General features: G+C 62.5%; 106 protein-coding genes, 1 pseudogene and 1 riboswitch (2 of these 108 running past the window's edge). Of the genes and pseudogenes, 69 read left to right on the top strand and 38 right to left on the bottom strand.

The genetic code is table 11. The annotated features are described in order from the left end of the window. The 4 genes in view from AOZ07_RS17850 to AOZ07_RS17835 are tightly spaced (at most 34 nt apart) and all read left to right on the top strand, a layout consistent with a single transcriptional unit that may run on beyond the window. Positions 1-700, top strand: partial view of an ABC transporter ATP-binding protein gene (locus AOZ07_RS17850; protein ID WP_060703211.1) — the 3' portion only. The gene continues 227 nt to the left of window position 1, outside the view; only the last 700 of its 927 coding nucleotides appear in the window; its start codon lies beyond the left edge, outside the window; the stop codon is at positions 698-700. A gap of 6 nt (positions 701-706) precedes the next feature. Then, entirely contained in the window at positions 707-1,549 is an 843-nt protein-coding gene (locus AOZ07_RS17845; protein WP_060703210.1) for an ABC transporter permease, read from the top strand. Positions 1,550-1,583: 34 nt separating this feature from the next. After that, a complete protein-coding gene (locus tag AOZ07_RS17840) occupies positions 1,584-2,879 on the top strand; it encodes a sensor histidine kinase (protein WP_060703209.1) in 1,296 nt (431 codons plus the stop codon). Next, positions 2,837-3,580, top strand: coding sequence for a response regulator (locus AOZ07_RS17835; RefSeq protein WP_060703208.1), 744 nt, complete (start codon positions 2,837-2,839; stop codon positions 3,578-3,580). The genes AOZ07_RS17840 and AOZ07_RS17835 overlap by 43 nt, the downstream gene beginning before the upstream one ends. Before the next feature lie 67 nt (positions 3,581-3,647). Here the strand turns inward: AOZ07_RS17835 and AOZ07_RS17830 are convergent, their stop codons facing one another. Then, positions 3,648-4,058, bottom strand: coding sequence for a LapA family protein (locus tag AOZ07_RS17830; protein WP_075972647.1), 411 nt, complete (start codon positions 4,056-4,058; stop codon positions 3,648-3,650). A 230-nt stretch (positions 4,059-4,288) separates the two neighbouring features. On the opposite strand from AOZ07_RS17830, the gene AOZ07_RS17825 reads away from it, so the two are divergent. The 8 genes from AOZ07_RS17825 to rplI all read left to right on the top strand — a co-directional run bounded on the left by AOZ07_RS17825 (position 4,289) and on the right by rplI (position 10,938). Then, positions 4,289-5,569, top strand: a complete 1,281-nt coding sequence (locus AOZ07_RS17825) for a M18 family aminopeptidase (RefSeq protein WP_060703207.1) — start codon at positions 4,289-4,291, stop codon at positions 5,567-5,569. 93 nt (positions 5,570-5,662) lie between these two features. Further along, a complete protein-coding gene (locus AOZ07_RS17820) occupies positions 5,663-6,211 on the top strand; it encodes an LURP-one-related/scramblase family protein (RefSeq protein WP_060703206.1) in 549 nt (182 codons plus the stop codon). Between the two features lie 193 nt (positions 6,212-6,404). Further along, the gene (locus tag AOZ07_RS17815; protein WP_060703205.1) at positions 6,405-6,896 is read left to right on the top strand and encodes a helix-turn-helix domain-containing protein; all 492 of its coding nucleotides are present in this window, start codon (positions 6,405-6,407) and stop codon (positions 6,894-6,896) included. A 77-nt stretch (positions 6,897-6,973) separates the two neighbouring features. Beyond that, the gene (locus AOZ07_RS17810) at positions 6,974-9,064 is read left to right on the top strand and encodes an acyltransferase family protein (RefSeq protein ID WP_060703204.1); all 2,091 of its coding nucleotides are present in this window, start codon (positions 6,974-6,976) and stop codon (positions 9,062-9,064) included. 170 nt (positions 9,065-9,234) lie between these two features. Further along, on the top strand, positions 9,235-9,531 hold the full coding sequence (gene rpsF / locus AOZ07_RS17805) for a 30S ribosomal protein S6 (protein WP_060703203.1): 297 nt from the start codon (positions 9,235-9,237) through the stop codon (positions 9,529-9,531). A gap of 55 nt (positions 9,532-9,586) precedes the next feature. Then, positions 9,587-10,159 carry a single-stranded DNA-binding protein gene (locus AOZ07_RS17800; protein WP_060703202.1) on the top strand — a complete coding sequence of 191 codons (573 nt, stop codon included), beginning with the start codon at positions 9,587-9,589 and terminating at the stop codon, positions 10,157-10,159. A gap of 62 nt (positions 10,160-10,221) precedes the next feature. Then, positions 10,222-10,461, top strand: coding sequence for a 30S ribosomal protein S18 (gene rpsR, locus AOZ07_RS17795; protein ID WP_013350683.1), 240 nt, complete (start codon positions 10,222-10,224; stop codon positions 10,459-10,461). An 18-nt stretch (positions 10,462-10,479) separates the two neighbouring features. Further along, a complete protein-coding gene (rplI, locus tag AOZ07_RS17790) occupies positions 10,480-10,938 on the top strand; it encodes a 50S ribosomal protein L9 (RefSeq protein WP_060703201.1) in 459 nt (152 codons plus the stop codon). Between the two features lie 122 nt (positions 10,939-11,060). Here rplI and AOZ07_RS17785 read toward each other — a convergent pair whose 3' ends face one another. After that, positions 11,061-11,426: an SPW repeat domain-containing protein gene (locus tag AOZ07_RS17785; protein ID WP_075972645.1), complete on the bottom strand. Its 366-nt coding sequence runs from the start codon at positions 11,424-11,426 to the stop codon at positions 11,061-11,063. A gap of 303 nt (positions 11,427-11,729) precedes the next feature. Between AOZ07_RS17785 and AOZ07_RS17780 the strand changes: the two genes are divergently transcribed. Beyond that, the gene (locus AOZ07_RS17780; RefSeq protein WP_060703199.1) at positions 11,730-12,035 is read left to right on the top strand and encodes a helix-turn-helix domain-containing protein; all 306 of its coding nucleotides are present in this window, start codon (positions 11,730-11,732) and stop codon (positions 12,033-12,035) included. Positions 12,036-12,218: 183 nt separating this feature from the next. Further along, positions 12,219-13,736 (top strand): acetyl-CoA hydrolase/transferase family protein, encoded by a 1,518-nt coding sequence (locus AOZ07_RS17775; RefSeq protein ID WP_207758466.1) that lies wholly within the window; start codon positions 12,219-12,221, stop codon positions 13,734-13,736. On the opposite strand, the gene AOZ07_RS17770 is transcribed toward AOZ07_RS17775, so the two are convergent. The 3 genes from AOZ07_RS17770 to AOZ07_RS17760 are packed head-to-tail and all read right to left on the bottom strand — an operon-like array spanning position 13,733 to position 15,857. Next, complete coding sequence (locus AOZ07_RS17770) at positions 13,733-14,797, bottom strand: PQQ-dependent sugar dehydrogenase (RefSeq protein ID WP_060703198.1); 1,065 nt, start codon at positions 14,795-14,797, stop codon at positions 13,733-13,735. The genes AOZ07_RS17775 and AOZ07_RS17770 overlap by 4 nt on opposite strands. Before the next feature lie 7 nt (positions 14,798-14,804). Next, positions 14,805-15,395 carry a dihydrofolate reductase family protein gene (locus AOZ07_RS17765; protein WP_060703197.1) on the bottom strand — a complete coding sequence of 197 codons (591 nt, stop codon included), beginning with the start codon at positions 15,393-15,395 and terminating at the stop codon, positions 14,805-14,807. A 45-nt stretch (positions 15,396-15,440) separates the two neighbouring features. After that, positions 15,441-15,857: a PaaI family thioesterase gene (locus AOZ07_RS17760; protein WP_084793340.1), complete on the bottom strand. Its 417-nt coding sequence runs from the start codon at positions 15,855-15,857 to the stop codon at positions 15,441-15,443. Positions 15,858-16,228: 371 nt separating this feature from the next. After that, positions 16,229-16,346, top strand: a riboswitch (SAM riboswitch). A gap of 97 nt (positions 16,347-16,443) precedes the next feature. Here AOZ07_RS17760 and AOZ07_RS17755 point away from each other — a divergent pair. From AOZ07_RS17755 to AOZ07_RS17730, 7 genes are all read left to right on the top strand, one after another. Continuing rightward, positions 16,444-16,944: a flavin reductase family protein gene (locus tag AOZ07_RS17755; protein WP_060703196.1), complete on the top strand. Its 501-nt coding sequence runs from the start codon at positions 16,444-16,446 to the stop codon at positions 16,942-16,944. A 659-nt stretch (positions 16,945-17,603) separates the two neighbouring features. Beyond that, positions 17,604-18,959, top strand: coding sequence for a replicative DNA helicase (gene dnaB / locus AOZ07_RS17750; RefSeq protein WP_060703562.1), 1,356 nt, complete (start codon positions 17,604-17,606; stop codon positions 18,957-18,959). A gap of 61 nt (positions 18,960-19,020) precedes the next feature. Then, positions 19,021-19,764: a ZIP family metal transporter gene (locus AOZ07_RS17745; protein ID WP_060703561.1), complete on the top strand. Its 744-nt coding sequence runs from the start codon at positions 19,021-19,023 to the stop codon at positions 19,762-19,764. Positions 19,765-19,787: 23 nt separating this feature from the next. Next, positions 19,788-19,937, top strand: a complete 150-nt coding sequence (locus AOZ07_RS18920; RefSeq protein ID WP_194943718.1) for a hypothetical protein — start codon at positions 19,788-19,790, stop codon at positions 19,935-19,937. A 100-nt stretch (positions 19,938-20,037) separates the two neighbouring features. After that, the gene (locus tag AOZ07_RS17740) at positions 20,038-20,460 is read left to right on the top strand and encodes a DUF6941 family protein (RefSeq protein ID WP_060703195.1); all 423 of its coding nucleotides are present in this window, start codon (positions 20,038-20,040) and stop codon (positions 20,458-20,460) included. A 7-nt stretch (positions 20,461-20,467) separates the two neighbouring features. Then, positions 20,468-20,713, top strand: a complete 246-nt coding sequence (locus tag AOZ07_RS17735) for a DUF4258 domain-containing protein (RefSeq protein WP_060703194.1) — start codon at positions 20,468-20,470, stop codon at positions 20,711-20,713. A gap of 70 nt (positions 20,714-20,783) precedes the next feature. Beyond that, positions 20,784-21,119 (top strand): DUF2283 domain-containing protein, encoded by a 336-nt coding sequence (locus AOZ07_RS17730; protein WP_060703193.1) that lies wholly within the window; start codon positions 20,784-20,786, stop codon positions 21,117-21,119. A gap of 163 nt (positions 21,120-21,282) precedes the next feature. Here the strand turns inward: AOZ07_RS17730 and AOZ07_RS17725 are convergent, their stop codons facing one another. Together AOZ07_RS17725 and AOZ07_RS18565 are read right to left on the bottom strand one after the other, a co-directional pair. After that, the gene (locus AOZ07_RS17725; protein WP_060703192.1) at positions 21,283-21,870 is read right to left on the bottom strand and encodes a zinc ribbon domain-containing protein; all 588 of its coding nucleotides are present in this window, start codon (positions 21,868-21,870) and stop codon (positions 21,283-21,285) included. 362 nt (positions 21,871-22,232) lie between these two features. Then, positions 22,233-22,382 (bottom strand): annotated as a pseudogene (locus tag AOZ07_RS18565) (IS110 family transposase); the annotation flags it as partial. Between AOZ07_RS18565 and AOZ07_RS17720 the strand changes: the two are divergent. The 3 genes from AOZ07_RS17720 (at position 22,323) to AOZ07_RS17705 (ending at position 24,552) form a co-directional block, all read left to right on the top strand. Next, the gene (locus AOZ07_RS17720; protein ID WP_060703191.1) at positions 22,323-22,676 is read left to right on the top strand and encodes a hypothetical protein; all 354 of its coding nucleotides are present in this window, start codon (positions 22,323-22,325) and stop codon (positions 22,674-22,676) included. The pseudogene AOZ07_RS18565 and the gene AOZ07_RS17720 overlap by 60 nt on opposite strands. Positions 22,677-22,948: 272 nt before the next feature. Beyond that, positions 22,949-23,143 (top strand): hypothetical protein, encoded by a 195-nt coding sequence (locus AOZ07_RS17710; protein ID WP_060703189.1) that lies wholly within the window; start codon positions 22,949-22,951, stop codon positions 23,141-23,143. Between the two features lie 23 nt (positions 23,144-23,166). Next, positions 23,167-24,552, top strand: coding sequence for an MFS transporter (locus AOZ07_RS17705; protein WP_075972537.1), 1,386 nt, complete (start codon positions 23,167-23,169; stop codon positions 24,550-24,552). Here AOZ07_RS17705 and AOZ07_RS17700 read toward each other — a convergent pair. Next, entirely contained in the window at positions 24,549-24,881 is a 333-nt protein-coding gene (locus AOZ07_RS17700) for a GNAT family N-acetyltransferase (protein WP_060703188.1), read from the bottom strand. The two genes, AOZ07_RS17705 and AOZ07_RS17700, sit on opposite strands and share 4 nt — an antisense overlap. Before the next feature lie 17 nt (positions 24,882-24,898). After that, the gene (locus AOZ07_RS17695; RefSeq protein WP_060703187.1) at positions 24,899-25,900 is read right to left on the bottom strand and encodes a pirin family protein; all 1,002 of its coding nucleotides are present in this window, start codon (positions 25,898-25,900) and stop codon (positions 24,899-24,901) included. 109 nt (positions 25,901-26,009) lie between these two features. On the opposite strand from AOZ07_RS17695, the gene AOZ07_RS17690 reads away from it, so the two are divergent. The 3 genes from AOZ07_RS17690 to AOZ07_RS17680 all read left to right on the top strand — a co-directional run bounded on the left by AOZ07_RS17690 (position 26,010) and on the right by AOZ07_RS17680 (position 27,363). Beyond that, positions 26,010-26,471 (top strand): MarR family winged helix-turn-helix transcriptional regulator, encoded by a 462-nt coding sequence (locus AOZ07_RS17690; RefSeq protein WP_060703186.1) that lies wholly within the window; start codon positions 26,010-26,012, stop codon positions 26,469-26,471. 85 nt (positions 26,472-26,556) lie between these two features. Then, a complete protein-coding gene (locus AOZ07_RS17685; RefSeq protein WP_060703185.1) occupies positions 26,557-26,814 on the top strand; it encodes a hypothetical protein in 258 nt (85 codons plus the stop codon). Between the two features lie 99 nt (positions 26,815-26,913). Continuing rightward, positions 26,914-27,363, top strand: a complete 450-nt coding sequence (locus AOZ07_RS17680) for an SRPBCC family protein (RefSeq protein WP_084793338.1) — start codon at positions 26,914-26,916, stop codon at positions 27,361-27,363. Here AOZ07_RS17680 and AOZ07_RS17675 read toward each other — a convergent pair. Both AOZ07_RS17675 and AOZ07_RS17670 read right to left on the bottom strand, forming a co-directional pair. Further along, the gene (locus AOZ07_RS17675) at positions 27,360-27,752 is read right to left on the bottom strand and encodes a nuclear transport factor 2-like protein (RefSeq protein WP_060703183.1); all 393 of its coding nucleotides are present in this window, start codon (positions 27,750-27,752) and stop codon (positions 27,360-27,362) included. The two genes, AOZ07_RS17680 and AOZ07_RS17675, sit on opposite strands and share 4 nt — an antisense overlap. Positions 27,753-27,761: 9 nt before the next feature. After that, a complete protein-coding gene (locus AOZ07_RS17670; protein ID WP_060703559.1) occupies positions 27,762-28,526 on the bottom strand; it encodes an SDR family oxidoreductase in 765 nt (254 codons plus the stop codon). Between the two features lie 179 nt (positions 28,527-28,705). Here AOZ07_RS17670 and AOZ07_RS17665 point away from each other — a divergent pair, with 179 nt between their 5' ends. Next, positions 28,706-29,221 carry a hypothetical protein gene (locus tag AOZ07_RS17665; protein WP_194943717.1) on the top strand — a complete coding sequence of 172 codons (516 nt, stop codon included), beginning with the start codon at positions 28,706-28,708 and terminating at the stop codon, positions 29,219-29,221. Positions 29,222-29,246: 25 nt separating this feature from the next. Here AOZ07_RS17665 and AOZ07_RS17660 read toward each other — a convergent pair whose 3' ends face one another. Beyond that, positions 29,247-29,441: a hypothetical protein gene (locus AOZ07_RS17660; protein WP_060703181.1), complete on the bottom strand. Its 195-nt coding sequence runs from the start codon at positions 29,439-29,441 to the stop codon at positions 29,247-29,249. Positions 29,442-29,742: 301 nt separating this feature from the next. Between AOZ07_RS17660 and uraD the strand changes: the two genes are divergently transcribed. From uraD to AOZ07_RS17640, 4 genes are all read left to right on the top strand, one after another. Further along, positions 29,743-30,258, top strand: a complete 516-nt coding sequence (gene uraD, locus AOZ07_RS17655) for a 2-oxo-4-hydroxy-4-carboxy-5-ureidoimidazoline decarboxylase (protein WP_335334226.1) — start codon at positions 29,743-29,745, stop codon at positions 30,256-30,258. Positions 30,259-30,284: 26 nt separating this feature from the next. Then, complete coding sequence (uraH, locus tag AOZ07_RS17650) at positions 30,285-30,641, top strand: hydroxyisourate hydrolase (protein WP_060703179.1); 357 nt, start codon at positions 30,285-30,287, stop codon at positions 30,639-30,641. A 4-nt stretch (positions 30,642-30,645) separates the two neighbouring features. Further along, positions 30,646-31,569, top strand: a complete 924-nt coding sequence (gene pucL / locus AOZ07_RS17645) for a factor-independent urate hydroxylase (protein WP_060703178.1) — start codon at positions 30,646-30,648, stop codon at positions 31,567-31,569. Positions 31,570-31,644: 75 nt separating this feature from the next. Next, positions 31,645-33,183 (top strand): nucleobase:cation symporter-2 family protein, encoded by a 1,539-nt coding sequence (locus AOZ07_RS17640; RefSeq protein WP_236995222.1) that lies wholly within the window; start codon positions 31,645-31,647, stop codon positions 33,181-33,183. A 59-nt stretch (positions 33,184-33,242) separates the two neighbouring features. On the opposite strand, the gene AOZ07_RS17635 is transcribed toward AOZ07_RS17640, so the two are convergent. Genes AOZ07_RS17635 through AOZ07_RS17620 form a run of 4 tightly spaced genes read right to left on the bottom strand, consistent with a single transcriptional unit; the run spans position 33,243 to position 38,689 of the window. Then, complete coding sequence (locus tag AOZ07_RS17635) at positions 33,243-34,610, bottom strand: ABC transporter substrate-binding protein (protein WP_060703177.1); 1,368 nt, start codon at positions 34,608-34,610, stop codon at positions 33,243-33,245. Between the two features lie 9 nt (positions 34,611-34,619). After that, positions 34,620-35,558 carry a carbohydrate ABC transporter permease gene (locus tag AOZ07_RS17630; RefSeq protein WP_084793337.1) on the bottom strand — a complete coding sequence of 313 codons (939 nt, stop codon included), beginning with the start codon at positions 35,556-35,558 and terminating at the stop codon, positions 34,620-34,622. Between the two features lie 12 nt (positions 35,559-35,570). Beyond that, positions 35,571-36,491 carry a carbohydrate ABC transporter permease gene (locus AOZ07_RS17625; protein WP_060703175.1) on the bottom strand — a complete coding sequence of 307 codons (921 nt, stop codon included), beginning with the start codon at positions 36,489-36,491 and terminating at the stop codon, positions 35,571-35,573. Beyond that, positions 36,488-38,689, bottom strand: a complete 2,202-nt coding sequence (locus tag AOZ07_RS17620) for an alpha-galactosidase (RefSeq protein ID WP_236995221.1) — start codon at positions 38,687-38,689, stop codon at positions 36,488-36,490. The genes AOZ07_RS17625 and AOZ07_RS17620 overlap by 4 nt, the downstream gene beginning before the upstream one ends. A 237-nt stretch (positions 38,690-38,926) precedes the next feature. Between AOZ07_RS17620 and AOZ07_RS17615 the strand changes: the two genes are divergently transcribed. From AOZ07_RS17615 to galE, 4 genes are read left to right on the top strand one after another with little or no spacing between them, the layout of a single operon-like run. Continuing rightward, a complete protein-coding gene (locus tag AOZ07_RS17615) occupies positions 38,927-39,709 on the top strand; it encodes a DeoR/GlpR family DNA-binding transcription regulator (protein WP_060703173.1) in 783 nt (260 codons plus the stop codon). After that, positions 39,709-40,839: a galactose-1-phosphate uridylyltransferase gene (gene galT, locus AOZ07_RS17610; protein WP_060703172.1), complete on the top strand. Its 1,131-nt coding sequence runs from the start codon at positions 39,709-39,711 to the stop codon at positions 40,837-40,839. Before AOZ07_RS17615 ends, galT begins: the two co-directional genes overlap by 1 nt. Continuing rightward, positions 40,836-42,032 (top strand): galactokinase, encoded by a 1,197-nt coding sequence (gene galK / locus AOZ07_RS17605; protein ID WP_060703171.1) that lies wholly within the window; start codon positions 40,836-40,838, stop codon positions 42,030-42,032. Before galT ends, galK begins: the two co-directional genes overlap by 4 nt. Further along, on the top strand, positions 42,029-42,991 hold the full coding sequence (gene galE, locus AOZ07_RS17600; RefSeq protein WP_060703170.1) for a UDP-glucose 4-epimerase GalE: 963 nt from the start codon (positions 42,029-42,031) through the stop codon (positions 42,989-42,991). Before galK ends, galE begins: the two co-directional genes overlap by 4 nt. A gap of 28 nt (positions 42,992-43,019) precedes the next feature. On the opposite strand, the gene AOZ07_RS17595 is transcribed toward galE, so the two are convergent. The 5 genes from AOZ07_RS17595 to AOZ07_RS17575 all read right to left on the bottom strand — a co-directional run bounded on the left by AOZ07_RS17595 (position 43,020) and on the right by AOZ07_RS17575 (position 48,846). Next, on the bottom strand, positions 43,020-43,331 hold the full coding sequence (locus tag AOZ07_RS17595) for a putative quinol monooxygenase (protein ID WP_060703169.1): 312 nt from the start codon (positions 43,329-43,331) through the stop codon (positions 43,020-43,022). A gap of 142 nt (positions 43,332-43,473) precedes the next feature. Then, positions 43,474-45,552, bottom strand: coding sequence for a beta-galactosidase (locus AOZ07_RS17590; RefSeq protein ID WP_060703168.1), 2,079 nt, complete (start codon positions 45,550-45,552; stop codon positions 43,474-43,476). A gap of 72 nt (positions 45,553-45,624) precedes the next feature. Then, positions 45,625-46,929, bottom strand: coding sequence for an ABC transporter substrate-binding protein (locus AOZ07_RS17585; RefSeq protein WP_060703167.1), 1,305 nt, complete (start codon positions 46,927-46,929; stop codon positions 45,625-45,627). A 49-nt stretch (positions 46,930-46,978) separates the two neighbouring features. After that, a complete protein-coding gene (locus AOZ07_RS17580) occupies positions 46,979-47,884 on the bottom strand; it encodes a carbohydrate ABC transporter permease (RefSeq protein ID WP_075972536.1) in 906 nt (301 codons plus the stop codon). Between the two features lie 2 nt (positions 47,885-47,886). Continuing rightward, positions 47,887-48,846, bottom strand: coding sequence for a carbohydrate ABC transporter permease (locus AOZ07_RS17575; RefSeq protein WP_084793336.1), 960 nt, complete (start codon positions 48,844-48,846; stop codon positions 47,887-47,889). Between the two features lie 121 nt (positions 48,847-48,967). Between AOZ07_RS17575 and AOZ07_RS17570 the strand changes: the two genes are divergently transcribed. From AOZ07_RS17570 to AOZ07_RS17560, 3 genes are all read left to right on the top strand, one after another. Then, positions 48,968-50,008 (top strand): LacI family DNA-binding transcriptional regulator, encoded by a 1,041-nt coding sequence (locus AOZ07_RS17570; RefSeq protein ID WP_060703166.1) that lies wholly within the window; start codon positions 48,968-48,970, stop codon positions 50,006-50,008. 203 nt (positions 50,009-50,211) lie between these two features. Next, positions 50,212-53,490 (top strand): glycoside hydrolase, encoded by a 3,279-nt coding sequence (locus AOZ07_RS18340; protein ID WP_194943716.1) that lies wholly within the window; start codon positions 50,212-50,214, stop codon positions 53,488-53,490. A gap of 158 nt (positions 53,491-53,648) precedes the next feature. Next, positions 53,649-54,617, top strand: a complete 969-nt coding sequence (locus AOZ07_RS17560) for an ROK family protein (RefSeq protein ID WP_060703165.1) — start codon at positions 53,649-53,651, stop codon at positions 54,615-54,617. A gap of 48 nt (positions 54,618-54,665) precedes the next feature. Here the strand turns inward: AOZ07_RS17560 and AOZ07_RS17555 are convergent, their stop codons facing one another. The 7 genes from AOZ07_RS17555 to AOZ07_RS17525 all read right to left on the bottom strand — a co-directional run bounded on the left by AOZ07_RS17555 (position 54,666) and on the right by AOZ07_RS17525 (position 63,794). Then, complete coding sequence (locus AOZ07_RS17555; RefSeq protein ID WP_060703164.1) at positions 54,666-55,601, bottom strand: N-acetylglucosamine kinase; 936 nt, start codon at positions 55,599-55,601, stop codon at positions 54,666-54,668. Positions 55,602-55,639: 38 nt separating this feature from the next. Beyond that, positions 55,640-58,174 (bottom strand): glycoside hydrolase family 2 protein, encoded by a 2,535-nt coding sequence (locus tag AOZ07_RS17550; protein WP_060703163.1) that lies wholly within the window; start codon positions 58,172-58,174, stop codon positions 55,640-55,642. Between the two features lie 10 nt (positions 58,175-58,184). Further along, positions 58,185-59,096: an ABC transporter ATP-binding protein gene (locus AOZ07_RS17545; protein WP_060703162.1), complete on the bottom strand. Its 912-nt coding sequence runs from the start codon at positions 59,094-59,096 to the stop codon at positions 58,185-58,187. Beyond that, entirely contained in the window at positions 59,093-59,992 is a 900-nt protein-coding gene (locus tag AOZ07_RS17540) for an ABC transporter ATP-binding protein (RefSeq protein ID WP_060703161.1), read from the bottom strand. Before AOZ07_RS17540 ends, AOZ07_RS17545 begins: the two co-directional genes overlap by 4 nt. Next, on the bottom strand, positions 59,989-61,002 hold the full coding sequence (locus AOZ07_RS17535; RefSeq protein ID WP_098945527.1) for an ABC transporter permease: 1,014 nt from the start codon (positions 61,000-61,002) through the stop codon (positions 59,989-59,991). Before AOZ07_RS17535 ends, AOZ07_RS17540 begins: the two co-directional genes overlap by 4 nt. A 14-nt stretch (positions 61,003-61,016) precedes the next feature. Continuing rightward, positions 61,017-62,006 (bottom strand): ABC transporter permease, encoded by a 990-nt coding sequence (locus AOZ07_RS17530; protein ID WP_060703160.1) that lies wholly within the window; start codon positions 62,004-62,006, stop codon positions 61,017-61,019. Between the two features lie 75 nt (positions 62,007-62,081). Beyond that, positions 62,082-63,794 (bottom strand): ABC transporter substrate-binding protein, encoded by a 1,713-nt coding sequence (locus AOZ07_RS17525; protein WP_207758465.1) that lies wholly within the window; start codon positions 63,792-63,794, stop codon positions 62,082-62,084. Positions 63,795-63,970: 176 nt separating this feature from the next. Between AOZ07_RS17525 and AOZ07_RS17520 the strand changes: the two genes are divergently transcribed. Both AOZ07_RS17520 and AOZ07_RS17515 read left to right on the top strand, forming a co-directional pair. Next, positions 63,971-65,191 carry an ROK family transcriptional regulator gene (locus tag AOZ07_RS17520; protein WP_060703159.1) on the top strand — a complete coding sequence of 407 codons (1,221 nt, stop codon included), beginning with the start codon at positions 63,971-63,973 and terminating at the stop codon, positions 65,189-65,191. Then, entirely contained in the window at positions 65,188-67,338 is a 2,151-nt protein-coding gene (locus AOZ07_RS17515) for an alpha-galactosidase (protein ID WP_060703158.1), read from the top strand. The genes AOZ07_RS17520 and AOZ07_RS17515 overlap by 4 nt, the downstream gene beginning before the upstream one ends. On the opposite strand, the gene AOZ07_RS18915 is transcribed toward AOZ07_RS17515, so the two are convergent. Further along, positions 67,335-68,201, bottom strand: coding sequence for a LacI family DNA-binding transcriptional regulator (locus AOZ07_RS18915; RefSeq protein WP_171918921.1), 867 nt, complete (start codon positions 68,199-68,201; stop codon positions 67,335-67,337). The two genes, AOZ07_RS17515 and AOZ07_RS18915, sit on opposite strands and share 4 nt — an antisense overlap. 36 nt (positions 68,202-68,237) lie before the next feature. Here AOZ07_RS18915 and AOZ07_RS18910 point away from each other — a divergent pair, with 36 nt between their 5' ends. Beyond that, entirely contained in the window at positions 68,238-69,440 is a 1,203-nt protein-coding gene (locus AOZ07_RS18910; RefSeq protein ID WP_075972534.1) for an ROK family transcriptional regulator, read from the top strand. 9 nt (positions 69,441-69,449) lie between these two features. On the opposite strand, the gene AOZ07_RS17500 is transcribed toward AOZ07_RS18910, so the two are convergent. After that, positions 69,450-71,507, bottom strand: coding sequence for a glycosyl hydrolase (locus tag AOZ07_RS17500; RefSeq protein WP_060703155.1), 2,058 nt, complete (start codon positions 71,505-71,507; stop codon positions 69,450-69,452). A 268-nt stretch (positions 71,508-71,775) separates the two neighbouring features. Between AOZ07_RS17500 and AOZ07_RS17495 the strand changes: the two genes are divergently transcribed. Beyond that, entirely contained in the window at positions 71,776-72,987 is a 1,212-nt protein-coding gene (locus AOZ07_RS17495; protein ID WP_060703154.1) for an MFS transporter, read from the top strand. Between the two features lie 188 nt (positions 72,988-73,175). Then, positions 73,176-73,781, top strand: coding sequence for a malonic semialdehyde reductase (locus AOZ07_RS17490; RefSeq protein WP_060703153.1), 606 nt, complete (start codon positions 73,176-73,178; stop codon positions 73,779-73,781). A gap of 90 nt (positions 73,782-73,871) precedes the next feature. On the opposite strand, the gene AOZ07_RS17485 is transcribed toward AOZ07_RS17490, so the two are convergent. The 3 genes from AOZ07_RS17485 to AOZ07_RS17475 all read right to left on the bottom strand — a co-directional run bounded on the left by AOZ07_RS17485 (position 73,872) and on the right by AOZ07_RS17475 (position 77,178). Then, positions 73,872-74,885, bottom strand: a complete 1,014-nt coding sequence (locus tag AOZ07_RS17485) for a sugar phosphate isomerase/epimerase family protein (RefSeq protein ID WP_060703152.1) — start codon at positions 74,883-74,885, stop codon at positions 73,872-73,874. Next, positions 74,882-76,054, bottom strand: coding sequence for a Gfo/Idh/MocA family protein (locus AOZ07_RS17480; RefSeq protein WP_060703553.1), 1,173 nt, complete (start codon positions 76,052-76,054; stop codon positions 74,882-74,884). The genes AOZ07_RS17485 and AOZ07_RS17480 overlap by 4 nt, the downstream gene beginning before the upstream one ends. A gap of 116 nt (positions 76,055-76,170) precedes the next feature. After that, complete coding sequence (locus AOZ07_RS17475) at positions 76,171-77,178, bottom strand: LacI family DNA-binding transcriptional regulator (RefSeq protein ID WP_060703151.1); 1,008 nt, start codon at positions 77,176-77,178, stop codon at positions 76,171-76,173. A gap of 340 nt (positions 77,179-77,518) precedes the next feature. On the opposite strand from AOZ07_RS17475, the gene iolC reads away from it, so the two are divergent. The 9 genes from iolC (at position 77,519) to AOZ07_RS17430 (ending at position 88,782) form a co-directional block, all read left to right on the top strand. Further along, a complete protein-coding gene (iolC, locus tag AOZ07_RS17470; RefSeq protein WP_060703150.1) occupies positions 77,519-78,511 on the top strand; it encodes a 5-dehydro-2-deoxygluconokinase in 993 nt (330 codons plus the stop codon). A gap of 2 nt (positions 78,512-78,513) precedes the next feature. Further along, positions 78,514-79,443: a Cgl0159 family (beta/alpha)8-fold protein gene (locus AOZ07_RS17465; protein ID WP_060703149.1), complete on the top strand. Its 930-nt coding sequence runs from the start codon at positions 78,514-78,516 to the stop codon at positions 79,441-79,443. 30 nt (positions 79,444-79,473) lie between these two features. Next, the gene (gene iolD / locus AOZ07_RS17460; RefSeq protein ID WP_060703148.1) at positions 79,474-81,405 is read left to right on the top strand and encodes a 3D-(3,5/4)-trihydroxycyclohexane-1,2-dione acylhydrolase (decyclizing); all 1,932 of its coding nucleotides are present in this window, start codon (positions 79,474-79,476) and stop codon (positions 81,403-81,405) included. Positions 81,406-81,448: 43 nt separating this feature from the next. Next, positions 81,449-82,963: a CoA-acylating methylmalonate-semialdehyde dehydrogenase gene (locus AOZ07_RS17455; protein WP_060703147.1), complete on the top strand. Its 1,515-nt coding sequence runs from the start codon at positions 81,449-81,451 to the stop codon at positions 82,961-82,963. A gap of 29 nt (positions 82,964-82,992) precedes the next feature. Continuing rightward, the gene (locus tag AOZ07_RS17450; protein ID WP_060703146.1) at positions 82,993-83,913 is read left to right on the top strand and encodes a sugar phosphate isomerase/epimerase family protein; all 921 of its coding nucleotides are present in this window, start codon (positions 82,993-82,995) and stop codon (positions 83,911-83,913) included. A 41-nt stretch (positions 83,914-83,954) separates the two neighbouring features. After that, a complete protein-coding gene (locus AOZ07_RS17445; protein WP_060703145.1) occupies positions 83,955-84,968 on the top strand; it encodes a Gfo/Idh/MocA family protein in 1,014 nt (337 codons plus the stop codon). 6 nt (positions 84,969-84,974) lie between these two features. Then, on the top strand, positions 84,975-85,859 hold the full coding sequence (locus AOZ07_RS17440; protein ID WP_060703144.1) for a sugar phosphate isomerase/epimerase family protein: 885 nt from the start codon (positions 84,975-84,977) through the stop codon (positions 85,857-85,859). Between the two features lie 65 nt (positions 85,860-85,924). Then, the gene (locus tag AOZ07_RS17435; RefSeq protein ID WP_060703143.1) at positions 85,925-86,890 is read left to right on the top strand and encodes a sugar phosphate isomerase/epimerase family protein; all 966 of its coding nucleotides are present in this window, start codon (positions 85,925-85,927) and stop codon (positions 86,888-86,890) included. A gap of 401 nt (positions 86,891-87,291) precedes the next feature. Continuing rightward, positions 87,292-88,782 carry a sugar porter family MFS transporter gene (locus AOZ07_RS17430; protein WP_060703142.1) on the top strand — a complete coding sequence of 497 codons (1,491 nt, stop codon included), beginning with the start codon at positions 87,292-87,294 and terminating at the stop codon, positions 88,780-88,782. A gap of 60 nt (positions 88,783-88,842) precedes the next feature. Here the strand turns inward: AOZ07_RS17430 and AOZ07_RS17425 are convergent, their stop codons facing one another. Next, complete coding sequence (locus AOZ07_RS17425) at positions 88,843-89,844, bottom strand: LacI family DNA-binding transcriptional regulator (protein WP_060703141.1); 1,002 nt, start codon at positions 89,842-89,844, stop codon at positions 88,843-88,845. A gap of 96 nt (positions 89,845-89,940) precedes the next feature. Here AOZ07_RS17425 and AOZ07_RS17420 point away from each other — a divergent pair, with 96 nt between their 5' ends. Together AOZ07_RS17420 and AOZ07_RS17415 are read left to right on the top strand one after the other, a co-directional pair. Then, positions 89,941-91,032: a Gfo/Idh/MocA family oxidoreductase gene (locus tag AOZ07_RS17420; protein ID WP_060703140.1), complete on the top strand. Its 1,092-nt coding sequence runs from the start codon at positions 89,941-89,943 to the stop codon at positions 91,030-91,032. Next, entirely contained in the window at positions 91,029-91,820 is a 792-nt protein-coding gene (locus tag AOZ07_RS17415) for a TIM barrel protein (protein ID WP_060703139.1), read from the top strand. Before AOZ07_RS17420 ends, AOZ07_RS17415 begins: the two co-directional genes overlap by 4 nt. A gap of 68 nt (positions 91,821-91,888) precedes the next feature. Here AOZ07_RS17415 and iolB read toward each other — a convergent pair whose 3' ends face one another. Both iolB and AOZ07_RS17405 read right to left on the bottom strand, forming a co-directional pair. After that, complete coding sequence (iolB, locus tag AOZ07_RS17410) at positions 91,889-92,791, bottom strand: 5-deoxy-glucuronate isomerase (RefSeq protein WP_060703138.1); 903 nt, start codon at positions 92,789-92,791, stop codon at positions 91,889-91,891. Between the two features lie 32 nt (positions 92,792-92,823). Next, positions 92,824-93,564 (bottom strand): GntR family transcriptional regulator, encoded by a 741-nt coding sequence (locus tag AOZ07_RS17405; RefSeq protein WP_060703137.1) that lies wholly within the window; start codon positions 93,562-93,564, stop codon positions 92,824-92,826. A gap of 361 nt (positions 93,565-93,925) precedes the next feature. Between AOZ07_RS17405 and AOZ07_RS17400 the strand changes: the two genes are divergently transcribed. The 5 genes from AOZ07_RS17400 (at position 93,926) to AOZ07_RS17380 (ending at position 99,397) form a co-directional block, all read left to right on the top strand. Further along, positions 93,926-95,134, top strand: coding sequence for a Gfo/Idh/MocA family protein (locus AOZ07_RS17400; RefSeq protein ID WP_060703136.1), 1,209 nt, complete (start codon positions 93,926-93,928; stop codon positions 95,132-95,134). 5 nt (positions 95,135-95,139) lie between these two features. Further along, on the top strand, positions 95,140-96,162 hold the full coding sequence (locus AOZ07_RS17395) for a LacI family DNA-binding transcriptional regulator (RefSeq protein WP_060703135.1): 1,023 nt from the start codon (positions 95,140-95,142) through the stop codon (positions 96,160-96,162). A 199-nt stretch (positions 96,163-96,361) separates the two neighbouring features. Then, positions 96,362-97,357, top strand: a complete 996-nt coding sequence (locus tag AOZ07_RS17390) for a substrate-binding domain-containing protein (protein WP_060703134.1) — start codon at positions 96,362-96,364, stop codon at positions 97,355-97,357. Between the two features lie 72 nt (positions 97,358-97,429). Then, positions 97,430-98,494 (top strand): ABC transporter permease, encoded by a 1,065-nt coding sequence (locus AOZ07_RS17385; RefSeq protein WP_060703133.1) that lies wholly within the window; start codon positions 97,430-97,432, stop codon positions 98,492-98,494. An 18-nt stretch (positions 98,495-98,512) separates the two neighbouring features. Then, complete coding sequence (locus AOZ07_RS17380; protein ID WP_060703552.1) at positions 98,513-99,397, top strand: ATP-binding cassette domain-containing protein; 885 nt, start codon at positions 98,513-98,515, stop codon at positions 99,395-99,397. Between the two features lie 82 nt (positions 99,398-99,479). On the opposite strand, the gene AOZ07_RS17375 is transcribed toward AOZ07_RS17380, so the two are convergent. After that, positions 99,480-100,481 (bottom strand): Gfo/Idh/MocA family protein, encoded by a 1,002-nt coding sequence (locus tag AOZ07_RS17375; RefSeq protein WP_060703132.1) that lies wholly within the window; start codon positions 100,479-100,481, stop codon positions 99,480-99,482. Positions 100,482-100,509: 28 nt separating this feature from the next. Continuing rightward, positions 100,510-101,394 carry a sugar phosphate isomerase/epimerase family protein gene (locus AOZ07_RS17370; RefSeq protein ID WP_236995220.1) on the bottom strand — a complete coding sequence of 295 codons (885 nt, stop codon included), beginning with the start codon at positions 101,392-101,394 and terminating at the stop codon, positions 100,510-100,512. 421 nt (positions 101,395-101,815) lie between these two features. Here AOZ07_RS17370 and AOZ07_RS17365 point away from each other — a divergent pair, with 421 nt between their 5' ends. The 9 genes from AOZ07_RS17365 to AOZ07_RS17325 form a co-directional block, all read left to right on the top strand. Continuing rightward, positions 101,816-103,312, top strand: coding sequence for a sugar porter family MFS transporter (locus AOZ07_RS17365; protein ID WP_060703130.1), 1,497 nt, complete (start codon positions 101,816-101,818; stop codon positions 103,310-103,312). A 553-nt stretch (positions 103,313-103,865) separates the two neighbouring features. Continuing rightward, positions 103,866-104,927 carry a LacI family DNA-binding transcriptional regulator gene (locus AOZ07_RS17360; protein ID WP_075972533.1) on the top strand — a complete coding sequence of 354 codons (1,062 nt, stop codon included), beginning with the start codon at positions 103,866-103,868 and terminating at the stop codon, positions 104,925-104,927. A gap of 161 nt (positions 104,928-105,088) precedes the next feature. Next, complete coding sequence (locus tag AOZ07_RS17355; protein WP_060703128.1) at positions 105,089-106,702, top strand: xylulokinase; 1,614 nt, start codon at positions 105,089-105,091, stop codon at positions 106,700-106,702. A gap of 33 nt (positions 106,703-106,735) precedes the next feature. Continuing rightward, positions 106,736-107,452 (top strand): L-ribulose-5-phosphate 4-epimerase, encoded by a 717-nt coding sequence (locus tag AOZ07_RS17350; protein WP_084793333.1) that lies wholly within the window; start codon positions 106,736-106,738, stop codon positions 107,450-107,452. 7 nt (positions 107,453-107,459) lie between these two features. Then, positions 107,460-108,971 carry an L-arabinose isomerase gene (gene araA, locus AOZ07_RS17345; RefSeq protein ID WP_060703126.1) on the top strand — a complete coding sequence of 504 codons (1,512 nt, stop codon included), beginning with the start codon at positions 107,460-107,462 and terminating at the stop codon, positions 108,969-108,971. Positions 108,972-109,155: 184 nt separating this feature from the next. Then, entirely contained in the window at positions 109,156-110,325 is a 1,170-nt protein-coding gene (gene chvE / locus AOZ07_RS17340) for a multiple monosaccharide ABC transporter substrate-binding protein (RefSeq protein WP_060703125.1), read from the top strand. Between the two features lie 90 nt (positions 110,326-110,415). After that, a complete protein-coding gene (gene mmsA, locus AOZ07_RS17335) occupies positions 110,416-111,954 on the top strand; it encodes a multiple monosaccharide ABC transporter ATP-binding protein (protein WP_060703124.1) in 1,539 nt (512 codons plus the stop codon). Further along, positions 111,951-113,132, top strand: a complete 1,182-nt coding sequence (mmsB, locus tag AOZ07_RS17330; RefSeq protein ID WP_060703123.1) for a multiple monosaccharide ABC transporter permease — start codon at positions 111,951-111,953, stop codon at positions 113,130-113,132. The genes mmsA and mmsB overlap by 4 nt, the downstream gene beginning before the upstream one ends. 114 nt (positions 113,133-113,246) lie before the next feature. Then, positions 113,247-113,487 carry the 5' portion of an aldose 1-epimerase family protein gene (locus tag AOZ07_RS17325; RefSeq protein WP_060703122.1) on the top strand. The gene runs 695 nt beyond the window's last position, so the window shows 241 of its 936 coding nt (coding positions 1-241); it begins with the start codon at positions 113,247-113,249; the stop codon falls past the right edge of the window.

The following is a 113,487-nucleotide window of genomic DNA, read 5'->3' as shown; positions in this document are numbered from 1 at the left end:
CACCTTGCTGGAAGCCAAGTCCGTGCACAAGTCGCTCACCCCGTTGGCGCATTTGCGGGCCATGGCGGCCACCGCCGGATTGCCCAGCTCCAGGGTCCACGAAGCCTTGGCGCTGACCGGACTGAGCGGCGTGCAGCGCAAGAAGGTCGGCGGGTTCTCCCTGGGCATGGGCCAGCGCCTGGGCATCGCCACCGCGCTGCTGGGCGACCCGCAGGTGCTGATCCTCGATGAACCGGTCAATGGGCTGGACCCCGAAGGCGTGGCCTGGGTGCGCAACCTCGCCCGCCAGCAGGCGGCGGAAGGAAAAACCGTGTTCATCTCTTCGCACCTGATGAGCGAGATGGCGCAAACCGCAGACCACCTGATTGTCATTGGCCGCGGACGCATCATGGCCGATGCCCCGATCAGCGAATTCATAGATAACGGGCTGGCCCAGACGATCGTTCGCGCAGCGGATATCGACGCATTGATGAATGCGCTGAGCGCCGAAGGCATACAGCTGCGGCGCATTGACGGGCAGACCCTGGAGGTCACCGGCCCGGATTCGGAAATCATCGGGCGCCGCGCCCTGGAAACCGGCGTGGCGCTCAGCGAGCTGCGGCCTCTGCAGCGCACTTTGGAAGATGCCTACATGGAATTGACCCGGGACGCCGTGGAATACAACTCGAATATTGTTGCCGAGCACAGCGGCGGGAAGTAGAAGAAGATGACTACTCATATTGAAGCGCCCCTGCGCGGCAAGGTCACTTTCGCCGGGGTGCTGCGCAGCGAAGCGATCCGCATGTTCGCGTTGAAGTCCACCGCAATCCTGCTGGCCTTGGCGGTGCTGCTCTATGCGGCGATCGCCGTCATTGGCACCTGGGGCGTGGGATCGCTGCTGCAGAGCATGGGCGATGTCAGCCAGATGGAGGGCATGGGCCCCATGACGCAGCCAGGCTTTGCCAGCGAGACCATCGGCTCCGGCCTGGTCTTCAGCCAGCTGATTCTGGGCGTGCTGGGCGTGCTGCTGTTCAGCGGCGAATTCACCACCGGTTCGGCCGTCAGCACCTTCTTGGCCAGTCCGCAGCGAGGGCGCGTGATGTCAGCGAAGATTGTCCTGATTGTGCTGCTGACCGGCGTGACACAACTGGTATCAAGCCTCCTGGCCTTTGTGGTTGCGAAGCCGATCGCCGAAAAGTACGACCTGGTCCTGGAATTCGGCAGCGAATCCTTCCAGTCGGTGCTGTGGTACGGCACCCTGGCCGTGATCATGGCGGCCCTGATCGGCTTGGCCCTGGGTGTCCTGCTGCGCAATTCGGCCGGTGGAATCACCATTTTGGCCGGTGTGTTCTTTGTCCTGCCGATCATCACGGCAATCCTTGGAAACCTCGTGGACTGGTCCAAGAACATTTCGGCGTACCTGCCCGACCAGCTGGGGCTGTCATTGGCCACGCCACTGAGCGTGGCAACCGACCTGGAACTCTGGCAGCAGCTGGCCGGCGTCGCCGGATGGATCATCATCCCATTGGCCCTCGGCGCAGTATTGCTCGCCAAGCGGGACATCAAGTAACCAGCGGATAAGCCGGGAAAACTACACTGGAACCATGACCCAACAGACGCTGCAGGAAACTGTTGCCTCCTTTGACGAACTGACCGCCAAGCGGATGGGCCGGTTGCGCCGTTACCTGCGCACCCACCCGCGCTTGGTGGTCATCGGCGCCGTGGTGCTGTACCTGTTGCTCACGCTGCCAGGAGTCCTGGTCGCCGCGGCCATGCCGGGAGCCAACGCCACCGGCCTGCTGGTCGTCACGCTGGCGGTCAGTGCCGCACTGCTTTATCGCCGAAAAGCGCCGATGACCGTCATCATCCTGGTGTTCGTTTTCGAATGCGTAGCCTTGATCATCGCCGGCCCGCAAGGTGGCCTAGGCGGCATGGGCATGATCATTGCCCTGTACACGGTGGCCACCAGCTATTCGGCCAAGCGCACCATTCCCCTGGCCGTGCTGGCCGGCAGCTTCCAAGTGGTGCTCATGGTGCTGATGGGCTTCCCGGATATGGAGGGGATGGAGCTGGATCCGAGCGACGGCATTGATGAAGCAACCTTCAGCCGGATCGTCATCGGCATTTCGGGCAGCTTTGTCATTGGTTTCTATATTGCCGCGGCCGCAGTTGGCATGAACGTGCGCAATGCGCGAATTCACGAGGCCGAACTCAACCACTGGGCCCGCCAGGTATCCAGCTTGGCCCAGGTTCAAGAGCGCAACCGCATTGCCCGGGAGATGCATGACGTGGTGGCCCATTCCTTGTCCGTGATGATCGCCTTGTCCGAGGGGGCCAGGGTGGTGGCCAAGCGGGATCAGGTCCGTGCCGACGAAGTGCTCAACGAGCTTTCGGGCACTGGCAGGGCCGCCTTGTCTGACATGCGCCGCATGCTGGGAGTCCTTCGCCAGAACGAGACGGGCGAATTGGAACCGCAACCTACCGGCGGCAATGTCGAACAACTGCTCGAGGGCTTCCGCACCGCCGGGCTGCCCATCACCTTCACCCAAACCGGGGGAGCGCTGCCCGAGGACACCACCTTCCAGTTGACCGTCTTCCGCATGATCCAAGAATCCCTGACCAACTCGCTGCGCTATGCCCGCAACGTCAGCGATGTGCAGGTACGTTTGGAACGTCGGCGCGATGAACTGCGGCTGGAAGTCATGGATAACGGGGATGCCACCAGGGTGCCCAGCGTCGGAAGCGGCCGGGGACTGCGGGGCATGCGCGAGCGGGCAGCACTTTTCGAGGGGAACGTTGAAGCCGGCCCGGTAGCCAGTGGCGGATGGATAGTTAAAGCGGTGCTGAAGGTTCCCGAATGCGACGTGAAGATCGCCAAGCAGAAAACAGCGAAGGAATAGGCGTGGAAGAGAAAATCAAGGTCTTGCTGGTTGATGATCAGCCGCTGTTGCGCATGGGATTCCGGTTGATCCTCGAAGGCGAGGAAGATATCGCCATTGCCGGTGAAGCCGCCGATGGCCTGGATGCGTTGACGCAGACTTCGGTGCTGAAGCCGGACGTGGTGCTCATGGATGTCCGCATGCCCAAAATGGATGGCATCGAAGCCACCGAACGCATCGCGAAGGAGCACCCGGACACCAAGATCATTATTCTGACGACCTTTGACCTTGATGAATACGCCTTCTCCGGGTTGCAGGCCGGTGCCAGCGCTTTCCTGCTCAAGGACGTGGCTCCGGAGGAACTGGTTCACGCGGTGCGCCTGGTGGCCTCCGGAGATGCCGTGGTGGCCCCGCGTGTCACCGCGCGGTTGCTGGAAACCTACGTCCGCAATGGCGGCAAGGCCCATGCAGGGCAGCCTGCTGAAGCTCCACGCGACCCCCTGCTTGATGACCTCACTCCGCGCGAGCAAGAAGTGCTGCGGGCGCTCGCCGAGGGGTTGTCGAATGCGGAAATTGCGCATCGCTTCTTCCTGTCCGAAGCGACCGTGAAAACGCATGTGCGCAGGATCCTGACCAAGCTGCATTTGCGCGATCGGGTCCAGGCCGTGGTCTACGCCTATGAAACAGGACTGGTGGTCCCTTCCCAGGGGCTTGATTACTGATTTCGCAAACAAGAAGGGCCGCTGGATGCCGAAGTGAAAACTCGGCAGCCAGCGGCCCGCAGCGTTATTAGCGCTTGGCTGCCTTGCGCTTCTTCTTCGCAGTGGCGCGTAATTGGATTACTCGAGCCACGCCTGCGATAGCCACCACCAGGGCACCGCCAACGGCGGCGATGAAGAGCGCCAAGCCCAGATTGACCTGGCCTTCATAGGTGAAGTACCTCAGGGTCACCTGGTCCTGGTTCTGTGCGATGAAGATGATCAGCAGGATCAGCACGATGATGCCCAAGACGGTAGCGGTCCAGATGCGCCCCAGCTTGGTTACCGGAAGCTTTTCCTTGGGCTCTGGCACTTCGCGTGGAGCCTTGCCGGCTTTTGGCGCCCGCGGCTGGACCGCGTGTTCACCGGCATTAACCTGCACGCCATTATCGGGCTCCACAGGCAAGCTGTGCGGCTCTGGGGTTGGATCAGATGCACTCATGATGATCTCGCTTTCGTAGTCTCCCGCTCTGCCTTCAGCTTTGCCGACGCTAGGCTCCAAGTCAAGCATGAGATGAAGGTGTCTGGGCGGTTATTGGCGGGCCCTGGAACGGATGATCCGCCGGCAACCGGGCACGGTGATACTAAGCTGGAGAGCAACCCGATCATCCAGGCGGGAACCTCATCCTGGATTTCAGCGAGACGATGACAGAAAGAAGTGAGTAACCAGCTATGGCACAAGCCGCAGCAATGGCCCACATTGCAGACCTGGCCGAATACGTCGCAACTTCCCCTTCCAGCTACCATGCGGCAGCAACGGCCGCCAAGCGGCTGGACGCTGTCGGGTTCACCGGCCTGAACGAAGCTGACGCCTGGAATCTCGGTCCCGGATCCTATTACGTGGTGCGCGACGGCGCGATCATCGCGTGGGTTCAGCCCGAGGCCGCCACCGCGACGTCCGGGTTCCATATTCTCGGTGCCCATACCGATTCCCCGGGTTTCAAGCTCAAGCCAAAGCCGACCACTGGGTCCAACGGCTGGTGGCAGGCAGGCGTTGAGGTCTACGGCGGCCCGCTGCTCAACTCCTGGCTGGATCGCGAACTGGTTCTCGCTGGCCGCCTGGTGCTCAAGGACGGCACCGAGCACTTGGCCCAGACGCAGCCAATCCTGCGCATCCCGCAGCTGGCCATTCACCTTGATCGCCAGGTCAATGAGGGTCTTACCCTGGACAAGCAGACCCACACCAACCCCATCTTCGGCGCAGGGGACTTGGCAGACGCCGATATTCTGGCGGTCCTTGCCGAGTCTGCCGACGTGGACGCAGCACAGGTAGCCGGATACGACATCCTCACCGCCCCGGCGCAACGCGGCGAGGTCTTTGGCCAGGGGAAGGACTTCTTCGCCAGTGGCCGGCTCGATAACCTCACCTCGGTGCACGCCGGAATCATCGCACTGGCTGGCCACTCGCGGAAGCCAGCGGGCCAGCACATTGCCATGCTGGCTGCTTTTGACCATGAAGAGCTCGGCTCAAGTTCCCGTTCGGGGGCCTGCGGCCCTTTCCTCGAAGAGCTGATCAACCGGATCCAGGCATCGCTGGGCGCCGGTGTGGAAGACCAGGCGCGTGCGCTGGCCAATTCGGTGTGCCTCTCTGCCGATGCAGGCCACGCGGTGCACCCGAACTACCCAGAACGCCATGACCCGGCCAACCGGCCACAGGTGAACGCCGGGCCGCTGCTGAAGATCAACGCCAACCAGCGCTATGCCACCGACGCGGTAGGCGCTGCGGCCTTCGCCAACTGGTGCGAGAGCGCCGGGGTTCCTTATCAGGAGTTCGTGTCCAATAACCGCGTACCGTGCGGCTCGACGATCGGCCCGTTGACCGCCACCCGCTTGGGCATTCGCACCCTCGACGTGGGTGTTGCCCTGCTCTCCATGCACTCGGCCCGTGAAATGTGCGGCGTGGATGACCCTTGGTACCTGTCCAAGGTGGCAGGCGAGTTCTTCTCAGCGTAGTTCCTGCATTGCAAAAGGCCGGCAGCGATGCTGGCCTTTTGCGTATCCAGGCCCACCTGTTGGCAGGAAAAAATCGGTGGCATAATCATCAGCATGACGATTTTTGCCCAAGACATGCTCATTTTTCAGCAGACAAAGAATTTCTCGAAGAATGATTTTGCAATCCTAGACGCCCACGGCATGCAGGTTGCCCATGTTGAGACCGGGGGCAGTGCGCTGGGGCGGATGTTCGCTGGCGCGCGGGAGCTGACAGTCTTCGACGGGCCGGAGAAACCGGTGATCAAGGTCAAGGACACCATGACCATGGGCCGCGACCGCTTCGAGATCTTCGATGGGAATGGCGGCCCGCTGGCGAGCCTGGTCAAGCGGATCACCCTGTTCAAGACCCGCGTCACCATTTCGATGCTCGGCGAGGAGCTGGACCTGACTGGCAGCGTGTGGGATTTTGATTTCCAGATCACCGGTCCCCAAGGGGTACTGGGTACCGTCACGCGCCAATGGTCCGGAATGGGCAATGCGCTGATGGGCAAGTCGACCTATGCCTTGCAGCTGTCCAGCAATCCTGGCACGCAGCAGCGGCAAGCAATCATCGGTTCTGTCCTGGCCTTGGATCTGATCCGCGAAAAGCAGCAGCGCAATTGATGCCCGCGCTGCGCGTGCTTCATCGAATTAACTCGAACTTGGCAAGCCCTCGAACATGCCCCATGAGGCATGCTCAAATAATTCAGGTCAATCGCCATTTTGTTCGCCAGTCGTGCGCTGTCGCGAAGCCGTCGTGTAACTGTCGTGGTCCTGTCGTGGCGCTTTCGTGGTCCCCGCCGATAGCTTTAGTTCCATGAATGAATCACGGATTGCAGAACTTCGCCGGGCCAAGGGATGGACGCAAGAACGCTTGGCCAAAGAGAGCGGCATTACGGTCAGAACTATTCAACGACTTGAAGCCGGGAATGATGCCAGCTTGGAGTCCATCTCCCAGGTAGCCAGGGCCCTGGATGTGCAGGTTGGCGAATTGTTCCAGAGCGTTCAAACGCCAAATTTCTCTCAAGCCGTAGAAGGGCTTGAGTCCCGGACCCGTGCAGAACAAGAGCGGCGAGACTCAATCACGCAAGGGATCATGATGATCTTCCGTGGCGTTGGTCTTCTGGTCACCTTCGGAACGGTCATCCTGGGAACTGCGGGAGGGCTTGGATGGTACATCTGGCTACTCATTCCGATTTACTGGGGCGCAGGAAAGGTGCTCCTGGACGCAATAATAAGGCTGGGCGTTGATCCGAAACTGGATGCCAAATACCCGCTCTCCATGCCAAGCCAGAGCGAAGGCAGCTGAGCTTCCCATCAGCCGTTAGCCCGGCGGATACCGTTTGATTACCTGTTGTTCATCCCGGGCTGGTCAGATCGAACAATATGAGTTCGAATTCCGTGCAGGTCAATAATTTCAGACCGGAGATCCAAGCGCTGCGTGCACTGGCGGTCCTGCTAGTGGTCGCTTACCACCTGGAGCCCAAAGTAGTTCCCGGCGGCTATATCGGCGTGGACATCTTCTTCGTCATCTCGGGTTTCCTGATTACCTCGCACCTGTTGCGCGAAGCCGAACGCACCGGCCGCATCAGGCTATCGGAGTTTTTTGCCGGCAGGGCCCGGCGCATCCTGCCCGCCGCCATGCTCGTGATCCTGGTGGTTGTGGCCGCCGGGTTCATGGTCTTCCCGAAGACCCAGTGGGGCACACTGGGCTTGCAGGCTTTGGCCTCGGCCTTCTCCGTGCAGAACTGGGTGCTGGCCGCAGATTCCGTTGATTATCTGGCCGCCGAGCAAGCGGCAGGACCGCTGCAGCACTTCTGGTCCCTGGGCGTGGAAGAACAGTTCTATCTCTTCTGGCCGCTGTTGATCCTGGCGGTGTGCTGGCTGGTCAAGCCCGAGGTCCCTGGAGCGCGATCCGATCATTTTGCCGCCCGACGCCGGTGGTTGTGGCTGGCATTTGGCACGGTGGCCCTCTTGTCGCTGGGGTACTCGGCGTACGCCGGATATTCCGGGGACGCCGCAGGGTACTTCGTGACCACCACCCGAATCTGGGAGCTGGCCATTGGCGGATTGCTGGCGCTCGCGGTGCAAGCGCATGAGAACGATGCCCTGCGCCTTCCACGATGGGTGACCGCATGGTCCACGCGAAATCTGGCCGTTCTGGTCGCGCTGGGTGCCATTGGCATCGCCGCCTTCAGCTATGACGGAGCCACCGTCTTCCCCGGCATTGCCGCGGCGGTGCCGGTACTGGGCTGCGCGGTGATCATTGCCGCCGGAAGCACCAGCGGGCCCGGCTCTTTGCGCCCGCTCGTCAACTGGCGGCCGGTGCAATGGGTGGGCCTTGCCTCGTATTCGCTCTATCTTTGGCACTGGCCGCTGATCGTTTTTTACACCGAGCTCTCCGGAGGCAAGCCGAAGCCGCTGCAATCCGCCGCCCTGTTGGCCGGTTCCGTGCTCTTGGCATGGGCGAGCCTGAAATTCGTGGAGACGCCGATGCGTCACCTGCGCTTCTTGGCGGTATCCCCGGCCAAGTCCCTGATTGCCGGTGCTGCCATGGTCGCGGTGGCCGCTACGGCGGGACTGCTTCCGGGCATCGCCCAGGAGCGCATGGTGGAACAGGAGCAGCAGGTGGCAACCGCGCTGGCTGAGCAACCGCCCGAAGGATTCGGCGCAGCATCGCTGGCTCACGGCGCACCGGCTTTTGTCACCGGCGAACACCAAGTGGTCCCGGTGCCGGCCGAGGCCGCCAAGGATCTTCCCGACATCGGCAGCTGCGTGCAGAATCCGCAGTCGACCCAGATCAAGGAATGCGAGTTCGGCAGCAAGGATGCGACCTATACGGTGGCGCTTGTGGGGGATTCGCATGCCGCCCACTGGTTCGAGGCGTTGAACGGCTTCGCACGCAGCAAGGGGTGGAAAGTTGTTACCTATCTGAAGAACTCGTGCCCCTTTAGCGAAGCGCAGCGCAAGGCAGATCAAGACGGAAGCATCAACTGCAGCGAAGCCTTTGAGCAGAGCATGGATGACCTGGCCAAGCGAAAAGACATCGACGCGGTGATCACCTCGAACTGGGGCGGTTCCACCTTCGTTTCCGATCCCGCGCAAGGCTTGGCGGCCGCGTGGGGCAAACTCGAAGATGCCGGCCTGCCGGTCTATGCCATTGTCGATACCCCGCGGCCGCCCCAGGATTCCTACGCCAGGGACTGCGTGGAGCAGAACATCAATAACCCCGAAGCCTGCTCATTCCCGGAAAAGGGAGCCTACGAAAAGGGCGACGCCACCAAGGCCGCCGCCAAGCTGGAGCCGCGAGTGAAGGTCTTGGACTTCAGCGACCAGTTCTGCGTGGCTGGAACCTGCCCGGTGGTTGTCGGCAATGTTTTGATCTATCGGGACAAGCACCACATCAGCGACACCTACATGAGCACGCTGGTGCCGGTCTTCGGGCAGCGGCTGCAGCAGGCCATCGATTCGAAGTAGCCGTCCATGATCTAGGACACGAAGGCTTATGCTTGCGCGAGGATCTCGGGTAGGATTGAAAAGTCTGTGCTACTGCATGCCCGAAACTTGGGCGTCTGGTGCACTGATAACGCAAGAACCTCCTGTTGCGGAAATACCGCGACCGTTTAGCCCAAAGGAGGTGGGTTCACATGCGTGCTTATGAACTTATGGTCCTCATTGATCCAGAGGTCGATGACCGCACCGTAGAGCCAACCATCGAGAAGTACCTCGAGGTTGTCCGCTCCAACGGTGGCACCATCGAAAAGGTTGATGTCTGGGGTCGTCGCAAGATGTCCTACGAGATCAAGAAGAAGGCAGAAGCCACTTACGTAGTGGTGAACTACACCGCAGAACCAGCCGCTTCCGCTGAGCTTGAGCGCCAGCTGAAGATCAACGAGCTGATCCTGCGCCACAAGGTCACCCGTCCGGAAGAGGCCCGCGTTTAATTACGCGCAACCTTCCGTCGTAGGAATAAACGTTCAATCTTTCTAAGGAGAGTCAATGGCAGGCGAGACTGTTATTACCGTTATCGGAAATCTGACCGCCGATCCGGAGCTGCGTTTCACGCCGTCCGGTTCAGCCGTAGCGAACTTCACGATCGCTTCGACTCCTCGCACCTTTGACCGCCAGTCCAATGAGTGGAAGGACGGGGAAGCCCTGTTCTTGCGCGCATCGGTGTGGCGCGAGGCTGCAGAGAACGTTGCTGAAACGCTGACCAAGGGCATGCGCGTCATCGCCCAGGGTCGTTTGCGTTCACGTTCCTACGACACCAAGGAAGGCGAACGTCGCACCGTGATGGAGCTTGAGGTCGATGAAATCGGCCCATCGCTCCGTTTTGCGTCCGCCAAGGTCACCCGCACCCAGCGCTCCGGCGGTGGCAACGGTGGCTTCGGCAATGGTGGCGGTGGAGGATTCTCCAACGCACCACAGCAAGGTGCTCCAGCCCAGGCGCCGCGTCAGCAGCAGCCGCAGCAGGGTGGCGGATGGAATGCTCCAGCCGCAGACCCATGGAGCACCGGCGGAAACAACGGTGGCGGCTGGGGCAACCCAGGCGCAGACGAACCACCTTTCTAAACAATATTTATTCACCATCCCGCAGATCACTCTGCGGGCTCCAAAGCTAAAGGAGCTCCACGATGGCTAAGGCTGAAATCCGTAAGCCCAAACCAAAGTCCAACCCATTGAAGGCCGCTGACATCACCGTCATCGACTACAAGGACACCGCATTGCTGCGCAAGTTCATCTCTGACCGCGGAAAGATCCGCGCTCGTCGAGTGACCGGCGTTTCCGTTCAGGAACAGCGCAAGATCGCACAGGCTATCAAGAACGCACGTGAAGTAGCCCTGCTGCCTTACTCCGGCGCTGGCCGCGGCTAAGGAAGAAGGGATAGCAAAATGGCAAAGATCATTCTGACTCACGAAGTATCCGGTCTCGGTGCTGCTGGCGATATTGTCGAGGTAAAGAACGGCTACGCCCGTAACTACCTGCTGCCACGCGGCTTCGCAATCGTCTGGACCCTGGGCGGTGAGAAGCAGGTGGAGTCGATCAAGGCTGCACGTGCCGCTCGCGCTGTTGCAAACCTTGAGGAAGCTCAGGCACTTGCAGCCAAGCTGAAGTCCCAGCCGGTGAAGATCACCATCAAGGCTGGTTCCAACGGCCGCCTGTTCGGCACCGTCAAGACCACCGATATCGCTAACGCCGTAGAGGCTGCCGGTCTGGGCAAGATCGACAAGCGCAACATCGAGGTCAACGACCACATCAAGTCGACTGGCAACTACAACGCAACCGTTCGCGTACACGAGGACGTCGTTGCAAACCTGCGCCTGCAGGTTGTAGCTGCTGCCAAGAAGTAAGTCTTCTAGACTCGGCTTCTGTTCAAGAGGTGGCGTGCGCTCCGCAAGGAGCACACGCCACCTCTTGGCGTTAACCCGCCGTCCAGCTCGCCCCGATGGCAGGCTAACGGAATCGCGGATTCTCAGTGCGCCATCCGGGATCCACCAGTTGCATGGCGCATTTGAATAGCAGGGGCGAGTGCAAGCAGGCCGGCAACGACGCCGGCGCCACCGCAGATCCAGGACATCCAGGCAACGCCGGCGAAATCGGTAAACGATCCCATCCAAGGCGAGGCGAAGAGCAAGGCGCTGGCGATGGCAAGTGCCCATTCCATGGAAACCAAACGTGGCATCATGACGCTCCAGACGCCGGTGATCACCATGAGCAGGCCGAAGGCCGCCATCAGTCTCATCGAGGTGCTGGTTCCCTCAAGCCACATGGTTGAAACTGCGGCCAGAATACCGGCCGCGACGCCGACCCAGTCTTGCCACCGAGTCCATTTCTTCATTGTGAAAACCTCCAACATCCATTGCAGAGGGCTCCTTAGCGGGAGTCGCTTTAAATGTAGGTTCGCGGTTGCCGATGCACAATCTACTTTTGGGAGCATTTTGGTAAATCCTTGGCCCTGGAGGCGTCCCGGCTGCGGCACCGGAGGGCTCCCGGCTCTTGTGGGGACACCGCAGGTTCGCGCATAATTCACCAGATCGCCTTGCGCCCGGTGCCTCTTAATCGTTGGCATTGGAGCCGCGGGCTCGTAGCCTCGAAGATGGGACTGGCCAGGCCAGCACGATCGAGAGAAACGGTGGAATACATGGGTTTTGCGTTTGCCGATCCTGAAGCATTGACCAAGGAGCAACGCGAGGCAGTGGCCGAGCATCAGCGCACCGTCCGCAGCGGCCCGCGCAAGCTCTCATTGCGCGCCCTGCGCGAAGAAGCCAGCCTGAGCCAGGCCGAACTTGCTGCGCGGCTCAAGCTGCCGGTGGACCGCATTGCCCGCATGGAAACCGGCGACCTGGACCGGGTCCAGCTAGCCACCTTGCGCCGATATGCCGCGGCCATGGATGCCCGGATCGAGATCACTGCGACCCGCGGCGAGGCCTTCGCCCAGCTGGGCTAGCCAGGCCCCGCCGCGCGAACGGCCGACCGGCCACCGCAAATAGCGGGCAGCTCATCGAGAAAAGCGCCACCCACCGCTGGATCCGACCACCTGCCCTCCGGCTCGGCATCTTTAGCGGCTAAAGTGTTCCGGTGAGATGCGGGTTATAGACCTGCGTCACAGCCGAGCTTCGAAGGGGTTATTTTGCACGAGCGTATTCACCACCGGGCCTTTGCCGATCGCCTGATGAGCGCCGAACAGGCGGCAACCATCATCAAGCCGGGAATGACGGTGGCCATGAGCGGCTTCACCGGTGCCGGATACCCGAAGGCAGTGCCCGGCGCCCTGGCCGCCCAGATGGAACGCCAGCACGCTGCCGGCGAGGAGTTCAAGATCAACGTGCTCACCGGCGCCTCCACCGCCCCAGAGCTCGACGGGGTGCTGGCCAAGGCCGAGGGCATGAACCTGCGCCTTCCCTACATGTCCGATCCCGAGCTGCGCCGCCGCATCAACGAGGGCAACATGGAGTACATGGACATCCACCTGTCCCATGTCGCCCAGCACGCCTGGTTCGGCTTCTACGGCAAGATCGACGTGGCCATCATCGAGGTGGTCGGCGTAACCGCCGAAGGCGACCTGATCCCCTCCAGCTCCGTGGGCAACAACAAGACCTGGCTGGAGATGGCCGACAAGGTCATCATCGAGGTCAACGCGCAGCAATCCGCCGCCATGGAGGGCATGCACGATGTCTACTACGGCACCGCCTTGCCTCCGCACCGCAAGCCCATCGAGTTGACCACAGTGCGCGACCGGATCGGCCAGAAGTACCTGGACGTCGACGTCAGCAAGATCGCCGCGGTGGTCCAAACCGACGCGCCAGACCGGCTGAGCCCCTTCGCCCCGGTGGACGAGACCAGCGAGAAGATCGCCGATCACCTGCTGGGCTTCCTGGACTCGGAGATCCGCGCCGGCCGGCTGACCGAGAAGCTGCTGCCGCTGCAGTCGGGCGTCGGCAACATCGCCAACGCCGTGCTGGCGGGCCTGTCCCGCGGCGGCTACAAGTCCTTGGCCGCCTACACGGAGGTCATCCAGGATGGCATGCTCCAGCTGATCAAGGACGGCACCATCGAGTTCGCCTCGGCCACCAGCTTCTCGCTGTCTGCCGAGGGCATCGAGGAATTCAACCGCAATGTCGAGCACTACCGCGAGCGCATCCTGCTGCGCGCCCAGGAGATCTCCAACCACCCCGAGATCATCCGGCGGCTGGGCTGCATCGCCCTGAACGGGATGATCGAGGCCGACATCTACGGCAACGTGAACTCCACCAACGTCCTGGGCTCCCATGTCATGAATGGCATCGGCGGGTCCGGCGACTTCGCCCGCAACGGCTACCTGTCGGTGTTCATGTCCCCGTCCACCGCCAAGGGCGGCAAGATCTCGGGCATCGTGCCCTTCGCATCGCATGTGGACCACACCGAGCACGACACCATGATCCTGATTACCGAGCAGGGCCTGGCCGACCTGCGCGGCCTGTCGCCCAAGCAGCGCGCCCAGCAGGTCATCGAGAACTGCGCGCATCCGGACTACCGTCCGTTGCTGCAGGACTACTTCGACCGGGCCTGCAGGCAAAGCTACGGCAAGCACACCCCGCACCTGCTGGGCGAGGCCCTGTCCTGGCACCAGCGCTTCGAGAAGACCGGGGATATGCGCCCGGCCAGCTAGCCGCCGGGCTGACCGGGATCGATGCGCACGATCCGGTCATCACCCGTCCCTGGCCGGCCGCGCCCGTCGGTGTTGTTCGTCAGCACCAGCAGCGAGCCGCCAGGATCCACCAGCACATCGCGCAGCCGGCCGAGCCGGCCATCGAGCAATTCCTGCTCGATGGCCGGCGCGTCCAGTTCCACCGCGCGCAGCACTTCGCCGCGCAGATTCGCCAGGTAGGCGGTGCCGTCGAGGATCGCGATGCCGCTGGGGCTGGCCTCGGCAGGGGACCACTGCGCAATCGGGTCGGTGTACTGCCGATCTGCGCCGCCCTTCCCCTCGACTTCGGGCCAGCCATAGTTCCCGCCGGCCTTGATGATGTTCAGTTCGTCGAAGGTGTTTTGCCCGAATTCGCTGGCATACATGGTGCCATCATCGCTCCATGCCAGGCCCTGCACATTGCGGTGCCCATAGCTGTAGACGAGGGAATTCTCGAAGGGGTTGTCCTCCGGGACGCTTCCATCGGGTGCCATGCGCAGGATCTTGCCGCCCAGCGCCTGCAGGTCCTGGGCTTGCCCAGGGTTGGACGCATCGCCCACGCTCGCGTAGAGCATTCCATCCGGTCCGATGGCCAGCCGCCCGCCGTTGTGGATATTGGCCGAGGGCAACGAATCCAGCAGGGTCCGCGGAGCCGACAATGACAGGTTTCCGGCGCTGCCTTGCGCGGTGAATTGCTGAATGCGGTTACCGGATTCCGCGGTGGAATAGGCGTAGAGCTGGTCCGGCGCGAGGAAGGCCAGGCCCAGCAGCCCGCCTTCGCCTCTCGCTGCGAGATCATCGATCCGGGCCACTTCGCGGCTCTGTCCGGACTGCGAAACTTCCAGGATCCTCCCGGAATCGCGTTCGCTGACCAGCAAGCTGTCCTGGACGTAGACCATGGACCACGGAGCTTCCAAGCCGGTGGCCAGTGGTTCTGGAGCGGTTTGCGATTCGGCAGCTGGACTTGGAAGTGGTGTTGGCGTGGAGCATCCGGCGAGGAACACCGCGCCGAGCAGCAGGCATGTGTCCCGGATGTGCTTCATCGGGTGGCTATGCGTGCGCCGGCTGATGGCGCGTCGGGCGATACGTCAGTTCCTGGATCCGCCCGTCCAAAAGCTTTGAATCGACAAGTTCCAGGTCATAGTCGTCGACCCCTCCGAGTACCGGAGCAGAGCCGCTATGCCCGGTCAGCACCGGGAAGATGCTCACCTGGATGAAGTCCACTAGACCTGCCGCCAGCAGCGAATGGTTCATGGCCAGGGAACCGTGGGAGCGCAGCGGCACATCTGAGGTTTCCTTGAGCTGGGCGACGACTTCCAAGGCATCAGCGCGCTCCAGCGTGGCATTAGGCCAAGACAGCGGCTCTTCCAAGGTGGTGGAGATGACGGTGGCGGGCTTGTCGTGCAAAGCCACGCCCCACGCGTCTTCAACCTCGGGATTCATCTCGATTTCTGCCCAGAAGAGACTAAACAAGCGGAAGGTGTTTGCTCCGAAAACCATGCGGCATGGGGGAGTGTAGAGCCCGAGGCGATGGGCCAACAGCTCGGGCCCCTGTTTTCCCCAGTAGCCACCCCAATCGCTGCCTGCACTGCCGAAGCCATCAAGGCTGCTGAACACGTCAAAGGTATAGGTGGCACTCATGGCAAGCCTCCGAAGCTGATCCGCTAGGTGCCACCTAGGATACGCTCAGGCGCTGGGCATATCTACGTTTTGGGTGCGCAATTGTCCACGCGAGAGTTCCTTTCCGCTGGCCTCATCGGTGATGACAACTTCCCACAACTGCTGGGTCTTGCCTTGGAACAGCGCCTTGGCCGCAACCTGCACGCGCGCACCGGTAGAGGGACGCAGGAAGTCGGTGGCATTGTGAACGCCCACAGCAAATTGATTGCGCTCTGAGACCGCGTAGCTGGCGCCAACGCTGCCGGCGCTTTCAATCATGGAGGCATAGACACCTCCATGTACGACGCCCCACGGGGTGTGGTGCTTTTCATTGAGATCGGCATGGCCTCGCACGGAAGTGGCGGTGATGTCGTCAAAGACCAGGCCAATGCTGTCAGTGAAGCGGCTGGTCTTGTCGGGGATTCGCTGTGCTGGGGAACTCACGGGTGACTCCAAAAGTGTCGGGGCGCGGTGCGCCTGTTCGAGTGGTGGGGCTTGCGGTTCAATTATTTGCACTTTACCTGCTGAAGTACGCGGCAATCCTTGCGGGAAGATCCTTGATGGCGAACCCTGGCGCCGATTTTCCACGAAGCGCAGATGCCGGAAGATATTTAGCCGTGCCATAAGTTAATGCGTTACGACGAAGCTCACACCTTCATGGCCGGCTGAAGTGCCTGAAGCGGTCCGAATTGGTGAATAAAGGACTGTTCCATGACCCTAAAACTGAGCCACTGTCGAATATTTTGTTGAATATTGCGATTTGAGAAGTGAATTGTTTGACGGTGCTTCGTCATGAGTCATATTGTTTTAAGCAGAATCAAGAGCATCAGCTAAAAGCCCTGGCTTGCTGATCGGCAACCCTCTCAACGGTAGTGGGGTGCTCCAGGTGAGGATTCGGTTTTGCGCCAAATGGTGTCAGAACAAGTACCGCGCACGGCGTGAAACCTCAGTGGCAACCGGATTCGGATCATCCCGAACCGCTGTTCCCGCTGGGTCTGACGCGGTGGGCAAGAACCGAAGGAATCGAGCCATGTCATTGAATCGTGAACTTGACCCGCTAACCCTACGCAAGGTTTTCGCTCAACATCCCTCAGGCGTGGCCGCTCTGTGTGCAGAAGTGGACGGCGTGAAAACCGGCATCGTTGCATCCTCATTCACTGTCGGGGTTTCGCTGGAGCCGGCATTGGTGATGTTTGCAGTCCAGAAGACCTCCAACACCTGGCCGAAACTGCGCGAGGCCAGCCACATTGGTGTTTCGGTTCTCAGCGATCTTAATGGAGGGGTCTGCGCGCAGATCGCTTCGAAGAAGGGCGATCGATTCCTCGGCGTGGATACCGTGGTTTCCGAGCAGGGCGCTCTGTTCATTGAAGAGTCCACCCTCTGGCTGGAAACGTCGATTTACAACGAAGTCGAAGCTGGTGACCACTGGGTTGTGCTTTTGGAGGTGCATGGGCATCACACATCACTGCACTCGCCGCAGATCTTCCATGATTCCCGATTTCATTCAATCCCAGTTCCTGAGCTCGTCTAAATCTTCTGAGGGGTAGTTTCCCGAAGGCCCGGCGTGGATTCCCTGATGGTGATCTGCTCCGGGCCTAGTCGCGTTTCGGGACGCGTTCAACGCCAGGCAAATAGTTATCCACGGTGTGGATCGCGACCGCTACGCGAAAATGTGGACTATTGGCCATAACTTGCCGAGTTGACCGTGCTAAAGGCCGGTGACTAAGCCTTTTATGATTCCGTGGATATCCACATGGTTATCCACACGTCTGTGGGCAAGATGTGCAGAACTGTGTGAAAACTGCAATAAACCCTGTATTGCGGGCGTTTTTGGGTGTTGATAACTACTGGGAACATATCGCTATCTTCAACAAAATATTTCCCTGTCCACAGATGTGAAAATACAAAAAGCCTAGTCAATAACTATTACTGTTGGGTACTTGACAATAATCCACAGGGTTCTCCCCAGACAGTGAACAGGCTAGTCCACAGCTGAGGGTATGTTATGCACAGAACCTGTGGATAATGGGGTTTACGTGGGTAAACATCGGCCCTACTGTTGGCTTTGGGGCAGAAATATCCACAGACGTAATCCATTGAACTGTTGGCATCAACTAGCAGGTTGGAACGTTGCCATCTGGCAAGGAAGATTTTTCCCCCTGGGGTCAATAGGGGATGGAAGTGTCTGCAATGAGTGCTGAGCCGGTTTACGAAGGACGAGAATCCGACGCAGGGCGCAAGCCGCCACAGGACGTCGAAGCCGAGATGTCCGTGCTCGGTGGCATGATGCTATCCAAGGACGCCATCGCAGACGTCGTTGAGGCGCTGCGCGGAACCGACTTCTACCGTCCGGCTCACGAATCCATCTACGAAGCCATTATCGATTTGTACGGCCGAGGCGAACCTGCCGATGCCGTGACCGTGGCCGACTTGCTGACCAAGCGCGGCGAAATTTCCCGCGTGGGTGGCGCTGCCTACCTTCACAACCTCATTCAGCAGGTGCCCACCGCCGCTAACGCCGGCTACTATGCAGAAATCGTGCGCGAGCGCGCCGTCTTGCGCCGCCTGGTGGACGCCGGAACCCGCATCGTCCAGATGGGCTACTCGCCCGATGGAGAAGTCGATGCCATCGTCAACGAAGCGCAAGCCGAGGTCTACAAGGTTGCGGAAAACCGCAGCAGCGAAGACTACGTACGCCTCTCGGATATCATCGAAGGCACCGTAGACGAAATCGAAAACGCCGCGAACGCCGGCGACGGCATCACCGGCGTGCCCACCGGGTTCTACGAATTCGACGAGCTGACCCAGGGCCTGAAGGGCGGCCAGATGATCATCATCGCGGCCCGTCCTGCAGTGGGTAAGTCGACCTTCGCGCTGGACTTCGCCCGGTCCGCCGCCATCAAGAACAACATGGCCACCGTCTTCTTCTCCCTGGAAATGGGCCGCAATGAAATTGCGATGCGCCTGCTTTCGGCAGAAGCCTCCATCCAGCTCCAGGACCTGCGCAAGGGTTCGGTGGAGGACGCGCAGTGGACCAAGATTGCCACCACCATGGGCCGGTTGAATGAAGCGCCGCTGTTCATCGACGATTCGCCGAATATGTCCATGATGGAAATCCGCGCAAAGTGCCGCCGCCTGAAGCAGCGCAATGAGCTGCGCATGATCATCCTCGACTACCTGCAGCTGATGAGTTCGGGCAAGCGCGTGGAATCACGCCAGCAGGAAGTTTCCGAGTTCTCGCGTAACCTCAAGCTGCTGGCCAAGGAGCTCGATGTTCCGCTGATCGCGCTGTCGCAGCTGAACCGTGGTTCCGAACAGCGAACCGATAAGCGGCCAATGGTTTCGGACCTTCGTGAATCCGGTTCCATTGAGCAGGACGCCGATATGGTGATCCTGCTGCATCGTGATGATGTGTATGACAAGGAAAACCGTCCAGGCGAGGCCGACGTGATCATCGCCAAGCACCGTGCCGGTCCCACCAAAACCATCACCGTGGCATTCCAAGGCCACTACTCGCGCTTCAGCAATATGTCCTCCGAGGGTTAATCCCAGTCAGAACCGACATGGCAGCTACTAAGCCGGCGGCTTGCTGGCTATAGTGGGTGCCATGTTCGCTTCTTTGCAGGCCTTGCTTTGGGGCACGGTAGCCGGATCGGCGCTGTTGCTGGGATCTGGCGCCGCCTGGTGGCTGAAAATTCCGAAGGTCTGGGTTTGCGCGATCATGGCCTTCGGCGCAGGAGTGCTGGTCAGTGCACTGAGCTTTGAGCTTGTACTCGAGGCCTTCGAAACTGGCGGGCTCCTGGCAACGGCGGCCGGTGTGCTGGTGGGCGCCGCGCTGTATTTCTCGGCCAATCGGGTACTGGCCTGGCGCACCACAAGGCGTCAAAAAGCCTCGGGCAGCGCTCAGGGCGGCGAACCTGCGGGCACCGCTTTGGCGGTGGGAGCCTTGATCGACGGCATTCCCGAATCCGTGGCACTGGGCCTGAGCGTTGTGGCTAGCGCGAGCATCAACCCCGCCATGCTCATTGCCATTTTCATTTCCAACATTCCCGAAGGGCTGGCCAGCACGGCTCAAATGAAGAGCGCCGGCCGCAAAGGTTCCTCGATTGCCCTTCTGTGGGGTTCCATCGCGATTTCTTGTGGGCTGGCTGCCTTTGCCGGGGCACTGGCCATGCAATCCATGCCTGAAGAAGCCCTGGCCTTTGCCACGGCAGTTGCCGCAGGCGGAATCCTGACCATGATTGCCGACTCGATGATTCCAGAAGCCTATTCTGTTGAACATGACTACACCGGGCTGCTGGTCACCGGTGGCTTCCTGTCGGCATTCGCCCTGCATGTTCTGGGCGGATAGCAGAAAACTGGCATGATTAGGGCATGCCCCTAAGACGTAGTAGCCACAATCCTGCGCCAGCTACAGAAACCATTTACGCACCGCAATTCTTGGCCACCACCATGGGCATGTTTGTTCTGGTGTTCCTCGTTGCCTTTGAATCCATGGCGGTCACCACCGTGACAACGGAGTAATTGGGATTCGATATTTGATCTGCTGAGCCTGAAGCTGAATCTCTCGTAATCGAGAAAGTTTTTCTTACGCGCGCGCCGTTCCATGGATATGATCGGACGCATGACGACGTTGGAGAATCTTCCCGAGCTTGACTACGCCTTCTTAGCGGAATTCGCGCGAGTCGAAGGGGACAGCCTTACGGCAGTGGGCGCGAGCTTCACTCGAGTCGCCTTGCCTTCATTACCGGCCCCGCTGACGTTGCACGTCGCTGGGCGTATCCGGGCTAGAGAAGGTGGAGCGCCATTCCCAGTCAAGATAAGGGTCGGGAATGATGATGGGTCAAGCGGACTTGTCTTGGAAACCACAATGAATCCGAAACAGGCGGTAAACCCATATGAAGGGAAAGTGGGTCTTGTCTTCACGGCTGAAGTTCCGCTTAAGATTGACTCTGCTGGGCGGTATCGAGCTGAAATATTCATCAATAACGCCCTAGTCCGGAAATTGTATTTCTCTGTTGACATTCTGGAAAACGTCGGGGGCTAGTGATCTGATGGAGCTGAAGATCAGTAGTCATGCTCTATCCAGGATCCAGCAACGAGGGATATCGGAACAGCAAGTTAATGAAGTGTTCACCGAACACCGGCGTTTGATGAGTTACGAATCAAAGGACGCGGCGGGACGATGGGTGTACATGGTGGAAATTGGGGAAAGGAAACTGATGGTCGTGACTTTTCCGGCAATTGAAGATGCGGCGCCCAATGCAACTATTACGGTAATCACAGCTTACTGGCACTAAAACTAGTAAAATGTATACTTACCAAACGCAGAGAGTTCTTATGAACACGATGCGAGGAGGAAAGGTAAAAATGTCTGATAGCACATATTACGACGCAACCCTTCGTGTGGGCTACGCCCAAGTGACAGACGAGACAGTTGAAAAGACCATTGAATATGGTGGCGGACTACTCATAGATTTGGACCGCGCGGGCATGCCTGTAGGTTTCGAGGTTCTGGGTACTTCTACCCGATTCCCCATTTCAGAAATGGGTGAAAAGTTTAGTTGGAGCGCTGACGTGATGACACGTGCGAGTATCGCACTGGATAAGCTTGCACGTCTTATGAACGTACGCACTGATAGCACTGGAGACGGTGTTTTTAAGCCGGCGTCGGTTTGGTCAAGTAAAGGCCTAGCGCACGCATAAGCAGCTGATAATGCCCCATCCTTCCAGGATGGGGCATTTTTTGTGCCATAGATCGCCGTCAGCACGCTTCTAGGTGGCAATCTTCCCATTTCGCATAAATGCTCACCGCCAGATCTGGCAGTTGCGCCGTGTAGACGATCGTCCCAATCAGCCTGGATAGCAGTTAGCGCTGCGTGTGCAGGGCCATTTTAGACCAATCCCGGATAAGTTCAGCCGTAGCCTGGTCATCGTTAGTTCGTACCGCGGCGGATAGATCTTCCAGGCGTTTCGTGAGCCGTTCCATGTCCGCGTCTAGGTCGGCCAGCAACCGCTGGTAAACATTATCCGGCAGCAGACCATCGAGCATCTTGCCCGTGAGCACGTCACGCTTTCGGTCTACCTTGATCAGGGCTCGCCGTATGCCGGGTGTAGGGTCTGTTGGTTTTACTGTGGTCGGTTGTTGGTCTGCCAGGTCGCTGATCTCCTGGGCGATGGTTTCCAGCCAGGGGAGCAGGTGCTCCATGATGCGGGATTTTTTGACGTACCCGCCTTTGCGCAGGTGGTAGTAGGCCGCTTGCTTGCAGGAGTAGGTTACTGCTCCGCGTGGCCCGGTTTTGGGCTTGGGTCGGCCGCCGTAGGCCTTGCTTCCGCAGATCCCGCAATAGATGGATCCGGTCAGCAGGTATTCGGTGCTTTCTGCGCGGGAGCGTTTGATCCGGTCGCGGCGCCGGGATTGGTACCCTTGCCACATTCCCTCGGGGATGAGGGGCATCGTGGATGCTCTGGCGAACTTGTCCGCCGTAGCGGAAGCGTCCGGAGGCGAACGGGTTGTCGAGTATGCCCATGATGATTTCGGCCGACCAGGTTTCGGCGATGACGCTGCTGTATCCATGGTTGGGCTTGATGCCTGTGGCGTTAAGCTAAGTGACTAGTTCACACTTGGAATGCCTGGCGGCGGACATGCAGTAGAGACCGACGAGAGCGGGGACCTGATTGGCGTGGCATGCCGTGCCAGATAAAAATGGAATTACTCTAAGTAGGGCGACAGTAGATCTCTGACATAAAGATTGCTTGAAATTTTGCAACTATCAATAGAACCTTGTGCGGGGGTGCCCCTATGTTGTTTATTGAGCGTTAACTGGCGCCGGAACATCTCAAAAAAGTTCCATCGCGAAGCATCGCGAACAGGGCTGTCAACCGGCGGTGGGCTAACGCAATCAACGCTTGGTTACGCCGTTTGCCTCGGGCACGTTTCCGGTCGTAATTAGCTCTGCTGACAGGCTCGAAATCTTAGCCCAAGACCCTCAATTAGTTGAAACATTGGCAGCAACGACAATTACTGCTGGCAAAACCATGCACGAAGAAAAACTAGATGCGTTGAGAAATGCGGTGCTGAACTCGGTAAACCCGCGACTACGTCTCGACGAATGCCTGCGTCTCCAGTTCATTACTTTTATTGAACAGATGGCGCCGGGCCATTTGAAGCTTATGAAGTATTTCTCCGCTCCTCGCCAGTGGTATGAAGGACGAGGGATGTCGATTCCTTCGGTAACGACTTCGAAGCCGTTGGCAATCTAGGGAATGGGACGGGAGAACGTTGAGGCAACTACACCCAAGAGGTTGATGGAGGATCTAGTAACTTGGCGGTTGGCCGGTCTCGTGTCGGACATCTCGGGTACCGAGAGTCTAATTGACGGGGAGGTTGTCATCGAGGGCGGGGAGGAGTCCATGCGATGTGTTAACGAACCGACTTCTTTCGTAAGCTAGCCCAAGGCCGCCCTCGCCCCACGTCTCTATGTTTAGAAGAGTTTGAGGGTAGTAATCGGACACCAACTACTAGTGCCAATCCGATGATCGGCGAATTGCTCAATGGTAAGAAGTATTGTGCCTTGGCCTTTGCCACGGCAGTTGCCGCAGGCGGAATCCTGACCATGATTGCCGACTCGATGATTCCAGAAGCCTATTCTGTTGAACATGACTACACCGGGCTGCTGGTCACCGGTGGCTTCCTGTCGGCATTCGCCCTGCATGTTCTGGGCGGATAGCAGAAAACTGGCATGATTAGGGCATGCCCCTAAGACGTAGTAGCCACAATCCTGCGCCAGCTACAGAAACCATTTACGCACCGCAATTCTTGGCCACCACCATGGGCATGTTTGTTCTGGTGTTCCTCGTTGCCTTTGAATCCATGGCGGTCACCACCGTGATGCCGATGGTTAGCGAACTGCTCAACGGCGAACGCTATTTTGCGCTGGCCTTTGCCGCCCCGATTGCCAGTGGCATGCTCGGCATGGTTGCCGCCGGTGAAGTCTCCGACCGCTGGGGACCGAAGCATCCCTTGTTCATTAGCGTCGCGATTTTCTGCGTGGGCTTGCTGATCTGCGGTTCCGCAGCGAATATGCCGATGCTTATTGGCGGGCGCATCCTGCAGGGCGTCGGAGGCGGTGCCATCACCGTGGCTATCTACGTGCTGATTGCCCGTGCCTATCCAGGCCAGCTGCATTCAAAAATCTTTGCACTCTTTGCCACCGCGTGGGTGCTGCCAGCGATGGTTGGCCCATGGCTGGCCGGCCTGATGGCGGTGCATCTCGGCTGGCGCTGGGTCTTTTCCGGCGTGGCCGTCTTGGTGATCGTCGCCTTCTGCGCGATGGTACCGGTGCTCAAATCCATGGATTCCGAACGCAACCAGGAACTTGGTCCGGTATCGGTGAAGCGCCTGGCGCTTGCCGGGCTGACCGGGCTTGCCGTGATCTCCATGAATCTGCTGGGCAATTCGAACAGCCGCTGGTCGCTGGCCGGATTAGCGCTGGCGCTGGTGGTCGCATTGGTGGCGATTCGCCCGCTGCTGCCGCGTGGGACGTTCCTGGCGCGCCGCGGACTGCCTGCCACCATCACCACCAGGATCTTCATTACCGGCGCCTTCTTCGGGGTCGAGGTTTATCTGCCCTATCTGCTTCGCGAGGACTACCAGCTCGCCCCGGACCGGGCCGGATTGATCCTGACAGCCTCGGCCCTGTGCTGGTCGATGGGTTCATGGCTCCAGGGAAGGCTGGGGGAGAAGGTCGCTTCCTCAACCTGCATCACCGTGGGCGCAGTGGCCGGGAGCGTGGCCATAGCCACCGCATTGGCCACCGCGCTCTTCCACCCGCCGGTGCTCGTGCTGGTGTGCGGCTGGGCGGTCGGGGGCTTTGGCATGGGGATGATTTTCCCCCGCCAAAACGTCAACATGCTGGCCCTGTCCTCCAAGGAAGAACAGGGCTTCAACTCCTCGGCCATGTCCGTGGCGGACTCGCTGGGCAATGCCGGGGCCACAGCCATCGGCGGCGTGATCTTTGCGCTGGCCGCTGCCGGCACGGGCTTCGTTGCGGTCTTCAGCTTCAGCCTGGTCTTGGTCCTGGTTCTGATCGCCATGTCGCCGCGGACCAAGGGTGCCCCGGCCCTGGCAGCGCGCTAGCCGCGCGGCAAGATCTCCAGGTGCGCCCTGGTTGGCTTCACAAGATGCTGGTCGTACTCGCTGTGCTTGGCCACGTAGCCCTTGACATAGGGGCAGACCGCCACGATTTTCGCTCCGCTGGCGATGGTATTCTGCAGTGCGAATTTCACCAGGACGCTGGCTAGTCCCTGTCCGGCGTAGTCCTCATCCACGGTGGTGTGGAAGAAGATCCGCTCGGTTCCATCGGCTCCATCAAAGTCCCGGTAGTGTGCCGCGCCGATGATCTTGCCGTTATCGTCAAGGGCGAAGCGCTGGCGCTCGGGAAGGAAGACTGGCTGGATTTCACTCATGTTTGGTGTCCTTTGGGTCAGGAAGGGTTCACGCGCGGACGCAGGCGAACGGTGGGAAGGGCTGGGGCGGGCAGGGCCGCCGGGGTGCCAGGCGGGAACGGTCCGAAGCGATCCTCGGACACATCTCCTGGTTCTGCTCCGATCTCGGCTTGCCACTGCGCGCGGAAGGCGAGGACTTCCTCGTGGGTGCGGCCCACAAAGTTCCACCACATCAAGATGTCTTCCTTCAATGGTTCTCCGCCGATGAGCAGGGCCAGCACCGGTTCGTCGCCGGAAGCCAGGCGCAGGGTGTTGGAACCAGTGCGCACGAACCCGAGATCGCGTGGGGCCAGCTGGTGCCCGTTGAGCTGCAGGGCGCCTGAATCCAGGAGGATTCCGTGCTCATGATGCTCCGGGACCAGGATCTCAATCTGGGTGTTCGGCTCCAGGCGCAATTCAGCGCCGCCCAGCTCCGAGTGGGTCGCGATCGGGGAGGCGGAGCGCTGCCCGGAGATTTCGTAGCTGCCCATGAAAACGGACATGGACCATCCTGGCCCAGAGAGCGGTTCTGGCTGATAATTTTCAAAGGTGTGTTCCATGTCCCGGGCGTGCTCGGGCAATGCAGTCCACAGCTGGGCGCCGTGCAGAATGGTGGTGCCATCGGTGAGGATTTCGGAGTGGCTAATGCCGTGCCCGGCGGTCATGAGGTTGACCTCGCCCGGGCGGACGGTGGCTTTGAAGCCTGCCGAATCCATGTGGTTGATTTCTCCGGTGAATAGCCAGGAGACTGTTTGCAGCCCGGTGTGGGGGTGGCGTGGAACGTTCATGCCGCCGGTGGCTTTGACGTCGTCGGGGCCGTAGTGGTCCAGGAAGCACCAGGCACCGATGAGGCTGCGCTGCTTTTGCGGCAGGGTGCGGAATACTGTCATGGCCCGGGGACCGCCCAGCGGGACCTCTCGAGGCGTCAAGACTTCAACCTCGGCATGGGATGTGACTTCACTGCAGTTGACTTCTGCCGGGCTGTGCTCGAGATTGCTCATAAGCCAAGGTTATTCACTGCACCGGGCTTTGGCTACAATCGACTGGCGGTTAGGCCGGGGTACGATCAAGGCACCGGTATTGCCCCGATTTCAAGGAGTTTGCAGCAACGTGGACAGCGCTATTCTTCCGGAGGATGATCTTCTCAAGCTGGAAAAGCAGGTGTGCTTTGGTTTGGCGGTTGCCTCTCGAACGGTGATCTCTGCCTATAAGCCCGTGCTGGATCCACTGGGCCTGACCCACCCGCAGTACCTGGTGATGCTGGCGCTGTGGGATTCTGGCCCGATGAGCGCCCGTGAACTGAGCGAGCAGTTGCACCTGGATCCTGGAACACTGTCTCCGCTGGTCAAGCGGTTGGAGGCCGCCGGCCTGGTGGACAAATCCAAAAATCCGCAGGACGAGCGCGCAGTCATCCTCCAGCCCACTGGTAAGGGTGCTGAACTTCGCAAGGAGGCGCTGAAAGTTCCGCTGCAGATGATGTCTCGACTCGAGCTCTCAGAGAAGGACGTTGTTGAGCTCAGGGGCATCCTGGACCGCCTGATCGCCGCTGGCGTCAATGCGCCGAAGGAGTAGCCAGCCATTTAGTTGGTGCACCAACTAATAAGGTATGCTGGGACAAAAGCACCAACACCCACGCATACTGCAGAGGACCACTCGCATGGATGAATCTCCGCTGCCAATCATCACCGATACCACCGGGTTGAGCATTGGCTATCGCATTCTCTGGCGCCTGAAGTATTTGGGACTGAGCATTTTCGGTCCTGCGGAACGCCGCGTGGAAGCCAGCCCTCGCGAGCGGATCAAGTGGGACCGGGCCATGAAGGTCAAGGCGGCCCATGAGGCCGCGGGGACCCAGCCTGATGAGCAGACGCTGTACACGGCCAGCCGGCTGGAACCGCGTCGCCGCCAGCAGTAGCCAGGCGCGCCATCCCCATGAGCAAGGCCACGTCGCCCAGGGTTGATCCGGGCACAGCTTCGCAGGGTGCGGCAAGAATGCCGCGATACCATTTAACTCATGGAATCGATGACTGAACTGGTGATTGCACGACAGTTTTCCGCCCCGAAAACCGCCGTGTGGGCAGCCTTCGTAGAACCCGAAATCATTGCCCAATGGTGGGGGCCACAGGGGTGGGCCGTCAATGAGGAATCGGTTGTTTTTGAAGCAAAGGTCGGCGGCCGTCATGAACTGGAAATGGTTCAGATCGAAAACCCGGAGGCCAAGGTTCCACTCAAGGCCGTGCTGACTTCCTTCGATGAATACGAGTGCCTGGTCAGCGCCGATGGCCCGCATGAGATGACTCTTGACCTGGTCATTGAGACTCGTATCGAATTCAAGGAGTTTGCGGGACAGACCATGCTGACCCTGACCCAGGGACCGCTGCCCTATGAAGTAGTTGATTCCAGCACCAAGGCTTGGCATTCCGCCTTGGGCAAGCTTGAAGCGCTGCTGGCCGAGTACTTCTAGATCTCTAACCCGATGGCCGGCTGCTGCACGAAGTAGCTGCGGATTTCCTTGATTTTTGCGGCTTTGCCGGCAGACGCGAATTTCAGCACATGGCTGAAGTGGACCACTGAATGTTTACTGTCGCAGGACCGGCCGTCGGCGCTTCCTTCCGAACCGTGGGTCAGCACGCTGAAAAACTGCACAGACCCGGTGGCCGGTGCTTCGAGTATCCACTGCCGCACCGCATCGAAGCCGTCCAAGGACCCTTTGCCCGCGATGTTCCACTGGATATCCTCTGAAAACCACTGTTCAAGCAGGGGCAGGTCTTTGCCATAAGCCGCAGCCAGGACGTCGGTAATGATCCGATGGCGTGGAGCGTTGCCGCAGGTTGCCGGAATCTCGACATGCATGGTTTCCTCCTAGCCTCTTCCAATGTATGGCATGCCACCGGCCGTGATGGTGAATTGGTTGATTGAGGTGCCCAGGGGCACGCCGGCGATATAGGCGATGGCTTCGGCGGCCTGCTCCAACGGGAATGTCGGTTCAACAATCCGTTGCCCGCTGGGCTGCAGGGCGCCGTTATTCGCCCCGAAATCATCAAGCAAGTCGCTGGCCGTGTTGCCGATATCCACTTGAGTGGCACGGATCCGATGCGGGCGGCCATCAAGTTCCAAGGCCTTCGTTAGCCCCGCGATTCCGTGCTTGGTCACCGTGTAGGCCACCGAATTCACCCGTGGAACCTGTGCAGAAATCGACCCGTTGTTGATGATGCGGCCACCGCCGTTGGCCTTGAAGTGCGCAAAGGCGCTGCGTGCGGCGTTGATGGCTCCGGTCAGATTGATCTGGCACACCTGATCCCACTGTTCAGGGCTCAACTCGTCTATGGAAACCGAGGGGCCAAAGATGCCAGCGTTATTAAAGAGCACGTCGACAGTTCCAAAACGGTGTTGTGCTGCCGAGAACAGCTCATCGACGGCGCCGGGATCGGTGACATCGGCGGGATGAACCAAAGCCGAAGGATGGGACTGCGCGGTTTCTTCCAAGGTGGTCTTGGTGCGTCCCGCCAGAGCGACATTCCAGCCCTGGGATAGGAGCAGGCGAGCCGTGGCGCGGCCGATGCCCGTGCCAGCGCCAGTGATCACGATTGTGCGGCCTTGCTCAACTGGGCGAGAGGACTGGGGCATCATTTCTCCTTGCAGGATTCCATCAACATCGGTGTTAACGTGCGTGCTCCCATCCTAGGAATCCGCGCTCGCAATGCCCAGCCGGTGTACCGGATGTTGCATGACCACCTGATTTCTTGCGTTACAGTGAGCGATAAACTGGGTTTCTAATCCTGATGGCCCATGGCGAGGTGGCGGCAGTGCAAAAGGAATTCAATGATTCGGCGGCGACTGCGGATGAGCGGGCCGCGATGCTCAAGGAGCGCGTGTATGTCACCTTCACCGCGCTCGCCGTGATGATTGCTGCCGGTTCCCACGGTAGCGCCCCCACTGCTGGCGGTGCCGCGCTGAGCCTGGTGGTTACGGTGGCAGCGGTGCTGATGGCGAGCCTCGTTGCAGATGTCATTGCGCACTCCACTATTCACGCCGCGTTGGTTACGCGAGCGGAGCTGAAGCATCTGCTCAAGGTGGTGTGGGGCGCAGCCGGTGCCGTTTTCGGTCCTTTGGCTTTGCTTGGGCTCAGCGCGCTCAATGTTCTTGAGGTTCCGCTGGCGTTGCACCTGGGCCAATGGTGGCTCGTTGCGGCGCTGGCCTTTTTTGCATTCCTGGCGATGCGTCGCATGCGTCTGGGCTTATGGCGCACTGCGGTGCTCATGCTGCTGCTGGCCGCGGTTGGCGTGGTGGTCATCTTGCTGCAATTGCTGGCGCATTCCTAGGCAAGCGTGACCCGGGCTGCCGGCACTAGCGGTCGGTGGCTGACCCGAAAATCTTGTTCCACAGCGACGGTGCCGAGCTGGTGATTTTCGGCTGCCGGACAATATCGGGATCCAGATTGTCGATGGATTGGAACAGTCCCGTGCGCAAAGCCGCGGTGCCGCCCAGCGGGCGATTCCCATCGGTTGGGCAGGTAATCTTTGTCTGGTTGATGGTGGCCATCGTTCCCTCCTTCGTGTTGCAACACTTCCGCATTGTGAAATCTATATTTTATCTAGTGAAACTAGTATGCGAGCTTCGAGGTGCCGTTGGCAAGGGGTCTGAGCAAATAGTTTCCGGGCTACGTGAAAGCCTCGAAACAAAATAAGGGCGTGTAAATTTTTTGGTTTTGCTCTTGACGCACCCGCTGTGAAGTGGATTACAGTTGAGCAACAAGGTTCCACGAAACCAGCATCGAGTCGAAACCGAAATCAATATTTTCGGTGGTAAGGGTGTTCAGCCAAGGTCCGTGGAATGTCGACCGATGAAAAGAGCTGATCACCCGATGCACCTCGACGCATTCAACGAACTCTCCGCAGCTGAAGCCGAAGCCCTTCTTCGACCCTGCGTTGATGCAGACCGTTGGATCCACGAACTGATCTCGGCTCGTCCCTTCGCAACTCCGGACGAGCTAACTTCTTATGCCTTGAACGGCATCGCCCCCTTTGATCCGCAGGAGCTGGACGCCGCTTTGGCGCAGCACCCCCGCATCGGTGAACGTGCCGAGGGCAAAAGCAAAGAAGCAGATCTTTCTCGTGGTGAGCAGGCCTCGCTGAACCTGGACGACGATGCCGCCGCGCGCTTGAAGGTGGCAAACCGGAACTACGAACAGCGATTCGACCGCGTGTTCCTCATCCGTGCCGCGGGTCGCAGCACCGAAGAAATCCTGGCCGAATGCGAACGCCGACTGGACAACGACGAAGCAACCGAACTTGCCGAAGTCGCCACGCAGCTGCGCGAAATCGCGGTCCTTCGGCTCAACGACCTCCTTACCAAATAATTCCCTCCGACTATTAGGAGATGACCATGGCAGATGGCAGCGCAGAACGCAGTCACATCACCACCCACATACTCGACACCGGGACCGGGAGGCCTGCCTCCGGTGTCAAGGCCACGCTGGAAGCCAAGACGGCATCCGGCTGGCAAGAAATCGGAACAGGTTCAACCGATGCCGATGGACGCATCAAGAACCTTGGACCGATACAGGTTGAAGAAGGCCGCTACCGGATTTCCTTTGAAACCGGGGACTACTTCGGGAAGCAGGGAACGGAAAGCTTCTTCCCCGCGGTAAGCATCGATTTTTTCGTGAACAACGTCGATGAGCATTACCACGTACCTCTTCTTATCAGCCCGTTTGCCTATTCCACATACCGAGGGAGTTAGAACAATGACTACCGAAATCACCGCCCCAGCTCAGACCAAGATCGTGCTCGGATCCAACCAGTACGGCAAGGCGGAAGTTCGCCTGGTCAAGATCACCCGGGACACCGCGCGCCATCAGATCCAGGACCTGAACGTCACCAGCCAGTTGCACGGCGACTTCACCGCCGCGCATCAGGACGGCGACAACGGCCGTGTCGTCGCCACCGACACCCAGAAGAACACCGTCTACGGGCTGGCCCGCAACGGCGTTGGAGCCATCGAGGAGTTCCTGGTGCAGCTCGGCGAGCACTTCACCGGAGAATTCGACTGGATCACCGGAGGCCGCTGGGCAGCCCAGCAGTTCTTCTGGGACCGCATCAACGACCACGACCACGCCTTCTCGCAGAACAAGTCCGAGGTCCGCACCGCAGTGCTGGAAATCGACGCGCAGGGCAAGAAGTCGATCGTTGCTGGTCTTGAAGACCTCACGGTCTTGAAGTCCACTGGCAGCGAATTCCACGGCTTCCCACGGGACAAGTACACCACCCTGAAGGAAACCACCGACCGCATCCTTGCCACCGACGTGACCGCACGCTGGCGCTACACCGAGGAGGCTGTCACCGAAGGCATCGACTTCGACGGAGTATATGCCTCGGTGCGCAACCTGCTGCTGACCCACTTCGCGCAGACTCACTCCTACGCACTGCAGCAGACCATGTTCCAGATGGGCCAGGCAGTGCTTGAAGCCCATCCGGAAATCGCTGAGATCAAGATGTCCCTGCCGAACAAGCACCACTTCCTCGTGGATCTGGAAGCCTTCGGCCAGGACAACCCCAACGAGGTCTTCTTCGCTGCCGATCGTCCCTACGGTTTGATCGAAGCGACCATCACCCGTGAAGGCACCGAGGCGAATCACCCAATCTGGGCCAATATCCCGGCATTTATCTAACCTGACAGCGTTGAGGGTGTGCCGGTGCGGACACACCGGCACACCCTTGGCAGCGACTGACGTAGGAGGTCAGCCTTGAGCGCTACACCTGATGAATCTACCAAAGCCATCCGGCCTGAGGACGCAAAACTTTCCGTCGGGAAGAGTTTTGCCTATGGCTTGCAGCATGTTTTGACCATGTACGGCGGCATCATCGCCCCACCACTGATCATTGGCAACGCAGCTGGCGTCTCACCGGCAGAGATCGGTCTCTTGGTAGCGTGCTGCCTCTTCGTTGGCGGACTGGCCACTATTCTGCAAACCGTCGGCATCCCGTTCTTCGGAGCGCAACTGCCACTGGTTCAGGGCACGTCCTTCGCTTCCGTGGCCACGATGGTGGCCATCGTCAATGGTGGCGGGGGTATCCAGGCGGTCTTCGGCGCCGTGCTGGTCGCAGCGCTGATCGGCTTCCTCATCGCCCCGTTCTTCGCACGAATTATCCGTTTCTTCCCGCCGGTAGTCACCGGCGTGGTCATCACGATGATCGGCATCTCGCTGACCCCGGTGGCCGCCAACTGGGCCATGGGCGGGGACGCCAAGGCCGATGACTACGGTTCGTTGTCAAACATCGGGCTGGCCGCTGGAACGCTCCTGGTAGTCCTGCTGCTGTCCAAGGTCGGCAATGCCGCGATCTCCCGGATGTCGATCTTGCTGGCCATCGTGCTGGGCACGGTAGCTGCAGCGTTGCTGGGCATGGCGGATTTCTCCCAGGTCGGGAACGGCGCGATTTTCGCCTTCCCGCAGCCGCTGGCCTTCGGCATGCCGGTGTTTGAAATCGGCGGCATCATTTCCATGACCATCGTGGTGCTGGTGATTTTGACGGAAACGACCGCGGATATCCTCGCGGTGGGCGAGATTGCCGGGTCAAAGATTGATTCCAAGCGCATCGCCAACGGCCTTCGCGCCGATATGGCTTCCTCCGCTGTGGCACCGATCTTCAATACCTTCACCCAGTCGGCCTTCGCCCAGAATGTCGGACTGGTGGCCATCACCGGCATCACCAGTCGTTTCGTGGTGGCAGCCGGTGGCGGCATCCTGGTGGTGCTCGGACTGTTGCCGGTCCTCGGACGCGTGGTCGCGGCCATCCCGACTCCGGTGCTTGGCGGCGCAGGCATCGTGCTCTTCGGCACGGTAGCGGCCTCGGGAATCCGAACTTTGTCCAAGGTGAAGTACGACGGCATGAACCTGGTGATTGTCGCGGCCTCGATTGCCTTCGGCTGCATTCCAATCGTGAAAACTGACTTCTACGCAGGATTCCCGACTTGGTTTGAGACCATCTTCCATTCCGGAATTTCTTCAGCGGCCATCATGGCGGTACTCCTGAACTTGCTGTTCAACGAATTCACTTTCGGAAATACCAAGAATGCTTCGGTGTTCTCAGCGGCACCGCCGCGGATGGTCAAGCGGGACGAAATCTGTGGCTTGATCGAAGGAGATCATTTTGAAAACGGCAAGCTGATCGACAAGGAAGGCTACGAAATTCCTGTCGTCTCGCCGGATGAATTCGAGAAGATTCAAACCGGGCAAATCCAGATGCCCCTGCCAAAACTGAATCAGCCTGGCCTAGAGCACTGATAACTTGGGATGCAGCCGACAGAATCATCTGTCGGCTGCATCTTTTTGTGAACCGTGGATCAGTTGATGAACACGTTGTTTATGGCGTCATTGGTCTTGTCCAACGTGGACGCCGGCTTGCGATTGGCCCATAGATCCTCCATCGCCGGAATGATCAGGGCGGTCACATCGGCGCCATAATCGGTCACTGGCAAGTAGAACGTATTGCCTTCTTTCACAGGACCGGTAAATGCCTCTGGATCCAATCCCTGTTCCGCATAGATCTTCGAAGTTATCTCAGTTGCATCCCGCCGCGAGGGGAAAACAACGCCCGCCTTGGCAACGATGGTTTGGCATTTCTCACCGGCCATATAGGCCACCCAACGAGACGCGGCTTCAGGATTGTCGCTGCTTTTCACCACTGAGTCGGCGAGGCCGTTGATGGCGGACTTGCTCGTCCCATCCGGGCCCTTGGGCAAACGGGCTGCGCCGATCTTCGTTTCACCCGAGGCATACGAGGCGTTCATCCAGGCCCCATCGGTGACCATGGCAACCGAACCAGAGGTAACCTGTCCGATCACGCCATCGGCAGAGTTGAACTGGCCGTAGCGTGGCATGAACCCCTTGTCTGAGAGGCCGAAATACCAGTCGAGGGTCTCATGGATTTTTGGATCATCGTAGTTGTAGTGGGTTCCCCACAACGGCTGGTTTGTTGCTTGCCACCCATTGGTAGCCGCGAAGCCGGCCCACTGCGATTGTCCAGCGTTATCCCCGCCGGCGCTGGACAGCCCGAGGCCGTACACCTTGACGTTGTTCTTGTCGAAGCCTGGCTCGTCGCCGCGCACTCCATTCGCGTCAATGCTCAAGTGTGCAACGAGCTTCTCAAAACTGCCGCCGTCGGACGGGCTCCATTGGGAATTAGAGACATCTTCAGCCTTAACACCGGCTTCGGCGAAGATCTTCTCGTTGTAGTACACGGCGATGGTGTCCCAATCCTTGGGCATGCCGTACTGCTTGCCGTCTTGCCCGGTCCACAGGTCCTTGAGCCCGTCCTGGAAGGCGCCTTGGTCCACCCCTTGGATGTCCTTGAAACCATCGAGGGGAGCCAGAACATCCAGCGAAACGAATTGCGGATACTTCGACACGTGGTTGGTAAAGGCGTCGGGTCCTGTGCCGGCAATGAAGCTCGCGGTGAGCTTGCTCCAGTAGTCATCCCAGCCGTACTGGGTGATCTTGACCTTCAGCTCGGGATTCTCCTTTTCAAACTGGGTGGCGCATTTTTGGTACGCCGGCAGCTGGCTGGTGTCCCACAGCCAGTAGTCGATGGTGTTGGAGGACGAAGAATTCTCGACGTCAGCTGCGCATCCTGTCAGAGCCAACGCAGCGGTGGCGAGCACCGCAGCCATACGGCGTCCGCGGGTGGAGGAACGAAGTTGAGTGGGTTTCATGACAATCTCCTATTTGATGCCGCTGAAGCCGATGGAGTTAACGATGCGCTTGGCGAAGACGCCGAAGAGAACAATCATTGGCAGTGCCGCGATGAGCGTTGCAGCCATAAGCCCGGCCCAGTCAGTTCCCGATTGCGGAGACTGAGAACGGAAGACGCCCAAGGCGACGGTGAGCACCCGCGACGAATCCGTGTACGAGACCATCAAGGGCCAGAAGTAGTCATTCCACGAAGTGATGTAAGTCAGGATTCCCAGGGTGGCAATTGGCGAACTGGACATCGGAAGAACCACGCGGAAGAAGATCCCCACCTTGGAGACTCCATCAAGCAAAGCAGCCTCTTCGATTTCCTTGGGCACATTCAGGAAGAACTGCCGGAAGAAAAATACCGCAAAAGGGGTCATGAACATGGTGGGCAGCGCAATGCCCACAAGGTTGTCGATCAGGCCTAGTTGCTTGATCAAGACAAAGTTTGGCAGCAGGGTGAAAATCGAGGGAACCATCAGGCCGCCGATGAAAATGGCAAAAACCTTGTCTCGTCCAGGCCAGGTCAAGCGGGAAAAAGCGAAGGCTGCCATCGCGGAGAACGCCAACTGGCACACGGTGATAAGTGTTGAAACAAATACCGAGTTCAACAGGTACCGCCAGAAATTCAGCTGCGTGCCCGACCCGCCTTCAGCAATTGCCTGCTCCGTGTCCTGCAGGCCCAATACCCGTTCAAAGGCGCCCAGGGTGAATTCTGGCGGCAACCAGGAAGCCGGATTGGCCTGCAGCCCGGGATTGGTGGACAGTGCGGTGCGCAGCATCCAATAGAAGGGGAACAGGGTGACGATAATGACCAGGATCATGACCGCCCAGGCCACAATTCGTCCCGGTGAGACCTTCCGGCGATTTTTTGTAGGCTTTGGTGCCACATCCATCGCTGCGCGTCGAGCTGTTGTCGTTGTCATGGTGAACCGCCGTTAGTTCATGTCGCTAGACCCGGCGCGGGTCAAGCGGAATTGGATGAAGGTGATGATGCCAAGCACGAGAAGCAGGGCTACAGACATGGCCGAGGCATATCCAAACTGGAAACGTCCGAAGGCAACGTCATAGATGTAGAGCTGCAGGACGTTGGTGGCGTTGGCCGGACCGCCCCCGGTGGTCACCGCGACTGTGTCGAATACCTGGAAGGAGCCGATGACCGTCATGATGAGCACCAGTGCAAGGATGGGGCGAAGCAGCGGCACTGTTATCGAGAAGAAGGACCGGAATTCGCCGGCTCCGTCTAGCTTGGCTGCTTCAAAAACATCGTTGGGCAGCATCTGCAGACCGGCAAAGATCAACAGCGCCGTGTAGCCGACGTGGCGCCATACGTTGATCAACGCGATGGTTGGAATCGCCCAGGTTTCATCGGAGAGGAAGCCAATCTTGTCCACGCCAATCCACTCGAGAATCTGGTTGGCTACACCAAACTGGACATCCAATACCCACAAGAAGACGATCGCCGTGACCACGTTGGACACCAGGTAGGGCATGAGCACGATGCCGCGCAGAATTGTGGACTGCGTTAATCGGTGCATGAGCAGCGCAATGACCAGTGCGACCGCTGTCTGCAAGCCAATATTGATCACCACATATTCGACGGTGACCCGCATGGATTGCCAAAATACGGGGTCGCCGAACATGCGCGTGTAGTTGGAGAAACCGACAAATTCGGCGGGGGTCAGCAAGTTGTAGGAGGTGAAGCTGAGCCAGATTCCCCGCAGGGTTGGCCAGACCAGAAACACGAGAAAGCCAATGGCTGCTGGAGTCAGGAAGATCAGGGCCAGGCGCAAGTCCTGGCGCGAACGGCGGCTGCGCTTTGCGGCGCCCAATGAACGGTAGGGGGCGGTGGAACTCATTTGGATCCTTCATTGCTGATGGCGCGCAGGTGCAGGATGCGCAGTGATTCTGGGTTGAGCCAGGGGCTGAAGACTCCGGCTTTTTGCAGCCCTGCTCCATTGAGCGTGGCTGGTTCCTCCACTGGCCACCAGCCTGGCAAACGCATGTTCAATTCGCGGTGAGCGGACTGCGGGTGGCGCTTCTGGTACTCGGCGCTCGCCGGGAATCCGGGTGTGACGTCGACGATTTCGTAGTTCAAGGAGTTATCCAGCCCGGCAAATCTGAACTTCCCGATGGGATCCGTGTCCGCCAGGGCCAGGCTCACGACGGCAAAGAGCGCTTCGGTGCGGTCTTGGCTGACGACTCCGTGGATGTCCAAAGAGGAATCGAACTGGTCAACGCGCACGAGGCGCCCGGTGTGCAGCAGCTCGCGATGCTGCTTGTGGAATTCAATCCAGGCTCGCAGTTCCTGCATGTCCTCCAGATCAGCTTCTGTCAGGTCCCACTCGATGCCCATATGTCCCCAGAATGCGGTGCCGGCACGGTAGTGCAAGCTGTGATTGCGGTGGGTGGTGTGCGATGCGCCCGAGGCAACATGCGACCCCATGAGTTCTGCGGGGATCAGCTGCTGGGTCCAACGGTGGATCTGCTGGCGCTCGAATGGATCAATGTCGTCAGATGCCCAGACGCGGTCCGTGTATTCCAGGACTCCGAGATCCACGCGGGCGCCGCCTGAGGAGCAGGATTCGATTTCCAGCTCGGGGAAGCGTTCCTTGAGCTCGGCCATCAGCCGGTACGCGGCCTGGGTCTGGGCATGCACAGATGCCTTGCCAGTGAGCTGATTGCCGGCTTCAAGCAAATCGCGGTTGTGGTCCCACTTGATGTAGGCAATGTCGTGGGCCTCAAGTACGGCAACCATCTGGTCGCGCACGTGCGCGTAGGCTTCTTCAATGGCCAGGTTCAGCACTTGCTGGTTTCGGCTTTCATGCGGAAGCCGGCCGCTGGGCGCCATGATCCATTCGGGATGGCTGCGGGCAACCTCGGAATCCACGTTGACCATTTCTGGTTCAAACCACAGGCCGAACTCCATGCCCAAGGAGGTGACGTGCTCAATCAAGGTGTTCAGGCCCTGCGGCCATACCTCGGGTGACACGGTCCAGTCGCCGAGGCCTGAGGTGTCATCCCGGCGTGAGCCGAACCAGCCGTCATCAAGTACATAGCGTTCTACGCCAAGTTCCGCAGCGCGATCAGCCAGCAGCTTGAGCTTGGTTTCGTCGTGGTCGAAGTACACCGCTTCCCAGACATTGAGTGTGACTGGACGGGCGCGACGCGGGTGCGCGGGGCGGGCGCGCAGCCAGCTGTGCAGCCGGTGGGCCTGATCATCCAAGCCGTCGCCGTAGACACCGTAGATCCACGGGGTGCTCAGGCTCTCGTCCTGGTTGAGCTCGATTTCTCCGGGCATCAGCAATTCGCTGGCGCCAAGCGCGCGGTTGCCATCGTAGAGTTTTTCGGCCCACACGCGCTGATTGCCTGAATATCCCAGGTGCAGGCCCCAAAGCTCTCCGCTGGCAAAATTGAACCCTGGTTCTCCAACGTTCAGCACATAGCTGGAGTCGGCTCCGGTGCGCCCCTTCCGGTTTTCGCGCAGGTGGGTGCCGATGGTGAGTTCGCGACGTTGTGGAACGCGTTCTTTGCCCCAGTGGCCGGCGAAGTCGAGGATTTCGCTGGCATTGGTAGGCAGTGGGAGCAGCAGCCCAAGCTCATGGACCTGATACGCGCTGGCTTCGGTATTGCGCAACGTCCCACGGGCCCTGAGGACTCCCTGTTCGGTGAGTTCGATATCAACGTCCAGCTCAAGTCCGGACTCGGTGTCCGAGGCGTTGACGCTCAACGTGGCGGCAGCAGCGGTGGTCAGCTCTCCGGCCAGGCGGGCCTTTTGCGCATCTGCGGTTTCGAGCGTTGCCGAAGAAACAGTGAACTGTGGCGACCAGTCATGGCCTGCCCGGGTGCCACTGAGCCCGGGGCGTCCTGCCCAGCCGGCGTGCTGGGAGCCGAGGATGTCTGCGCGCACCGCCAGGTCCTGGTTGTTCGAGGTGAGGTGGTTGATGTTGGCGTCAGCGAGGCTGCGAGCCTGATGGGAATTCAGCTCTCCGAGGCTGGCGCCCCAATGAACGATGGATGGCAGTTGTTGCCAGCCAAGATCGATCAGCACTGACACGTTGCCACTGTTCAAATGAACAAGGCGCTGTGCGTCAATGTTTAGTTGTTCCGCATGATGAGTCATGGTGCGTTCCTCTTTGAGTAGCGTAGGGCAACGTTGTCAGTTGGTGTGCGTTAGATCATAATAGAATGAACATAATCAAACAACAAGGGTGTTGAAATAAACAGACTTGTGTTTATATTGTGAAGACGAACCAACAGTGTCGCGCTGTGGCGAGGAAGATATGGAGACCCTGTGAGTGAGAACCTGCCCGGCCGTCGCCGACAACTGATTCTTGAGCGCGTGCGCGCTGCCGGAGCGGCCAAGGTTGCGGACCTTGCCGCCGAATTTGGCGTATCAGACATGACGGTGCGACGTGACCTCAACCAGTTGGTCAAAGACGGAGAGCTGCACAAAGTTCACGGTGGCGCCGAGTTGCAGCCCGGATCTTCGGCGGATGAGCCGGGGTTCCACAGCAAATCTGCTCTTCAGCTGCCTGAAAAGGCAGCCATTGCAACGGCGGCTGCCAAGCTGGTTGAACCAGGAATGTCGGTCTCCCTAACCTCGGGAACCACCACTTTTGCGCTGGCACGAGCCTTGCGCCAGATCCCGCGCATCACTGTCGTGACCAACTCGCCACGCATCGCCGACCTGCTCCAAGACGCTCCTGCAGAAGGCCAAACCGTTCTCTTAACCGGTGGCCTGCGCACCGTGTCAGATGCCCTGGTGGGGCCCTTGGCGACGGCAGCGATTTCCTCCCTGCACGTGGACCGATGCTTCATGGGTGTCCACGGATTCAGCATCGAAGATGGCCTGAGCACGCCAAACATGATGGAAGTCGAAGTAAACCGCCTCTTCCTGGAACGCAGCAACAGCCGCGTCTTGCTGGCCGACCATAGCAAGTGGGGCACCAAGGGCCTGTATCGAATTGCTGAACTTGACGCCATTGACACCCTCATTACCGATGACGCCCTGTTGCCAGCGGACGTCGAAGCCATTGCCGAACACATTCAAGACCTGAGACTGGAGAAAGCCTGATGGCAGCCGAGAACCTAGCGTCCACAATTCACGCCGGACAGTGGGCCAGCCATCGTTTGGCCGATGGCCGGGAAGCCGTGTTCTTCGCGGACACGGGCCACGCGCTTCCCAAGCAAATCACTGATGAACGCGAACTGGATCCTCGAGGCGAGCCAGGTGAACTGCGCTATGACCGGCTGACCGGCGACTGGGTGGCGGTGGCAGCGCACCGCCAGACGCGCACCTACCTTCCGCCCAAGGACCAGTGCCCGCTGTGCCCGAGCGTTGATGGACGGCACAGCGAGATCCCCACCGAGGATTTCAACGTGGTGGTCTTTGAAAACCGCTTCCCATCCCTCGGACCAGCCCTTGGCCAGCTGCCAATGCCATCAACGGATGCCCAGCTTCCAGACGCACCGCACCGCGCCGTAGGGCGTTGCGAAGTCGTAGTTTTCACTCCTGATCACGCAGGCTCCTTTGGCTCCTTGAGCGATACCCGTGCCCGTACAGTTGTGGAAGCGTGGGCGCAGCGAACCCGCGAGCTCTCGGCCCTGGACGGCATTGAACAAGTATTCATTTTTGAGAATCGCGGCCAGGATATAGGTGTCACCCTGCATCACCCGCACGGCCAGATTTACGCCTATCCGTACGTGACGCCGACAGCCAAGAAAATTGCTGCGCAGGCCCGCGAATACTACGAGAATACGCACAAGACCTTGCTGGGGCAGATCCTGGAATCAGAGATCAACGACGCAGATCGCATTGTCGCTCGTGGTGAGCATTTCACCGTTTTTGTTCCCTATGCAGCACGCTGGCCGTTGGAAGCCCACCTCGTCCCGCACCGGCATGTGCCGGATTTTGCGGCCTTGACCGAAGAGGAAAAAGACGAATTGGCGATCATGTATCGGGATCTGCTGCGCCGTTTTGACGCGCTCTATGACACGCCAACCCCATACATCGCAGCCTGGCACCAAGCACCGCTGAATGCAGCAGACCGGGCCGCCACTCGACTGCACCTTCAGCTGACCAGCCCGCGGCGAGCCGAAGACAAGTTGAAATTCTTGGCTGGATCCGAGGCAGCCATGGGCGCCTTCATCAATGACATTACGCCGGAACAGACAGCAGCAAGACTGCGCGAGGTAAACCTATGAACAACAGCGACAGCCCGGAAACGGCACAACGAATTGCCAACTTGCGGCAGAAGTTTTTCAAGCTTTATGGTCATCACCCCGAGGGAATCTGGCGTGCGCCGGGACGCGTGAACCTGATCGGCGAGCACACCGACTACAACATGGGCTACGTCCTGCCCTTTGCCATCGACAAGAATGCCCTGGTGGCCATCCGGCGCAAATCCCAGCTGGAGCCGGAGCCGAACATCCTGAGTTTTGCATCAACGTATGGCCAAAACACGTCTCCCGAAGTCACCAGCGTTCCAGTCGATGGCCTCGCGCCAACTTCCATTTCCGGCTGGGCTGCTTATCCTGCGGCGGTGGTGTGGGCGTTGAACCAGCTGGAGGATGTCGAGCTGGCCGGTTTTGAGTTGCTGGTGGATTCTGATGTTCCGGTGGGTTCGGGCTTGTCTTCTTCCCATGCGCTGGAAGTCGGAACGATTGTTGCGCTCAACGACCTTTATGAGCTGGGGTTGTCGCTCACCCAGATGGCGCAGTTGACTCAGCGGGCTGAGAATGAGTTTGTGGGTGCTCCGACGGGGATCATGGATCAGAGCGCTTCGCTGATGTCCCATGCTGATCATGCGTTGTTCCTGGATTGCCGTTCCATGGAAGCTAAGGCTGTGCCGTTGCCGTTGGCGCAGAATGATGCTGTGGTGTTGGTGATTGATACTCGGGTGGAGCATTCTCATGTTGATGGCGGGTATGCGGCCCGCCGGCGCAGCTGCGAAGAAGCCGCCGCGGCTCTGCAGGTTTCCTCGTTGCGCGAGGTCGGCAGCGTTCTTGAGCTCGAGGATGTCGAGGACCCCTTGGCTCGACGCCGCGCAAAGCACATTGTCACCGAGAACCAGCGGGTTTTGGAAACCGTGGCTGCCCTCGAAGCAGGCGATCTGGAAGCGGTAGGCAAGCTCTTGTACCAATCCCATGTATCCATGCGTGATGACTACGAGATTTCCTGTGAAGAACTGGATGCAGCGGTCGAAGCATCCTTGAAGGCTGGCGCAATTGGCGCACGAATGACCGGTGGCGGTTTTGGAGGCAGCTCCATCGCGCTGATCAAGCGCGACCACATTGCATCGGTCAGCCAAGCGGTTAATGACGCATTTGCGAAGGCCGGATTTGAAACCCCGAATATTTTCACCGTCATAGCTGATGAAGGGGCGGGCAGGGCATGAGCTGGCTGGTAACCGGAGGAGCCGGATATATCGGGTCGCACGTGGCCCGTTCACTTTCCGAAGCTGGAATGGACCCGGTCATCGTTGACTCCATGTCCAGTGGCGTACGTCGATTTGTCCCGGAGGAACTGCCGTTTTATTCGGCCAGCGTCTTGGATGCCGACAAGCTCGCCGAAATCATGGACCGGCATGAGATCACCGGGGTAATCCACCTGGCGGGTTACAAATATGCTGGTGAATCGGTGAAAAATCCTCTGTTGGCCTTTGAGCAGAACGTCACCGGCACCGCTCACTTGCTCCAGGCCATGGAGCAGTCAGGCGTGCAGAATATGGTGTTCTCCTCCTCGGCAGCGGTGTATGGCACGCCAGCAGCAGCCATTGTCACCGAGGACACGGGAACGTTTCCGGAATCTCCCTACGGGCAGAGCAAGCTCATCGGCGAATGGCTGATTCGCGACCAGGCGGTAGCCAGGGGCCTGAAGCACACGTCATTGCGCTACTTCAATGTGGTCGGTTCGGGCAGCGAGGATCTCTACGATGCAAGCCCGCACAATCTCTTCCCGCTGGTGTTCGCCGCGCTGAACGGCTCGCGAACGCCAAAGATCTTTGGCACCGACTACGACACCCCTGACGGCACCTGCGTGCGCGATTACGTGCACGTCGCCGACCTGGCCCTTGCCCACGTGGCAGCGGCCCGGAAGCTGGAAGCCGGACAGGAACTGGAACCGGTCTACAACCTGGGCTCCGGGGATGGGGTTTCGGTGCGCCAGATCATGGATGCCGTTGCGCGCGTCACCGGCATCCCATTCACCCCGATCGAGGAACCGCGCCGTGCCGGGGACCCGGCCCGGATCGTGGCCGACGGGAAACTGGCCGCCCGCGACCTGGACTGGGCCATGCGCCACAGCCTAGAGCAGATGGTCGCCAGCGCATGGAAGGCCTCGGGGTCCCGGGCCTGAGAACAGGCCCGGGCTCAGCAGGGCGCGGCTACAGTGCGCCCTGCGACATCCCGGCAGGCAGCGGGGTCATCTTGGTGACCTGCACCGGGGCGGCAAGGAACGGCTCGATGAGCGAACCGAGGCGTTCTACGGCAGGCCCGGCGCCGTGGGCGTCCAGGTCGGCACGGGTGGTCCACTTCTCCAGCATCGTGATGGTGCCGTCTTCGGCATCGTGGATCGCGTAGAGCTCGCAGCCTTGTTCTTCATGAACGGCCGGGATGGCTTCGCGCAGCGCGGCGATCAGCTCATCCTTGGCGCCCTCGCGGGGCGTGAAGACGGCGGTGACGATGGTCGTGGTCATATTCGCTGTTCCTGATTCTTTGCAGATTGCCCGGATCGCGCTGCCTGTGGCGGCGCTTTCGCCAGCCTATCGGCCGCGGCAAGACAACTCGGGGTGCCCCGCCAATGGCGGGGCACCCCATGTTGCCTTTTCAGCCCTGGCGCTAGCGCACGCCGGCGCTTTCGGCTTCCAGCTCGCGGGAGCGATCGCGGGCCACCTCAAGCACGGCCACCGCCCGCCCGGCCAGCGTGCCCCGGCCGCCCGGTGCATCCTCCCCGCCGATGACCTGGCCCTCGAAGCCTTCCAGGCTCAGCTCGGTGTTGGTCCGGTTGATCAGGAAGGCATAGTCAGCCTCCTCGCCGCGGCGCAAGGCGAACTCAACCTGGCCGCGCAGCTGTTCGGGCAGTTCGGACTCGATGCCTGCGGCCTCCAGCAGCTTGTCCAGGACCGCCGCGCGGGACTCGGCATTCAGCCGGGTCGCCACGTAGCTGGCGCTGCCGGACTCCAGGGCGCGGCGGGTGACCGCTGGCAACCCGCCGAGCTCCTCGTCCTGCTCAAAGGTGGCGAGCACCGCGACCTCTTGCGCGATGACATCCACGATCTCGGTCCACAGCTCGCCCTGGCCCGGCACTGCGCCAAGGGATACCGATTCGCCGTGGTGCAAGGGGCGGAACTCCTCGACCCGGATGCCCAGCACCTCGCGCAGGGCGCCGGGGTAGCCGCCCAGCCGGGCATGGTCATTTTCATCGACGATGCCGGAGAAGTAGGTGGTGACCAGGTGCCCGCCGGACTGGGCGTAGTCCTCCAGGCGCCCGGCCAGGGGCCGCGGCACCGAATACAGCACCGGCGCAATCACCATGTCGTATCCGGAGAAGTCGTGGCTGGCTGGCACCACATCGGCACGCACGCCGGCGTCGATCAGCGCGCACCACCAGGCGAAGGCCTCGTCGCGGTAGCGCAGCCGGTCGCTGGGGTGCGAGTCCAATTCGCTGCCCCACCAGGACTGCCAATCGAACAGGATCGCCACGCGGGAGGGTGCACGGCCGCTGCCCAGGACCGGGCCGAGCTGGCCCAGGCGCTGGCCCAGGGCCACCACGTCGCGGAAGATCCGCGAGTCAGCGCCGGCGTGCGGCACCATGGCCGAGTGGAACTTCTCCGCTCCCGCGGAGGACTGGCGCCACTGGAAGTAGCAGACCGCGTCGGCGCCATGGGCCACATGGGTCAGCGAGTCGCGGGCCAGCTCTCCCGGGGCTTTGGGCCGGTTGACCGGCTGCCAGTTCACCGCGCTGGTGGAATGCTCCATCAGGAACCAGGGTTCCCCATGCGCCACCCCGGAGGTCAGCGCCGCCGAGAAGCCCAGCTCGTCCCGCGAGCGGCCCACCGGCTGGCGGTAGTGGTCGTTGGAGACGAAGTCCACTTCCTGAGCCCAGTCGGCGTAGTCGGCGAATCCGGTATCGCCCATGATCATGAAGTTGGTGGTGACCGGGATGTCGGGGGTGATGCGGCGCAGCACCTGGCGCTCGGCAACCAGGTACCCCTTTAACGCGTCGGAGCTGAAGCGGGCGAAGTCCAGCTGCTGGGTGGGGTTCGGGAAGGCGGCGGCCTGCCGCGGCGGCAGGATGTGCTCGAAGCTGCCGTACTGCTGGGCCCAGAAGGCGGTGCCCCAGGCGTGGTTCAGCGCCTCGATGCTGCCATAGCGTTCGCCCAGCCAGAGCCGGAAGGCCGCCGCGGCGTCATCGGAGTAGTCGTAGGCGTTGTGGCAGCCCAGCTCGTTGTTCACATGCCAGGCCACAATCGCCGGGTGGTCCTTGTAGCGTTCGGCCAGCTTTTCCACCAGCGCGAGCGCGTACCCGCGGAACACCGGGCTGGTTGGGCGCCAGTGCTGGCGGCCGCCCTGCCACAGGGTGTGCCCTTCGCTGGTCACCGGCAGAATTTCGGGGTGCTTGATGCTCAGCCAGGCCGGCGGCGAGGCGGTGGCGGTGGCCAGATCCACGCCGATCCCGTTGGCGTGCAGCAGCTCCAGCACCTCGTCGAGCCAGGCGAAGTCCCAGCTGTCCTCGGTGGGCTGCAGCTTGGCCCAGGAGAAGATCGCGACGCTGACCACGTCCACCCCTGCCTGGCGCATGAGCTCGACATCTTCTTCCCAGACCTCGCGGGGCCACTGCTCGGGGTTGTAATCGGCGCCGAAGGAAAGGCGCGGCTGCTTCGAATCGGGAGTTCGCAACCAGCGGTGGTGTTGCATGTAGTGGCCTCCTGGCTCACGTTGGGGAAAGGTGTGGTGTTCGGCCGCGGCGGTGGCCGCGATGGAGCGTGGCTACTTGGCGGTGAAGCCCTGGTCGGTGGCGTAGCCCTTCAGGTCGTCCTGCCAGCCGGCCAGCCCATCGCCCAGGGTGGTGTCGCCGATGTAGGCCTTGCCCACGGTGTCGTTGAAGATGCTGTTGGCGTAGGCCTGGAACGGCAGGTAGGACCAGCCTTCGATCACCGAGGCAGAGGATTCGGAGAGGACCTTGTTGATCTGCTGCCCGCCGAAGTAGTCGAACTTGCGATTCAGGAACTTTTCATCTTCCAGGTCCTTGGTGGTGGCCGGGAAGGCGCCCTGCTCGATGCGCAGGTCAGCGCCCTCGCCGACGGTGGCGAACTGCAGGAAGTCATAGGCCAGGGCGGCTTTTTCGCTGTTCTCCATAATGCTCAGGCCGCTGCCGCCGTTTTCCGCGGTGGCCATCGTGCCGTCTTCCCACTGCGGCATCGGGGCTACCCGCCAGTCTCCGGAACCATCTGGCACGCCGGATTCCAGGTTGGCCGGCATCCACGCGCCGGTCACCAGGGAGGCGATCGTCCCGTCGCCCAGGCCCTGGTACCACTGGTCGCTCCAGGAGGCGATCGGGGCGACCAGCTCGTCATCGAGCAGCGGCTGCCACAGCTCTGCGACCTTTTTGCTGCCTTCATCGGCCAAATCGATGCCCACCTCGGTGCCCTGGGTGTTGAACGGCTTGCCTCCGGCCTGCCAGATCAGCGAGGTGATGAAGCCGGCATCGCCGGTGTCGTTGACCATGTAGGCCTTGGGGTCGGCCTGGTGCAGCTTGCGGGCCGCCGCGGCATACTCCTCCCAGGTTTTCGGCACTTGGATGTTGTGCTTCTCGAAGAGGCTCTGGTTGTAGAACATCGCCATGGGCCCGGAGTCCATGGGCAGCCCGTAGACCGAGCCGTCGGTGCTCATCCCTTCCCAGGGGCCGGTGGCGAACTGGCTGGCCAGCTGATCCGCGCCGAATTCGTTCAGCTCGGCCAGGGATTCGCCGAGCTCGAACTGGCCCATGGCGAAGTACTCGATCTGCGCCAGGTCCGGTCCGCCGGAGCCTGCGCTGATGGCGTTCTGCAAGGCGGTGTACTGGTCATTGCCGGTGCCGACGTTCACCAGGTCGATCTTCACCTCGGGGTGTTCGGCCTCGTAGGCATCGACCACCGCGTCGAGCGTTGGCTCCCAGGCCCAAATGGTCAATTCCCCGCCCTCGGCGGCGGCCTCGCTGGGGTTCTGGCTGCCGCCGCAAGCGGTGAGCCCGAGGGTTGCGGACAGTGCCAAGGCGGTGCCGGTGAGCAGGCGGCGGCTGGTCTTAGAAGACATGTTGGTGTTTCCCGTTCGTTTGGTTGGAAATTCTGCGTGGATTGCTGGGTTATTCCTTGACGCCGCCGGCGGAAAGGCCGGACTGCCAATAGCGCTGGAGGAAGAGGAAGGCGATGATCAGCGGGATGATGGTCAACAGCGAGCCCATCAGGACCAGGTCGAAAATCGCTTCGCCGCCGGCGGTGGCGGCCTGCGAGTTCCACTGGTTCAGTCCCAGGGTCAGCGGGAACCAGTCGGGATCGCGCAGCATGATCAAGGGCAGGAAGTAGTTGTTCCAGGTGGCCACCATGGTGAACAGCAGCACGGTGACGGTGCCGGGGGCCAGCAGCGGCAGGCAGACCTGCCAGAAGGTGCGCAATTCGCTGGCCCCGTCGATGCGCGCGGCCTCCATGAGGTCCGCGGGGATCGCCTCCTTGGCGAAGGACCACATCAGGTACAGGCCGAAGGGGGAGATGAGCGACGGGATGATGATGGCCCACGGGGTGTCGGTCAGGCTCATGCTGCTGAACATCCAGAAGGTGGGAACCGCCAGCGCGGTGCCCGGCACGGCCACGGCGCCGATGACCACGGCGAATACGGCCTTCTTCCCGGGGAAATCGAATTTGGCCAGCGCATAGCCGCCGAGCACGGCCAGCAGCGTGGCGCCACCGGCTCCTGCCACCACATACAGCAGGGTGTTGCCCAGCCAGCGCAGGAAGATCCCGTCATCGTAGGACAGCGCGCGGGCGAGGTTCTCGAAGAAGTTGAACTCGCTGCCGAACCACAACCCGAAGGTGGAGAACAGGTCGCCCTGCGATTTGGTGGAGTTGATCAGCAGCCAGATCAGCGGGATCAGCGAGTACACCAGCACAATGCCGGTCACGATGGTCAGCAGCAGGCTGCGCTTGGGGCGGCCCGGGGTGTGCAGGGTCCCGCGGCTGCGGGCCGCCGCTGGACGGAGCGTTGTCAAGGCCATGTTCAGGCTTCCTTCCGCATGCCGCGCAGCTGCACGGCGTAGGCGATCACCATGGTGATCACGCCCATGACGATGGCCACGGTGGCCGAGTAGTTCTGCTGCTGCCCGGCGAAGGACAGCGAATAGGCATAAAGGTTGGGGGTGTACGCGGAGGTGATGGAGTTGGGAGCCAGGGCTTGCAGGATGCTCGGCTCGTTGAACAGCTGGAAGCTGCCGATGATCGAGAAGATCGTGGCCACCACCAGGGCGCCGCGGATCGCGGGGATCTTGATGGACCCGATGACCCGCCACTGGCCGGCCCCGTCGATCGCCGCCGCCTCATACAGCGAGGAGGGGATCACGCGCAGCGCGGCGTAGAAGATCAGCATGTTGTAGCCGACGAACTCCCAGGTCACGATGTTGCCGATCGAGGCGAGGATGATCTGCGGTCCAAGCAGGTCGGGGATGCTCCAGCCGAAGAACTCGTTGATCTGGCCTACCAGCCCGAAGCGCGTCCCGTACATGAAGCCCCACATCAGGCTGGCGACCACGGCGGGAACCGCGTAGGGCAGGAAGACCGAGATCCGGAAGAAGTCGGATCCATAGAGCCGCCCGGAGTCCACGGCCAGGGCCACCAGCAAGGAGATGCCCAGCATGATCGGCACCTGGATGGCCAGGAACAAGGAGACGCGCAGCAGCCCGCCCCAGAAGACCGGGTCGCTGAAGGCGCGCAGGTAGTTGTCGAAGCCGACAAAGGAGGTGCCGCCGACCAATTGCGTATGGAACAGGCTGAGGTAGATCGAGTAGGCGATCGGGGCGATGAACACCAGCAGGAAGACGGCCATGAACGGGGCGAGGAACCCCCAGCCGGTCCACCGTGCGCGTGATGCGAAGCTGCGTTGCCTGCGTGGCGCCGGCGTGGTCCGGGCGCTGTGCGGGGTGCGGGGCGCGCGGGCCGGCGGCGACGTAATCGTATTGGTCATGCGGATCCTTAGTTCAGCTCATCCGCCGTCCGTTGACGGGCCGATGTTTACGTAAACATCCTAGGATGTGATTTGCGTTACGCCAACCCCCAAATTCTTTTTCGGCGGTAATCTGTCATTTATGACTAGTGGATATCCCCTTCGCGAAGGGCGGAAGCGCCATGTTTCCATGGCCGATGTGGCGCGTCGCGCCGGAGTGTCGGCCCAGACGGTGTCCCGGGTCTCCAACGGCTACCAGGGCGTGGTTCCGCAAACGCGGGAACTGGTGCTCAAGGCCATGGATGAGCTGGGATATCGGCCCAACAGCGCCGCCCGGGCGTTGAAGCTGGGATCCTTCCACACCATCGGCGTCATCACCTTTTCGCTGGAGACCCTCGGCAATCACCGGACCATCCAGGCGATTTCCGCCGCCGCGGCCGGGGCCGGGTATGCGGTGACGCTCATCCCGGTGGACCTGCCGACCCACGGCGGGGTGGAGCACGCCTTCGGGCGGCTGGAGGAGCTGGCGGTGGACGCGGTCGCCGTCATCGTCGAGGTCCACCTGCTGGACCGCGCCAAGGTGGTGCTGCCCCGGGGCGTGCCAACCGTCGTGGTCGACTCCGATGCCGGAGATGCCTACACCGTGGTGGATACCGACCAGGCCGATGGTGCGCGGCAGGCAACCCGCCACCTGCTCGAACTGGGTCATCGCAGCGTGCGGCACCTGGCCGGCCCGGAATCCTCCTATGCCGCCCAGCGGCGCGTGGACGGGTGGCGTGACACCCTGCTGGAAGCAGGGTGCGAGGCCAAGGAGGTGGTGCGCGGTGACTGGAGCGCCGAGTCCGGCTATGAAGCGGGCCGGATCCTGGTTGCCGACACCGAGTGCACCGCGGTGTTCTGCGCCAATGACCAGATGGCGCTGGGGCTCTACCGCGCGGCCGCCGAAGCCGGGCGGCGCATCCCCGAGGACCTGAGCGTGGTGGGCTTCGATGACTCGGCGGACACTCCCGCGTATTCGCCCCCGCTGACCACCATCCACCAGGATTTTGCCGAGGTCGGCCGGCGCAGCGTCGCGGCCATTTTGGAGCAATTGCGCACCGGCGAGCAGAAGCCGGGAACCTCCATTGTTCCCACGCGATTCGTCCAGCGCGCCAGCACCGCGGCTCCACGCGCCGGCAGCTGATGGCCGACTGAATTTTGTGCGCCCCGGGTTGCCCAGGGGGTTCACAAGTCGCGCGATTCCGACTATGTTTACGCTAACATCACGTCGATGCGTGGTGCCCGGCCGGCCGCCACATAGTCATTCGCACGATTCGAAAGGCAACTATGCCAAATCTGTCATGCCATGTAAGACGCGCCATCTCTGTCATCAGCAGCAGTGCTCTTGTGCTCGGAACCCTCAGCGCGGCAGTGCTGGGCGGCGCCGCGCCGGCCGCGGCGGAGGAAACCGGCGCCACGGTGCAGCTCAAGCCCAACCCCTCGTACCAGGGGCCCGAATTCCAAGGCTGGGGGACCAGCCTCGTCTGGTTCGCCAACGCCACCGGAGGCTACCCCGAGAAGGTGCGCCGGGACCTGTTCGACAAGGTCTTCGGCGCCGAAGGGCTGAACCTGAATATCGCCCGCTACAACATCGGTGGCGGCAACGCCACGGACGTGCCCGGCTACCTGCGCCCCGGCGGAGACGTCGAGGGCTGGTGGAACCCGGAGGCAGGAAAAGACGCCGGCATCACCTCCAGCTACGAGGACCGCGAGGCCTATGCCGCGGCCTGGGATCCCGAGGATCCGAACTCCTATGATTTTGATGCGGATGAGACCCAGCGCTGGTGGCTGGACGCACTGGCCGCTGAACGCGATGACGTGGTCTGGGAGGCCTTCAGCAATTCCCCGCCCTACTTCCTGACCCAAAGCGGCTTCGTCTCCGGCGGCATCGGCGACGGCAATGCCGAGCAGCTGGCGAAGGAGGACATCGACAAGTATGTTGCCTACCTGGCCACCGTTGTCCAGGAGCTCGAAGCCCGGCATGATGTGGATTTCTCCACGCTGGATCCGTTCAATGAACCGAACACCAACTACTGGTCCACCCGGCTGGGCGAGGACGGCTGGCCCACCAGCGCCAGCCGGCAGGAGGGCGCGCATATCGGGCCGGAAATGCAGAATCTGGTCACCAAGGCGCTGGCGAAAAAGCTGGAGGAATCCGGCACCGACGTGAAGATCTCGGCCATGGACGAGACCAACCCGGGCATCTTCGCCAAAAACTGGGAGAGCTACGACCAGCAGGCCCGCGACGCCGTATCCCAGCTGAACGTGCACACCTACGGGACCGGGGACCGGAGGGTGGTGCGCGACATCGCCAAGGCCGCGGACAAGCCGCTGTGGATGAGCGAGGTCGAAGGCGACTGGGACACCAGCGGCGGGCACAACCTGACCAATATCGACAACGGCATCGGCATGGCCGGGCGGATGATCGATGACCTGCGCGAGCTGGAACCGAACGCCTGGGTGTTCTGGCAGCCGGTGGAGGACCGCTACAACATGGAGCGCGTGGAGAACCTGAACTGGGGCAGCGTGCTGGTGGACTTCGACTGCAATGCCGAGGGCAATTCCCTTCGGCGCCTGGCCGACGGCGACGCGGATCCCTCGTGCTCGGTGGCCACCAACGCCAAGTACAACACCGTGCGCAATTTCACCCACTACATCCTGCCTGGCGATCACGTGATCCCCTCCGGAAGCAACCGCGCCACCGCCGCGCTGGATGCCGACGGCAAGGGCCTGGACGTGGTGCACATCAACCCGTCCGACCAGGCCGAAACCATCGAGCTGGATCTCTCGCTCTTCGGCAAGGTGCGCAAGAAGGCCAGCGTCACCCCGCATGTCACCACCGAGTCGCCGGCCGACGCCCCCGAACAGGGCGCCCTGGTGGCCGGCCAGGCCGTAGCAATCGACCCGGCCACGAAAAAGGCCGAAATCACCGTGCCGGCGAAGTCCGTCACCACGCTGAGCGTGAGCGGGGTATCGGGCATCGCCGATGAAGCCGCGCCGGTGCGCGACGGCGGGCGCTATACCCTGATCGGCGGGCAGTCGCAGCTCGCGCTGGCCGCTGGCGAGGGCGGGGCCACCATCGAGCAGCCCGCAACCACCGCCCAGGAAGCCGAGGCGCAAATCTGGACGGCCACCCGGCTGACTGGCGGGAGCAGCAACCGCGAGCGCATTGCGCTGACCGACGGCGCGGGCAGGACGCTGGGCGTGGATGACCAAGGAGCCACGCTCACGGTTGCCGGCGGCGAGCCGGCCACCGACCGGCGGCTGCAGTGGATCCCGACCACCACCGACGGATCCACCTGGTCGCTGGTCAACGCCTCCAACGGGTATGCGCTGGACGTGAATGGCGAATCCACCGAGCCCGGCGCGAGCGTCGGGACCTGGCGCTCCTCGGGCGGCGGCAACCAGCAGTGGGACCTGCGCAGCACCGAACCGGTGGGCGTGCAGCCCGAAGCGGTGCAAACCCTGCCCGGTGTCGAAGCCGAGTTGCCGGCGGAAATCACCCCGCTCTACGCTGGCGGAGCCGGTGCCCAGGTGCCCGTGGACTGGCAGGCCTCCGGCGTTGACTGGAACGCCGAGGGCACCTGGCACATCCCCGGGCGCGGCACGGATGTCTTCGGCAACGAGCTGAAGGCGGACCTGGCCATCGCCATCGGAAGCTTTAGCGCCACGGACCCGGTATCGGTGACCAGCTTTGCCGGCGCGCCAGCCGACCAGGTGATCTCCGCGCTTCCGGCGACCGTGCCCGCCCAGGTGGGCGCCGGGGCCCAGCGCTTCGACACCCCGGTCCGCTGGGACACCTCCGGGCTGAGCGCCGACGCATTATCCAGGACCGGCACCCTGGCCATCACCGGGCAGGCCGAATCGAATGATCCGGACGCTGCGCCGCTGGAGGCGCGGGCCGCGGTCATCCTCACCGCACCGGCGCTGGGCAACATCGCCCCGGAATCGACGCCCAGTGCCAGCTTCACCGAGCCCGGGTATTCGGCGGGTGCAACGATCAATGGCGACACCCGGGACAAGGCCTGGTCCAACTGGAAATCCGGTGACAAGAACGAGCAGGATACGCTCGGCTACGCGCTGGATGCGCCCACCGCTATCGAGCAGGTGGCCGTGCACTTCTACCGGGATGGCGGGCATGAATCCTGGGCCCAGTCGCTGAGCGTTCAAACGCGCACCGGCGGGGGCGACTGGGTTGCCGCTGGCGAAGATCTCCAGATCGATGCCCCGGATGGCGGGGCACCGGTGGCCACGGTGGACACCGGCGGCGTTGTTGCCGATGAGCTGCGCGTTGTGCTCACGGCCCGCGAGAATACCCACATGATCGTGGCCGAGGTGCAGATTCTTGCCGCGGCTCCCAGCCCTTCAAGCGAATCGAGCCTGGCGCGGCTGATGGTCGACGGTGTGGACGTGGCCGGGTTCGACCCCAAGGCCACCAGCTATGCGCTCGCCGGCGTGCGCGGAGGCAGCTTTCCGAAGCTGAGCGCCGTGGCCACGGATTCCGCGGCCGAGGTGGTGATCACCCAGGCCTCGCGGCCGGGCCGCACCGCCACCGTCGAGGTAAAGGCCGAAGACGGCACCAGCACCAAGTACGCCATCAAGTTCACGCCCGGGAAACCGGAGTAGGGGCCGCTGATCCGGCCACTAAGTGACGGCGCTGCGGGCGGCTACCCCAAGGGGCAGCCGCCCGCAGTTGCCCTGGCTTTCTTGAATGCCGGCAGTGCGTGGAGGGTGTCTGAAACAGCACAGGAGGACCACTGGCGTTTTCCGAGGGTCTAAGCTGGATGACTGTGAGTCCAGCTAATCTTTCCATCGGCGTTGACATCGGTGGCACCAAAATCCTTGCAGCTCTCGTGGATGAAGAGGGAAATGTCTACGGGCAGATCCACCGCGAGACACCCAACCACGATGTGGCCGGGACAGAACGGGCCCTGGCGGAGATGATCCGCGAGCTCTCCGAGGGCAACGACGAGATGCCGGTGGGCATCGGCGCCGCAGGCTGGATGGACCGCAAGGGAAAGAACGTCCTGTTCAGCCCGCACCTTTCGTGGCGCAATGAGCCGGTGCGTGATCGCCTGATGCAACTGGTGGGGCACGAAGTCACGCTCGTCAATGATGCTGACGCCGCCGGCTGGGCCGAACACCGTTTTGGCGCCGGACGCGGCGAAAGCGACATGGTCTGCCTGACCCTGGGCACCGGCATTGGCGGGGCAGTGATCCTCGGAGGCCAGATCCACCGCGGCAAATCAGGCATCGCCGGGGAATTCGGGCATCAGGTCATTGTTCCCGGTGGCCATCGGTGCGCCTGCGGCAACCGGGGCTGCTGGGAACAATACGCTTCGGGAAATGCCTTGGGCCGTGAAGGCGCAGAACTCGTGCGCAGCAAGTCGCCCGTGGCTTTCCGGCTGCGCGAAGCCGTCGGGGATAACCCCGAAGCCGTCACCGGAGCGGAAGTAACCCGCCTGGCAGCCCAGGGCGACCCGGCCTGCGAAGACCTCATTGCAGATATGGGTGGCTGGCTCGGCTTGGGCATCTCGAATCTGGTCTCGGTGCTGGATCCGGGCACCATTGTGATTGGCGGCGGCTTGGGCACCGCATCAAAGCAGCTGGTGGCCACCGCCGAAGAGACCTACCGCCGCACGCTCTCTGGCCGAGGCTACCGTCCTTTTGCGAAGATCTGCCAGGCCGAATTGGGTCCGTCCGCGGGGCTGATTGGCGCCGCGGACCTGGCCCGCTTCAACCTGAACGGATAAAAGGCCGCTCGTCCGGCTGGCACTGCCATGCCGGACGAGCAGCGAATTTCAGCGCATTGCCGAGGCGCTGCGCTGTGCATGCAGCACCTGCGAGGAGAGCGGATGCTCCCCGGGCAGACCCGGAAGCAGCGCCACCCCGTCCAGTGGCGTGCCACCGGCAGGCAGGATGCGTGCCTGCGGCCACTGCTGGAGCATTTTGCCGCGCAGCAATCCATCGACCATCTGGTTCGTTGCGATATTGCCGACCCAGCTGATCGCCGGAGCGCAGCCGGGGGCCCACCCGACGCGGCGCAGCCCGGTATCCAGCGAGTGGACCAGCTCATCGCAGGCCTGTTCCACGATTCGCCGCGCCACGGCATCGTGATCTGCCAGCTCGATGACCTTTCGAGCGTACGAGGCCACGAAGGCAACACGCTGTTCCATGGACTGGATCTGGATATAGGCGCTCTCCACATCCGGGAAGTCGGCCTGCAGCTCGGCGAGCAGCCGGGTGTCCTGCCCGCGGCCATCGTGCGCCCGCATGGCCGCTTCCAGCCCGCGGCGCCCGATCCAGTATCCGCTGCCGGCATCGCCGAGCAGGTGGCCCCACCCGTCGATGCGCGCAAATCCGGTGGGCCCGGTGGACAGGGCGACCACCCCGGTGCCCACGGCCACGCACGCCCCTGGCTGTTCCCCCAGGCAGGAGAGGTAGCCGGAGATCGAATCATGGGCCAGATGCACCGAACGCACCCCCAGGCCGGCGCATTCCTCCAGTATGCGCGCGGGGTCGATCGCTTCGGGCAGCAAGCCTGAATAGCCCGCCGCCACGCGGATTGGCCCGGCCTGCGGCCGCTGGCTCAGCGCGGTGCGGATGGCCCCGCTGATCTGCTGCTCCAGGGGCTCGCCGGTGCGCACCGGCGGCAGCACGCCGGTGGCATCGCCGATCCGGAAGCGGGTGGAGCTCTGGCCGCCGTCGATGGCCAGCAGGGGTAGTTCGGTACTCATGTGGTCGGCTTTCTGTGCGGGTGGGATGGGAGCGCGGGCTAGCGCTGGGTTGCGCCAGCGAGCGCGGAGCGGTGCGAGAGCTCGACGGCCCGCAGGTCATTGGCCGTGCGCAGCACGCTCGGGGAGAGCAGCTGCTGCGGATCCGCCAGCGGCGGGCAGTGCACCACGAAGCTGGCCTCGGCCCCGGCCGGCAAGCTGGCCAGGCCCTGTTCGACGCTGGCCTCGGGGTGCACGCGGTCCACGAGCAAGGTGGCATCCAGGGCCAGCGAAAGCGCGCTCACCCGCACCTCATAGCCATCGGCCAGCTCCCGGACCACTCCACGCAGCGGTGCCGGATCCAGGCTGAGCTCCACGTCGGGGGCGAAGAGGTGCACGGCATGCTCCTGGCCCACGGTGGCCACCAGCACCTCGTTGCGCACCTGGCCGGGGGCGCACAGCGCCGGGTCGATGGATACCGATTGCACCGATCGGGCAGGAACCAGCACCCGCTGTTCAACGCTGTGGCGCGGCTTGCCGTCGAACCCCTGCAGGGACAGCGACAAGGTTGAGGCCCACGGCTCGGCATGGTCGTTGACCAGGCTCAAGTGCAGCTGCCCGTCCCGCTCGCCGAAGGAGAGCATGCGCGGCGCATTGGCCAGGCGCAGCGCATGCCACAGCGGCTTGGGGCGCTCTTCGGAATCGACGGCGGCCCAGGAGGTCACCGGCCAGCAGTCGTTGAGCTGCCAGACAATGGCACCGGCGGTGCGCGGCCACCACGAGCGATAGTGCTCGATGGCGTAGCGCACGGCGCGGGCCTGGTTCAGCTGGGTGGCCCAATGCCAGTGCTCGAAGTCCGCGGGGACCCCCAGGTGCGCGGCGAGGCCGCGCTCCAGCTTGGCATTGCCGTCGTCGGCCTTCTGGTGCACCAGGAACACCGGGTCGCGGCTGGGGTCCGGCGACTGGGCGAGCGGTCCGCCATCGCTGTTGTGCACCCAATCGCCCAGGGTCCGCCAGGTCGGCGGCCCCTGGAAGCCGAATTCGGAGCAGAAACGGGGAATGTCGCTGCGGTACTGCAGATAGTCGATCCGGTTCCAGACCTCCCACTGGTGGTGGGTGCCGTGATCCGGGTGGTTGGGGTGCAGCTCGCTGGCCGCCCGGTGCGGGGTGTAGGGGCTGTTATCGCAGTATGGGCGGGTGGGGTCCAGCTCGGCCACGATCTCGCGCAGCATTTCGTGGGCGAAGTACCCGCCCCAGCTGCGCCCGTCAAGGGCCTGCTTCCACTCCCAGTCCTCATGGCCCCAGACATTCTCGTTGCCGCCGTTCCAGATGGCCAGGGACGGGTGCGGCATGAGCCGCACGACATTCTCCCGCGCCTCGGCGGCCAGCTCCTGGGTGAAGGGCTCCTCCTCGGGGTACGCGGCGCAGGCCAGCAGGAAGTCCTGCCAGACCAGCAGGCCCCGCTCGCTGCAGGCGGTGTAGAAGTCCTCGCTTTCGTAGATGCCGCCGCCCCAGACGCGCAGCAGATTCAGGTTGGCGCCCAGCGCTTGGTCCAACCGGCGTTCGATGCGCTCGCGGGTGATGCGGGTGAGCAGGTGGTCATCGGGAATCCAGTTGGCGCCCTTGATGAACACCGGCTGCCCGTTGACCTTGAGCAGGAAGGCGGTGCCGTGCTCGTCTTCGCTGGTGTCCAGCTCGATGGTGCGGAATCCCACGCGGCGCGCCCAGTGATCCAGCGGCTGGGTGCCCTCCGGTTCGCCCAGGGCGACCTGCAGCTCATGCAGCGGCTGCGCTCCGTAGCCGGCCGGCCACCACAGCGGTGCCTGGGGCACGGCCAGGGACAGTGTTGCCTGGCTGCTGTGCGCGGGGATGCGCACGGTGGCACTGGCACCCAGGATGCTGGCGGCCAGCTCCAGTTCGCCCGGCTCCTGCAGGCCCGAGCGTTGAACGTCCACCTGCACCTCGATCTGCCCGGTGCCCGCCGCGTCCACGGTGACCAGCGGGCGCACCTGGGCCAGCCGGGCCACCTTCCAGCGGTGCACCAGCACCGGCTTGTAGAGCCCGGCGGTGCGCAGATCCGGTCCCCAGTCCCAGCCGAAGCTGCAGGCCATTTTGCGGATGAAGTTGAAGGGCACGGGGTGGTAGGCGCTGGGGCGGTCGCCGAGCCGTTCGCGCTGCGCCTGGGCATAGGCCGTGGCCGAGGCCAGGGTGACCGCCAGCCGGCGGGGCTTCCCGTCGGCGTATTCGCGCACGTCGAAGCGGTAGCTGCGGTGCATATTCGCGGTGCGGCCCAGCTCCTGGCCCTCCAGGGCCACGGTGCCGATGGTATCGATGCCCTCGAAGACCAGGTCCACGCGTTCGCCCGCGTCCGCCGGATCCAGCTGCAGCACGCTCTGGTAGCGCCAGTCCATCTGGTGCATCCAGCTCAGCTTGGCCTCGTTGGCATCGAGGTAGGGGTCGGGGATCAGCCCGGCGCGCAGCAGGTCGGTGTGCACGCTGCCGGGCACTTCGGCGGGCAATCCCGCGGGCAGGTCGATGGCCGGCTGTCCGCCGGCGGCCTCCAGGCTCCAGCCTTCGGTCAATGGGTAGGTGTTCATCTAGCGGTTCCTAACGGTGAGCGGCGGGCAGCTGGGTCTCGGTGCGATCCAGCTGTTCCCAGCCGCCGGTGAAATGGTTGAAGCAATTCGTGTTGTCGATCCGGGCGCGGTCCACCCCGAGGCCGGTGTTCAGCACTTGGCCCACGCGTTCGGGGTCCGGGGCGGCCTGCGCCAGCAGCCGGGTGTAGTCGTGCTGCGGGTTCAGGATCACCTCGTCGGAGGGGCCGCGCTCGACAATCCGGCCCTTGTAGAGCACGAGGATCTCGTCGGAGAAGTGCCGTGCGGTGGCCAGGTCGTGGGTGATGTACAGCACCGCGAGCTGGTCTTCGCGCTGCAGCCGGGCCAGCAGGTTCAGCACCCCGAGGCGGATGGAGACATCCAGCATCGACACCGGCTCGTCGGCGATCAGCACCTGCGCGCCGGGGGCCAGCGCGCGGGCGATCGCCACCCGCTGGCGCTGCCCGCCGGAGAGCTCGTGGGGCCGCTTGGCGGCGATCTGCCCGGCCGGTTCCAGGTTCACCCGCTCCAGCATCTGCAGCACCCGCTGATAGGTTTGGCCCTTGCCGGCGGTGCGCTGGTGGATGCGCAATGGCCGGGCCAGGTGGTGCTCGATGCTGTGGAAGGGGTTCAGCGAGGCGAAGGGGTCCTGGAAGACCATCTGCAGATGCCGGCGATAGTGCGCGTCGGCAACCTGCCGCTGCTGCCCATCGAGCACCTCGATGCTCCCGGAGCTGGGTTTCTCCATGCGGGTGAGCAGCTTGGCGATGGTTGATTTGCCGGAGCCGGATTCGCCCACCAGGGCCACCGTCTTGCCCGGGGACAACTCGAAGCTGACCCGGTCCACGGCCCGCAGGGTGCGGCGCTTGAGCCCGCCGCGCAGCGTGTAGTCCTTGCTCAGATTCTCGACGCGAACGCTGGTCATGATTGCTCCTGGGGGTCATCGGCGGTGCCGCCGCGCACAAAGGCCCCGCGGTCCCCGCGCAGGCTCGGGAAGGAAGCCAGAAGCTTCCGGGTGTAGGGATGGGCGGCCTGCCGGTAGAGGGTGGCTGCCTGGTCCAGCTCGACGATTTCGCCGCGCAGCATCACCGCGATCCGGTCGCTGATCTCCAGCAGCAGCGGCAGGTCGTGGGTGATGAAGATGACTGCGAAGTCCAGCTCCTCGCGCAGCCGCACGATCTCGCGCAGGATATCGCGCTGCACCACCACATCCAGGGCGGTGGTCGGCTCGTCCATGATCATCACCTGGGGCTCGAGCAGCATCGCCATGGCGATCATCACGCGCTGGCGCATGCCCCCGGAGAGCTCATGCGGGAAGGAGCGCAGCCGGCCCGGGTCCACCCCCACGCGGGTGAGCACCTGCGCGCTGCGTTCCCGGCGGGCCGCCCGGGTCATTCCGGGGGCGTGGGCGCGCAGCGTGTCATCGAGCTGGGCGCCGATGCTGCGCACCGGATTCAGCGCGTTCATCGCGCCTTGGAAGACCATGGAGAGCTTTTGCCAGCGGAAGTCGCGCAGCTGGCTCTCGCCCAGGCCCAGCAGGTCCAGTTCCTGGCCGCTGCTGTCGTGGAAGAGAACCTGGCCCGAGGAAATCCGGGCCGGCGGCTGGTGCAGCCGATTGATGGCGTAGGCCAGAGTGGTCTTGCCGCAGCCCGATTCGCCGGCCAGCCCGAGGATTTCCCCGCGGCCCAGCTCGAAGGAGGCATTCTTGACGGCGGTGACCGGGTTCTGGGATTCGTAGACGACGCTCAGCCCGCGCACGCTGAGCACCGGCGGCTTGCCGGTGGCGCCCGCTTCGAGGCGTTCTGGGGATATTGTGCTCATCGGGCTGCTGCCTTCCGTGGTTGTGCGCCCGCCGCCCTGGCGGCTGCGCGCGAAAGTTTCCGTGCCTCGCGCACGCTCTTCAGCTTCGGGTTGATGATCTCGTCGATGGAGAAGTTCACCAGCGAGAGCCCCATGCCGAACAGCGCGATCATCAGGCCAGGAGGCAGGAACCACCACCAGGCGCCCAAGGGCAGGGCAAAGCCGTTCTGCGCGAAGTAGAGCATGGTGCCCAGCGTGGAGGAACTCGAAGCCCCCAGGCCCAGGAAGGACAGGCCCGCCTCGCCCAGGATGGCCGCGATCACCGCGAAGACGAACTGCGAGGCCAGCACGGGCAGCAGGTTCGGGAGGATCTCCACGACGATGACCCGCCAGGCGCGCTCGCCGGAGACCTTGGATGCCTGCACGTAGTCGCGGTTGCGCACCGAAAGGGTCTGCGCCCGCAGCACGCGGGCGGAGGCCGCCCAGCTGGTCAGTGCCAAGACCACCGCGATGGTCCACAGGCCGCGGCTTTCGCGCGGCACGAATCCGGAGATGACGATGACCAGGGGCAAGCCGGGGATCACCAGGAACACGTTGGAGAGCAGCGAGAAGCTTTCGTCGGCGAAACCGCCGAGGTAGGCCCCGTAGATGCCGAAGAAGGCCGAGAGCGCGGTGGCCAGCACGCCCACGATCAGCCCGATCTGCAGCGAGCCGCGGGTGGCGTAGGCCAGCTGTGCCAGCACATCCTGGCCGGTCTGGGTGGTGCCCAGCAGGTGCTCGGCTCCCGGGGAGCTCAGCCCGATATTGCTGATCGCGTTGGGGTCTTGCACGAAGAGCGGCGCGAGCAGGCCGAACAGCGCGATGCCCACGATCAGGCCCAGCCCGATGACCAGCCACGGGGTGGGAGAGGGCAGCAGCATCCGCCACGCGGCCTTGGGGGCCGTGGCGCGGCCCGCGGGTTCCGGCGCCGGGTCCCCTCCGGTGTCCGCCAGGATGCCGCTGGTGGTTTTGGTGTCGTTAAAAGGTGCCATGTCGGTTTCCATTCCTAGCCGCGGGCCCGGGTGCGCGGGTCGACCAGGCCATAGATCAGGTCGACCAGCAGGTTGGCCGCGAGCACCGCGACCGTGATGTAGAGGAACACGCCCTGCATCAGGGCGTAGTCGTTGTTGGTGACCGCTGCCAGCAGGCGCGAGCCGATGCCCGGATAGGAGAAGACCTGCTCGGTCACCACCGAACCGGAAACCACGAAGCCCAGCGAAATGGCGAAACCGGCCACGGAGGGCAGCACGGCATTGCGGGCGGCGTAGTTGCGCAGGATCCAGCGTTCGGGAAGCCCCTTGGCGCGGGCGGTCAGCACGTAGTCCTCGGAGAGCGTGGACACCATCATGTTGCGCATGCCCAGCAGCCAGCCTCCCAGGGCCGCGATGACAATGGTCAGTGCCGGCAGGACCGCATGCTCGATCGCGGAAAGCAGGAAGGGGCCATTGAATCCGGGGTCGAGCACCACGTCATAGCCTCCCTGCGCCGGGAAGAGGCCCAGCCCGCGGGAGAGCAGGTAGACCAGCACCAGGGCGAGCCAGAAGTAGGGGACCGCGGCCAGCAGCGTGGTGGCCGGGACCAGCGAGTCCAGCCAGGTCCCCGGGCGCCATCCGGCGAAGGTCCCCAGCAGGATGCCGATCCCGGCGGCCAGAATGGTCGAGACCCCCACCAGGATCACGGTCCACGGCATGGAGGCTCCGATGACCTCGGTGACCGGGGCCGGGAAGTAGCTCACCGAGACGCCGAGGTCGCCCTTGAAGAGGTTGCCCAGGTAGCCTGCATATTGCACGATCAGCGGCTGCGAATCATCGCCGCCGAGCAGGATCGAGTAGGCCTTGCGGGTTTCCTCGGTGACGCTGCCGCCGCGCTGCTGCAGCTTGGCCAGCAGGATATCCACGGGATCCCCCGGCAGCAGCCGGGGGATGATGAAGTTCAGGGTGAGCGCTGCCCAGAGGGCGATGGCGTAGAAGCCCAGTTTCCGGATTACATAGTTCACAATTGCACCTGTTGCCTTGAGTGGTTCGAAGGAATGTCCCGCGCCGGGGACCGGGGGTCCCCGGCGCCGGGGAAATCAGCCTTGGACCGGCTTCAGGGCCTTGAAGACCTGTGCGGCATCCAGGCGCGACCAGACGGCGGGGAAGGCGTAGGTGTCTTCTGCGGTGGGCCATCCGGTGAACTTGGCGGTGTTCCACACGCTGGTGGTGCCGCCGGTGAGCACCGGGATGTACGGCATGTCCGCGACGATCTGCTGCTGGATCACGTCGTACTGCTGCTGGCGGGCCGTGCTGTCTTCAAACGGGATGGTTTTCAGCGCGTTGATCGCCTTGTCGACGCTGTCGTTGGCGTAGCGGGAGTAGTTGTTGCCGGAGGTCTTGCCGACTTTCGCGGTGCTTTCCGAGGAGAAGAAGTAGTTGTACACGTAGTACGGGTCTGGGGCGGGACCTTGCCACAGCGAGTCGATGGCCAGCTCGAACTCGCCCTTGGTGCGCTTGTCGGTCCACTCGTTCCACGAGGACTGGGCGGCCTGGATCTGGATGCCAGCGGCCTTGGCCTGTTCGGTGATGGTCTGGATGGCGGTGATGTAGTCGGTCCAGCCGGTGACCACTTCAATGGTCAGCGAAAGCTTTTTGCCGGCCTTGGCGAAGATCCCATCGGCGCCCTTCTTCCAGCCGGCCTCCTCAAGCAGCGCGGCCGCGGCCTGCGGATCCGCGGTTTCCGGGGCAACCGCTGGCTGCACCTTCTGGGAGATCCATTGCGATTGGGTGTCGGGCAGCGCGAAGGATGGGGAGATCGGCGCGGCGGTGTTTTCGTACGCCAGGGTGTTGAGCTGGGTGCGATCCAGGGCCAGGTAGATGGCGCGGCGCACCGCAGGATCGGTTTGCGCCCCGGTGCAGCCCAGCTTGACGTTGGCGCAGGTGGCCAGCACCTGCTGGCTCTGGGCCACGGTCAGCTTGGCGTAGTCCGGGAAGTTCGTGGAGACGTTCTGGATGTCGGGGATCGGGCCGGTCTGCCAGTCGATGGTGCCCTGCGCAATGGCGTCGGCGCCGGCAGTGTTGCCGGACAGGGCCAGGTAGCGGATGTTTTTCAGTTCGGGTTCGCCGCCCCAGTAGGACGGGTTGGCTTTCAGCGTGAAGGCCTGCGGCTTGAAGTCGGCGAGGGTGTAGGCCCCGGTGCCGACCGGCTTTTCGATGACGTCCGTCTCCGGGTTCAGCTTGGCCCACAGGTGCTCCGGCACGATCACCGCCTGGGTCAGGATGTCCGGACCGGAGACGAAGGCGCTGTCCTTGAAGTTGAAGGTGATGTGGGTGTTATCCACGACCTTGACCTCGCCCTTGAACCCCAGGCTGTTCAACGCGGGGTGCTTCTTGAGCAAGTTGAAGGTGAAGGCCACATCATCGGCGGTGAAAGGCTCCCCGTCGCTCCACGTCACGCCCTCGCGCAGGGTCACCGAGAGCGCGGTGCCATCCTCGTTCCATGAGGATTCCGTGCCCAGCAAGGGTTCGGGCTTGGCGTCTTTTGCGGCCTTGTTCAGGTAGAACAGCGGTTCGAAGATGGTGCCCGGGCCTGCGATCTGGGAAGGCGAGAAGGGGTTGAAGTTGATCTGGTAGTCACCGGCCTGGCCGGTGTAGGCCACCAGGGTGGCGTCCGCGGCGTCGGCCTTCGGCTGGCCGGATCCGGCGGAGGAGCAGCCGCTGAGAGCCAGGGAGAGAATGCTGGCGCCAGCCGCAAGGGCGAGCATGCCGCGATGGCGCCGCAAGGTGCCCGGTTGCGAGGAGGGGAACATGGAGTGTCGCTTTCATCGGATCGGCCCTGAGCGCCGATGTGGTTGATTCTGTGTCGCAAATCACGACTCATTAAGAAGTTAGGTGATTAAATTAAGTTGGTCAAGATAATATGGAAGAGAAGTTCATAGTGTGACGCAGAACAAGGCGAGGGCCAGCAAGGAGGTGCAAGGCAGCGATGCAGCGCAACAGCGTTCCGCCGACCAACCGGGAAAGACTGCTTGACCTGCTGCGAGTGTCCGGAACCAGCAGCCGGATTGACCTCGTGGAGGCGACCGGGCTCACTGCCGGGACCATCAGCAATCTGGTGCGGGTGCTCGTGGAAGAAGGCCTGGTCGAGGAGACCGGGCGTGCCGCGTCCCGTGGCGGGCAGCCGCGCCGGATGCTCCAGCTGCGTGCTGATTCGCGCTGCGCGGTGGGTGTCCACTTCGAGCGCGGCGGCATCGAGCTGGTGCTCACGGATTTCACTGGCCGGACCATTGGCGCATCGCGCGTGGATTCCGATCAGCGCCTCGCCCCTGCCCGGCAGCTGGAAGCCGTTGGCACCAGGATCCTGGCCATGGCCGATGCCTGCGGGATCGCGCCGCACCGCGTGCTGGGCATCGGGCTGGTCGCTGAAGGGCCGCTCGACGTGCCCAGCGGCACGCTGCTGGCCAAGGAGGCGGATGCGCGCTGGCAGGGCCAGCCAATTGCCGGGCTGCTCGAGCGCCAGGCGGGTTTCCCGGTGCGCCTGTTGCCAGTGGGCACAGCAGCCGCCCTGGCCGAGCGGGTGCTTGATGGCGGACGCCGGCAGCCCTTCGGCGTGATCTATCTGGCCAGTTCCATCGCGGCCGGGGTGGTGCATGAAGGACAGGTGTTCCGCGGGGCAGATGCGCGCCCGGTGGAATTGGGCCACATCACCGTGGACTTCAACGGGCCGCCGTGCCCCTGCGGCAATCGCGGATGCCTGTCCCAATACAGCTCAGGTGCCGCATTGGCGCAGCGTGCCGCGAGCCTGCCCGGCCTGGCCGAAGCACTGGGAGGCGGGGCTGGCAATCCGATGGCCGATGTCCAGGCCATCGCCGAGCAGGCAACGCGCGGCCATCCCCAGGCCCGCGCGCTATGGAAGGAAGCGGCCCGCGGGCTGGGGCATGCCGCGGTGAGCCTGGTCAACCTCTTCGGGCTCGAAACCGTGGTGCTGGCCGGCCCGGCGCTGGCCGGAGCCGGGGACCTGCTGCTCGCCGAGGTGCGCTCGATCGTGCAGGCCAGCTCCTGCCACCGGGCATTGAGCCCGGTGCACGTTGAACGATCAAGGCACGGCCCGCTGTCTGCCGCCATCGGCGGCGCCTTGCAGGTGCTCTGCGCCAGCGATGGAACCAGAACCCAAGAACCAACCCACCGAATGATGGAGAGATCATGACCCAGGAGTACAAGGAATTCACCGTCTTGAGCCGCGATGGGGCCAGCCTCATCCTGCACCACCGACCCGCAGGACTGCCTGAGGTCGTGCACTGGGGCGCCGAGACCGGCGAGCTGGCAGAAGCGGAGCTTCGCGCCCTGGTGGCCGCCGGGGCACGCCAGGAGGAGCGGGGCACCGTTGATGCCATCTGGCAGCCGAACCTGCTGCCCACCCAGGGCGACGGCTGGGCCGGCCGGCCGGCGCTGCTGGCCACGCGTGCCGGGGCGCCGATCTTCCCCCGGTGGATCACCCGGGAAATCACCGTTGACGGCTGCAAGCTGCGCATTGAAAGCCACGACGCCGCCAACCAGCTGGCGATGCGCAGCGAACTGGAACTGCTGGCCGGAGGGGTGCTCACGCTCAGCCATGAACTGGTCAACGAGGGAAGCGGCGAAGTTGAGGTGCAGCATCTGGAGTGCGTTCTGCCGATTCCCAAGAACGCTGACCACCTGAGCATGTTCAGCGGCCGCTGGACCCGTGAAAAGGCGCCGCAAACCATCCAGATGCCGCGCGGCGCGGTGGTCCGGCAAACTCGGCGCGGCCGTGGCGGGCACGATGCGCCCTATCTGCAGATCGCCTCGGCGGGGGTGCCGCAGGAGCGTGCCGGCGAGCTGTGGGCCGTGCATCTGGGCTGGAGCGCGGACTGCACCTATCGCACGGACCGGATGAGCGAAGCACTGACCCTGATCGGCGCCGGAGAGCTGTTGCAGCCAGCAGAAATGCGGCTGGGCGCCGGTGGCGCCTACCGCACCCCGAAGGCCTGGTTCGGCTATTCGGGGCAGGGGCTGGACGGGCTGAGCGCAGGATTTCACACCGCCCTGCGCGCCCGGGAACAGCACCCCAGCACGCCAAGGCCGCTGGTGCTCAACACCTGGGAAGCCGTGTACTTCGATCATCAGCCGCAGACCCTGATGCGCCTGGCGGAATTGGCCGCGCAGGTCGGGGTGGAGCGCTTCGTGCTCGATGACGGGTGGTTCATGGCCCGCCGCGACGACACCAAGGGGCTGGGGGACTGGGAGGTGGACCGCGCTGTCTGGCCCGACGGGCTGGGTCCGCTGGCGGCCCTGGTCCATGAGCTGGGCATGGAATTCGGGCTCTGGTTCGAACCCGAAATGGTCAATCCCGACTCCGATCTGGCGCGCAATCACCCCGACTGGATGCTGCACAATGCCCAGCATGTGCACAACCCGCCAGCGGGGCTGTCCTGGCGCTCGCAGCATGTCCTGGATCTGGCCAACCCGCACGCCTACGCGCATGTGCGCCAGCAGATGGGCGCGCTGATCCAGGAGCTCGGCATCGATTTCATCAAATGGGATCACAATCGCGACCTGATCGAATCGCTGCACGGGCAGCGTCCGGGAACCCACGAGCACACGCAGGCAGCCTACCGGTTGATCCGCGAGCTGAAGCAGGAGCACCCAGGGCTGGAAATCGAATCCTGTTCCAGCGGCGGGGCGCGCACGGACCTGGGCATCCTGGAATACGCGGACCGGGTGTGGGCCTCGGATTCCAACGACGCGATTGAACGGCAGGACATCCAGCGGTGGACCCAATTGCTCCTGCCCCCGGAGCTGGTGGGAGGCCATATCGGCCCGGCCACCTCGCATAGTTCCGGGCGGACCCTGGACCTGTCCTTCCGGGCTGCCACGAGCCTGATGGGCTCGGCCGGTTTCGAATGGAATCTGCTCGAATGCAATGAGCAGGAACTGCAGCAGGCGCGCGACTTCGCCGAGCTCTACAAGGAGGTGCGCGGGTTGCTGCACACCGGTGTGCCGGTCCACGCGCAGCTGCTGGATCCGGCGCTTCGCGTGAGCGGCGTGGTGGCCCAGGACGGCAGCGCAGGGTTGTGGACCATAGCCACGGTGGCCACCTTGGAGGAGGCGCTGCCCGAACGGATCCGGCTGCATGGCCTGAAACCGCACTCCCGCTACCGGGTTCGCGTCCGCGAGGAGCTGGGGAAGGCGGAATTCGGCTGGATCACCCCGCAGTGGATCGCCCAGGGCGATCTGGTGCTGCCCGGGAGGCTGCTGGAAATCCACGGGCTGCAAATCCCGCTGCTCTGGCCCGGCCAGGCGCTGATCGTCCAGGTGGAGGAGGTGCCCGCCTAGGCTTTGGCGGGCGGTGCTGCCGTGCTGCCGCGCACCACAATTCGCGCGGTCGGCACGTGCACCACCGTCTGCAGGTCCCCGGCATGGGTGCGCAGCAGCACCTGGGCCAGGCGCTGCCCCAATTCGAAGACATCCAGGCTGACGACCGAAATCGGCGGTTCGGCCAGGCGCGCGTCGGGCGAATCATCCCAGGCCAAGATGGAAAGATCCTGCGGGATGCGCAGTCCGAGCTCGCGCGCGGCAGCCAGGCCGCCCACCGCCATGAGGGTGTCATCAAAGATGATCGCGCTGGGACGAGGGTCCGCGCCCAGCAGCTCGCGGATGCGCTGGGCCCCGGAGCCCGGAGAGTAGCTGCCTTCCAGGCTGGTGCCAGCAACCCCGAAACGCGCCAGGGCCTCGCCGAATGCCCGGGTGCGTGCCTGGGTGTGGTGCAGCTGGGCCGGGCCGGAGACCCGTCCAAGCCGCTGGTGGCCCAGGCCGGCCAGGTGCTCCACAGCCATCAGCATGGCGCCGGAGTTATCCACCTCCACCAGGGAGACCCCCTCGATGTGCGGTCCGCCCAGGACCACCACCGGCAGGCCCAGCTCGCGGCAGCGCAGCACGCGTTCATCGTTTTCGGCGATATCGGCAATGATCACGGCGTTGAGCATGCCGCTGCTGGCCCAGTCCCGGTAGGCGGCCAGCTCTTCGGCGGCAGAGCCGAAGCGGCGCAGCAGCACCGAGGCATCATGCTGGTCCAGGGCCTGCTCCAGGCCAAGGAGCAGCTCCTCGAAAAATGGATCAGGGTCGTGGGGCCCGTTTTTCATCTGCACCGCCAGGGCGAAGCGGGGTCCGGGCGGAGTGCGCGCAGCGACGTTGTCCATGTGCAAAGTATCGCATCGAACCGGCATACTTGGCACATGAGCAACGTTCTTCCACCATCACCGGCCCAGTCCAGTCGAGTCCTCGTCTTGGATCGGGTTCGTGCGGAGGGACCGGTCAGCCGCGTCGAGCTGGCTGGGCATACTGGGCTGACCCAGGCTTCCATTTCCAACCTGGTCAAGACCCTGCTTGCCGAGGGCCTGCTGGTGGAAACCGGAGAACGAACCTATACCGGGGCCAAGGGAAAGCCCCGTGTGCTGCTGGGCCTGAATCCGCAGGCGCGCTACAGCATCGGCGTGCAGCTGGGCGCCGACTGGATCGTCATGGTGCTCACCGATGCGGCGGGCACGGTGATGGCCCGAACGCGCATGCGCGGAGCGCGATCCACCGCGCCGGTGCGGGTGGTTTCGGCCGTCGCCACGCAGATCGAGGCGCTGCTCGCGCTCTCCGGGGTCGACCGGCAGCTGGTGGCAGGCATCGGACTGGCGGTGCCGGGGATCATCGATTTGCAGACCGGGGCGATTCTCTCCTCGGCAAGCCTGCCGCTATGGGAGCTTTTTGCGGTCCGCGAGGCGTTGCAAAAGGCCACCGGGCTGCTGACCCTGGTCGACAATGTGGCTACCGCCGCGGTCATGGGCGACTACTGGAGCGGCGCGATTCCAGAGGCCAGCGCGCACTGCACCCTGTATATGGGGGCCAGCATCAATACCGGGCTGCTCATTGACGGGACGGTGTACCGCGGGGCGAGTTCCAATACCGGGCTGTTGGGGCGGGCGAGCTTCGAACGCGCCGCCGGCGAACGGGCCACCGTGGAGGAAGTGGCTGGCCCGCGGGCCGTGGCCGCCCGTGCCCGGCAGGAGCTGGCGGCGGGCCGCCAGACCATTGCGGTCCTCGATGACCCAGCCAATCCCTTTGCGGATTTTGCGGCGATTGCCAGCGCGGCGGTGCATGGGGACTCGCTGGCCCTGGAGCTGATCGAAGAGTCGGCACAGCATATTGCCACCGTGGTGGTGGCCATGGTCAACATCCTCGACCTGGATTCGGTGACGTTGGCGGGCCCCTCGCTGAGTACCGCCGGATCCCTGTATTTAACGCAGATCCGGGACCGCATCAGTGCCGAGGCCTTGAGCGCGCCGAAACATGATGTGACGGTGCGGCTCTCGGCCCAGGTGACTGATGCGGCCTCGGTGGGTGCCGCGGCCCTGATGCTGCAGCACAGCCTGGCCAAGCCTGCAGGCTAGGCCGGGGGACTACCGGGCGCGCAGCTCATCCACGTAGAAGCTTCCGCTCGTTGATGGAGCTTCGGGCACCTGGTTGATGAAGATGTTCAGCTGCGAGAGGTCGGCAAGGTCCGCCTGGGAGATCCGGCGGTCTGCGTTCTGCGTATCCCAGGGGGCCGGCCGGAAATCGGCAAAGGGGATCGACAGCTGCTGCCCCTCGGTGCCTTCCATTGACGGGTAGGCCTCATAGGCGACGCCGCCGGCGACCAGCTGCAATACCAGCTTCTGGCCCGAGCCGTCGGGCTGGAGCCAGAGCGATAGCCGGTCGAAGCTTGACCAGTCGCCTTCGATGCGGCGGGTGATTCCGGTGTAGCTTTGCAGCCCGAAATCGTAGTCGAAGCGCAGCGAGCGTTCGCCGGCTCCGACGGGGTCCTCCGCCAGCGAGATGGAGTTGGTGCCCACTGCGCTGTAGCTTGAACGCAGTTCGGAATCGTCGGCGTAGCCTTCGAAGTCATCGACTACGCCCGGGGCTGAGGCAGGCTTCTGGCCCAGCACCAGTTGCCCGGTTTCTTCCAGTTTCCGCTGGCCGGGCAGCGTGGCGCGCAAGTCAAAAGCAGTCCTTTGGTTGACCAGCTCTTCTTGCGGAACCTCCAAGGTGCCCACGTGGTAGCCGGAGGCGGCATCGAAGTTGAGCTTGATGGGAGGATGCCCCGAGAGGGTGAAGTCGACCGTGGCGGGCTTCGGATTGGTCCCGGTGAGCTTGGCCCGCACGGTGGTTTCGGTGTGCGTGATGCGTGTGCCGTTCGCCGGCGTGACCAGCCGCAGGCTGGCCGGGTGGGCCGCGGCCTTGGTCTTTCGCTCAAAGACATCCCGGGGCGAGAGCTGCGAGCTGAAGACGGAGAACTCATCCTCTGCGAAAGCGCGGAAGTCCTGGAGCATCTCGTGCTCAGCGAGCTCGCCGGTGGCCGGATAGGGGACGAAGAACTGCCCGGTGCCGTAATTGGTCCAGGTCAAGGCCCAGGCCATGCGACGTGCCTGCGGGTCGGCCTTGATCGCGTTGAAGACCTTGGTGTACCAGTTGATGGAGGGATTTTCTCCGTTGGCTTTCAGTGCCCCGCTCACTCCGTACTCGGTCAGGGCCGCTACCTTTCGGTGCACGGTGGCCAGCGTGGAGAGCATGCCCAAGTCGGCCACGAGGCCGTCGAGCCACTGCTGGGAACCGCCCGAGCTGTCGTAGTTGTCATAGCCCAGCACGTCCACGAAGTCGTCTCCCGGATAGGTCTTCATGAAGGTTTCCGGCTTGCCGCTGAATCCGCCGCCGGGGGAGTAGGCATAGAGGAAATTGTGCACGTCTTTCTGATCGCGCAGGTATTCCACGGTGTAGCGGAAGAGTTCAATGTATTCGCTGGCTGAAGCATGGGAGGCGCCCCACCAGAACCAGGAGCCGGCGTTCTCGTGGAAGGGGCGGAAGACCATGGGGATGGCACGGCCCTGTTCATCCACGGCGGCCTTGGCGATGCTGGCCACCCGGTCGAGGTAGTCGGTGAACTGCTTGTTGTGGTCTCCACCGGGCATGATGCGCGGAACCACGTCGCCATCGGTGTCATCGAAGGGGCCACCGGTGACAAAGTTGTCCATATGGGCGGAGAAGGTCTGGATGGCGCCGAGCTTGTCGGCGGCCTGCACCAGCTTGACGGTGTGCTCGATGTTCTCTTGCGGTGTCGGGTCTCCGGGCGCCGAGCCGTAGCCCTGGTGGCCGAAGTCCCAGCCGAAGACCGCCGGGTAATCGCCCGTAGCGGCTTGGACGTCGGACAGGGTCCCGTCGGCCTGGGCATCGGAGAAGGTGACTCCGAATTCGGTGTCTTGCTGGTGCCCGAAGAGGATTCCCTGGCCCTGCTGGGAGTTCAGGTAGGCGAAGAGGGAGGCTGTTCTGGAGGTGGCGTCGGGATCGGCTAGCGGGAGTCGTTCGGGAGCGCCGTGGCGTTCTTGGGGAGCGATCACCGCCGCGTGAACGGGAATCGAGGCAGTGGCGATAACTGCTCCGGCGAGCAGCGAGGCGGCGAGTTGCCGCAGTTTGTGGGGGTGCAAGGTGGGTACCAGTTCTTTCCGGCTCTATCGAGCCAATAGGTGGTCGCCCTAGCCTAATCGGATTAACTTAATTAAGTAAAGATAATTCTTCCGAACCTTCCCCGGCCTCGGCCTTCTTGGTCGTGGCCCGGTGGGCGGGTGTGCCCATGAGCCGCGGCTATCGCTACGGAAGGCGAGGCGCCCGAGGCGTTTCGATAGAAAAGATTGACAGGACATTAGGACTTATCTAGGCTCGGAGTGTTGTTCAACATGAGAGCGAGGTCCTGGCGTGAAGTTGCGGGCCAAGTCAAAGCAAGCTCAAGGCGCATCTCTGGGCATCGTTTTGGCGACGTATGCGATCGCCATGTGCGGCACGACCATGCCCACCGCGCTCTATCCAACCCTGCAAGATGAGTATGGGCTGAGCACGGCCGCCTCAACGCAGCTTTTTGCCATCTACGCCATCGTGGTGCTCGCGGTCCTATGCGTCTTCGGCTCCCTGTCTGATGCCATCGGACGCAAGCCCGTGATGATCCTTGGCCTGCTGGCCTCGGCGGCTAGCGGAATACTCTACGCCGTGGCCGAGGACGCTCCGATGCTGTTCATTGCCCGCACGCTCTCCGGGATTTGCGCCGGGCTGGTGACCGGTACGGCAACGGCCTACCTCACCGATCTGGTCTCCAGTTCCGCGCGCGGTGCCGGCATTTCCAGCGTGGCGAATATGGCCGGGCTGGGCAGCGGGCCAGCGCTGGCGGCCTTCCTGACCTATTTTGTCCCCTCCGTGCCGATGATCGCGTTTAGTGTCCACGCAGTGCTCTCCGGGCTGTGCATGGCGCTGCTGGCCATAATCCCGGATACTGTCGCCCACCGCGGGCTCGGGCTCAAGCTCAGCCTGCCTTTGATACCCCGCTTCGCGCTCCGCGACTACTGCGTGGGCGGCCTGATGACCCTGGGATTCGCCGTAATGGGTGGTTGCACGGCCATGACATCCATCCTCGTGGTCCGCGCCTTCGGCATTACCGACCTGCGGCTGCTGGGGCTGATTGGCTCGCTGATTTTTGTTGCCACCACCGTGGGGCAGAAGGCTGGCGGGAAGCTGGTGGGCGAAAAAGCCCATCTGGGCTTCGCCGGGCTCATGGCGGGTACCGCATTGATCGCCTTGGCCCCAAGGCTGCACGGTGCGGCGGCGGTGGCTGTCTATCTCATTGGGCTGCTGGCCGCTGGGCTGAGCCATGGGGCGCTGTTCCCGGTAGGCCTTGGCATAGTATTGCGCCGCATTGAACTGCGGCATCGGGGCAGTGCCAGTTCCGCCTTCTGGGTGCTGGGCTATGCGCTGACGGCACTGGGCGCCTTGGGGCTTGGCTGGGTTGGACAGCTCGTGGGCGAGTCGATGGCCGTGACCTGCTTTGGCATCACCATTGCGCTGTGTGCTGCAGGTTGCTTGCTGCTGCACCGGCGGTGGTCCAAGCCAACATCGGAAGGAATCCCAAGCACGCTCTGAACTGGACGTGGAGTCATCCATCCAGGCACGGATTCCCGCTGCGCCAAGAGCACCAGGGACTCCTTGTGGCGCAAAGCACATTAATTCTTGGAATGATGTTCGGAACCAAGCGGTTGGACACGAGTAGAACAAATTAGTGTCCGAATATGGCCAGCACACAGGCCCCGGGCTGATCCGAAAGGCAATCAATGACTGTTGCAACCCAGGAAAACCAGGTCGACACCGCAGCGCTCAACGCCATTTTTGGCGAGGCCCGCACCGCTAACGCCTTCACCGGCGAGGTGTCCGATGAGCAGGCCCAGCGAATCTACGAGCTGGCAAAATTCGGTCCGACCGCGTTCAACTCCCAGCCACTGCGCGTGACCTACGTGCGTTCGGATGAAGCCCGCGCCACCTTGGTGGAGGCAATGGCCCGTGGCAACCAGGCCAAGACCGCCGCGGCTCCACTCGTGGCCATCCTCAGCTACGACACCGCATGGCACGAGCAGTGGGACAACTTCCTGCCAGGCTACAACGCGCCCAAGGCCATGTACGACGCCGACGCAGAGTTCACCGCGGCCACCGGCAACAACAACGCACACCTGCAGGCTGGCTACTTCATGCTGGCAGCACGCAGCCTCGGCTTCGCCGTTGGCCCGATGACCGGTGCTGACTTCTCGGCCATCGATGCCTCGTTCTTCCCTGAAGGCGAGCAGAAGAGCTTCCTGGTGGTCAACATCGGGCAGCCTGCCGAAAGCGAGCTCGGTGCACCCAAGGCGCGCTTCGACTATGAAGCCGTGGTTCGCACCGTCTAAAGGCAACTTGCTGAACTCGAACAACACAAAAGGCAAGCCCGGAATTCACGACTGTGAATTCCGGGCTTGCCTTATTGCTGGTCCAGCTGGCTAGTTCGTGGCCAGCGAGGAGGCCAGGGCCGCGTCGGCATCAAGCAGCACCTGAGCCGCTACTTCCAATCCTTCAACCGCACCCAATTCGGTATCCTCATGCTCGATGTTCACGAGCATCTGCGGATCCACCTCGTGCAGGGCGCGCAGGAACTCGGTCCAGAATGCGGTGTCGTGCCCCTTGCCCAAGGCTACGAAGTCCCAGGCAGAGTTCTTCGGCCACTCATTGGCCCACTCATCCCCGCCGAGGTTGGTGCGCGGCTCATCCTCGCGCAACCGGCGGAAGCTGTTATCCAGCACCCCCTGGACTGCTGCGTTCGGGTTGATGCGCACATCCTTGGCGGCGGCGTGAAACACCCATTCGCCCAGGTCGCGCACCACGGCCACCGGGTCCATCTGCTGCCAGAACAGGTGGGAGGCGTCAAGCTCCACGCCGATGTTGCTGGTGCCCGCGCGTTCAATCAGTTCGCGGAAACTGGCCGGGTTGAAAGCAATGTTCTGCGGATGCAGCTCCAGGGCGATCTTGACCCCGTGTTCGCGGGCCAGCTCGTCGATCTCGCGCCAGAATTCGGCGGCCACGTCGAACTGGTAGTCCAGCTGGTCCAATGCGGCGGAGTTCCAAGCGTTGACCACCCAGTTCGGGCGGATGGCGCCCGGCTCGCCGCCGGGCAGGCCGGACATGGTGACCACGCGGGTCTGCCCCAGCCGCGCGGCGAGCCGGATCGAACGGCGGATGTCTTCGGCGTGCTTGTCCCCGATCTGCCGGTTCGGATGCAAGGGATTGCCGTTGCAGTTCAGCCCGGCGATGGCAACGCCGGTACCCTCGAACTGCGCAAGGAAGGCGTCGCGCTCCGCATCGGATTCGAGGATCTTCTCGATATTCGGCACGTGGACCGCCGGAAGGAAGCCTCCTGTATTCAGCTCAATGCCGGTGAGCCCGAGATCAGCAATGACCTTCAGGGCTTCGGGCAGCGGGCGGTCGTGGAGGATCGCGTTGTAGACGCCGAGTTTCATAGGGAGACCATCTTTCCGTCATTGTTCGAGGACTGTACTACTGCCTGCAGGATTTTCATGTTGTGCAGGCCTTCATCGAAGGTTGCGTTGGCTGGAAGCGCCGTGTCCACGCCGCTAACTTCGTCGAGGAAGGCGCGGGCCTGATAGCTGAACGCGTCGTTCTGGCCGAAGCCGACGCCTGGGGCGTCCATCGGCAATCCGCCGCCGATGTAGGCATGTTCTGGACCCAGGTTCACCGTGCGGTAGCCGTTGGTTGCCTCGGGCCCCTCGCTGAGCATGATTTCGATTTCGGCCGGGCGCAGCTGGCTGAAGCGGGCCGCGCCCCTTTCGCAGAACACCTCGAAGGCCAGCGTGTTTGGATGGCCTGCAGCGACGCGGGAGACTTCCAGGCTGCCGGCGGCATCGGCAAACTGGACGCTGAAAGCCGCGTAGTCGTCATTCTCCACGGGCTCTGATTGCTCGCTGAGTTCCGCCAGGTTGTGGCCGGTGACAGCTCCAGCTGGCAGATAGCGTTCGGTGATGCTGGTTCTGAGCTGTCCGCCGCTGACCGAGGTGATCTCGCCGGCCAGGAATTCGGCGACGTAGGCGAGGTGGCTGCCGACATCGGCTAGCGCCCCGGAGCCAGGTTCGCCCTTGAACCGCCAACTCATCGGTGCCTGTGGGCTGTGCCCGTAGTCCGTCCAGTAGCGGCCCGAAAAATGCAGCACCTTGCCCAGGGTGCCGTCGTTGATCAGGTCGCGAATCGCGGCGATGCCAGGAGTGCGGCGGAAGGTGAAGCCTACCCGGGCGGTGGATTGGGCGTTGCGTGCCGCTGCCGCCATCGCCTCTGCTTCTTCCAAGGTATCGGCCAGCGGTTTTTCGCAGAGGACGTGCTTGCCGGCGGCCATCAGACCTTCCACCGCTTCACGGTGGAAGCGGTTGGCGATGACGACGGAGACCACGTCGATGTCAGGGTCTGCGGCGACTTCTTGCCATGATCCGAGGGCCTTTTCGTATCCGTATCGCTTGGCGACCTTTGCCGCGAGCTCGGTGTTCACATCGGCGACGGCAACATAGCGTAGCGGGGGCAGGGTTGGTTCATACAGCGTGGGCGCGGTGCGGTAGCCGGCGATGTGGGACAGGCCGGCCATGCCGGCGCCAATGACGGCGATGCCGATGCTTTTAGCCACGGTGTTCTCCTGAGAAAGAGTGTTCTGGAATATTTTGGAGCGCTCCAAAAAAGTGTAGAGCTGATGTCCGATCAGGGTCAAGGGGTCTGCAGAAGTTGCTTTTGGACTGGGAAGAATCAGGGTCGGCGAGGTGCCGCGCAGGTTCCGCGCTCGATCAGCAAAGGCTCGAGCAGCACCCGCTGGGCGTCGCGTCCGGGGTCGGCGAGCCGGGAGAGGACCTGCTGGGCCACGTGCAATCCGAGGTCGTGGTTGCGGCTGTCCACGGTGGTCAGGTGCAGTAAGTGGGTGCCTGAGAGCGGCGAATTGTCGTAGCCGATGATTGACAGGTCCCCGGGCACCGAAAGGCCCGCGGCTTGCGCTGCGGCCATGGCGCCCATGGCCATCGAGTCATTGGCAGCCAGGATGGCCGTCGTATCGGGATCCTCGTCCAATAGCCGCTGGGTGCACCGATAGCCGGTGTCTTCGGTGGTCAGCTCGCTGACCGAAACGACGTGCTCGTCCAGTCCTGCGGCCTTCATTGCCTCCTGGTATCCGGCCAAGCGCAGCATCGAGGATCCGCCGCCACCGCCAATGTGGCCGATGTTCCGGTGGCCCAGCGAGACCAGGTGCTCGATGGCCTGCCGGGTGCCGAGCCGGTCATCGCTGGAGGCAACGTCTGCCCCGGGAACCTGCGTGGCGCGGTTGCCGACCACGATCACCGGGATCTGGGAAGAAAAGCGCATGGCCGGCGTCGGCTCGGTGGCCAGCACCAGGGCCTCGACCCGGGTGCTCAGAAATCCGTCCAGCGGATCCGACTCCACGTGGGTGTTCAGCGTGCGGTCGGAAACGGCAATGCGCAATCCGGCGCTGGCTAGTCCTTCTTGGAGACCCCGCAATAGTTCCACAAACCAGGCGTTGGTGTAGTCGTCGATGACCACGCCAACTGTCTGGCTGGTGCCTCCGGCCAGTGCGGTGGCTGCCTGGCTGGGGCGATAGTCCAGTTCCTTGATGGCTGCCAGAACCGCGGCGCGGCGCGGCGCCGAGACGCTGGGGGAATCGCGCAGCACCAGTGACACCAGTGATTTGGAAACGCCGGCGGCCTGGGCGACGTCGTAGATCGTGGCTCGACGGCGTTCTGTTGCCACGGCTCCTCCTGGGTTCTGCCTGCTGTTCTCGTTAAGAGCCTAGCGTTTTGCCGGAGCGCACTGCCGGCCTGGGTGGTTTTGGCTCCTGAGCCGACCTCGATCAAGTCATAAAGTCAGGACATAGTATTTGGAAACTTTTTTATTTTTTAGCACCCAAAGCGGAGTGAAAACCCTGGAATTCCGGGGTTTTGCATTAACTATGTTACTCATGTTGTAAATATGTCAGTACAAACCTTTGACAGCGCTGGATTCATGGTGCAAAGTATTTCCTGTGGCACCGTTCACATTGTCGGCAGCTGGCCGATCCCTGAACTCCTGACTCGAAAGGACGTCGATCTGCGTGACTTACGACGTACTCACCCTCGGACGCATCAGCGTTGATGTCTACCCGAACGACATCGGCGTATCCCTGGCCGACGTGACCTCCTTCGGCAAGTACCTCGGCGGCTCTGCCACCAACGTCGCGGTGGCGGCAGCCCAGCATGGACGCGAAGCGGCAGTGATCACCAAGGTCGGCGACGACGACTTCGGCACCTTCCTGGAACGCGAACTGGACCGCTACAACGTGGACCGCTCGCAGGTCACCCGCGACGCCAGCTTGCAGACACCGGTCACCTTCTGCGCCATCCTGCCGCCAGATGACTTTCCGCTGTACTTCTACGGCCGATTCCCGATGGCCCCGGACTGGAACATCAATACCAGCGAGATCGATCTCGACGCAGTGAAAAAATCGAAAATCTTCTGGAGCACCGTCACCGGCCTGAGCCGCGAGCCTTCGCGCAGCGCCCAGCTGGCAGCCTACGAGGCCCGCCCGGCCAGCTCGCTGGCCGAAGGGCAGTTCACCATCCTGGACCTGGATTACCGGCCGATGTTCTGGGACTCGGTGGAACAGGCCCGCGAACAGGTCACCCAGGCGCTGGCCTCGGCCACCGTCGCCATCGGCAACGACACCGAATGCACCGTCGCGGTCGGCGAGGGAACCCCGGACGAGCAGGCGGACCGCCTGCTGGAGGCCGGAGTGCAGATCGCCGTGGTCAAGCTCGGCCCCGAAGGCGTCATGGCCAAAACCCGCACCGAACGCGTGGTCTCCGCCCCGGTTCCGGTGCAGACCGCCAACGGACTGGGCGCCGGAGACTCCTTCGGCGGAGCCTTCTGCCACGGATTGCTCTCCGGATGGCCGCTGGAACAGGTTCTGGACTACGCCAACGCCGCCGGAGCCATCGTCGCCTCCAAGGTCGCATGCTCCGACGCAATGCCGACCCCGCAAGAAGTCAACGCCCTGCTGGCCGAGCGCGGCCGCACCGTCCCCGCCTCCCAGAAAGACCTGGTCTAGCCATGAAACAGGCAACCGAGCTGAGCGTGGATCGCGAAGATCCCCGCCGCTACGAATCCATCACCCGCCAACGGCTGGAAGATCCGGCATCGGTGCTACGCGCCGCGGCCGCCCGCCGGAAGCATGCCGGCCCGGTACTGGGACGCCAGAACTTCATCATCGCCGCCGACCACCCGGCCCGCGGCGCGCTGTCGGTCGGCAAGCGGGCCACCGCCATGGCCGACCGCCGCGAATTGCTGGACCGCCTGCAGATCGCCTTGCAGAATCCGGCCTGCGACGGCGTGCTCGCCTCGCCCGATATCCTCGATGACCTGCTGCTGCTCGGTGCGCTGGAAGGCAAGCTGGTCTTCGGCTCGATGAACCGCGGCGGGCTGACCGGCCTGGTCAACGAGATCGACGATCGCTTCACCGGGCACACCGCGGCCGCCCTGGCCGCCCTGGGCGCGGACGGCGGCAAGATGCTCACCCGGATCAGCTACGAGGACCCGGACACCGTCAAGACCCTGGAAGCCACCGCCGACGCGGTCTCCGATCTGGCCCGGCACCAGCTGGTCGCCATGGTCGAGCCCTTCATCTCCAAGCGGGTCGAGGGCAAGGTCGTCAACGACCTGCGCCCGGACGCCGTGATCAAGTCCATGGGCATCGCCTCCGGCCTGGGGGAGTCCAGCGCCTACACCTGGCTGAAGATTCCGGTGGTCCAGGACATGGAGCGGGTCATGGCCGCCACCACCCTGCCCACGGTGCTGCTCGGCGGGGATCCTGCCGGAGACCCCGATGAGGTCTTCGCCTCCTGGCAAGCCGCGCTGGCCTTGCCTTCGGTCCAGGGGCTGACCGTCGGGCGGACGCTGCTCTACCCCGAGGACGGGGACGTGGCCGCCGCCGTGGCCACCGCCGCATCGCTTCTGAACACCACCGCACCAGTACGCAGCTGAGAAGGACAAAGCTCGATGACTACACGCACAATGACCGTCGCCCAGGCGGTTGTGGAATTCCTGGGCCGCCAGTACACGGTGGATTCCATCGGTGGAACCCAGTACCGCGAACGGCTGATCCCGGGCATGTTCGGCATTTTCGGCCACGGCAATGTCGCAGGCGTGGGCCAGGCGCTGAAGCAGTGGCAGGCCAAGGACCCGAGCCTGATGCCGTACTACCAGGGCCGCAATGAGCAGGCCCAGTCGCACCAGGCCGTCGCCTATGCGCGGCATACCCGCCGCCGGGCCACCTACGCGGTGTCCACCTCCATCGGCCCGGGCTCCTCCAACCTGCTCACCGGTGCCGCCCTGGCCACCGCAAACCGCCTTCCGGTGCTGCTGCTGCCTTCGGACACCTTCGCCACCCGTGCCGCGGACCCGGTGCTGCAGCAGCTGGAAATGCCGCACGGCTATGACATCACCGTCAACGACGCCTTCCGCCCGCTGTCCAAGTACTTCGACCGCGTCACCCGCCCGGAGCAGCTGGCCAGCGCCCTGCACCACGGGCTGCGGGTGCTCACCGACCCGGCGGAAACTGGTGCGGTGACCATCTCCCTGCCCCAGGACGTGCAGGCCGAGGCCTTCGACTTCCCGGAAGAATTCTTTGCCGAGCGCGAGTGGAAGATCCGCCGTCCCGAGCCAGAGGCGCAGGACATCGCCGAAGCAGCCAAGATGATCCGGGCGGCCAAGCGCCCGCTGATCGTCGCCGGCGGCGGGGTGCTCTACGCCTTCGCCACCGGGGAACTGGCTGAATTCTGCGAAGCCACCGGCATCCCGGTGGGCAATACCCAAGCCGGCGTGGGCGTGCTGCCCTGGGACTCCAAGTACTCGCTGGGCGCCATCGGATCCACCGGAACCACCGCCGCCAACGCGCTGGCCGAGCAGGCGGATCTGGTCATCGGCATCGGCACCCGCTACGAGGACTTCACCACCGCAAGCCGCACCGCCTTCCAGAACCCGGACGTGAAGTTCGTGAACATCAACGTCGCGGCACTGGACGCCTACAAGCACGGCACCGTGCTTCCGGTGGTGGCCGATGCCCGCAAGGCGCTGATCGCGCTGCGCGAGGCATTGACCGGCTACCGGGTCGACGGCGCCCTCGAAGTGCAGGCCGCCAGCGAAAAGCAGCGCTGGGATGCCACCGTGGACGAGGCTTTTGCCGAGCGGCTGAGCCCCCTGGTCAGCCAGAACGCCATTATCGGCGCGGTGAACCAGGCCATGGATCCCCGCGACGTGGTGGTCTGCGCCGCCGGTTCGCTGCCCGGGGACCTGCACAAGATGTGGCGGGTTTCGGACCCCTACGGCTACCACGTGGAATACGGATTCTCCTGCATGGGCTATGAGATCGCCGGCGGACTGGGCATCAAGCGCGCAGCCATCGACGAGGCTGCGCGGGGGGACCAGGAGAACCGCGATGTGGTGGTCATGGTGGGCGACGGCTCCTACCTGATGATGCACACCGAGCTGGTCACCGCGGTGGCCGAAGGCCTGAAGCTGATCACCGTGCTGATCCAGAACCACGGCTACGCCTCCATCGGCGCGCTCTCCGAGTCCCTGGGCTCCCAGCGCTTCGGCACCAAATACCGCACCCTGGATGCCGAAAGCCACAGCTTCGATGACGGTTCCACCCTGCCGATCGACCTGGCCACCAACGCCGAATCCCTGGGCGTGAAGGTCATCCGGATTGCCCCGGGCCCGCAGGCCATCGAGGACCTGTCGGCAGCCATCGCCACGGCCAAGGCCGCCGAGGAAGGCTCCGGCCCGATCCTGATCCACATCGAATCCGACCTCTACGCCGATGCTCCCTCCAGCGAATCCTGGTGGGATGTCCCGGTCAGCGAAGTCGCCGAGCTTGAGAGCACCACGGCGGCCTACCAGAACTACACCAAGAACAAAGCGCGCCAGAAGCCCCTCTTGGGCTAGGGCCGGCAACAGAACACTTTTGAACAGCAAAGGAAATACGGCAATGACTACCACCGCCACCGACGTCGCAGAAATCTTGCACTACATCAACGGCGCCCCTTCCGCGGGCACCGGCACCGGCACCCAGCCGGTCTACAACCCCGCCACCGGCGAAATCACCGGCCAGCTGCGCCTGGCCAGCGATGAGGACCTGGCGCAGGCCGTGGCCGTGGCCAAGGCCGCCTCCGAAACCTGGGGCGAAGTATCGATCGCCAAGCGCAGCAAGATCCTCTTCCGCTTCCAGCAGCTGCTCACCGAGCACACCGACGAGCTGGCCCGCATCGTGACCAGCGAGCACGGCAAGGTGCTCTCCGACGCCGCCGGCGAAATCAGCCGGGGCATCGAAGTGGTGGAGTACGCCTGCGGCATTTCGCAGTCGCTGAAGGGCGAGTACTCCGACCAGGTGTCCACCGGCATCGACGTCTTCTCCTTCCGCCAGCCGCTGGGCGTGGTCGCCGGCATCACCCCATTCAACTTCCCGGTCATGGTGCCGCTGTGGATGGCCCCGGTAGCCATCGCCACCGGCAACGCCTTCATCCTCAAGCCTTCCGAGCGCGACCCTTCCGCCTCGCTGCTGATCGCCGAGCTGTTCAAGCAGGCCGGCCTGCCCGACGGCGTCTTCCAGGTATTGCACGGCGGCAAGGAGACCGTCGACGGCCTGCTGACCCACCCGGATGTCGACGGCATCTCCTTCGTCGGCTCCACCCCGATCGCCAAGTACGTGCACGAAACCGCCTCCAAGCACGGCAAGCGCGTCCAGGCGCTGGGCGGGGCGAAGAACCACGCCGTGGTCATGCCCGATGCCGACATGGATCTGGCCGCCGACCACATCAACGCCGCCGCTTTCGGCTCCGCCGGCCAGCGCTGCATGGCCATCTCCGTGGCCGTCGCCGTGGGCGATGCCGCCGACGCGCTGGTGGACAAGCTCGCGGACCACGCCCGCAAGGTCAACGTCTCCAATGGCCTGGATGAGAAGGCTGACATGGGTCCGGTCATCACCCCGGCCTCCAAGTCCCGCCTGCAGAAGATCGTCGGCGAGGCCGAACAGGCCGGCGCCGCCCTGGTAATCGACGGCCGCGACCTGGTGGTCAAGGACCACGAGAACGGCTTCTTCGTCGGCCCGACCATCCTGGACAAGGTCAGCCGCGAAATGAGCGCCTACACCGAGGAGATCTTCGGCCCGGTGCTGGTGGTCCTGCGCGTGGATTCCCTGGAAGAGGCCATCGAAGTGGTCAACGCCAACCCCTACGGCAACGGCACCGCCATCTTCACCTCCTCCGGCGCCCACGCCCGCACCTACACCCGCCGCATCCAGGTGGGAATGGTCGGGGTCAACGTGCCGCTGCCGGTTCCGGTGGCGTGGCACTCCTTCGGCGGATGGAAGGACTCGCTGTTCGGCGAGCACCACATCTACGGCCCGGATGGCGTGCGCTTCTACACCCGTGGCAAGGCCATCACCCAGCGCTGGCCAGAACCAGCCAAGGGCACGGCCGCGACCTTCAACTTCCCTTCCAACTAGCCTTTTGAGCCAGAGAAACGGTACGCATCATGGCACAGAACATCACCATCGGAACTGCTCCTGACTCCTGGGGCGTATGGTTTGCCGACGATCCCAAGCAGACCCCGTGGCAGCGCTTCCTCGACGAGGTGGCCGAAGCCGGGTACAAAACCATCGAGCTGGGCCCCTACGGGTACCTGCCGACCGACCCATCCCAGCTCGCTGACGAGCTGGCCGCCCGCGACCTGAACGTCTGCGCCGGCACCGTCTTCACCGCCTTCCACCGCGGGATCGATGGCAGTGCCAATGCCTGGGAGGAAGCCTGGGAGCCAGCGCGCAAGGTGGCCGAGCTGACCGCCGCCATGGGCGGCGAGCATATTGTGGTGATCCCGGCGATGTGGCGCGATGATGTCACCGGCCAGGCGCTGGAACCGGGCACCCTGGATGCTGCCGGCTGGGACTCGCTGGCCAAGGGCCATGACCGGCTGGGCAAGATCCTGCAGGAGGAATTCGGCCTCAAGCAGCAGTTCCACTCCCACGCCGACTCCCATGTCTGCGGCCAGAGCGACATCGAGAAGTTCCTCGAAGTCACCGACCCGCAGTACACCACCCTGTGCCTGGACACCGGCCACGCCGAATACGGCGGGGCATCCAGCGTGGATCTGATCCGCCGCTTCCCTGAGCGCATCGGCTACCTGCACCTGAAGCAGATCAACCCGGACATCCTGGCCACGGTGCGCGAGCAGGACATGACCTGGGCCGCGGCCAACCTCGCCGGTGTCATGTGCGAACCGCCTGCGGGACTGCCGGACCTCAACGAGGTACTGCAGGAAGTCGAGAAGCTGGGCCGCCCGATCTTCGGCATCGTGGAGCAGGACATGTACCCGGTTGCGGACTTCTCGGTGCCGCTGCCGATTGCCACCCGCACCCGTAACTATCTGCACAGCTGCATCTCCCGCAGCCACGTTTAAGCCAGACTGAACCTAGCCAAGAACTCTTGAAAGGACATATCGTGCCAGATATCCTGCGCGTCGCCGTCGTTGGAGCCGGACGCATGGGCGCCGACCACATTCAGCGGATCCACCACCGCATCTCCGGAGCCGAAGTGGCTGCCGTGGTCGACATCGACCTTGACCGGGTCAACGCCGCGATTGACGGCATTCCCGGTGCCAAGGGCTACACCGATCTGGACGCCGCGCTTTCCAGCGGGGAGGTGAACGCGGTCCTGCTGGCCACCCCGGGCTTCCTGCATCATGACGCACTGCTCAAGGTGCTCGAGGCAGATATTCCGGTGTTGTGCGAGAAGCCGCTGACCCCGGATGCCGTCTCATCCTGGGAAATCGTCGAGGCCGAGGCGAAACTGGGCCGCAAGCGCATCCAGGTGGGCTTCATGCGCCGCTTTGATGCCGAGTACCAGCAGCTGCGCCAGCTGATCGAGAACCAGGGCCTGGGCGAATTGCTGGTGCTCCACCACCAGCACCGCAACCCGAGCACCCCCGAGGGGTTCACCAACGAGATGCTGATCAATGACTCGGTGGTGCACGAATTCGATGCCATCCGCTACTTCACCGGCGAGGAAATCACCAGCGTGCAGGTGCGCCTGGGCAAGGCCACCCGCAATGCGCCCAATGGGCAGCATGACCCGCAGCATGTGCTGGTGGAAACCAGCTCGGGCGTGCTGGCTGACGTGGAGATCTACGTCAACGCGAAGTTCGGCTACGAAGTGGCCACCCAGGCCTCCTTCGAGGATGGCATCGTGTCCATCGGCAATGACGCGGGACCCTATGTGCGCACCGCAGGCCAGTGGGGCGGCAAGGTCACCCCGGGCTTCGAAGAACGCTTTGGCGCCGCCTATGACACCGAAATCCAGTCGTGGGTGGATGCTGCATTGCGCGGCGAGCTGGGCGGCCCGAGCGCCTGGGACGGCTACGCCACCGCAGCGTGCTGCGAGGCCGGCGTCGAAGCCCAGCGCACCGGCGCCAAGGTGGACGTGCAGCTGAACAGCAAGCCGGATCTCTACAGCTAGGGCATCATGAAATACGCATTGGATCCCACCCCATTCCATTCCACGCACTCGGTGCTGGAATTCCCGAAGCTGGCCGCAGAACTGGGCTACGACCATATCCAGCTGACTCCGCATGCGGACATCATCCCGTTCTTCACCCACCCGAAGGCTGACGATGACCTGGTGGCAAAGCTGGCCGTCGAGTGCAAGGGAGCCGGAGTAGGCATTGCCTCGGTGCTGCCGGTGCTGCGCTGGTCCTCGCCCGACGAGAATCTGCGCCAGGCGGCGGTGCGCTATTGGAAGCGCGCCATCCAGATTGCCGTGGATCTGGGGGTGAACCAGATGAATACGGAGTTCTCGGGACGTCCCGAGCGTGCCGAGGAGTCCGAGGCCGCGTTCTACCGGTCCATGGAGGAACTGGTTCCGATCATCGAGCGCGAGGGCATTAACGTGGCCATCGACCCGCACCCGGATGACTTTGTGGAAGAGGGCCTGGCCGCCTGGCGGGTGATCCGCGGAGTGAACTCGCCGAACCTGTCCTTCGTGTATGTCGCCTCGCATTCCTTCCACATGAAGGATCAGCCGTTGGAGATCATGCAGACGGTAGGGGAGCGGCTTCGCGTGGTCCACGTGGCCGACACCATGAACCACCATGCCTCGCATGGGCTGCGCTACATCACCAACCCGCCGGGCAATCCGGTGCGCGTGCACCAGCACCTGAAGGTTGGCGACGGCGATGTGAACTGGGATGAGTTCTTCTCCGGCCTGGTGGCCAATGGCTTTGCCGACCGCGAGGAGAGCGTGATGGTCTCGAGCGTCTTCGCGGAGAACGAGAACGCCATCGAGGTTTCGAAGTTCCAGCTGGAGCAGATGCGCAGCCGCGTGGCTGCAGCCCAGGCCGCACGCGTCTAGGCGCAAGCACAGATGCCCGGCCCGCAAAGGGTCGGGCATCGATCTTTTTAAGGAAGGAATCAACCATGGAAATCGGTCTGATCACCGATTCGCTGTCATCGCGAAGCTTCGACGAGGTCCTGGGCGTTGCCGCCGACCTGGGTCTGGGTTCCATCGAATTGCCTACCGGCAATTGGTCCGAGGCCCCGCACCTGGACCTTGACGCCCTGCTGGACAGCGAAGCGGAGCGCCTGGCCTACCTGGGCAAGATTGCCCAGGCTGGGCTGCGCGTCAGCGCGCTGAATGCCAACGGAAACCAATTGCATCCAGTATCGGGGCCAGAACAGGACTTGGTGCTGCGCAAGACGATCCGCCTGGCCCGGCTCATGGATGTCCCCACGGTCGTGTGCATGTCCGGATTGCCCGGAGCTGCGGGGGACAGCACCCCGAACTGGGTGACCAGCTCGTGGCCGCCGGAAAACCTGGCGATTCTGGAGCACCAGTGGGAGCAGGTGGCCCTTCCCTATTGGCGGGAGCTTGCTGGCTTCGCCCAGGAGCACGGCGTCAAGCTGGCGATTGAACCATGCTTTACGCAGCTGGTGTACAACGCGGCGACCGCCAAGCGGCTGATCGATGCGGTAGGCAGCGAATGGGTTGGCATCAATCTGGATCCCTCGCACCTGATGGCGATGGGCGCGGATATCCCAAGCGTGATCCGTGCCTTGGCGGGCACCATCATGCACGTGCATGCCAAGGACGTGCGATTGAACGCACCGGTAGTCGCCGCGAATGGCTTGCCCGATGGCACCGGAATGACGCAGTGGCAGCAGCGGGCCTGGAACTATGTGACCCTGGGCCTGGGGCATCCGGCAGGCGAAGCCTTCTGGGCTTATTTCGTCTATGAGCTGCGCGCAGCCGGCTATGACGGCACGCTCAATATCGAGCACGAGGATGTGCTGGTCAACTCGGAAGAAGGGGTTCGCCGTGCGGCCGGGCTGCTGCGCCGGGTGGCCCTGCAAGGCGAGCCGGATTGGAAGCCCGCCCAGGTATAAGACAGCCATGGCAGGAGGTGCTCGAGGCCGGAACCAGTGACTGGTTCCGGCCTCGGCCTGCTTCTGGAATGCACCCCGTCCATTTCGCTGCATTACGGCGATGGCTTGGGTGGCGGAAGCATCGGCGGGGCCACGTGCAGGGTAGTGCCGAGTCTCGGCCCGGGCCTCGAAGCGGTATTTGTCAGGACAAATTAGCCCGCATCTCTTGATCTAGAAACACTGATGACGTATTGTCCTTACATAAGGGCTGTGAAGCCAATCACTTTCAGTTTATGTGGCAGGGCCAGGATGATGCGAAGCAGCACCCCGCCGCACCGTGTGAAGGACGCCGGATCGCAGAAGATCCGATGGATGGCCGACGGCCAGCAAAGCTTTCACCCGGGCAAACCAAAGGAGTTCCCATGTCCAGTTCGCAGAATCTCTCTGCCAAACCGAGCCTCCCGCCACTGACTGCGGGACCGCATTCCAAGCGTCTCGGTTTGATTTCCATCATCGCCTGCTTCGGCGGGCTGCTCTTCGGCTACGACACCGGAGTGGCCAACGGAGCAGAGGGGCCGATGGCGGCCGAACTTGGCCTGAATCTCCTGCAGGTCGGCGTGGTGATCAGCTCCCTGGTCTTCGCCGCTGCCATTGGCGCGCTGATCGGCGGGCAAATCTCCGATGCCTGGGGCCGGCGCAAAACCATCATCATGCTTGCCGTCCTGTTCTTTGCGGGAACCCTGCTCGTCGTCTTCTCCCCAGCGGGCCCAGAGCCAGGAACCTTCTCGCCGTTGGGCTTCTCTGTTCTTGTTGCCGGACGCATCATGCTCGGGCTGGCTGTCGGCGGGGCGTCGACCGTGGTGCCGGTGTACCTTGCCGAATTGGCACCCTACGAAATCCGCGGATCCATCACCGGGCGCAATGAGCTGGCCATCGTTTCCGGCCAGCTGGCAGCGTTTGTCATGAATGCCATCATCGGCACCGTATTGGGCGGCAGCGTGGATGGTGTCTGGCGCATCATGTTCGCCATTTGCGCCCTGCCGGCCTTGGCCCTGTTCTTCGGCATGCTGCGCATGCCCGAATCCCCTCGCTGGCTCGTGGAAAAGCGCCGCTACGCGGAAGCCCTGCGCATACTCAAAACCGTGCGTTCGGCCGAACGCGCGCTGGCTGAAGTCCATGAGATTGAAATCGTGGCCGAAGAGGAAAAGCGGAACAACAAGCCGGTAGGCATCAAGGCCATTCTGACCAACAAATGGCTGTTGCGCATTATCGCCATCGGCATCGGTGTTTCGATGACCCAGCAGCTCACCGGCATCAACTCGATCATGTACTACGGAACCAGAGTGCTCGAAGAGTCGGGGATGTCCGAGCAGCAAGCGGTCTTGGCCAATATCGCCTTTGGCGTAGTTGCCGTGATCGGCGGGATTATCGCGCTGCGCAATATGGACCGCATGGATCGCCGCAAGACCTTCTTGATCGGCTTGTCGCTGACCACCATCTGCCACATGCTGGTGGCCTTCGCCGGCATGCTGTTGCCTGTGGGCAACCCGGTCCGCCCGATTGTCATCATGATTCTCGTGGTCGCCTTCGTGATGTCCATGCAGACCTTCCTCAACGTTGCCGTGTGGGTCTGGCTGGCAGAAATCTTCCCGCTGCATATGCGTGGCCTGGGCATCGGCATCTCGGTGTTCTTCGGCTGGGGAACCAATGGCGTGCTAGCGCTGTTCTTCCCTTCCCTGGTTTCCGGGGTCGGCATTACCGGATGCTTCTTCATCTTCGCTGGAATCGGCGTACTGGCCCTGATCTTTGTCGCAACCCAGGTTCCCGAAACCCGCGGACGCTCCCTCGAAGCACTTGAAGAGGATGTTTCCACTGGAGCCATCTACCAGGTCAAGGCTTCGGCCGGCGCCTGATTCAAAATCCCGGCATCAGCCAAGAGACCCGGCCTCACCCCATGGTGGGGCCGGGTCCCGTTAAGCGGTGTGCCCGCCGGTGCTGCCGCGCACCACGAGTTTCGGTGCGTGCGTGCTCGACTGGCCAGGCGAATCCAGGGCTGCCTGCATGGCGGCCTTCGCCAACGCCGCGACGTCCTGGCGGACACTGGTCAAATCCGCATGCGCCAGCCGTGCAAACTCGCTGTCGTCGTAGCCGGTCAAGCTGATCTGCCCGGGAACGCTTATGCCAGCTAGGTCGATCGCCTGCCGGGCGCCCAGGGCCGCGCGGTCGTTAAAGGCCAGAATTGCCGTGGCGCGCTCGCCTGGAGGCGTTGTCTCGAAGTAGTGCTGGAGGGCCTTGAAAGCCGCGGCCTCATCGGCACCTGCATGCAGAACCTGGCCCGAAACCTTGGTGCGTTCAACCGAGGCCAGGAAGGCTTCGCGGCGTTGTTGCGCCGAGACGGCTGTACCGCCATCCAGGTGCAGCATTCGTTCGTGCCCAAGCCGGGCCAGGTGGCTGAAAAGCTGTTCAATGCCCGCGGCCTCGTCAGTGATGATCGAGGGCACTGCCTCGGACTGGCGCAGCAAGCTGATGACCGGAAGCTGCTTGGCTGCCTGGGCCAGTTGGCTGGCCGGCAACTCGGGGAAGACGCCGATGACGGCCTCAACTCCCGCATCAATGAGGGTATTGAGCACGCGGAGCTCATCGCGGTGCTTGCCGGTGGCTCCCAGGATGATTTCGAAGCCCTGGCTATCCGCCTGCGCATAGATGGCATCTGCCAGTTCGGCGTGCAGCGGTTCGCCGAGCGCCAGGGCCAGGCCCAGGGTTCTGCTGCGGCTGCTGCGCAATGAGCGGGCGCGCGAATCAGGGCGGTAGCCCAGTTCCGAGGCGGCTTGCTTGACCCGCGCCCTGGACTCTTCGCTCGCCCCTTCGGCCTCTCGCAGCACGATGGACGCCAGCGCAACGGAAACCCCGGAGGCGCGGGCGACATCGGCGAGCGTGGGGCGTTTTGCGGGGCGCTGCGCAGAATGCTGGGGCATTTGCCGAACTTTCTTCTAGAACGTTATAGACACATGCTATCCAGTGTGCCATGATTTTCCTGAACACCAAATCTAGAACGTTCTAGGAGAGACTCCATGGCTTACCAGGCATTGCCGGAAACCACCACGCAGCCATTGCGCATTGCTGTCATCGGCACCGGGTGGATCGGCGCATTCCATGCACGCACCGTCGCCCAATACCTGCCCGATGCAGTACTTCATGTGGTTGCTGATCCGGCACCAGGGCGTGCTGCAGAGCTGGCCGCTGAACTTGGATGCACCAGCTACACCGAAGACATTGCCGATGTCTTCGCGGACGACACCGTGGACGCCGTGGTCATTGGCGCCCCTTCGGCCTTCCACGCGGGCCTGATCGCCCAGGCTGCCGCCGCAGGCAAGCACATCTTCTGCGAGAAGCCAGCGGCGCACGCGCTGGCAGACCTCGACCAGGCGCTGCAGGCTGTTGAAGATGCAGGGGTACTGCTGCAGATCGGCTTCAACCGCCGCTTCGCCAAGGACTTCGCGTTGGTGTCCGAACAGATTGCTTCCGGCGCTATTGGAACACCGCAGCTCATGCGCTCGCTGACCCGCGACCCGCAGGTCGAAGGCGGACTGCCCAACGGCGACAAGGTTCGCTCCCATGTCATCTTCACCGAAACCCTGATTCATGACTTCGACACCCTGAACTGGCTGAATTCCGAGGCCGAGGTAACCGAGGTCTACGCCATGTCCGATGCCTTGGTGGCTCCCGAGCACAAGAAAACCGGACTCCTGGATACCGCGGTGGTCACCCTGCGCTACTCCAACGGGGCTATCGCGGTGGCCGAGGCGAACTTCTCGGCCAGCTACGGCTACGACGTGCGCGGAGAATTCTTTGGATCTTCCGGCATGGTTCAGGCCGGCAACCCGGTGCAGCTGGCAGCTTCCAGCTTCGACGCGCAGGGGGCACATGCGCCGACCGAACGCCTGAACATCGAACTGTTCGCCCAGGCCTACCGCGATCAGCTTTCGATCTTCACCCGCAAGATCCGCGGCGTTCGCGAAGGCACCGCCGACGCGGCGTTGGCTGTGCCGACCGGTGCCGATGCGCGGGCAGCCCTGCGCGTGGCACTGGCCGCCCTGGAATCCTCCGAAACCGGCCTCCCGGTCAAGCTTCAGTCGGCAACTCGACTCGCGGTCAACGCATGAGCGCGCAGCTAGCGGTCTGCGCGGAGATGGTCTTCCTGGATCTTCCGCTGATCGATCGAGTCAAGAGGCTGGACCAGGCCGGATTCGAAATCGAGCTATGGGACATCCGGGACAAGGACCTTTCGGCACTCGCGGCCACGGGCGCGCGCTTCGGCTCCATGACCGGCTACAGCGAAGGCAGCCTGTGCGATGCAGACAGCGCGCATGAAGTAGTGCGCACGGCCAGGGAACTGATTCCCGCCGCCAAGCAGCTGGGCATCAGCCGCCTGGTAGTGCACCCGGCCCAGCTCATTGACGGGCAGGCCGCCACCCCGCGCTTCAGGGCCACCGGAGACATGTGGCTGACCGCCGCAAGGACCTTGGAAGAACTGGGGCGCCTCGGCGAAGAGCACGAGGTCACGTTCATGCTGGAGAACCTGAATACGATTCTTGACCACCCGGGCATCCCGCTGGGCCGGGCGAAGGACACGCTGGCCCTGGTCAAGGCCGTGGATCACCCCAACGTGAAAATGATGCTCGATCTCTACCATGCCCAAATCGGCGAGGGGAACCTGATTGAGCTGGTGCGTGCAGCGCTGCCGCATATCGGTGAAATCCAGGTGGCCGACGTTCCGGGTCGCTGCGAGCCGGGAACCGGCGAGATCAACTATCGCGCGGTAGCCCAGACGCTGGCCCAGCTCGGATACTCGGGTCCTGTTGGCATGGAAGCCTATGCCAGCGCGGATTCTGAGGGCGCCATCGCGGCCTTTGCCGACGCCTTCGAACCACTGGCCCAGATAGCGGGCTGAAACCGGTAAAGCGAAGCGGTGGCAACAGGAATTCCTGTTGCCACCGCTTCGCTTTGTGCCATCGTGGACTAGGCCAACGGCCCAAAGGGCAAGCGCGGATCCATGCTCTGCGCATCCCAGGTCTGGCGGATCCAGCCGTGGTGCGGGTCATCGCTGATCAGCCAATCGCGCACTCGCCCAGGGCCAGCCATCACATTCAGGTAGTAGAGGTCATAGCCTGGCGCCGCCATGGCCGGACCATGCCAGCCGTAGGGAACCAGGACGACATCGCCGGTGCGAACTTCGGCGTTGACATCGATGGGGCGCTCATCCGAGGCGTAGACGCGGGCGTAGCCAATGGGATCGGTGGCCTCGGGGGCCGGCATATCCCGGGCCAGCTGGGTTTCGAAGTAGTAGATTTCCTCGAGGCTGGTCTCGCCTTCTTTCTCCTCATCATGCTTGTGCGGAGGGTAGGAAGACCAGTTGCCGGCCGGGGTGATCACTTCACAGACGATGAATCGGTCCGCCTCCAGCGCCGCCGGGGTGCCGAAATTGTGGACCTGGCGGGAGCAGTTGCCGGCTCCGCGCAGCTCCACCGGCGTCTCTTCGGCCTTGATCAGGCGGGTGGGGTAGGACTGCTTCGCCGGCGCCAGTGCGATGGCCACGCGGCCCCCCTGCTCAGCGCTGATGCTCAGCGCTGTATTGATGCCCGAGTAGAGGACATCTGCAGGACCGGAAAAGACCGAATCGCGGCCGGTGAGCAGGTAATCGTCGCCGCCGATGCTGACGGTGAACGACTCTCCGCCCAGCGGAATGACGATCCGCTCCTCGCTGGCGGCATCCAATTGGATCGCTTGTCCGGGAGCCAGTTCGGCCACCTTGAGTCCGGTATGGGCCCAGCCGTCGACAGCGGTGGCGGAATCATGGGCGCCAAGCGAGACGCTCCAGTCTCCGTCAGCGGCGGAACCAGCAGGGTAGATCCAATCGGTCATCGGTCAGTCCTTTCGATGGCGGTGCCAGGTGCCTAGCGTTGCACCAAGGTCATTTCAAAGCTGTATGCGTCAGCGCGGTAGACGTGAGACCCCGTCTCAACATTGCGACCGGTGTCATCGACAGCGGTGCGCTGCATGGTGACCAGGGCCGAACCCGCGCTGGTATCAAGAGCGTGCGCCTGGTCGTCATCGGCGATGGTTGCACCGATGCGCTGCTGGGCGAGCCGGAAATTGACGCCCGCGTCGCGCAAGAGCTCATAGAGGCCATGGGTGCGCAAGGACTTTTCATCGAGCTCGACAATATCGTCGCGCACCCAGTTCTCCATCAGCGCCAGCGGGCTGCCGCCGGCAGAACGCAGACGGGTGAAGTGGTAGACCGAAACGCCCTTGGGCAGCGAGAGAAGTTCCTGGATTTCCGACGGAGCTGGAATGTGCTCGAAGCTGAGCAGCGTAGTGGAGGGCTTCTTCCCGGCACGCTCAAGGTCGTCGTTCAGGCTGGAGAGCTCGAGGTGCCGGCGGATTTGGCTGGATACGACCTGCGTACCCACTCCGCGCTTGCGCACCAAGAGTCCTGACTGGACGAGATCATCCATGGCCTTGCGGATGGTGGGGCGGGATAGCCGCAGTCGCTGGGCCAGCTCGATTTCGTTTTCCAGCCGGGTGCCCGAAGCGAGTGAACCGTCGCGGATGGCGCCTTCGATGCCCTGCACTACCTGGTGGTAGAGGGGGATCGGTGAAGATCTGTCGATCTTGATGCTCAGTGGTGTGCTCACAATTGCTCCTTGCCGGCGACTTCGTAGTCATATGTCGCTTTGACAGGACAAACTATATAGGAAAGTTGACGCTTTGGGCATCCCCTGGGCGGAAATCAGCGTGATCTAGAGCAGTTGGCCGCTGCGGGCGTCGCTGGCTGGCCCGCGTGAAGCCGTACCGATGTAGCTGATAATCCCTGTTTTACTAGGGGGTTTGGACGGAAACGTCACCTTGTCCAATTGTCCTAACAAAAAATCGCTCAAAATTCATTGCCTGCTGGTCCGGGAGGCGCATAGGGTTTTTTGGAACGGTCCAACATTTGGGGATCCGGAGAGCCAATAAGGGTACGCGGCCCGCATCGCCGCAGACAGGGAGAGCATCATGAATCAACAGCGCACCGTTGGAGTTGGGCTGATTTCAGTGGGTTGGATGGGCAAGCTGCATGCCCGCGCGTATAGTTCCGTGCCCTACGTTTATCCGGAGCTGGGAATCAAGCCGCGACTGGTTGTCGCCGCGGATACCGAGCAGTCCCGGGTGGACTACGCCATTTCCACCCTGGGCTTTGAGCGCGGGACCCTGGACTACCACGAAGTCCTTGCGGATCCTGAGGTTGATGTCGTCTCCATCTGCGCGCCCAACTTCCTGCACGCCGAGATGGCGATTGCCGCAGCTGAAGCCGGAAAGCACTTCTGGATCGAAAAGCCTGCCGGCCGCAGCCTGGCAGAAACGCAGTCCATCGAGCAGGCCGTGGCCCGCAACGGGGTCGAGACCTCTGTTGGATTCAACTACCGCCATGCGCCAGCCATAGAACGAGCTCGGCAACTGGTTGGCGATGGCCGGCTGGGAGAAATCACCAACGTGCGTGCCAGTTTCCTCGCTGGCTATGCTGCTGATCCGCGGGCGGCGCTATCCTGGCGCTTCAATCGGGAACTTGCGGGCAGTGGCGTGCTTGCCGACCTGTTCAGCCATGCCGTAGACCTGTGCAGCCACGTGGTGGGTTCTATTCAGAGCATCAGCGCTGCAACCAATGTCATGATTCCCGCCAGGCCCAAGCTGTCCATGGGCCAGGGAACGCATTTTGATTTGATTGAAGGCGGTGAAATGGGCGAGGTGGAGAACGAGGACTATGCTGCTGCACTGGTTCGGTTCAGCCCGGAGGGCCTTGCCCAGCGCGCCATCGGAACCATCGAGGCTTCGCGCGTAGCCATCGGCCCGCAATGCGGCTATCGCCTGGAAATCTATGGCACCGAAGGCTCGGTCAAGTGGGATTACGAGCGCCTGAACGAACTCGAAGTCGTCCTTGGCCGGAACAACGAAGAGCAGGGGTTCACCACGGTGATTGGCTCACCAGGGCATGGGGAGTATTCACGCTTCCAGCCCGGGCCGGGCAATGCTATGGGTTTCGACGACCTTAAAATCATCGAAGCCAAAAAATTCTTGCTGGCCCTTTGCGGGGGCGAGAAAACCAACTCCACCATCGCTGACGCGGTGGCCGCTGCCGCCCTCGTTGAAGCCGCCGAAAAATCCGCGGCCACCGGAGACTGGCAGCAAACAGGCAAGCCAGCCCAGGGCCAGAAGATGCAATACTGACTGCCATGTTGCCGATGCCAAATCGCCGCCCCACTATCCGCGATGTCGCCAAGCGCGCAGGGGTCTCCAAGTCCCTCGTGTCCTTGGTGCTCTCGGATCCCAGCAAGGTCAGTTCGCTGCGGCGTTCGCGGGTCGAGGATTCAATCCGCGAGCTCGGCTACCAGCCCAACTTGGCGGCCCGATCCTTGGTGGCGGAGAACCGCCACGCGATTGGCGTGGTCTTGGGCGAACTGCACAATCCGTGGGTCCTCGAAGTTGCCGAAGTGGTGCGAGAGCAGCTGCAAGCGGCAGGGTTCGACGTGCTGTTCAGTGCCGCGGCCATCCATGATGGACAGGGCATTGGGACGGCGGAGCTGCAAGCCCTGCGTGATCTGCGGGTCAGCGGGATCCTGGTCGTGGGCTCAGCTGATGACGCGGCCAGCTTTGAATCCGCGCTGGGTGAGACCCCCGCGGTATTCGTTGGCAGCGGGCGTGAGCCGCAAGCGAATACGGCAGTAGCGTCCATTGATGACGAGCAGGGGTTTGGTTTGGTGATCGACCACCTGGTCAGTGGCGGCAATGCGCAAATTACCCATATATCAGGTGGTTCTGGTCCAGTGGCCGCACTGCGTGAAGCCGCCTACCACCGGGCCATGCAGCGGCACGGCCTGCGCGAGCAGGTGCAGGTGGTGGAAGCTGGCCCAAGCCTTCAAGCTGGATATGAGGCCGTGGCTCAATTGCTGGCTTCCGGGAAGCGGCCCCAAGCGCTGGCCTGCTTCAACGACCTGTGCGCCTTCGGCGCGATGCAGGCCCTGGACGAGGCCGGCGCCAGCGCTGCGGTGACGGGTTACGACAATATTTCCTTGTCATCTTTGGGTAGGATCTCGTTGACCAGTGTCGACTCTGATTCCCAGGATCTGGGCCGCGGAAGCGCGCGGCTCCTGCTTCATTTAATGCGCAATCCAGAAGGAAAATTCGCACGTCAAATAAAGATTTTGCCACGCCTCATCGTGCGCGCATCATCCGAAGCGCCCCCGCGATCCCAATGAGGGTTCGGTGGAGCTTCCACCTTTTATGAGAATCCGACGCCTCGTCTTCACATCCTTATGTCTTTACAAAGTCTTGACGGATTGCTTTCCGTGACGCACACTTTAGACATCTTGTGATTCAGGTCACGATAACTAGATCATTCGGCTCGCTCCTGGGGAGTATCGGGGTGTGCCGGCGGATTCCTGAAGGGGAAAAATAATGGGAAAGCCAACTTGGCGCAAACTCGCAATAACACTGGCCATCGTCCCGGCTCTGGGCTTGGCGGCCTGCTCGTCCGGTGGAGGTCGGGCACCAGAACCTGAGGCCAACGGTGGCGGTGGCTCCGTAGCAACCACCGAACGCATCAAAGTTGCAGTCATTACCCACGCCGCACCCGGAGATACTTTCTGGGACATCATCCGCAAGGGAGCCGAAGAGGCAGCTGCCAAGGACAATGTTGAACTTCAGTACCTCAGCGACCCCGATGGCGGACGCCAGTCCCAGCTCATCGAACAGGCGATTGACCAGGGAGTCGACGGCATTGCAGTAACCCTGGCCAAGCCGGATGCCATGAAGGGCGCGCTGAAAAAGGCCACCGACGCCGGGATTCCCATCGTCAGCCTGAACGCTGGCGAAGACCGGTTCAAGGACCTTGGCGTCTTCGCCCACTTCGGATCCAATGAGCAGCTCGCCGGCGAAGCGGCCGGTGAAAAGCTCAAGGAAGCCGGTCTCAAGAAGCCTATCTGCGTGATCCAGGAACAAGGACACGTTGGCCTTGAAGCCCGATGCGCCGGCGTGAAGAAGGTTATCCCAGGCACCGAGGTGCTCTACGTCCAAGGCACAGATATGACGCAGGTTGAATCCACTGCCACTGCCAAGCTCCAATCCGACAAGCAGGCTGATGCCATCATCGGCTTGGGCGCTCCTTTCACCATGACCTTGCTCAAAGCCAAGGCAACGGCCAATTCGAAGGTTGAAGTCGCATCCTTCGACATGAACGCGCAGCTTGTCCAGGAAATCACCAAGGGCAACGTGCTGTTCACCGTGGACCAGCAACCATGGTTGCAGGGCTACATGGCGGTTGATGCCCTGTGGCAGAACTACCGTGGCGGATTCACGATTGGCGGCGGACAGGCAACGTTGACCGGCCCTGCCATCGTCGATAAGGCCGTGGCAGAGAAAATCACCAGTTTCGCCGAAGAAGGCGTCCGCTAGCCACGTCCCCAGCGCGTGTCCTGCAGGTTGCTGCAACCTGCAGGCACGCATCTTGGACACGGAGGAAAACTCATGTCATCACTAACAGCCTCACCCTCGCATAAGAAAAGCGCCGCTGAGCAAGACGAGCGAGTCGGCAAGAAAAGCACGCTATCCATTCTCCTGGGCCGCCCGGAGATCGGCGCCCTGGTAGGCGCCGTGGCACTGTTCGTCTTCTTTGCCATCGTCGCCCCGGTCTTCTTGTCCCCGGCTTCCCTGGCCACCGTCCTGTATGGCGCGTCAACCATCGGAATCATGGCAGTGGGCGTGTCATTGCTGATGATCGGTGGCGAATTCGACCTGTCCACCGGTGTCGCGGTGATCTCCTCGGCCCTGAGCGCCTCGCTGATTTCCTGGTATTTCGGCATGAATGTCTGGGTCGGTGTCGTCTTGGCGCTGGTCGTATCGTTGCTGATCGGATTCATCAACGGAATCATCCTGATCAAGACCAAGCTGCCATCCTTCATCGTGACTCTGGCCAGCTTCCTGATGCTTACCGGCCTGAACTTGGGCCTGACCCGAGCCATCGGCGGCTCGGTCTCCTCTCCTTCCATTGCGGACATGGACGGTTTCCAGAGTGCCAAGGCAGTCTTCGCTTCGTCGGTGAGTATTGCCGGAATCGATGTGAAGGTGACTGTCTTCATCTGGATCGCGCTGGTCATCGTGGCCTCGTGGATCTTGCTCCGCACCAAAGTCGGCAACTGGATCTTCGCCATCGGCGGCGATGAAAAGGCCGCTCGTGCCGTCGGTGTACCGGTAGTCCGCACCAAGATTGGCCTGTTCATGGCCGTCGGCTTCTGCGGCTGGGTCTTGGGCATGCACAACCTGTTCGCCTTCGACGCAGTGCAGTCAGGTGAAGGCATCGGCAACGAATTCCTCTACATCATTGCCGCGGTGATCGGCGGCTGCCTGCTCACCGGTGGCTACGGTTCAGCCATCGGTGGTGCCATCGGCGCCTTCATCTTCGGCATGGCCAATAAGGGCATCGTCTACGCCGATTGGAACCCGGACTGGTTCAAGTTCTTCCTGGGTCTGATGCTGCTGCTGGCCACGGTCGTGAACATCGTGGTGAAAAAGCGCGCGGAATCCAGCAAGTAGGAAGCCAAGGACATGATCATGAAAAATCGACAGAACAAGAAGGCCGAAGAGCTGCTCGAAAAGCTCGAGCCCAAAACCAGCGACAACCTGCTGACCCTCAAGGGCGTCGGCAAGCACTATGGCAGCATCATCGCCCTGCGCGGTGTGGACATGGTGGTTGACCCGGGTAAGGTGACCTGCGTGCTCGGTGACAACGGTGCCGGAAAGTCCACGCTGATCAAGATCATCGCCGGACTGCACCAGCATGACGAGGGCGAGTTCAACCTGCATGGCTCTGCCATCAAGCTCAAGAGCCCGCGCATCGCACTGGATGCCGGCATCGCCGCGGTGTACCAGGATCTGGCCGTAGTTCCGCTAATGCCGATCTGGCGCAACTTCTTCCTTGGCTCGGAGCTCACCACCGGTGCGGGTCCATTCAAGAAGCTTGATGTGCAGAAGATGAAGGACATCACCAAGCAGGAGCTCTCCGACATGGGGATCGACCTGCGCGACGTGGAACAGCCGATTGGCCAGCTCTCAGGTGGTGAACGCCAGTGTGTTGCCATCGCCCGTGCAGTGTATTTCGGTGCCAAGGTCCTGATCCTCGATGAGCCAACGGCCGCCTTGGGCGTCAAGCAGTCGGGCGTGGTGCTCCGCTACATCCTGCAGGCGCGCGATCGCGGGCTGGGCGTCATCTTCATTACGCACAACCCCCACCACGCATATCCGGTGGGCGACTCGTTCCTGCTGCTCAAGCGCGGACGCTCCATCGGGTACTATTCCAAGTCGGAAATCACCGTCGAGGAGCTGACCGCCCAGATGGCCGGTGGCGCCGAATTGGCCGAGCTGGCTCACGAGCTCGAACAACTTGGCGGGCACGCCGAGGAACTGGCTGAAGCCGAGGCAGGCGCAGCCCCCAACTAGCAGCCTGATGCAATCAATGCCCAAATGGCCCGGCCCCTTTCACCATGGTGAAAGGGGCCGGGCCATTTGGCTGTTGCGGCACCTAGAGCGAGTAGTCGATCGTTTCGCTGCGTCCCGAAGCTGCGGAGCGAACCGCAGCTTGGGCGATGGCCTGGGATTTGAGTCCTTCGCGAAGAGTAATGGGCACTTCGCGATCGTCCTCCAGGGCCTGGACAAAGGCGCCCAGGCTCGCAGCGTACGTTGGCTGGACCCTGTCGAACCAGTTTCCGTGCAGGCCGTGGGACTGCGCTTGCTGTCCTTGGAGCAGGGTGACATGGCCCGAACGCTGCCGCTCGGATTCGGCCATGCCCTCCGACCCCAGTGCCTCGATGCGTTCGTCGTAGCCGTAATTGGTGTGGCGCACGCAATCGATTTGCGCCAGCGACCCATCGGGAAAGAGCAGCGAGCTGATCGAGGTATCCACGTCCCCGAACTCTGCGATCTCGGGAGCCGCCAAGGCCGAGCCGTAGGCATGGATCTTCACCGGATCCTGTCCGGTGATCCAGCGGGCCAAATCATAAAAATGGACGGCCTGGTCGCGGAATTGGCCGCCAGAGCTTTTCAGGTAGTCCACCGGCGGCAGCGCTGGCCCGCGCGAGGTGAGCTGGAGCAGCGCGACATCTCCGATTCTTCCGGTGTGCACGAGCTCTTTCAGCTCTGCGTGGGCGCGATCAAAGCGCCGATTGAAGTTCACCATGGCCTTGATTCCAGCGCGTTCCACGTAGGCTACCGTTGATTTGGCGGTTTCCAGGTCCAGGTCGATTGGCTTTTCAACCAATGCTGCCAGGCCTGCGTCGGCCGCATGACGGAGGTTCTGCGCGTGGGAATCGGTGGATGAGGCGATGAAAACCGCATCAAGGTCATTGTTCTCGAAGATCTGATCTAGTGATGCTGCCGCTGTGGCGCCATGTTGTGCGGCCAGCGTGGTGGCGCGCTGGAGGTCGATATCGTAGACCAGCTTGAAGTCAACGTCTGGGTGCGAAGCCAGGTTGTGTGCGTGCACTGAGCCAATGAAGCCAGCGCCGATCAAGGCAAATTTTTGCATTTTGGGATCCGTACGAAGTAGTTGGCAGCTAGGAAATCATGATGTCCAGAAGGTTGCGCATGGTGCTGGCAACCTTGTGGAAGTCGTGTTCATTGGCGCGGTCGGAGAACATCTCGGACACCCACCAGCCGTCGTAGCCGGTGGACTTGATGGCATCCACCCACTGCTGCAATGGAATGGCGCCACCGCCGATCACGACATTGCGGTGCACGTCTTGGGCGGGAACATCACGTTCGCGGTCCAGATCCAGGCCGTCGGAAATATGCGCGGCCTTGATGATTTCCTTGGGCAGCGCGGCGACCTCCTCCAAGGTGTCGCCGACAGTCCAAAAATGCCAGGTGTCCAAGGCGATTCCGACGTTCTCGCGGCCGCAGCGTTCAATGATTTCCAGGGCCTGGCGGCAACGGTTGATGTTGGACCATGCCAGGGGCTCCAGGTAGATCTCCAACCCGTGATCAGCGGCGATATCGGCTGCAGCACCGACGTTGTCTGCCGCAACGGCAAGTGCCTCCGACTCTGGAAGACCAAGGGTTCCGCGGTAGCGGCCATCGGAATCGGCAAGGCGTCCGGCCTTGAAATCCTTGACCACGTTCCAGTCCACCGGCCCAGTGCACATTTGCAGGATCGGTGCGCCGACCACTGTGGCGATTTCGGCCATCCGCTGGACTTCGCGGAGCATCTGATCGCGAGCTGTGCCCTGGCGTTCGAGGTCGAGGACCGCGCCGATGCCTGTGACTTCAAGCCCGGTGAGCATTTCTGGAAGTGTGTGCACCGAGTAGCCGGCGTCAAGATAGCGATAGAGTTTCGGGCTTTGCAGTTCGATGCCGCCGAATCCTGCCGACCGGGCAGCAGCAATGTCGGTTGCCACGTTTCCGTAAAAACTTGTTGTGACATTCATGGAGAGTTTTGCCACGGGTCCTCCTTGGCTTTGGCAGGGCTGAAATCAAGTTCATATGTACAGTTGTCAGTACAAAGACTATTAGAAATCATAGGCCCATATCCCACTGGAAAGATAGGCGTTGATGTCCAATTTTTGCGGGGATGGGCGCAATTTTTTGGAATCACAGAAAGCGCTGTTGAACAGGACTCCAAGGAGACGGGGCAGCGAGCTTGGATGAGCGCGCATTGGATGAAACTATTAGGTGGGCAAGGCGGTGCAACCGGCCGCCGAGAGAACATCAAGTCCATGACGAATAACGTGGAATTTGGCGTTCAGGCACAAATGGCCACTCTGTCCCGACCGTGCTGCACCGAGTGAAAGCGAGCGGTGCGCAGGGGAATTAGCCACGGCTCCGGGCCAAAGAGCTTTTTACCGGTAGACCAGAGGAGTATCTATGCCCAACGCGCGGAATCTTGCTGCCGACTCGATCCTGCCGTCCCTGACCACTGGACCGCACTCTAAACGACTTGGCTTGATCTCTACTATCGCCTGCTTTGGCGGCCTGCTCTTTGGATACGACACCGGTGTTGCAAATGGTGCTGAAGGCCCGATGGCAATGGAGCTGGGGCTGAATCTCTTGCAAGTTGGCGTCGTGATCAGTTCTTTGGTTTTTGCCGCAGCGGTTGGTGCGCTCGTTGCGGGACAAATCGCTGATTCATGGGGCAGACGCAAAACCATCATTTCGCTGGCCGTGCTGTTCTTTGTCGGAACCCTGTTGGTAGTGTTCTCTCCCTCGAGCCCCGAAGCGGGGACGTTCTCTCCAACAGGGTTCAGCGTTCTGATCGCTGGAAGAATCATGCTCGGGCTGGCCGTGGGTGGTGCATCCACCGTGGCTCCCGTTTACCTGGCTGAGATGGCGCCGTACGAGATACGTGGCTCCATCACCGGCCGCAACGAGTTAGCCATTGTTTCAGGCCAACTAGCCGCCTTCGTGATAAACGCGGTTCTAGACACCTGGCTTGGTGAAAGCATGGACGGTGTCTGGCGCATCATGTTCTCCATTTGTGCGTTGCCAGCCCTGGCTCTGTTCTTCGGGATGCTGCGCATGCCCGAATCTCCTCGCTGGCTCGTGGAGAAGGGCGACTACGACAAGGCCCTTGATGTGCTGAAGACCGTGCGGTCACCTGGACGGGCGCTCGCCGAGGCCCGCCAAATCCAGGCTGTCACCGATAGAGAACAACGGAAGAACACGCCCGTAGGCATCAAAGCGGTGTTGGCTAACAAGTGGTTATTGCGCATTGTTGGCGTTGGCATCGGCGTGGCGACCATGCAGCAGCTCACCGGGATTAACTCAATCATGTACTACGGAACGCGAGTACTTGAAGAGGCTGGAATGACAACGCAGCAGGCGGTCTTGGCCAACATCGCTTTTGGCGTAGTTGCTGTGATTGGCGGCGTGATTGCTTTGCGCAATATGGACCGGCTTGATCGCCGAACAACATTTATGATCGGTCTGTCATTGACCACCACTTGCCATTTGTTCGTGGCCTTCGCCAGCCTGCTGTTGCCGGTAGGAAGTGCGCTGCGCCCTATTGTCATCCTGATTTTGGTAGTGGCTTTTGTGGCCTCGATGCAGACATTCTTGAGTGTTGCTGTCTGGGTTTGGTTAGCTGAAATTTTCCCCTTGCACATGCGCGGCTTGGGTATCGGTATCTCGGTGTTCTTTGGATGGGGAACCAACGGTGTACTGACATTGTTCTTCCCTTCATTGGTCTCAGGCGTTGGAATCACTGGCTCTTTCTTAATCTTTGCCGGCGTTGGAGCGGTGGCCCTGTACTTTGTGGCTACCCAGGTTCCAGAAACTCGGGGGCGGACGCTGGAAGTAATCGAAGAAGCTGTTTCTAGCGGAGCAATTTTCCAGGCCAAGTCTGCGACAATCGCCCAGCGTTAGAAGCACACCACCCCTGATGCTTATCGGGCACGGAATGCCGCGGATGCAAGTGACTAAGGCAAGGACGCCGATTCGGCGAACCAATAAGTTTGATCTCTTTGTCCCAACTCGAGAAAGCTGCTTCCGAGGTGCCCCATACCGTGAACGTTGCTGGATGAACCCCCAGACATCCAGCTATGACTTTCTTAAAATGTTCGCGGAGTGTTGGATCAGCTGCGATCCCGTATCAAGCTCTTGGCGTACGATAGAAATTTTGAAGTAAATTTATCGCTTTTTATTGACTGTTCTTGCGTGTATATGCTCATGTCAACCTGATGATTTCAATACAACCTATAAAATCAGTCATTTAAGTTAATAATTACTCTTACGTGCGATTCATGAGGATTTTGCGATACTGGGACAGTGGATTTTGCGTAGTTTCTAATCGCGGCATGCTGAAGCGAGACACGGATAATCGTTAAAGGGTCGCCAGGATCCAGATCTTTGCGACCTTCCGGTGGTGCGAGGGCGGAGATGCGAGTTCTTGCGTGTGCGGTCAGCGATCTTTGCAATAATGACCGTTGTGAACATTGCTCAGCCCGGTGAAGGGCGCCCAGGAAACCGACCCCCGTCGATGGCGGATGTGGCGGCCATGGCAGGGGTGTCCCATCAGACGGTCTCCCGCGTGCTCAACGACCATCCAAATGTCCGGGAGGGAACCCGCGATCAGGTGATGGAAGCCATTCGCCAGCTCGGCTATCGCCGCAATCGAGCCGCGCGTGCACTGGCCACATCGCATTCCAGCACCATTGGCATTCTCACCGTTGGCAGCGAATTTTTCGGGCCCCAATCCACCGTGCTGGCCATCGAGGCCGCTGCCCGCGCACAGGGATACTTCGTGACTGTCACCGCGCTGGACCGCTATGACGCGCACAGCGCGAGCGAAGCGCTCAGCCATCTGGTGGACCAGGGTGTTGATGGCGTGGTGATGGTTGCGCCTTTCGAAAAGGTGATCGACGCGCTGGATGATGCTGCGCTGACAATTCCGGTGGTGGTCGTGGCCGCGCGCACCCAGGTGCCCGCCGCGGATCCGGCGCATTACGTGTACATCGACCAGCGCGAAGGCGCGCGAATGGCCACCGGCCATCTTCTGGCCTTGGGTCACCGAAAGATCGCCCACATTTCCGGTCCGAGCGGCTGGTTCGATGCGACCGAACGCCAGATTGGCTGGCAAGAAAAAATGCTGGAAGCCAAAGCTCCGGTCATCGAGGTGCCCGCCGAATCCTGGCTGGCGCCCAGTGGCTACGAGGCGGGCAAGCGATTGGTCGATTCGGTGCGAGCTGGCGAAGTTACGGCAGTATTCGCCGCCAATGACTACCTGGCCACCGGCGTTCTGCGAGCCTTCTGGGAAGCCGGGCTCGAAGTGCCCAATGATGTTTCGGTGGTCGGGTTTGACGACCTGCAAATCTCGAACTTCCTCATCCCGTCCCTGACTACCGTGCGCCAGCCGTTCCGCGATGTGGGCCATGCGGCGCTGACGGAATTGCTGGAAGGCGCCATGGCGGACAAAGCTCCGAAGGTGATTGCCCCAACGCTGGTAATCCGTGCGAGCACCGCACCGCCAAAGCCCCGCTAGGCCAGCTCTTCATTTCCCGAATCTGGGATCCGGTGTTGCGCATCACAAATTGTTAGCGCTAACATTGCATCGAGGTTTTGTTCTGCCCGCGCATTTTTGGCGAGTGGAGCAGGCAACGATGGCAGAGGCGCTGCTCACCGAGCTGTGCGAACGGAGAATTCATGGCAGCACAGCTCAACGGGACAGCCGCCCGCGAGGTCATCAGCAACGGCCAGGCCGTGCTGGGCATCGAATTCGGTTCAACGAATATCAAAGCCAGCCTGATCGGACCCGATCACCAGCAGCTTGCCAGCGGCAGCCACGCCTGGGAAAACCAATACCAGGACAAGAACTGGACCTACTCCCGCGAAGCCATCATCGCCGGTCTGCAGGACTGCATGGCGCAGGTGCTTGCAGACGCCCAGGAACGCCATGGAGTGCGCCCAACACGGCTTGGCGCCATCGGGATTTCCGCGATGATGCACGGCTACCTGGCCTTCGACGCCGACGGCGAACTGCTCGTTCCGTTCCGGACCTGGCGCAACACCTCCACCGCCGAAGCGGCGGCATTGCTCAGCGAAGAGCTGCACTTCAATATCCCGCAGCGCTGGTCCGTGGCGCATTACTTCCAAGCTTTGCTCAATGGCGAAGAGCATGTGCCTGCAGTGGCTCGGCTGAACACCCTGGCCGGGTTTGTCCACGAGTTGCTCTGTGGCAAATTTGTGCTCGGCGTCGGCGACGCGGCCGGAATGTTCCCCGTTGACCCGGCGACTGGCAGCTACGACGCTTCGATGCTCTCGGCCTTCGATGCGCTGGCAGCGCAACACGGCGCCACCGCCGAACTGGCCTCGTTGCTGCCCGCTGCGCTGCCTGCCGGAGCCGACGCCGGCACGCTCACCGAAGCAGGCGCATTGCTGCTTGATCCCACCGGCCAACTGCAAGCCGGCAGCCCGCTATGCCCCCCGGAAGGGGATGCCGGAACCGGCATGGTTGCCACCAATTCGGTGGCCCAGCGCACCGGAAACATTTCCGCTGGCACGTCCATTTTTGCCATGGTGGTCCTTGACGCGCCGCTGGCCGAAGTGCACCACGAAATCGATGTTGTCACCACGCCGGATGGCCATCCGGTGGCCATGGTCCACTGCAATAACGGGGCCAGCGAATTTGCCGCCTGGGCCCAGGTCTTCGGGCAGTTCGCCCAGGCGCTGGGAAGCAAGGCCGATGGCAACGCGGTCTTCGAGACCCTGTTGCGCTCGGCCTTGGAAGGCGCGGCCGACGGCGGCGGATTGCTGGCCTACAACAACCTCTCCGGGGAACCGGTGGCGAATTTGGCTGAAGGACGCCCAGCGATCCTGCGCACTCCCGGATCCAGCCTGGATCTGCCCAATCTCATGCGAGTGCAGGTCTATGCCATGTTCGCCACCCTGAGCCTCGGGCTCCGGGTGCTGGCCGCCGAAGGCGTTGAGGTCAAGCAAATGTTTGCCCATGGCGGCATCTTCCGCACCGCAGGGGTCGCCCAGCGGCTGCTGGCCGCGGCGATCAACACCCCGATTCTCGTCGGCGACAGCGCCGGGCACGGGGGAGCGTGGGGCATCGCAGTCTTGGCGGCCTACCGCCAGCGGGTGCTCGAAGGCCTGCAGGCCGCACTGCCCGAATTCCTGGACTCCGAGGTCTTCGCCGGTGCCGAACTGAGCCTGGCCGAGCCAGTGGAGGAAGACCGTGCAGGATTCGAGGCCTACCTGAAAACCTACGAAGCCGGCCTGGCCATCCAGCGCACCGCAATTACCGCCATCTAGGCACCACGCAGCATTGGACGAAAAGAGAAACCGATGAATCAACAACGAACCCTGGACAGCTACCCGCAGACGATGCGCGAAGAGATCCAGCGGGTGCGCCAAGTTGTCGCCGACCTGCATGCGGAACTTCCGCGCTATGAACTGGTGGTCTGGACCGCCGGCAACGTCTCCCAGCGGGTGCGCCACCCCGAGGTGGCCGACGGCAGCGCCGACCTCTTCGTGATCAAGCCTTCCGGGGTCTCCTATGATGACCTGACCGCAGAATCCATGGTGGTGTGCACCCTCGATGGGCAGCTGCTGGACGGCGGGCACGCGCCCTCCTCGGATACCGCGGCCCACGCCTACACCTACGAGCACATGCCAGAAGTTGGCGGCGTGGTCCACACCCACTCCACCTATGCCACCGCATGGGCGGCCCGCGGCGAAGAAATTCCCTGCGTGCTGACCATGATGGCCGACGAGTTTGGCGGCCCCATCCCCGTGGGCCCCTTCGCGATCATCGGCGATGACTCCATCGGCCGCGGAATTGTCTCCACGCTGCGCGGCTCGCGCAGCCCCGCGGTGCTCATGGCCAGCCACGGCCCCTTCACCATCGGCAAGGATGCGCGTGCCGCCGTCAAGGCGGCGGTGATGTGCGAGGAAGTGGCCCGCACCGTGCATATCGCCCAGCAGCTCGGGGACCCGCAGCCAATCGACCCCGCAAAGATCGACTCGCTCTACGAGCGCTACCAGAACGTTTACGGACAGTAAGGACATCATGGCCAAGGCATATAACGACAAGGAAATCTGGTTCTTCACCGGAAGCCAGGACCTCTACGGCGAGCAGACCCTGCGCCAGGTGGCCCAGCAATCCACCGAGGTGGCGCAGGCATTGGACGCCTCCACCGAGGTCCCGGCAAGAATCGTGTGGAAGCCGGTGCTCAAGGACTCCGACTCCATCCGCCGCGCGATGCTAGAGGCGAATTCGGATGACAACGTCCTGGGCGTCATCACCTGGATGCACACGTTCAGCCCGGCCAAGATGTGGATCAACGGACTGAAGGCCCTGCAAAAGCCGCTGCTGCACCTGCATACTCAGGCCAACGTTGAACTGCCGTGGGATTCCATCGACTTCGATTTCATGAACCTGAACCAGGCCGCGCACGGCGACCGCGAATACGCCTACCTGGCCACCCGATTGGGGGCATCGCGCACCACCGTGGTGGGCCACGTATCCAACCCGGCGGTAGCCCGCCGCGTGGGCATCTGGATCCGCGGGGCCGCCGGCTTCAACGCCGTGCAGAACCTGAACCTGGTCCGCTTCGGCGACAACATGCGCAATGTTGCCGTGACCGAGGGGGACAAGACCGAGGCCGAGATCCGCTTCGGCGTCTCGGTGAACACCTGGGCGGTCAATGACCTGGTCGAGGCGGTGGAAGCTGTAGCCGAGACCGATATCGACGCCCTGGTGGCCGAGTACGAGCGCGATTACGACGTCGTGGAAGAACTGCGCGCTTCCGGCGCCCGCCACGAGTCGCTGCGCTACGCGGCCCGCCAGGAAATCGCGCTGGAAACCTTCCTGCGCGAGGCCAATGCCATGGCCTTCACCACCAATTTCGAGGATCTTGGCGGGCTGCGCCAGCTGCCAGGTCTGGCCGTGCAGCGCCTGATGGGCAAGGGCTACGGCTTTGGAGCGGAAGGCGACTGGAAGACCGCGGTGCTGGTGCGCGCGGCCAAGGTCATGGGCCAAGGGCTGCCAGGCGGCGCCTCCTTGATGGAGGACTACACCTATGACCTGACCGAGGGCAAGGAGCTGATCCTCGGCGCGCATATGCTCGAGGTCTGCCCTTCGCTGACCACCGCCAAGCCACGCGTGGAAATCCACCCGCTGGGCATTGGCGGCCGCGAAGATCCGGTGCGCATGGTCTTCAACGCCGACGCCACCGACGGTGCCGTCGTGGTGTCCATGGCCGATATGCGCGAGCGTTTCCGCCTGACCGCCAACGTGGTTGACGTGGTCGTCCCGCCGGCCGATCTGCCGAACCTGCCGGTGGCCCGCGCCGTGTGGAGCCCGCGCCCGAACTTCAACGTGTCGGCCGAATCCTGGCTTGCTGCTGGCGGGGCGCACCACACGGTGATGTCCACCGCCGCGGGCATCGAAGCCTTTGAGATCTTCGCCGAAATCGCCGGGACCGAACTGCTGGTCATCGATGAGGAAACCACTCGCCGGAACTTTGCCCAGCAGATCCGCGTGAACCAGAGCTACTACCGTTTGGCTCAGGGTTTTTAGCTCTCGGCCGTTTTCCCGCGGTTTTTTGCGCTGGCGGAGCCCGCTGACGGGGCTCCGCCAGCGCAATGAGTAAGGAATCTTAATTTATCTTCAATTAGGGGTGGCGCAACCGATGTTGTTAGCGCTAACATGGTGTGAGCCCCGTCTCACTCGCAGAGTGGGGCACATTTTCAAGGAGGAAAAGATGGCATGGAATAACTGGACCCGCAAGGCTGCGGCGACTGTTGGTTCCCTCGCGCTGGTTACCGCAATGGCAGCCTGTGGCGGCAGCGGCGCAGGTGGCGGTGCAGGCGCCGGCGACGGCGAATCAAAGGCACCGGAGGACATCCAGGTTGGCGTGGCAATGCCTACCGAAACCTCGGAACGCTGGATCGCTGATGGCGCTGCCGTCAAGAAGCAGCTGGAAGAAGTTGGCTACAGCGTCGACTTGCAGTTCGCCAATGACGACATCCCCACCCAGCAGCAGCAGATCGACCAGATGATCACCAAGGGCGACGACATCCTGGTGGTGGCCTCGATTGACGGCACCGCGCTGTCGACCCAGCTGCAGGCCGCGGCGGATGCAGGAATCCCGATCATCTCCTACGACCGCCTGATCAACGGTACCGAGAACGTCGACTTCTATGTCACCTTCGACAACTACAACGTCGGCGTGCAGCAGGCCACCTCGCTGCTGACCGGCCTTGGCTTGCTGGATGCGGATGGCAAGAAGACCGACAAGAAGGGCCCGCTGAACATCGAGCTCTTCGCCGGTTCCATCGATGACAACAACGCGCACTTCTTCTGGAAGGGCGCCATGGACACGCTCAAGCCATTCCTGGATGACAAGACCCTCGTGGTGAAGTCCGGCCAGACCGACATCGAGCAGGCAGCCACCCTGCGCTGGAGCCAGGAAGAAGCCCAGTCGCGCATGGAAGATCTGATTACCGCCCACTATGCCGGCGGCAAGACCAAGATCGATGGCATCCTCTCGCCATTTGACGGCATCTCCCGCGGCGTGATCACCGCCCTGTCCAACGCCGGCTACGGCAAGTCGATGAAGGCAGGCCTGCCGGTTGTCACCGGGCAGGACGCCGAAATCGCCTCGGTGAAGCTGATTGATGACGGGGTCCAGTACTCCACCATCTTCAAGGACACCCGCAAGCTGGCCACCCAGGCCGTTGAAGCCGTCAAGGCCTACGCCGGCGGCGGCGAGCCGGAAGCCAACGACACCGAGACCTACGACAACGGCAAGAAGGTCGTCCCATCCTTCCTGCTGGATTCGGACATCGTGGTCAAGGACAACATCAAGTCCCTGCTCGTTGACTCCGAGTACTACACGGCAGAAGAAGTAAAGGCCGGCCGCAGCAAGTAGCTTCCCGCACCCAGCGCCGGCCGCAGCATCACGATGTTGCGGCCGGCCGCGGGCAGGTCGCTCTCAGCACACACCAAGGACGTCTGCACTATGGACACCACCATCCTGCAAATGCAGGAGATCACCAAGACTTTCCCCGGGGTCAAGGCGCTGGACGGCGTCAACCTTTCGGTTCGCAAGGGCGAAATCCACGCCATCTGCGGCGAAAACGGCGCCGGCAAATCCACCCTCATGAAGGTGCTCTCCGGGGTCTACCCGCACGGCAGCTACGAGGGCCAGATCATTTTCGAAGGCGAGGAACTCAAAGCCTCGAATATCAAGGATTCCGAAGCCCAGGGCATCGTGATCATCCATCAGGAACTGGCCTTGGTGCCCTACCTGTCGGTGGCCGAGAACATCTTCCTTGGCAATGAGACCGCCCGCGGCGGCTTCATCGACTGGAACGAAACCAACCACCGTGCCGCCGAACTGCTCTCCCGCGTCGGCCTGGATGAACTTCCGGTCACCCCGGTAGGCCAGCTGGGCGTCGGCAAGCAGCAGCTGGTGGAAATCGCCAAGGCGCTGAGCAAGAACGTGAAGCTGCTGATCCTGGACGAACCCACCGCGGCACTGAACGACGATGACTCCGAGCACCTGCTGAACCTGCTGCGCGGATTGCGCGAGCAGGGCATCACCTCGATCATCATTTCGCACAAGCTCGGCGAAATCGAGGACATCGCCAATACCACCACCATCATCCGCGATGGCCAGTCCATCGAAGCGCTGGACATGGCCGACCCGGCCTCCAACCAGAACCGCATCATCCGCGGCATGGTCGGCCGCGAGCTGTCCTCGCGCTACCCCGAACGCGAGCCGAAGATCGGCGATGTGGTCTTCGAGGTGCGCGACTGGTCGGTGCAGCACCCGGTGCAGCAGGAGCGCACCGTGGTGGATCACGCCTCGCTGAATGTGCGCGCCGGAGAAATTGTCGGCATCGCAGGGCTCATGGGCGCCGGGCGCACCGAGCTGGCGATGAGCGTCTTCGGCCACAGCTACGGCCGGAATATCACCGGCAGCGTGCTGATGGACGGCAAGGAAGTGGATACCTCCACCGTGGGCAAAGCCATCAAGGCCGGCATCGCCTACGTCTCCGAGGACCGCAAGAAGTTCGGGCTGAACCTCATCGAGGATATCCGGGTGAACACCACCGCGGCCGGCTTGGGGAAGATCTCCTCCAACGGGTTCGTCAACTCCAACCGCGAAATCCAGATCGCCGAGCACTACCGCAAGTCCATGCGCATCAAGACCCCCAACGTCATGGCCAAGGTCGGCAACCTCTCGGGCGGCAACCAGCAGAAGGTGGTGCTGGGCAAATGGCTGCACACCGCACCCGAGCTGCTGATCCTCGACGAGCCCACCCGCGGCATCGACGTCGGCGCCAAATACGAGATCTACACCATCATCAACGAGCTGGCCGCGGCCGGCAAGGCAGTGCTGGTGATCTCCTCCGAGCTGCCCGAGCTGCTGGGCATCTGCGACCGCATCTACACGCTGGCCTACGGCCGGCTGACCGGTGAACTGCCACGGCACGAAGCCAACCAGGAACGCCTCATGGAACTCATGACCATCGAGAAGGAAAGCACCCGATGACCATCACAAGCGAGCTGAAGGATATCTTCACCAAGAACCTGCGCACCTCGGGCATTTACATTGCCTTTGTGCTCATCGTGGTGCTGTTTGCCATCCTGACCAATGGGCTGCTGCTCAGCCCGACCAATATCACCAACATCGTCCTGCAGTACTCCTACGTGCTGGTGCTGGCCCTGGGAATGATCATCGTGATCGTCGCCGGCCACATCGATCTGTCCGTCGGCTCGCTGGTCGCCTTGACCGGCGCCGTCTCCGCGGTGCTGATCATCAAGCACGACATGCCCTGGTGGGCCGGCATGCTTGCCGGCATCGCCGTCGGCGCGCTGTGCGGCCTGTGGCAGGGCTTCTGGGTGGCGTATGTGGGCATCCCGGCCTTCATCGTGACCCTGGCGGGCATGCTGCTCTTCCGCGGCTTGACCTACGAAGTGCTGAACAACGTTTCACTCTCCCCATTCCCTGGCGAATACGGCCAGATTGCCGGCGGATTCCTCAACGGCCTGCTCGGCGGCTACGGTTTTGACACCTTCACCCTGGTCATCGGCGCAATCGCCGTGGCCGGACTGATCTACTCGCAGTGGCGCACCCGCCAGGGCCGCGTGAAGTACGGGCAGAGCGTCGAATCCCTGGCCATGTTCCTGGGCAAGAACGTCCTCTCGGCCATCATCATCCTCTGGTTCTTCTGGCAGATCGCCACCAGCCGCGGCATGCCGATCGTGCTGATCATCCTGGCCGTTCTGATCCTGGGCTACCACGTGCTGACCACCCGCACGGTCTTCGGCCGCCACGTCTACGCCATCGGCGGCAACCTGTCGGCAGCCAAGCTCTCGGGCGTGAACGTCAAGAAGATCAACCTGTGGATCTTCATCAACATGGGCCTGCTTTCGGGTATCGCCGGCGTGGTCTTCTCCTCGCGTTCCAACGGCGCCCAGCCCGGTGCCGGCAACATGTTCGAGCTGGATGCCATCGCGGCCTGCTTCATCGGCGGCGCCTCGACCACCGGTGGCGTTGGCCGGGTGACCGGAGCCATCGTCGGTGGCCTGGTCATGGCGGTGCTCTCCAACGGCATGCAGCTGATGGGCGTGGGCGCTTCCACCCAGCAGATCGTCAAGGGCATCGTGCTGCTGCTGGCAGTGGCCTTCGACATCTACAACAAGCGACGCGCAGGCGCCGGCAACTAGGCCGAGCCCCGCGCAGTGCATGGCTGGGCCCTTCCGCACCGGTGTGCGGGAGGGCCCAGCGTGTGCCATGAGCTCCAAATCCGGACCAGCACAGAAAGAGGAACCATGCCCAGCATGAGCGAACCCCAGCTGACCAGCGCCAATGGCCAGGTGGTGGCCCTGGCCGCCCATGGCTTCAGCGCAGAATTAGCCAGCGTTGGCGCCACCCTGGTCAGCCTGGAGCACCAGGGCCGGCCGCTGGTCCGGGCCTTTGACCCGCAGCAGCCCCGCCCGGTCTTCTCCGGGGCGATCCTCGCTCCCTGGCCCAACCGCGTGCGCGATGGACGCTACACCTGGGAAGGGGTGCAGCGCCAGC

Origin of the sequence: Glutamicibacter halophytocola (assembly GCF_001302565.1) — a bacterium.
GTDB classification, from domain to species: Bacteria; Actinomycetota; Actinomycetes; order Actinomycetales; family Micrococcaceae; genus Glutamicibacter; species Glutamicibacter halophytocola.
The sequence above is the reverse complement of the archived record's forward strand: the minus strand, read 5'-3'. Positions and strand labels throughout refer to the sequence as shown.

Bases quoted from the DNA above. Each gene is read 5' to 3' on its own strand.
- AOZ07_RS17550 (WP_060703163.1), bottom strand. From the start codon at position 58,174: ATGAACACCTACCCATTGACCGAAGGCTGGAGCCTGGAGGCCGCCGGC.
- AOZ07_RS17660 (WP_060703181.1), bottom strand. From the start codon at position 29,441: ATGGCCACCATCAACCAGACAAAGATTACCTGCCCAACCGATGGGAAT.
- AOZ07_RS17670 (WP_060703559.1), bottom strand. From the start codon at position 28,526: ATGCCCCAGTCCTCTCGCCCAGTTGAGCAAGGCCGCACAATCGTGATC.
- AOZ07_RS17440 (WP_060703144.1), top strand. From the start codon at position 84,975: ATGAAATACGCATTGGATCCCACCCCATTCCATTCCACGCACTCGGTG.
- AOZ07_RS17390 (WP_060703134.1), top strand. From the start codon at position 96,362: ATGGGAAAGCCAACTTGGCGCAAACTCGCAATAACACTGGCCATCGTC.
- rplI (WP_060703201.1), top strand. From the start codon at position 10,480: ATGGCAAAGATCATTCTGACTCACGAAGTATCCGGTCTCGGTGCTGCT.
- chvE (WP_060703125.1), top strand. From the start codon at position 109,156: ATGGCATGGAATAACTGGACCCGCAAGGCTGCGGCGACTGTTGGTTCC.
- AOZ07_RS17355 (WP_060703128.1), top strand. From the start codon at position 105,089: ATGGCAGCACAGCTCAACGGGACAGCCGCCCGCGAGGTCATCAGCAAC.
- AOZ07_RS17485 (WP_060703152.1), bottom strand. From the start codon at position 74,885: ATGAAACTCGGCGTCTACAACGCGATCCTCCACGACCGCCCGCTGCCC.
- mmsA (WP_060703124.1), top strand. From the start codon at position 110,416: ATGGACACCACCATCCTGCAAATGCAGGAGATCACCAAGACTTTCCCC.
- AOZ07_RS17420 (WP_060703140.1), top strand. From the start codon at position 89,941: ATGGCTTACCAGGCATTGCCGGAAACCACCACGCAGCCATTGCGCATT.
- AOZ07_RS17540 (WP_060703161.1), bottom strand. From the start codon at position 59,992: ATGAGCACAATATCCCCAGAACGCCTCGAAGCGGGCGCCACCGGCAAG.
- AOZ07_RS17755 (WP_060703196.1), top strand. From the start codon at position 16,444: ATGTCATTGAATCGTGAACTTGACCCGCTAACCCTACGCAAGGTTTTC.
- AOZ07_RS17580 (WP_075972536.1), bottom strand. From the start codon at position 47,884: ATGGCCTTGACAACGCTCCGTCCAGCGGCGGCCCGCAGCCGCGGGACC.
- AOZ07_RS17820 (WP_060703206.1), top strand. From the start codon at position 5,663: ATGACGATTTTTGCCCAAGACATGCTCATTTTTCAGCAGACAAAGAAT.
- AOZ07_RS17815 (WP_060703205.1), top strand. From the start codon at position 6,405: ATGAATGAATCACGGATTGCAGAACTTCGCCGGGCCAAGGGATGGACG.
- AOZ07_RS18915 (WP_171918921.1), bottom strand. From the start codon at position 68,201: ATGGACAACGTCGCTGCGCGCACTCCGCCCGGACCCCGCTTCGCCCTG.
- AOZ07_RS17785 (WP_075972645.1), bottom strand. From the start codon at position 11,426: ATGAAGAAATGGACTCGGTGGCAAGACTGGGTCGGCGTCGCGGCCGGT.
- AOZ07_RS17625 (WP_060703175.1), bottom strand. From the start codon at position 36,491: ATGAGTTCCACCGCCCCCTACCGTTCATTGGGCGCCGCAAAGCGCAGC.
- AOZ07_RS17695 (WP_060703187.1), bottom strand. From the start codon at position 25,900: ATGAGCAATCTCGAGCACAGCCCGGCAGAAGTCAACTGCAGTGAAGTC.
- uraD (WP_335334226.1), top strand. From the start codon at position 29,743: ATGAAAAGAGCTGATCACCCGATGCACCTCGACGCATTCAACGAACTC.
- AOZ07_RS17675 (WP_060703183.1), bottom strand. From the start codon at position 27,752: ATGCATGTCGAGATTCCGGCAACCTGCGGCAACGCTCCACGCCATCGG.
- AOZ07_RS17810 (WP_060703204.1), top strand. From the start codon at position 6,974: ATGAGTTCGAATTCCGTGCAGGTCAATAATTTCAGACCGGAGATCCAA.
- dnaB (WP_060703562.1), top strand. From the start codon at position 17,604: ATGAGTGCTGAGCCGGTTTACGAAGGACGAGAATCCGACGCAGGGCGC.
- AOZ07_RS17845 (WP_060703210.1), top strand. From the start codon at position 707: ATGACTACTCATATTGAAGCGCCCCTGCGCGGCAAGGTCACTTTCGCC.
- galK (WP_060703171.1), top strand. From the start codon at position 40,836: ATGAACAACAGCGACAGCCCGGAAACGGCACAACGAATTGCCAACTTG.
- AOZ07_RS17570 (WP_060703166.1), top strand. From the start codon at position 48,968: ATGACTAGTGGATATCCCCTTCGCGAAGGGCGGAAGCGCCATGTTTCC.
- AOZ07_RS17555 (WP_060703164.1), bottom strand. From the start codon at position 55,601: ATGAGTACCGAACTACCCCTGCTGGCCATCGACGGCGGCCAGAGCTCC.
- AOZ07_RS17590 (WP_060703168.1), bottom strand. From the start codon at position 45,552: ATGCAACACCACCGCTGGTTGCGAACTCCCGATTCGAAGCAGCCGCGC.
- iolD (WP_060703148.1), top strand. From the start codon at position 79,474: ATGACCGTCGCCCAGGCGGTTGTGGAATTCCTGGGCCGCCAGTACACG.
- AOZ07_RS17705 (WP_075972537.1), top strand. From the start codon at position 23,167: ATGCCCCTAAGACGTAGTAGCCACAATCCTGCGCCAGCTACAGAAACC.
- rpsF (WP_060703203.1), top strand. From the start codon at position 9,235: ATGCGTGCTTATGAACTTATGGTCCTCATTGATCCAGAGGTCGATGAC.
- AOZ07_RS17630 (WP_084793337.1), bottom strand. From the start codon at position 35,558: ATGACAACGACAACAGCTCGACGCGCAGCGATGGATGTGGCACCAAAG.
- AOZ07_RS17465 (WP_060703149.1), top strand. From the start codon at position 78,514: ATGAAACAGGCAACCGAGCTGAGCGTGGATCGCGAAGATCCCCGCCGC.
- AOZ07_RS17830 (WP_075972647.1), bottom strand. From the start codon at position 4,058: ATGAGTGCATCTGATCCAACCCCAGAGCCGCACAGCTTGCCTGTGGAG.
- galT (WP_060703172.1), top strand. From the start codon at position 39,709: ATGGCAGCCGAGAACCTAGCGTCCACAATTCACGCCGGACAGTGGGCC.
- AOZ07_RS17535 (WP_098945527.1), bottom strand. From the start codon at position 61,002: ATGGCACCTTTTAACGACACCAAAACCACCAGCGGCATCCTGGCGGAC.
- AOZ07_RS17680 (WP_084793338.1), top strand. From the start codon at position 26,914: ATGGAATCGATGACTGAACTGGTGATTGCACGACAGTTTTCCGCCCCG.
- AOZ07_RS17435 (WP_060703143.1), top strand. From the start codon at position 85,925: ATGGAAATCGGTCTGATCACCGATTCGCTGTCATCGCGAAGCTTCGAC.
- AOZ07_RS17525 (WP_207758465.1), bottom strand. From the start codon at position 63,794: ATGTTCCCCTCCTCGCAACCGGGCACCTTGCGGCGCCATCGCGGCATG.
- AOZ07_RS17455 (WP_060703147.1), top strand. From the start codon at position 81,449: ATGACTACCACCGCCACCGACGTCGCAGAAATCTTGCACTACATCAAC.
- AOZ07_RS17840 (WP_060703209.1), top strand. From the start codon at position 1,584: ATGACCCAACAGACGCTGCAGGAAACTGTTGCCTCCTTTGACGAACTG.
- AOZ07_RS17740 (WP_060703195.1), top strand. From the start codon at position 20,038: ATGACGACGTTGGAGAATCTTCCCGAGCTTGACTACGCCTTCTTAGCG.
- AOZ07_RS17730 (WP_060703193.1), top strand. From the start codon at position 20,784: ATGTCTGATAGCACATATTACGACGCAACCCTTCGTGTGGGCTACGCC.
- AOZ07_RS17400 (WP_060703136.1), top strand. From the start codon at position 93,926: ATGAATCAACAGCGCACCGTTGGAGTTGGGCTGATTTCAGTGGGTTGG.
- araA (WP_060703126.1), top strand. From the start codon at position 107,460: ATGGCCAAGGCATATAACGACAAGGAAATCTGGTTCTTCACCGGAAGC.
- AOZ07_RS17365 (WP_060703130.1), top strand. From the start codon at position 101,816: ATGCCCAACGCGCGGAATCTTGCTGCCGACTCGATCCTGCCGTCCCTG.
- AOZ07_RS17395 (WP_060703135.1), top strand. From the start codon at position 95,140: ATGTTGCCGATGCCAAATCGCCGCCCCACTATCCGCGATGTCGCCAAG.
- iolB (WP_060703138.1), bottom strand. From the start codon at position 92,791: ATGACCGATTGGATCTACCCTGCTGGTTCCGCCGCTGACGGAGACTGG.
- AOZ07_RS17685 (WP_060703185.1), top strand. From the start codon at position 26,557: ATGGATGAATCTCCGCTGCCAATCATCACCGATACCACCGGGTTGAGC.
- AOZ07_RS17735 (WP_060703194.1), top strand. From the start codon at position 20,468: ATGGAGCTGAAGATCAGTAGTCATGCTCTATCCAGGATCCAGCAACGA.
- AOZ07_RS17360 (WP_075972533.1), top strand. From the start codon at position 103,866: ATGACCGTTGTGAACATTGCTCAGCCCGGTGAAGGGCGCCCAGGAAAC.
- pucL (WP_060703178.1), top strand. From the start codon at position 30,646: ATGACTACCGAAATCACCGCCCCAGCTCAGACCAAGATCGTGCTCGGA.
- AOZ07_RS17635 (WP_060703177.1), bottom strand. From the start codon at position 34,610: ATGAAACCCACTCAACTTCGTTCCTCCACCCGCGGACGCCGTATGGCT.
- AOZ07_RS17710 (WP_060703189.1), top strand. From the start codon at position 22,949: ATGATCGGCGAATTGCTCAATGGTAAGAAGTATTGTGCCTTGGCCTTT.
- AOZ07_RS17825 (WP_060703207.1), top strand. From the start codon at position 4,289: ATGGCACAAGCCGCAGCAATGGCCCACATTGCAGACCTGGCCGAATAC.
- galE (WP_060703170.1), top strand. From the start codon at position 42,029: ATGAGCTGGCTGGTAACCGGAGGAGCCGGATATATCGGGTCGCACGTG.
- AOZ07_RS17350 (WP_084793333.1), top strand. From the start codon at position 106,736: ATGAATCAACAACGAACCCTGGACAGCTACCCGCAGACGATGCGCGAA.
- AOZ07_RS17595 (WP_060703169.1), bottom strand. From the start codon at position 43,331: ATGACCACGACCATCGTCACCGCCGTCTTCACGCCCCGCGAGGGCGCC.
- AOZ07_RS17545 (WP_060703162.1), bottom strand. From the start codon at position 59,096: ATGACCAGCGTTCGCGTCGAGAATCTGAGCAAGGACTACACGCTGCGC.
- AOZ07_RS17430 (WP_060703142.1), top strand. From the start codon at position 87,292: ATGTCCAGTTCGCAGAATCTCTCTGCCAAACCGAGCCTCCCGCCACTG.
- AOZ07_RS17415 (WP_060703139.1), top strand. From the start codon at position 91,029: ATGAGCGCGCAGCTAGCGGTCTGCGCGGAGATGGTCTTCCTGGATCTT.
- AOZ07_RS17425 (WP_060703141.1), bottom strand. From the start codon at position 89,844: ATGCCCCAGCATTCTGCGCAGCGCCCCGCAAAACGCCCCACGCTCGCC.
- AOZ07_RS17745 (WP_060703561.1), top strand. From the start codon at position 19,021: ATGTTCGCTTCTTTGCAGGCCTTGCTTTGGGGCACGGTAGCCGGATCG.
- AOZ07_RS17585 (WP_060703167.1), bottom strand. From the start codon at position 46,929: ATGTCTTCTAAGACCAGCCGCCGCCTGCTCACCGGCACCGCCTTGGCA.
- AOZ07_RS17375 (WP_060703132.1), bottom strand. From the start codon at position 100,481: ATGCAAAAATTTGCCTTGATCGGCGCTGGCTTCATTGGCTCAGTGCAC.
- AOZ07_RS17835 (WP_060703208.1), top strand. From the start codon at position 2,837: ATGCGACGTGAAGATCGCCAAGCAGAAAACAGCGAAGGAATAGGCGTG.
- AOZ07_RS18910 (WP_075972534.1), top strand. From the start codon at position 68,238: ATGAGCAACGTTCTTCCACCATCACCGGCCCAGTCCAGTCGAGTCCTC.
- AOZ07_RS17780 (WP_060703199.1), top strand. From the start codon at position 11,730: ATGGGTTTTGCGTTTGCCGATCCTGAAGCATTGACCAAGGAGCAACGC.
- AOZ07_RS17725 (WP_060703192.1), bottom strand. From the start codon at position 21,870: ATGCCCCTCATCCCCGAGGGAATGTGGCAAGGGTACCAATCCCGGCGC.
- AOZ07_RS17800 (WP_060703202.1), top strand. From the start codon at position 9,587: ATGGCAGGCGAGACTGTTATTACCGTTATCGGAAATCTGACCGCCGAT.
- AOZ07_RS17380 (WP_060703552.1), top strand. From the start codon at position 98,513: ATGAAAAATCGACAGAACAAGAAGGCCGAAGAGCTGCTCGAAAAGCTC.
- AOZ07_RS17770 (WP_060703198.1), bottom strand. From the start codon at position 14,797: ATGAAGCACATCCGGGACACATGCCTGCTGCTCGGCGCGGTGTTCCTC.
- AOZ07_RS17520 (WP_060703159.1), top strand. From the start codon at position 63,971: ATGCAGCGCAACAGCGTTCCGCCGACCAACCGGGAAAGACTGCTTGAC.
- AOZ07_RS17515 (WP_060703158.1), top strand. From the start codon at position 65,188: ATGACCCAGGAGTACAAGGAATTCACCGTCTTGAGCCGCGATGGGGCC.
- AOZ07_RS17490 (WP_060703153.1), top strand. From the start codon at position 73,176: ATGACTGTTGCAACCCAGGAAAACCAGGTCGACACCGCAGCGCTCAAC.
- AOZ07_RS17765 (WP_060703197.1), bottom strand. From the start codon at position 15,395: ATGAGTGCCACCTATACCTTTGACGTGTTCAGCAGCCTTGATGGCTTC.
- AOZ07_RS17700 (WP_060703188.1), bottom strand. From the start codon at position 24,881: ATGAGTGAAATCCAGCCAGTCTTCCTTCCCGAGCGCCAGCGCTTCGCC.
- AOZ07_RS17575 (WP_084793336.1), bottom strand. From the start codon at position 48,846: ATGACCAATACGATTACGTCGCCGCCGGCCCGCGCGCCCCGCACCCCG.
- mmsB (WP_060703123.1), top strand. From the start codon at position 111,951: ATGACCATCACAAGCGAGCTGAAGGATATCTTCACCAAGAACCTGCGC.
- AOZ07_RS18920 (WP_194943718.1), top strand. From the start codon at position 19,788: ATGCCCCTAAGACGTAGTAGCCACAATCCTGCGCCAGCTACAGAAACC.
- uraH (WP_060703179.1), top strand. From the start codon at position 30,285: ATGGCAGATGGCAGCGCAGAACGCAGTCACATCACCACCCACATACTC.
- AOZ07_RS17450 (WP_060703146.1), top strand. From the start codon at position 82,993: ATGGCACAGAACATCACCATCGGAACTGCTCCTGACTCCTGGGGCGTA.
- AOZ07_RS17560 (WP_060703165.1), top strand. From the start codon at position 53,649: ATGACTGTGAGTCCAGCTAATCTTTCCATCGGCGTTGACATCGGTGGC.
- AOZ07_RS17385 (WP_060703133.1), top strand. From the start codon at position 97,430: ATGTCATCACTAACAGCCTCACCCTCGCATAAGAAAAGCGCCGCTGAG.
- rpsR (WP_013350683.1), top strand. From the start codon at position 10,222: ATGGCTAAGGCTGAAATCCGTAAGCCCAAACCAAAGTCCAACCCATTG.